Origin of the sequence: Streptomyces lunaelactis (assembly GCF_003054555.1) — a bacterium.
GTDB lineage: Bacteria > Actinomycetota > Actinomycetes > Streptomycetales > Streptomycetaceae > Streptomyces > Streptomyces lunaelactis.
Genome location: NZ_CP026305.1, coordinates 1 through 115,343 on the forward strand (window position 1 = coordinate 1; position 115,343 = coordinate 115,343).

Annotated in this window: 77 protein-coding genes, 4 pseudogenes and 1 riboswitch; of the genes and pseudogenes, 40 read left to right on the forward strand and 41 right to left on the reverse strand. The window is 69.8% G+C overall.

Going from position 1 to position 115,343, the window contains the following annotated elements; genetic code table 11:
• Window positions 1-1,212 precede the first annotated feature (1,212 nt).
• The 3 genes from SLUN_RS39805 to SLUN_RS38395 are packed head-to-tail and all read left to right on the forward strand — an operon-like array spanning window position 1,213 to window position 2,098.
• Window positions 1,213-1,455, forward strand: a complete 243-nt coding sequence (locus SLUN_RS39805) for a hypothetical protein (protein WP_159100455.1) — start codon at window positions 1,213-1,215, stop codon at window positions 1,453-1,455.
• Window positions 1,437-1,691 carry a hypothetical protein gene (locus tag SLUN_RS38390; RefSeq protein ID WP_159100456.1) on the forward strand — a complete coding sequence of 85 codons (255 nt, stop codon included), beginning with the start codon at window positions 1,437-1,439 and terminating at the stop codon, window positions 1,689-1,691. Before SLUN_RS39805 ends, SLUN_RS38390 begins: the two co-directional genes overlap by 19 nt.
• Complete coding sequence (locus SLUN_RS38395; protein WP_108155185.1) at window positions 1,685-2,098, forward strand: helix-turn-helix domain-containing protein; 414 nt, start codon at window positions 1,685-1,687, stop codon at window positions 2,096-2,098. Before SLUN_RS38390 ends, SLUN_RS38395 begins: the two co-directional genes overlap by 7 nt.
• A 128-nt stretch (window positions 2,099-2,226) precedes the next feature.
• On the opposite strand, the gene SLUN_RS38400 is transcribed toward SLUN_RS38395, so the two are convergent.
• Together SLUN_RS38400 and SLUN_RS38405 are read right to left on the reverse strand one after the other, a co-directional pair.
• Complete coding sequence (locus tag SLUN_RS38400) at window positions 2,227-2,694, reverse strand: DUF1579 family protein (protein ID WP_108155186.1); 468 nt, start codon at window positions 2,692-2,694, stop codon at window positions 2,227-2,229.
• A gap of 320 nt (window positions 2,695-3,014) precedes the next feature.
• Window positions 3,015-3,650: an RDD family protein gene (locus SLUN_RS38405; RefSeq protein WP_108155187.1), complete on the reverse strand. Its 636-nt coding sequence runs from the start codon at window positions 3,648-3,650 to the stop codon at window positions 3,015-3,017.
• 284 nt (window positions 3,651-3,934) lie between these two features.
• On the opposite strand from SLUN_RS38405, the gene SLUN_RS38410 reads away from it, so the two are divergent.
• From SLUN_RS38410 to SLUN_RS38425, 4 genes are all read left to right on the forward strand, one after another.
• On the forward strand, window positions 3,935-4,468 hold the full coding sequence (locus SLUN_RS38410) for a hypothetical protein (RefSeq protein WP_108155188.1): 534 nt from the start codon (window positions 3,935-3,937) through the stop codon (window positions 4,466-4,468).
• 92 nt (window positions 4,469-4,560) lie between these two features.
• On the forward strand, window positions 4,561-5,397 hold the full coding sequence (locus SLUN_RS38415; protein WP_108155189.1) for a DUF4097 family beta strand repeat-containing protein: 837 nt from the start codon (window positions 4,561-4,563) through the stop codon (window positions 5,395-5,397).
• A 170-nt stretch (window positions 5,398-5,567) separates the two neighbouring features.
• Window positions 5,568-6,818 (forward strand): cytochrome P450, encoded by a 1,251-nt coding sequence (locus SLUN_RS38420; protein ID WP_108155190.1) that lies wholly within the window; start codon window positions 5,568-5,570, stop codon window positions 6,816-6,818.
• Window positions 6,819-6,822: 4 nt separating this feature from the next.
• Complete coding sequence (locus SLUN_RS38425; protein ID WP_108155191.1) at window positions 6,823-7,053, forward strand: ferredoxin; 231 nt, start codon at window positions 6,823-6,825, stop codon at window positions 7,051-7,053.
• Here SLUN_RS38425 and SLUN_RS38430 read toward each other — a convergent pair.
• The gene (locus tag SLUN_RS38430; protein ID WP_254708284.1) at window positions 6,969-7,508 is read right to left on the reverse strand and encodes a GtrA family protein; all 540 of its coding nucleotides are present in this window, start codon (window positions 7,506-7,508) and stop codon (window positions 6,969-6,971) included. The two genes, SLUN_RS38425 and SLUN_RS38430, sit on opposite strands and share 85 nt — an antisense overlap.
• A gap of 347 nt (window positions 7,509-7,855) precedes the next feature.
• Window positions 7,856-10,096: an MMPL family transporter gene (locus SLUN_RS38435; protein ID WP_159100457.1), complete on the reverse strand. Its 2,241-nt coding sequence runs from the start codon at window positions 10,094-10,096 to the stop codon at window positions 7,856-7,858.
• 447 nt (window positions 10,097-10,543) lie between these two features.
• On the opposite strand from SLUN_RS38435, the gene SLUN_RS38440 reads away from it, so the two are divergent.
• On the forward strand, window positions 10,544-11,773 hold the full coding sequence (locus tag SLUN_RS38440; RefSeq protein WP_108155192.1) for a cytochrome P450: 1,230 nt from the start codon (window positions 10,544-10,546) through the stop codon (window positions 11,771-11,773).
• A 62-nt stretch (window positions 11,774-11,835) separates the two neighbouring features.
• Here the strand turns inward: SLUN_RS38440 and SLUN_RS38445 are convergent, their stop codons facing one another.
• Together SLUN_RS38445 and SLUN_RS38450 are read right to left on the reverse strand one after the other, a co-directional pair.
• Window positions 11,836-12,309 carry a hypothetical protein gene (locus tag SLUN_RS38445; RefSeq protein WP_108155193.1) on the reverse strand — a complete coding sequence of 158 codons (474 nt, stop codon included), beginning with the start codon at window positions 12,307-12,309 and terminating at the stop codon, window positions 11,836-11,838.
• A 120-nt stretch (window positions 12,310-12,429) separates the two neighbouring features.
• Window positions 12,430-14,025 carry an MFS transporter gene (locus SLUN_RS38450; protein WP_108155194.1) on the reverse strand — a complete coding sequence of 532 codons (1,596 nt, stop codon included), beginning with the start codon at window positions 14,023-14,025 and terminating at the stop codon, window positions 12,430-12,432.
• Window positions 14,026-14,254: 229 nt separating this feature from the next.
• Here SLUN_RS38450 and SLUN_RS38455 point away from each other — a divergent pair, with 229 nt between their 5' ends.
• Entirely contained in the window at window positions 14,255-14,980 is a 726-nt protein-coding gene (locus tag SLUN_RS38455; protein ID WP_108155195.1) for a TetR/AcrR family transcriptional regulator C-terminal domain-containing protein, read from the forward strand.
• A gap of 369 nt (window positions 14,981-15,349) precedes the next feature.
• Here the strand turns inward: SLUN_RS38455 and argC are convergent, their stop codons facing one another.
• The 4 genes from argC to argJ form a co-directional block, all read right to left on the reverse strand.
• Window positions 15,350-16,378 (reverse strand): N-acetyl-gamma-glutamyl-phosphate reductase, encoded by a 1,029-nt coding sequence (argC, locus tag SLUN_RS38460; RefSeq protein ID WP_108155196.1) that lies wholly within the window; start codon window positions 16,376-16,378, stop codon window positions 15,350-15,352.
• Between the two features lie 77 nt (window positions 16,379-16,455).
• Window positions 16,456-17,709 carry an acetylornithine transaminase gene (locus SLUN_RS38465; protein ID WP_108155197.1) on the reverse strand — a complete coding sequence of 418 codons (1,254 nt, stop codon included), beginning with the start codon at window positions 17,707-17,709 and terminating at the stop codon, window positions 16,456-16,458.
• Entirely contained in the window at window positions 17,706-18,608 is a 903-nt protein-coding gene (argB, locus tag SLUN_RS38470; RefSeq protein WP_108155198.1) for an acetylglutamate kinase, read from the reverse strand. Before argB ends, SLUN_RS38465 begins: the two co-directional genes overlap by 4 nt.
• Entirely contained in the window at window positions 18,605-19,759 is a 1,155-nt protein-coding gene (argJ, locus tag SLUN_RS38475; protein ID WP_108155199.1) for a bifunctional glutamate N-acetyltransferase/amino-acid acetyltransferase ArgJ, read from the reverse strand. Before argJ ends, argB begins: the two co-directional genes overlap by 4 nt.
• A gap of 544 nt (window positions 19,760-20,303) precedes the next feature.
• On the opposite strand from argJ, the gene SLUN_RS38480 reads away from it, so the two are divergent.
• The gene (locus tag SLUN_RS38480; RefSeq protein ID WP_108155200.1) at window positions 20,304-20,516 is read left to right on the forward strand and encodes an MbtH family protein; all 213 of its coding nucleotides are present in this window, start codon (window positions 20,304-20,306) and stop codon (window positions 20,514-20,516) included.
• Between the two features lie 90 nt (window positions 20,517-20,606).
• Here the strand turns inward: SLUN_RS38480 and SLUN_RS38485 are convergent, their stop codons facing one another.
• Complete coding sequence (locus SLUN_RS38485; protein ID WP_108155201.1) at window positions 20,607-21,941, reverse strand: lysine N(6)-hydroxylase/L-ornithine N(5)-oxygenase family protein; 1,335 nt, start codon at window positions 21,939-21,941, stop codon at window positions 20,607-20,609.
• A gap of 380 nt (window positions 21,942-22,321) precedes the next feature.
• On the opposite strand from SLUN_RS38485, the gene SLUN_RS38490 reads away from it, so the two are divergent.
• A complete protein-coding gene (locus tag SLUN_RS38490) occupies window positions 22,322-23,014 on the forward strand; it encodes an FMN-binding negative transcriptional regulator (RefSeq protein ID WP_108155202.1) in 693 nt (230 codons plus the stop codon).
• Window positions 23,015-23,123: 109 nt separating this feature from the next.
• Here the strand turns inward: SLUN_RS38490 and SLUN_RS38495 are convergent, their stop codons facing one another.
• A complete protein-coding gene (locus tag SLUN_RS38495) occupies window positions 23,124-23,831 on the reverse strand; it encodes an LmbU family transcriptional regulator (protein WP_108155203.1) in 708 nt (235 codons plus the stop codon).
• 255 nt (window positions 23,832-24,086) lie between these two features.
• Here SLUN_RS38495 and SLUN_RS38500 point away from each other — a divergent pair, with 255 nt between their 5' ends.
• The gene (locus tag SLUN_RS38500; protein ID WP_108155204.1) at window positions 24,087-24,389 is read left to right on the forward strand and encodes a chorismate mutase; all 303 of its coding nucleotides are present in this window, start codon (window positions 24,087-24,089) and stop codon (window positions 24,387-24,389) included.
• A 199-nt stretch (window positions 24,390-24,588) separates the two neighbouring features.
• On the opposite strand, the gene SLUN_RS38505 is transcribed toward SLUN_RS38500, so the two are convergent.
• The 9 genes from SLUN_RS38505 to fabG form a co-directional block, all read right to left on the reverse strand.
• Window positions 24,589-27,807, reverse strand: a complete 3,219-nt coding sequence (locus tag SLUN_RS38505) for a non-ribosomal peptide synthetase (RefSeq protein ID WP_108155205.1) — start codon at window positions 27,805-27,807, stop codon at window positions 24,589-24,591.
• 117 nt (window positions 27,808-27,924) lie between these two features.
• Window positions 27,925-29,127, reverse strand: a complete 1,203-nt coding sequence (locus tag SLUN_RS38510) for an NAD(P)/FAD-dependent oxidoreductase (protein ID WP_108155206.1) — start codon at window positions 29,125-29,127, stop codon at window positions 27,925-27,927.
• A 21-nt stretch (window positions 29,128-29,148) separates the two neighbouring features.
• Window positions 29,149-45,537 (reverse strand): non-ribosomal peptide synthetase, encoded by a 16,389-nt coding sequence (locus SLUN_RS38515; protein ID WP_108155207.1) that lies wholly within the window; start codon window positions 45,535-45,537, stop codon window positions 29,149-29,151.
• A complete protein-coding gene (locus SLUN_RS38520) occupies window positions 45,537-52,040 on the reverse strand; it encodes a non-ribosomal peptide synthetase (RefSeq protein WP_159100458.1) in 6,504 nt (2,167 codons plus the stop codon). The genes SLUN_RS38515 and SLUN_RS38520 overlap by 1 nt, the downstream gene beginning before the upstream one ends.
• 334 nt (window positions 52,041-52,374) lie before the next feature.
• The gene (locus SLUN_RS38525) at window positions 52,375-53,154 is read right to left on the reverse strand and encodes a thioesterase II family protein (protein ID WP_108155209.1); all 780 of its coding nucleotides are present in this window, start codon (window positions 53,152-53,154) and stop codon (window positions 52,375-52,377) included.
• A gap of 409 nt (window positions 53,155-53,563) precedes the next feature.
• Entirely contained in the window at window positions 53,564-54,340 is a 777-nt protein-coding gene (locus tag SLUN_RS38530; protein ID WP_108155210.1) for an ABC transporter permease, read from the reverse strand.
• Entirely contained in the window at window positions 54,337-55,308 is a 972-nt protein-coding gene (locus tag SLUN_RS38535; RefSeq protein WP_108155211.1) for an ATP-binding cassette domain-containing protein, read from the reverse strand. Before SLUN_RS38535 ends, SLUN_RS38530 begins: the two co-directional genes overlap by 4 nt.
• An 80-nt stretch (window positions 55,309-55,388) precedes the next feature.
• Window positions 55,389-56,249 (reverse strand): DUF4097 family beta strand repeat-containing protein, encoded by an 861-nt coding sequence (locus tag SLUN_RS38540; RefSeq protein ID WP_108155212.1) that lies wholly within the window; start codon window positions 56,247-56,249, stop codon window positions 55,389-55,391.
• Between the two features lie 306 nt (window positions 56,250-56,555).
• Window positions 56,556-57,341: a 3-oxoacyl-ACP reductase FabG gene (fabG, locus tag SLUN_RS38545; RefSeq protein ID WP_108155213.1), complete on the reverse strand. Its 786-nt coding sequence runs from the start codon at window positions 57,339-57,341 to the stop codon at window positions 56,556-56,558.
• 311 nt (window positions 57,342-57,652) lie between these two features.
• Here fabG and SLUN_RS38550 point away from each other — a divergent pair, with 311 nt between their 5' ends.
• The gene (locus SLUN_RS38550) at window positions 57,653-58,510 is read left to right on the forward strand and encodes an AfsR/SARP family transcriptional regulator (RefSeq protein WP_108155214.1); all 858 of its coding nucleotides are present in this window, start codon (window positions 57,653-57,655) and stop codon (window positions 58,508-58,510) included.
• Between the two features lie 114 nt (window positions 58,511-58,624).
• On the forward strand, window positions 58,625-59,506 hold the full coding sequence (locus SLUN_RS38555; RefSeq protein ID WP_108155215.1) for an SAM-dependent methyltransferase: 882 nt from the start codon (window positions 58,625-58,627) through the stop codon (window positions 59,504-59,506).
• 64 nt (window positions 59,507-59,570) lie between these two features.
• On the opposite strand, the gene SLUN_RS38560 is transcribed toward SLUN_RS38555, so the two are convergent.
• The 4 genes from SLUN_RS38560 to SLUN_RS38575 form a co-directional block, all read right to left on the reverse strand.
• A complete protein-coding gene (locus SLUN_RS38560) occupies window positions 59,571-59,897 on the reverse strand; it encodes an ArsR family transcriptional regulator (RefSeq protein WP_108155216.1) in 327 nt (108 codons plus the stop codon).
• Between the two features lie 379 nt (window positions 59,898-60,276).
• Window positions 60,277-61,650 (reverse strand): M14 family zinc carboxypeptidase, encoded by a 1,374-nt coding sequence (locus SLUN_RS38565; protein WP_108155217.1) that lies wholly within the window; start codon window positions 61,648-61,650, stop codon window positions 60,277-60,279.
• 325 nt (window positions 61,651-61,975) lie between these two features.
• Window positions 61,976-63,478, reverse strand: coding sequence for an amino acid permease (locus tag SLUN_RS38570; RefSeq protein ID WP_108155218.1), 1,503 nt, complete (start codon window positions 63,476-63,478; stop codon window positions 61,976-61,978).
• A gap of 154 nt (window positions 63,479-63,632) precedes the next feature.
• Window positions 63,633-64,985, reverse strand: coding sequence for a glutamine synthetase family protein (locus tag SLUN_RS38575; RefSeq protein ID WP_257153969.1), 1,353 nt, complete (start codon window positions 64,983-64,985; stop codon window positions 63,633-63,635).
• A gap of 230 nt (window positions 64,986-65,215) precedes the next feature.
• On the opposite strand from SLUN_RS38575, the gene SLUN_RS38580 reads away from it, so the two are divergent.
• Window positions 65,216-65,788 carry a MarR family winged helix-turn-helix transcriptional regulator gene (locus SLUN_RS38580; protein ID WP_108155220.1) on the forward strand — a complete coding sequence of 191 codons (573 nt, stop codon included), beginning with the start codon at window positions 65,216-65,218 and terminating at the stop codon, window positions 65,786-65,788.
• A 198-nt stretch (window positions 65,789-65,986) separates the two neighbouring features.
• The gene (locus SLUN_RS38585) at window positions 65,987-66,793 is read left to right on the forward strand and encodes an acetoacetate decarboxylase family protein (RefSeq protein ID WP_108155221.1); all 807 of its coding nucleotides are present in this window, start codon (window positions 65,987-65,989) and stop codon (window positions 66,791-66,793) included.
• A 65-nt stretch (window positions 66,794-66,858) separates the two neighbouring features.
• On the opposite strand, the gene SLUN_RS38590 is transcribed toward SLUN_RS38585, so the two are convergent.
• The 3 genes from SLUN_RS38590 to SLUN_RS41955 all read right to left on the reverse strand — a co-directional run bounded on the left by SLUN_RS38590 (window position 66,859) and on the right by SLUN_RS41955 (window position 71,725).
• A complete protein-coding gene (locus SLUN_RS38590; RefSeq protein ID WP_108155222.1) occupies window positions 66,859-69,399 on the reverse strand; it encodes a SpoIIE family protein phosphatase in 2,541 nt (846 codons plus the stop codon).
• A gap of 71 nt (window positions 69,400-69,470) precedes the next feature.
• Entirely contained in the window at window positions 69,471-70,241 is a 771-nt protein-coding gene (locus SLUN_RS38595) for a gamma-glutamyl-gamma-aminobutyrate hydrolase family protein (RefSeq protein WP_108155223.1), read from the reverse strand.
• Entirely contained in the window at window positions 70,238-71,725 is a 1,488-nt protein-coding gene (locus tag SLUN_RS41955; protein WP_108155224.1) for an aldehyde dehydrogenase, read from the reverse strand. The genes SLUN_RS38595 and SLUN_RS41955 overlap by 4 nt, the downstream gene beginning before the upstream one ends.
• Before the next feature lie 180 nt (window positions 71,726-71,905).
• Between SLUN_RS41955 and SLUN_RS38605 the strand changes: the two genes are divergently transcribed.
• The 4 genes from SLUN_RS38605 to SLUN_RS38620 are packed head-to-tail and all read left to right on the forward strand — an operon-like array spanning window position 71,906 to window position 76,640.
• A complete protein-coding gene (locus SLUN_RS38605; protein ID WP_254709817.1) occupies window positions 71,906-73,393 on the forward strand; it encodes an aldehyde dehydrogenase in 1,488 nt (495 codons plus the stop codon).
• A complete protein-coding gene (locus SLUN_RS38610; RefSeq protein WP_108155225.1) occupies window positions 73,386-74,360 on the forward strand; it encodes a DODA-type extradiol aromatic ring-opening family dioxygenase in 975 nt (324 codons plus the stop codon). The genes SLUN_RS38605 and SLUN_RS38610 overlap by 8 nt, the downstream gene beginning before the upstream one ends.
• Window positions 74,353-75,201 (forward strand): fumarylacetoacetate hydrolase family protein, encoded by an 849-nt coding sequence (locus tag SLUN_RS38615; RefSeq protein WP_108155226.1) that lies wholly within the window; start codon window positions 74,353-74,355, stop codon window positions 75,199-75,201. Before SLUN_RS38610 ends, SLUN_RS38615 begins: the two co-directional genes overlap by 8 nt.
• Before the next feature lie 38 nt (window positions 75,202-75,239).
• Window positions 75,240-76,640 carry a pyridoxal phosphate-dependent decarboxylase family protein gene (locus tag SLUN_RS38620; protein WP_108155227.1) on the forward strand — a complete coding sequence of 467 codons (1,401 nt, stop codon included), beginning with the start codon at window positions 75,240-75,242 and terminating at the stop codon, window positions 76,638-76,640.
• Between the two features lie 17 nt (window positions 76,641-76,657).
• Here the strand turns inward: SLUN_RS38620 and SLUN_RS42195 are convergent.
• A pseudogene (locus SLUN_RS42195) lies at window positions 76,658-77,164 on the reverse strand (DUF4232 domain-containing protein); the annotation flags it as partial.
• 275 nt (window positions 77,165-77,439) lie between these two features.
• On the opposite strand from SLUN_RS42195, the gene SLUN_RS38630 reads away from it, so the two are divergent.
• Together SLUN_RS38630 and SLUN_RS38635 are read left to right on the forward strand one after the other, a co-directional pair.
• Window positions 77,440-77,670, forward strand: coding sequence for a hypothetical protein (locus tag SLUN_RS38630; protein ID WP_159100459.1), 231 nt, complete (start codon window positions 77,440-77,442; stop codon window positions 77,668-77,670).
• A 37-nt stretch (window positions 77,671-77,707) separates the two neighbouring features.
• Window positions 77,708-78,601 (forward strand): IS5 family transposase, encoded by an 894-nt coding sequence (locus SLUN_RS38635; RefSeq protein WP_254710053.1) that lies wholly within the window; start codon window positions 77,708-77,710, stop codon window positions 78,599-78,601.
• Window positions 78,602-78,881: 280 nt separating this feature from the next.
• On the opposite strand, the gene SLUN_RS38640 is transcribed toward SLUN_RS38635, so the two are convergent.
• Both SLUN_RS38640 and SLUN_RS38645 read right to left on the reverse strand, forming a co-directional pair.
• The gene (locus SLUN_RS38640; RefSeq protein WP_108155229.1) at window positions 78,882-79,211 is read right to left on the reverse strand and encodes a hypothetical protein; all 330 of its coding nucleotides are present in this window, start codon (window positions 79,209-79,211) and stop codon (window positions 78,882-78,884) included.
• 62 nt (window positions 79,212-79,273) lie between these two features.
• Window positions 79,274-81,361: a condensation domain-containing protein gene (locus SLUN_RS38645; RefSeq protein ID WP_108155230.1), complete on the reverse strand. Its 2,088-nt coding sequence runs from the start codon at window positions 81,359-81,361 to the stop codon at window positions 79,274-79,276.
• 223 nt (window positions 81,362-81,584) lie between these two features.
• Here SLUN_RS38645 and cimA point away from each other — a divergent pair, with 223 nt between their 5' ends.
• The gene (cimA, locus tag SLUN_RS38650) at window positions 81,585-83,213 is read left to right on the forward strand and encodes a citramalate synthase (protein WP_108155231.1); all 1,629 of its coding nucleotides are present in this window, start codon (window positions 81,585-81,587) and stop codon (window positions 83,211-83,213) included.
• 34 nt (window positions 83,214-83,247) lie between these two features.
• Here the strand turns inward: cimA and SLUN_RS38655 are convergent, their stop codons facing one another.
• The gene (locus SLUN_RS38655) at window positions 83,248-84,204 is read right to left on the reverse strand and encodes an aromatase/cyclase (RefSeq protein ID WP_108155232.1); all 957 of its coding nucleotides are present in this window, start codon (window positions 84,202-84,204) and stop codon (window positions 83,248-83,250) included.
• Window positions 84,205-84,626: 422 nt separating this feature from the next.
• Here SLUN_RS38655 and SLUN_RS38660 point away from each other — a divergent pair, with 422 nt between their 5' ends.
• The gene (locus SLUN_RS38660; protein ID WP_108155233.1) at window positions 84,627-85,082 is read left to right on the forward strand and encodes a nuclear transport factor 2 family protein; all 456 of its coding nucleotides are present in this window, start codon (window positions 84,627-84,629) and stop codon (window positions 85,080-85,082) included.
• Between the two features lie 121 nt (window positions 85,083-85,203).
• On the opposite strand, the gene SLUN_RS38665 is transcribed toward SLUN_RS38660, so the two are convergent.
• Complete coding sequence (locus SLUN_RS38665; protein WP_108155234.1) at window positions 85,204-86,025, reverse strand: AfsR/SARP family transcriptional regulator; 822 nt, start codon at window positions 86,023-86,025, stop codon at window positions 85,204-85,206.
• A 256-nt stretch (window positions 86,026-86,281) separates the two neighbouring features.
• Here SLUN_RS38665 and SLUN_RS38670 point away from each other — a divergent pair, with 256 nt between their 5' ends.
• Both SLUN_RS38670 and SLUN_RS38675 read left to right on the forward strand, forming a co-directional pair.
• On the forward strand, window positions 86,282-87,019 hold the full coding sequence (locus SLUN_RS38670) for a thioesterase II family protein (RefSeq protein WP_108155235.1): 738 nt from the start codon (window positions 86,282-86,284) through the stop codon (window positions 87,017-87,019).
• Window positions 87,016-88,017, forward strand: coding sequence for an AfsR/SARP family transcriptional regulator (locus SLUN_RS38675; protein WP_108155236.1), 1,002 nt, complete (start codon window positions 87,016-87,018; stop codon window positions 88,015-88,017). The genes SLUN_RS38670 and SLUN_RS38675 overlap by 4 nt, the downstream gene beginning before the upstream one ends.
• A 167-nt stretch (window positions 88,018-88,184) precedes the next feature.
• On the opposite strand, the gene SLUN_RS38680 is transcribed toward SLUN_RS38675, so the two are convergent.
• Window positions 88,185-89,015 carry an AfsR/SARP family transcriptional regulator gene (locus SLUN_RS38680; RefSeq protein WP_108155237.1) on the reverse strand — a complete coding sequence of 277 codons (831 nt, stop codon included), beginning with the start codon at window positions 89,013-89,015 and terminating at the stop codon, window positions 88,185-88,187.
• Window positions 89,016-89,392: 377 nt separating this feature from the next.
• Between SLUN_RS38680 and SLUN_RS38685 the strand changes: the two genes are divergently transcribed.
• Window positions 89,393-90,115 carry a ScbR family autoregulator-binding transcription factor gene (locus SLUN_RS38685; RefSeq protein ID WP_108155238.1) on the forward strand — a complete coding sequence of 241 codons (723 nt, stop codon included), beginning with the start codon at window positions 89,393-89,395 and terminating at the stop codon, window positions 90,113-90,115.
• Between the two features lie 74 nt (window positions 90,116-90,189).
• Here SLUN_RS38685 and SLUN_RS38690 read toward each other — a convergent pair whose 3' ends face one another.
• The 3 genes from SLUN_RS38690 to SLUN_RS38700 all read right to left on the reverse strand — a co-directional run bounded on the left by SLUN_RS38690 (window position 90,190) and on the right by SLUN_RS38700 (window position 93,084).
• On the reverse strand, window positions 90,190-90,810 hold the full coding sequence (locus tag SLUN_RS38690; RefSeq protein WP_108155239.1) for a ScbR family autoregulator-binding transcription factor: 621 nt from the start codon (window positions 90,808-90,810) through the stop codon (window positions 90,190-90,192).
• A gap of 214 nt (window positions 90,811-91,024) precedes the next feature.
• The gene (locus SLUN_RS38695) at window positions 91,025-92,260 is read right to left on the reverse strand and encodes a cytochrome P450 family protein (RefSeq protein ID WP_108155240.1); all 1,236 of its coding nucleotides are present in this window, start codon (window positions 92,258-92,260) and stop codon (window positions 91,025-91,027) included.
• A 143-nt stretch (window positions 92,261-92,403) separates the two neighbouring features.
• Entirely contained in the window at window positions 92,404-93,084 is a 681-nt protein-coding gene (locus SLUN_RS38700) for a ScbR family autoregulator-binding transcription factor (protein WP_108155241.1), read from the reverse strand.
• Between the two features lie 434 nt (window positions 93,085-93,518).
• Here SLUN_RS38700 and SLUN_RS38705 point away from each other — a divergent pair, with 434 nt between their 5' ends.
• Entirely contained in the window at window positions 93,519-95,435 is a 1,917-nt protein-coding gene (locus tag SLUN_RS38705) for an acyl-CoA dehydrogenase family protein (RefSeq protein WP_108155242.1), read from the forward strand.
• 7 nt (window positions 95,436-95,442) lie between these two features.
• Here SLUN_RS38705 and SLUN_RS42540 read toward each other — a convergent pair whose 3' ends face one another.
• Window positions 95,443-96,102, reverse strand: coding sequence for a GtrA domain-containing protein (locus SLUN_RS42540; protein WP_371413934.1), 660 nt, complete (start codon window positions 96,100-96,102; stop codon window positions 95,443-95,445).
• A 280-nt stretch (window positions 96,103-96,382) separates the two neighbouring features.
• Here SLUN_RS42540 and SLUN_RS42200 point away from each other — a divergent pair, with 280 nt between their 5' ends.
• The 5 genes from SLUN_RS42200 (at window position 96,383) to SLUN_RS38730 (ending at window position 100,827) form a co-directional block, all read left to right on the forward strand.
• Complete coding sequence (locus SLUN_RS42200) at window positions 96,383-97,102, forward strand: TetR family transcriptional regulator (RefSeq protein WP_108155243.1); 720 nt, start codon at window positions 96,383-96,385, stop codon at window positions 97,100-97,102.
• A 248-nt stretch (window positions 97,103-97,350) separates the two neighbouring features.
• A complete protein-coding gene (locus SLUN_RS39810) occupies window positions 97,351-97,518 on the forward strand; it encodes a hypothetical protein (RefSeq protein ID WP_159100460.1) in 168 nt (55 codons plus the stop codon).
• A 323-nt stretch (window positions 97,519-97,841) separates the two neighbouring features.
• Window positions 97,842-98,918 (forward strand): bifunctional DNA primase/polymerase, encoded by a 1,077-nt coding sequence (locus SLUN_RS38720; protein WP_254710054.1) that lies wholly within the window; start codon window positions 97,842-97,844, stop codon window positions 98,916-98,918.
• Between the two features lie 59 nt (window positions 98,919-98,977).
• A complete protein-coding gene (locus SLUN_RS38725) occupies window positions 98,978-100,426 on the forward strand; it encodes a DNA primase family protein (RefSeq protein ID WP_108155263.1) in 1,449 nt (482 codons plus the stop codon).
• Entirely contained in the window at window positions 100,423-100,827 is a 405-nt protein-coding gene (locus tag SLUN_RS38730) for a DUF6009 family protein (RefSeq protein WP_108155245.1), read from the forward strand. Before SLUN_RS38725 ends, SLUN_RS38730 begins: the two co-directional genes overlap by 4 nt.
• A gap of 273 nt (window positions 100,828-101,100) precedes the next feature.
• Here the strand turns inward: SLUN_RS38730 and SLUN_RS38735 are convergent, their stop codons facing one another.
• The 3 genes and pseudogenes from SLUN_RS38735 to SLUN_RS38745 form a co-directional block, all read right to left on the reverse strand.
• Entirely contained in the window at window positions 101,101-104,325 is a 3,225-nt protein-coding gene (locus tag SLUN_RS38735) for an FG-GAP-like repeat-containing protein (protein WP_257153970.1), read from the reverse strand.
• A gap of 237 nt (window positions 104,326-104,562) precedes the next feature.
• Window positions 104,563-105,236 (reverse strand): annotated as a pseudogene (locus tag SLUN_RS38740) (IS5 family transposase).
• Between the two features lie 183 nt (window positions 105,237-105,419).
• Window positions 105,420-106,175, reverse strand: a complete 756-nt coding sequence (locus SLUN_RS38745) for a GbsR/MarR family transcriptional regulator (protein WP_108155246.1) — start codon at window positions 106,173-106,175, stop codon at window positions 105,420-105,422.
• A gap of 225 nt (window positions 106,176-106,400) precedes the next feature.
• Between SLUN_RS38745 and SLUN_RS38750 the strand changes: the two genes are divergently transcribed.
• From SLUN_RS38750 to SLUN_RS38785, 7 genes and pseudogenes are all read left to right on the forward strand, one after another.
• Window positions 106,401-107,072 carry a DUF4097 family beta strand repeat-containing protein gene (locus SLUN_RS38750; protein WP_108155247.1) on the forward strand — a complete coding sequence of 224 codons (672 nt, stop codon included), beginning with the start codon at window positions 106,401-106,403 and terminating at the stop codon, window positions 107,070-107,072.
• A 95-nt stretch (window positions 107,073-107,167) separates the two neighbouring features.
• Window positions 107,168-107,987 (forward strand): annotated as a pseudogene (locus SLUN_RS38755) (alpha/beta fold hydrolase).
• A 362-nt stretch (window positions 107,988-108,349) separates the two neighbouring features.
• Window positions 108,350-108,502 (forward strand): hypothetical protein, encoded by a 153-nt coding sequence (locus tag SLUN_RS38765; protein WP_254710057.1) that lies wholly within the window; start codon window positions 108,350-108,352, stop codon window positions 108,500-108,502.
• Between the two features lie 703 nt (window positions 108,503-109,205).
• The gene (locus SLUN_RS38770) at window positions 109,206-109,562 is read left to right on the forward strand and encodes a CU044_2847 family protein (protein WP_108155248.1); all 357 of its coding nucleotides are present in this window, start codon (window positions 109,206-109,208) and stop codon (window positions 109,560-109,562) included.
• An 86-nt stretch (window positions 109,563-109,648) separates the two neighbouring features.
• A complete protein-coding gene (locus SLUN_RS38775; protein WP_159100461.1) occupies window positions 109,649-113,899 on the forward strand; it encodes an nSTAND1 domain-containing NTPase in 4,251 nt (1,416 codons plus the stop codon).
• Window positions 113,900-113,985: 86 nt separating this feature from the next.
• Window positions 113,986-114,507: pseudogene (locus SLUN_RS38780) on the forward strand (recombinase family protein); the annotation flags it as partial.
• A riboswitch (cobalamin riboswitch) is annotated at window positions 114,494-114,630 on the forward strand. Its footprint overlaps the pseudogene before it by 14 nt.
• A 175-nt stretch (window positions 114,631-114,805) precedes the next feature.
• Window positions 114,806-115,090: a hypothetical protein gene (locus SLUN_RS38785; RefSeq protein ID WP_159100462.1), complete on the forward strand. Its 285-nt coding sequence runs from the start codon at window positions 114,806-114,808 to the stop codon at window positions 115,088-115,090.
• The last annotated feature ends 253 nt before the right edge of the window (window positions 115,091-115,343 follow it).

Here is a 115,343-nt window from a genome sequence, read left to right on the forward strand (position 1 = left end):
GCCTGCCAACGGCCTGCTTGGCCGGCTTCGCTTCGCTCGGCCTAGTTCAGCGGAGCTGAACTTACTTCCCTCCGCTTCGCTATGGGAAGGGAATTGAGAACCTGTCAGTCCTCGCTTCGCTCGGACGGGAGGCCTCGCTTCGCTCGAGCCTTAGGACTTGACGCCACCTCACTGCATAGGAGGAGGCGGACTGTGGAGCACGTCGCATAAATCCTCCACTCCAGAATCACACCAACAAGCAGACCTTAAGAACTGACCAGTAAAGAGTGCTTCAAAATGAGTATGAGATAGGTACTGGGATGAGAAGAACTCACCAGACAGCACTCGAGAAGTAGGAAGAATCTGAACGACGTGTCCCCGAGCATCGTGTTACCGAAATACCCGTACCAAAATGACACCAGCCCGACCTCACGCCAAGCCAACCGCTCCGCCGCCCAGGAAACCCGCTGCAGGCCACACCAAACCACCGACTGCCAGCACGCGCGAACCGTCGGGTTGGGAGACGGCCTCTGTAGTTAAGAGGGAGGGTGCAGAGAAGTGCCTGTGACCTGGGACTTTCAAAATGCAAATGTCGGCGGCCACCGACATTCGGCACCGCTGAATGTCGGTGGCCGCCCACATTCGCTGCCGAAACTTGTGTCTGCTCGCAACTCTTGCCTGAAATCATGTCAGGAGACGCAACTCTCGTCTGGCTTTGACTCGGGCAAACAGGCGGAGGGCGTCCAGTGCGGACCGATGAGGCGGGCGGAACATGCGGATAGCCGCAACTTTTGCCCAGTGGAGGTAGTGGTGTGTGTTGAGCGCCAAGCCACCCAGGGTTGGTCCTGTGTGGCCCAGGTGCCTCGCGCGCGGGTCTTAAGGAAAAGAGAGCAGTAGCCGGATACCCCTGCTGACCAGTGGGTTTTGCTGAGGGCCATGTGTTGGCGCTGACACATCGACCTGCGGAAATGTGTCAGCCAGCATCACATCGACACCAAATTGACCAAGTGGAGTTGAACAATTCAACGTTGCCGCAGGTCAAACGGATGCGAGTCGCGGGTGGCAAGTGGTGTGGTGTCGAGAGCGACACCACTGGCCGCCCGCCGTTCCCCCAGTGCCAAGGGCCCGATCTCCGCTGTGCCTGAGGGCGGAGGCAACGGCTTACAAGAGACACTGACTGAGAAGTTCGGGTCGGCGATCAAGCCGCCGAGCCGCAACCGGCCAGTGCAGCAAATGGACGTGAGCGTCCGGTACACGTACCGCGCGCCCCACGAGATGTACGGCCGCGCCGGGTTCAGCCAAGTGTCCAACGAGTTCCTCAGCGACGTCCTGGCCGTGTTGATCGCGCAGCACGGCATGTCCCCGATCCAGTCGGCCGTCCTCGTCTGGTGCATCGGCAAGCAGCGAGAGGGCTGGCTCTCAGGGCCACCCACAAGAAGATCGCTGAGAAGCTGGGTATGGAACGATCGAACGTGACTCGGGCGATCGGTCGGCTGGGGGAGTGGCACATGCTGCAGCGAATCGAGAACGGCGTGCTCTTCGTCAATCCCTTGATCGCATTCCAGGGGAACGGTGACCGGCAGCAAGAGGTTCTGGCGCTGCTGCGCGCGAAAACGCCCGAGGACGCCTTCCCGAAGCTGAACCCGCCGCCAGCCCCGCGAAGCGTGCAGCTGGAGCTCGGACAGGACGGCAAAGAGGAGGCGGCATGCTGATCCAGGCGAGCGTCGGATACGGAATGCTGCACCAACTGGAGCTCACGAAGGCCGCTCAGGACCTTCTGAGCGCCATGGTGGAGCGTCAGCATCCCGGCGGTGAGGTCATCGCCTCTCAGCGCGAACTCGCGGCCCGTGTAGGGCTCAGCAGGAACTCGGCGAACGTCGCCATGGCGGCCCTCGTCGACCGGCACCTGGTGCTCCGGCCCGAGAATCGCCGCTACCGCACCTACTACCTGCACCCCTACATCGCCGGATACGAGACCGTCGAAGACCTCGAAGCAGCGATCCAAGTCGCCGCCCGGCGCATCGCCGACGGCGAGCTACCTGAGCCGACCGCGCCCCGTTACGACACCCCACCGCCGAAACGCCAAGGCCACGGCCTCAAGGCCGTCAGCGGCGAGTAGCCGGCGACCTCCACCACAAGCGCGGCCCCACTACGTTGTGTCCTCCCTGGAGGGACACAACGCCCTCGCATGTCAGGCCACTTGACGTCTGTGTCAGTGAGGCTGACATCTGCAGCTCTGACCGCCTGTCAGGCACGGCGCAGATCCATCACCATCACGGGATATGGCCCGGCCGTAATCTCGGCCGTGGCCTGGTTCTCGGGAATCACGTTGTCCATCCGCATCCGCAGGCTGTCTTCGCCGGCGGCTTCGAGCACGACTCGCCAGCCCCAACCGCCGTCGTAGCTACCGTCGAGCTTGACCGTCGCGTCCGCTCCCCGGCTCCCTGACAACGACATCGGCGCCGGCTGCTGATGCCACGAGTCACCCCACATCGCGACAAGGGAACCGTCGTCCCCGGCCGAGCCGAGGACGAGCAGACCGTCCTGCGGCCCGTCGTCCGGGTGCTCCCAGGAGTACGCGACCGAGGTGAGATGACCGCCCGCGGCGAGCGTCACGGTCGCTGTCGCCGAGAACTCGGCGAACGGGCTGTCGGGCATCAGCCGGAAGCCGTTCGTGCCCGCCCACGTACCTACGGAGTCGGAGAGGATTGCCATGCGCCCAACCATGACAGTGCAACCGCAGACGTGCCCCGCGACTCCTCGCCCGGGCGGGTCCCGCAGGCGGGCCGCGGTAGTTCAGGTCGGCCAGGAGCGGACGTGGGTCCGCGGCGGCGTACGGGTCGGACCGGCCGGAGTCGATGGCACGGGCTGGGTCCAGCGGGTCCCGTACGGAGCATTGGCATTTCCCGATCCATATCAGCCGTTCCGTGGAGAGGAAATGGCTTCGAATTTATGAGGGATAAGCGGCTGCGCGGTTCTTAGGCCTCTCCAATTTCTTGCAAGTGGAGTCCTAGCCTCCAGAAGGCTCATCGTCGTTACCGCGGCCACACGGTCGCCGGCGAGGGAGCCCGCGGTGAGGCGCGGACAACGGATGTGCCCGCCAGGCGGTCCGCGAGGGTGCGGCGGGACCCGGACAGGGCCGGGAGGACGTTGGTCCAGAAGATGGCGACCGCGATGCACCAGACGACTACGGAGATGACGAAGGCGCCGGAGATAAGAAGGCAGCAGGCGAGGGAGAAGCAGGCCACGTCGGCGGTGGTGGTCATCGCAGCGCGCCGGGCAGCGCGGGAGGAGGTCTGCGGGGTGATGCGCAGGCCGAGAAGCATCTTGCCGAGGGTGCGTCCGGCGAGGGTGAGGGTGGCCCAGTGGTAGAGGAAGGTGCAGGCCACCAGCAGGATGAACGCCTGGATGACGGTGGTGGCCACGTTGTCCCAGAGCGACAGCGCGAGCTGCCCGGCATCGTCGAGGTTGTCGCGGTCCGATCTGAGCATGTGCCAGACGTCCGACAGTTCGGGTCCGTCGGTGAACATCGCGGTGATGCGGTGGACGGTGAAAACGCCGAGCAGGTAGGCCGCAAGGAGCACCAGTGCGAAGTCGACGCACCAGGCGAGGACACGGCGGCCGGCGGCGGGGCGGCTCGTTAACGGTGGGGCTTCGTACGGGTTGGACATGGTCTCCCCCCGGAATGCGGGTTGCTGATGCGGTGTGAGGTCGTGGTCGGCAACGGTCCGGAGGGCTTACCGCGTGGCCGAGAGCGGTGAGCGCGGTCAGCGAAGTAGTAATCGCCCCGGCCCCGTACATTGTACGACACTCCGAACACCGTACTCAACTGCGAACGACGTGCGCAAGGCCGCACATCGTTCGACCGTGCGCGACTGGATCGACCCGGACGACACAGGCACCCAGAGCGCCATCATGGCTTGCAATGGCGCCATTATGGTGTCATGGTGGTGTTATGGACCTCACTCCGTACGTCGACAATCTCCGGCACGAGCTCGCGGTCGCCGCGGATGCAGGCGGAGAGGAAGCCCGCGCCCTGGCCGAGCGGCTCACCGCACCCTTGGAGTCGGCGGCCCGGCTCACCCTTCTGAACGCACTGTCCGCCGCCATGGGCGAGGTCACGCGCGACCTGGCGCCGGGCTCGGTGGACGTACGACTGCGGGGGCTGGACCCCGAGTTCGTGGTGACACCACCGCCGGGTCAGGAGGCGTACGAGGAGGCCGGGGAGCGCGAGAGCCCGACGGGCGGTACGCGGGCGCCCTTGCCGCCCGCCCCGGTGGACAGTGACGAGGGCGGTACGGCACGGATCAACTTCCGTCTCCCTGCGCACCTCAAGAACCGGGTCGAGGACGCCGCGGGACAGGAGGGCCTCTCGGTCAACGCCTGGCTGGTACGGGCCGTCGCCACTGCCCTGGAGCCCGGCGAGCCCAGCCGTGCAGGGCGCAGTCGCCATCGGGTCCAGCAGGGCTACACGGGCTGGGTTCGCTAGCTGCACCGGCGTGCCGCACCGCTCCCAGCCACTTCCCATTCACCCGCTCCACCAGCGGGAACGCACATCAGAGCCATGAGGACGGGACAGCCATGCCTACCTTCGACACTCCCGAACCGATCTCCGTCACCCTCGAATTCGACGTCGGGTCCGCCCGGATCACCGCGGGCAAGCGCGCGGACACGGTCGTCGAGGTACTGCCGGGCGACGGCGCCGACGAGGACGACGTGCAGGCCGCTCAGCAGACCAGAGTCACCTGCTCGGGCGGCAAGTTGCTGGTCAGGGGACCCAAGAAGCGTTCTCTGTTCGGCAAGAGCGGCTCGCTCGACGTGAGTATCGAGCTGCCAGCCGGATCGGACGTCCAGGGCACCTCGTCCATGGCGGACTTCACGTGTGAGGGCCATTTCGGGGACCTCAGGCTCAGGACCTCGTTCGGTGACATCCAGGTCGAGGAGGCGGGAACGGTGTCCCTGAAGACCGACCACGGCGACATTCGCGTGGACCGCACGGCGGGGGACGCCGAGGTCATCGCGGCGGGCCGGATCGACGTCGGGGAGATCGCGGGCGCGGCGACGGTCAAGAACGTCAACGGCGAGACCAGCATCGGCTCGGTCACCGGCGCTCTGCGGGTGAACTCGTCCAACGGCCGTATCTCCGTAGGCATCGCGCACGCCGGAGTCGACGCCAAGTCCGCCAGCGGCGGTATCCGGATCGGCGAGGTGGCACGCGGCCAGGTCTCGCTCCAGACCGCTGCCGGTGATCTCGAGGTCGGCATTGCCGCGTCCACCGCCGCCTGGCTCGACGTGAACACCCGTAGCGGCATGGTCCGTAACTCCATCGGCCCGTCCGAGGGCCCCGCGACCTCCGACGAGACCGTCGAGGTGCACGCCCGTACCGGAGCGGGCGACGTCGTGATCCGCCGCTCCTGACCATCCGGGCCGCAGAAGAGGACCACCGCGCGGATTCTCTCCGCGCTCACCGCGCCCACCCGGCGAACGCGGGCGGTGCACACGTCGCGGGCCGCGATCCGACCCATGACGCCGATGCCGTGCGCCGCGACGCCGTTCACCGCACGTCACTCTGCGCTGGAGGACACACCATGCAGCACGAACCGTCGGCACACACGCACGGGAAGACCGCTCAGGACGCAGCGCCGCTCCCCGAGCCGGTGCAGCTGCCGACGGCCCGTCCAGCGGGCTGCCCGTTCGATCCGCCCGGTGAGCTGGCGGGGCTGCGTGCGCAGCAGCCGCTCAGCCGGATGCTCTACCCCGACGGGCACGTGGGCTGGCTGGCCACCAGCCACTCCGCGGTCCGTGCGTTAGCCGCCGACCCCCGCTTCAGCTCTCGGTACGAGCTCCTGCACTCCCCCTTCCCGGGCCTGGAGATGGCCGAAATGCCGCCGGCGCCGATCGGCGACCTCACCGGGATCGACCCGCCCGACCACACCCGCTACCGGCGGCTGCTCACCGGCAGGTTCACGGTCCGCCGGATGCGTGAACTCACCGCCCGCGTCGAGCAGATCACCGCCGAGCACCTCGACGCCATGGAGCGCCAAGGCCCGCCGGTCGACCTGGTGAAGGCGTACGCACACCCCGTCCCGGCGCTGATGATCTGCGAACTGCTCGGCGTGCCCTCCTGCGACCGCGAGGTCTTCCAGCGTCACGCGGCGACACTGAGCGGCCTGGACGCCACGCAGGACGAGCAGTTCGCCGCGTACAGCACGCTCCAGGACGTGGTGCACGAGCTGGTACTGGCCAAGCGGGCCGACCCCACCGACGACCTGCTCAGCGATCTGACCACCAGCGATCTCACCGATACCGAGCTCGCCGGAATCGGCACCTTCCTGCTCGCCGCCGGCCTCGACACCACCGCGAACATGATCGGGCTCGGCACGTTCGCGTTGCTGAGCAACCCCGGGCAAGCCGCCGCTCTGCGCTCCGAACCCGGCCTCGCCGACCAGGCGGTCGAGGAGCTGCTGCGCTATCTGAGCATCGCCCACACCGGGGCGCGGGCGGCGCTGGAGGACGTTGAGCTGGACGGTCAGCTGATCAGGGCGGGTGAGACGGTCACCATCTCGGTGCAGGCCGCCAATCGCGACCCGGACCGGTTCGCCGACCCCGACACCCTCGACCTGCACCGGAAAGCCACCGGGCATCTGTCCTTCGGCCACGGCATCCACCAGTGTCTGGGCCAGCAACTGGCCCGCGTCGAGATGCGGGTCGCCCTTCCGGCGCTGTTCGCCCGGTTCCCGACGCTGCGGCTTGCCGTCCCGCCGGAGGAGGTGCCGCTGCGCGCCGACATGAACATCCACGGGGTGCACCGACTCCCCGTCACGTGGGACGAGGCGTAACCCGGTGGAACTCGGCATCGACCGCGAACGCTGCCAGAGCGCCGGGATGTGCGCACTGACCGCCCCCGAGGTGTTCGACCAGGACGCCGAGGACGGCCGGGTGCTGCTGCTGCGGACCCGACCGTCGCCCGGGCAGGACACCGCGGCCCGTCAGGCTGCCGACATCTGCCCCTCCGGGGCCATCACCGTCATCGAGGAGCGGGAGGGCGGCAGTTCGGCCGCACCGGAGTCGTAGCCGGGCGCCGCGGGCGGAGTGCGGGTGCGGGTGCCGGAGAAGACGAACAGGCGCAGCACAGCGAACCGGCCGATCCCGGCCAGCGCCGATGCCGAGAGGTACACCAGCTGCTCCCGCCACACCCCGGGCGCGGCCTGAACCAGGTGCAGCAGCGCCATCGCCGCGCTGGTCACCACGTAGGCGGCCGCTGCCGTCCCTGCCGACTGCGCATGCCGACGCAGCCCGCAGCGCCGCCCGTCCCTGAACGTGAGCCGCGCGTGCAACTCGGTTGCCAGCACCGTGGAGGCGACCGTGACGAGCGCGTTCGCCGCCATCCATGGCATCAGGGCGGCCAGCAGGGCCACTGCTGCGCTGGAGCAGAGTCCGACGGCGCCTCCGCAGACCGCGAACCGTACGAATGCGGTGAGGGGGCTTGCGGGTCGCGATCGGCGCGATGCGTGCGGATCACGGTCCATCAGGACACCTCCGGCACAGGACGGCCTGGTGTCGGCGTGGTCGCCCCGGGGAGCAGTCGTACGGGCTCCCGTTGGGGCTCCGCCCCAAGCCCCGCGCCTCAAACGCCGACGAGGCTTGATTGCGGGGCTCCGCCCTGACCCCGGCGGCCGGCGAGGCTTGTTTGCGGTCGGCGCGCCTGCGGGGGATGGAGGCGCGCCGACCTGACGAACAGTGTACGGCGAACGTACAGCGTGCGCAAGAGCGTACGTTGTACGGAACGGTCGGCCGGGCGGATGCCGCGGCGGCAACGCACCCCTCCGGCCCAGCAGCTGGGAGCCGCTGGGCCGGAGGGTGCGTGCCGGGTGGTTCAGTCCACGAGCTCGCGCTCCCGGCGAGGGCGTGCCAGGCGCTGGACCGGGGAGATACGGCCCAGCTTCTCGCCCTCGACGTCCACGTTCGGCAGGAGCCAGTCGAGCCACTTGGGCAGCCACCAGGCGGACTTGCCGAGCAGTGCGAACAGGGCGGGCACGATCGCCATCCGGACGATGAAGGCGTCGAAGAGGACGGCGACGGCGAGGCCGAAGCCGATCATCTTGATCAGGTCGTTCTCCTCCATGATGAAGCCGGAGAAGACGCTGGCCATGATGATCGCGGCGGCGCTGACGACCCGGCCGCCGTAACGGAAGCCGGTGACGACCGCCTCGTCGGGCCGCGCCCCGTGGACGTACGCCTCCCGCATGCGGGTCACGAGGAAGACCTCGTAGTCCATCGCGAGGCCGAACACCACACCGATCATGAAGATCGGCATCGTGCTCATCACCGGGCCGGGCTGGTCGACGCCGAAGACGCCTGCCAGCCAGCCCCACTGGAAGACGGCCACGACCGCGCCGAGCGCCGCGCCCACCGACAGCAGGAAGCCGAGCGCCGCCTTGAGCGGTACGAGCACCGACCGGAAGACCACCATCAGGAGCAGGAACGCCAGGCCCACCACCAGGGCGAGATACGGCAGCAGCGCGTCGTCGAGCGTCTTGGAGAAGTCGATGAACAGCGCGGTCTGGCCGGTCACGAGGATCTCGGCGCCGGTGTCCGCCTCGAGGCCGCTCACGGTGTCGCGGATGGAGCGGACCAGTTCCTCTGTCTTGCCGTCGCTCGGCCCGGTGGCCGGGATGACGTTCAGGATCGCAGTGTCGCCCGCCTCGTTGACCGTGGCCGGGGACACCGAGGCCACGCCGTTCTCCTTGGCCAGGGCCTTGCCCACGCCGTCGGCCGCGGAGGCCGCGTCCTTGGCGTCGACGGTGACCATCAGCGGGCCGTTGAAGCCGGCGCCGAAGGACTCCGAGAGGATGTCGTACGCCTTGCGCTGCGTGGTGTCCGGCGCCATCGTGCCCTCGCCGGGCAGCCCGAGCTCCAGGCTGGCGGCCGGCACGGCGACGGCGCCCAGGCCCAGAACGCCGACGAGCAGGACGGCCACGGGGTGGCGCAGGGTGTAACCCGCCCAGCGGGCGCCCAGGTTGGGCTTGGCCTTGGCTGCCCGCTTGGCGGCCTTGCGCTGCTGGCGGGCCGAGAGCGGCTTGCCGTAGTGCTGCTTGCGGTCCCTGCGGCGCAGCACCTTGACGGGTGCGAAGCCGAGCAGCGCGGGGACGAGCGTAATCGCGATGAGTACGGCGACGGCGACGGTACCCGCCGCGGCCAGACCCATCTTGGTGAGCATCGGGATGTTGACGACGGCCAGGCCCGCCAGGGCGACGATGACCGTCAGACCGGCGAACACGACTGCCGAACCCGCGGTACCGGTGGCGCGTCCCGCGGCCTCCTCGCGGTCGCGGCCCTCGGCGATCTCGGCGCGGTAGCGGGAGACGATGAACAGCGCGTAGTCGATGCCGACCGCGAGGCCGAGCATCAGCGCCAGTGTGGATGTCGTGCTGGACAGGCCGAGGGTGGTGCCGAGCGCGGTGATACCGGAGATGCCGATTCCGACGCCGATGAGCGCGGTGAGCAGCGGCATGCCGGCGGCGATCACGGAGCCGAAGGTGATGAGCAGGACGAGGGCGGAGACGGCGACGCCGAGCTTCTCGCCCGTGCCGCCCATGGAGGCCTCAATCTTGACGGCGTCGCCGCCGGCCTCGACGGTCAGGCCCGTGCCACGGGCCTTGTCGGTCGCCTTGGTCAGCGCGTCGTGCGCCTCGTCGGTCAGCTTGGTGGCGGCGACCTTGTAGGTGACCACCGCGTAGGCGGTCGTGCCGTCCTTGCTGATGGCCTTCGCCTTGTACGGATCAGTGACCGCGGCGACCTGCGGGGCCCTGGACAAGTCGGCGACGAGCCCGGCCACTTCGGCCTTCTGCTCGGGGTCGGAGATCTTCTCGCCCTTGGGTGCGCGGACGACCACACGGGCGCTGGCGCCGTCCGCGCTCGCGGCCGGGAACTTCTCCTGAAGCAGGTCGAACGCCTTCTGGGACTCGGTCCCCGGCATCGAGAAAGTGTCGGCGGGCGGAGGAGGGGCGGAGGAGGCCGCGAAGCCGACTCCGCCGAAGATCAGCACCCATAGCAGTGCCATCAAGCCCCGCCGTCGGAAGGCGAGGCGGCCCAGTTTGTAGAGGAACGTAGCCACGGCGAAAGGCTCCCGTCGGATCGGCAGGGAAGACAGCGGACACGGGGACTATATCAAACCGCACAGACGGTTTACTTGGGTGCTGACCGTACGTTGTGCGTTGCGCCGAACAATGTACCCACTAGCGAACGGTGTGCACAAGTCCGTACACTGTTCGGCGAGCGCCTGGCACCCCTGGCGCTCCAGCGCCGGGCATGCCCGCACAACCTGTGAGTGCCGGGCATTAAGAACCCGTCAGGAGTCGGATCTCAAGGGAAAAACAAACCAGCATGCTGGTATATTTCTCTCGCGCTGGGCGGGTATCCCGGCACCGGCCGAACCTCGAACGCAGCCACCCCCCAGCCCGCTGCCGCACCCGGTGACCGGTTCCTCGCCGAACGATCCGGCCACGGGGTGCAGCAACTGCCCCGCCGGGGCAGGGGCTTTCACCCCAAGGAGAGAAGGAACGTGTCGGAGCAAGCTGTCAGCCTGACGTCCGAATTCGTGAGTGATCCCGCCCGATACCCGGAACTGCGCGAGCAGGGCCCGCTCGCCCGCGTCGTCCTCCCCCAACTCGAGACTCCGGTCTGGCTCGTCACCGGCTACGAGGACGCCAAGGCGGCTCTGAACGACCCGCGCTTCATCCGCGACAGCACCAAACTGCCGGGCCAGGAAGGCCCCAGCATCGTGGACCAGATGATCGCGGCGTACGGCCTGCCGGCGGAGTACAGCCAGTACCTGGGCATCCTCATGCTGCAGGACGGCACGGAGCACGCCCGGGTGCGCAAGCTGCTCACCCGCTCCTTCACCGCCCGGCGCGTCAACGCGAGCCGTCCCCTGCTGGAGAAGCTCACCGCCGGCATCGTCGCCACCCGGTCCGCGATGGGCGAGGTGGTCGACCTGATCGAGGCGATCGGCTACCCCGTCGCCGGCGAGGCCCTGTGCCGGCTCATCGGCGTCGACGAGGCCGACCGGGCGGACGTGCAGTCCACGATCCGCCAGTACGCATCGGGCAACCCCGAGACGTTCGTTCCGGCCCTGCAGAGCATCGTGGAGTACGCCAAGGATCTGATCGCGCGCCGCCGCGCCGAGCGGGGCGACGACCTGATCTCCGACCTGCTCGGCGCCGCCGACGAGGCCGGGGCGAAGGACGCGCTCTCCGAGACCGAGCTGATCGCGATATTCCTGCTGCTGGTCAACACCGGTATCACGCCTCCCGCCGAGTTCCTGTGCAGGGCGGTCCTCGCGCTGCTCGACCATCCGGACCAGCTGGCGAAGCTGCGCGCGCAGCCGGAGATCCTGGGCTCGCACGCCGTCCCGGAGTTGCTGCGCTTCCTCACCTCCGCGCCGATGAGCGCCCCGATGTACGCGACCGAGGACCTCGAGTTCCAGGGGTGCCCGGTCAAGCAGGGCGAGGCGGTGAGCGCCTCGCTGCTCGCCCTGAACCACGACCCGCGTGAGTTCGCCGCCCCCGAGAAGCTCGACCTCACCCGCGAGCTCGGCTCCGGCACCGGGCACATGGCGTTCGGCCACGGCCCGCACCTGTGCATCGGTGCGGCACTGTCCCGCATGCAGACCGAGGTCGTCATCGACCAGCTTCTCCTCAAGCACGAGGGCCTGCAGGTCGCGGGCGAACGCGAGTACCGGGGGCAGCCGGGTGAGGGCATGCACCTCATCAACCTGCCGGTGCGCTTCTGAGGCACCACTGACCGTCCTGCCCGGGGAGGGTTTGCCACGAACCCTCCCCCGGCTTGCCTGCGTCATGGCCACCGGCTCGCGCGAAAGGGCGCGGTCAGCACGGGCGCCGTGTACGCCACGGGGACGGGGGCGTCAACGCCGGGGCACGGGGTGACCGCCTCCTGGACCCGGACGGCCGGCATGCCGTGCAGCCGGCCGCCGGACACCTGCCAGCCGCACGCGAGCGGCCTGGGTCCGCCCAGGGTCTGCACGATCAGGACGGCGAACTCGACGCGGGCGCCGACGAGTCCGAGGGCGAGCGCGATCTCGACCCGCCACAGTTCATCGGACACCGCGTCGAGCCGGTCCGTGAGGGTCACCGTGGCCTCGGCCACGACGTACAGTCCGTCGGCCTCCTGGGCGCTGTAGCAGAGCTGGTGGACGCCGGGCCCAAGGGCGCTGAGCACCTGGGCGAGCGCGAGGCCCGCGCGGCGCCGTCCGCGCCGGGTCGATGCGTCACCGGGGACACGCGGGACGGGAGTCCTGGTCCTGGCCACAGCGGTCGCTCCTCCTTGGGGAAGTCGAGTCGGGACTGCGCGCGACGTGGCGGTGACCGCGACCGGCGTGGGGTTGCCACGGGCCGCGGTCACCGCGCGCAGTAGGCCGCTTGCCGGGGATCAGCGACCGGCCTCGACGGCCCCGCTCCCCGCGACCTCCTTCACCGCACCGGCCTGCTCGGAGCCGGTCTGCTCCGGGTCGGGCTGCGCGGAGTTGCTCTGCTCCGAGTCGGTCCCGGCGGTCTCCTCCGCGGCGGCGACCCTGCCGCCCTTGATGAGGAAGAGCGCCAGTACGGCGGCGCCCACGACACCGGCCGCGCCCGCCAGGAAACTGGCGGACATGGCGTCGGAGAAGGCCTGGCGTGCGAACTCGAGCAGCGAGTCGTCCTTGGTCTGCTCGGCGATGGCGAGCGCGTCGACGATCGAGTCCTTGGCCTGCTCGGGCGCCGAGTCCGGCATGGCGCCGGTGTAGGTGCCCGACAGGACGGCGCCCAGAACGGCCACACCCAGAGCCGCACCGGCCTGCTGGATGGTGTCGTTGAGCGCGGATCCGACACCGGCGTGCTCCTCCGGCACGGCCCCCATCAGGGCCGCGATGACCGCCGGCATCGCCAGACCGCTGCCCGCACCCATGAGGAGCATGGACGCGATCAGCGGCCCCCAGCCGTCGCCGACCGAGAGGGTCGACAGCACTGCGAACCCGGCCGCGATGACGAGCAGGCCGGCCACGGCGATGATGCGGTTGCCGGTCTTGGGGATCAGGGCGGCGCCGATGCCGTTGAACACCAGGGTCGCCACGGCCAGCGGCGTGAAGGCCAGACCGGTCTCGGTGGGCGTGTAGTCCAGTACGTACTGCAGGTACTGGGTGAGCACCAGCATCAGACCGCCGTTGGCGAACGTCAGCAGTACGAGCGAGAAGCTGGCGCCGGTGAAGACACGGTTGCGGAACAGGCTCGGCGGCACCATCGGCGATTCGACGCGGCTCTCCCAGACGGCGAACGCCACCAGACCGACGACGGCCAGGGCGAGCGAGATCTGGGTACTGGCGTGGCCGAGGCCGTCCTTGGGCAGTTCGTTGATCGTCCAGACCAGCGAGGCCATGCCGACCATGGACAGCACCATGCCGACGGGGTCGGCCTTGCGCCAGGGCCCCTTGGACTCGTCCATCAGGATCAGGGCCGCGATGATCGCGAGGGCCGCGATCGGGATGTTGATCAGGAAGACCGAGCCCCACCAGAACTTGGCGATCAGCGCACCGCCCAGCACCGGACCGCCGACCAGGCCGAGCATGGCCACCGCACTCCAGGCGGCGATCGCCTTGGGCCGCTCCTCGTCGTCGAAGACGGTGATGAGGATGGACAGCGTGCTCGGCATCACCAGAGCACCGCCGACGCCCATCAGGACGCGGGCGAGGATCAGCTGTTCAGGACTGTCGGCCCAGGTGGCCAGGACCGACGCGGCACCGAAGGCCGCAAGTCCGATGATCATGATGCGCCGTCGCCCGAACCGGTCGGACATGCTGCCCGCGGGCAGCAGGAGGCCGGCGAAGACCAGCATGTACGACTCGATGATCCACTGAATGTCCTGGGGGCTCGCCTTCAGGTCCTCCGCAAGGGGCGGAACCGCCACGGTGAGCACCATGTTGTCGATGACCAGCACCAGCGTGCTGAGGCAGAGCACGATCAGGATGAGCCAACGTCGCGGATGACGTTCCATCTTGAAACCTCTCGAACGGTGTGGGCGGGGCGCCCAGTGGGGGAACCTACAGGATTATCAAACCAACGTAGCGGTTTTTTATCTGGAGCCCATCCGGCTTCGAGCCAATCTCGTGCCTTCGTACGCTGTTCGGCTTGCCGCACACTGTATGATGGACGCACGACGTTCGCAATCCCGCACGACGTGCGGATCAAGCGCTATCCTGAGGTGACGAAAGAAGGAGGCCCACATGCCCGCCAAGGAGCAGGTGATCCAATCGGTGTGGACCCGCCCGCGCCGCGTTCGGCGTGAGCAGCCGTCGCTGAGCCAGGAACAGATCGTGGCCGAGGCGATCCGGCTGCTGGACGCCGATGGAATCGAAGCCCTGAGCATGCGGCGCCTGGGCGCCCGTCTGAACGCCGGTGCCACCTCGCTGTACTCGTATGTGGCCAACAAGGACGAGCTGATCGAGCTGGTCGTGGACGAGGTCTACGGCGAGATGGAAGTCCCGGACGCCGACGATCCGGAGGGCTGGCGCTCGGCAGCAGCCCGCAGTGCCCAGAGCCTGCGGGCCACCATCCTCAGGCACCCGTGGCTTGTTTCCGTGCTCGGCCGTGCCGGGTTCTCCTCTCTCGGCCCGAACATGATGCGGAACACCGACCGCATGCTCGCGGTGTTCGAGGCGGGCGGTTACGACCTGGACGAGGCCGACCACGCCATGAAGGCCCTTCTCGCCTATGTCGTCGGGATGGGCACCAGCGAGGCCGCGTGGCTGACGGCGCTCGCCCGCAGCGGGAAGAGCCAGGAGGAGTGGGTCGAAGGTCTGTGGCCGGCCGTGGAAGCGGCCGCGCAGCCGTACCCGCGACTGCGTGCCTGGTGCGCGTCACGCCGCACCGGTGACCCGATGGGCAGCAGCTCGACGGACATTTTCTCCTACGGCCTCGACCGGCTGCTCGACGGCCTGGGGAAGGCCTAGGACAGGCCCGAGGTCCTGGAGTCGTCGGGTACGTCGCTGCGACGTACCCGACGCCCCGCCGGGACTGCACGGCGAAGGCGGGAGCCCGGAAGTGCGGACAGCCGTCGCCGGACCCTGCCCGGGGCGGGCAGGGTCCGGCGACGGCTGTTCCGGCGGTGGCGGGCGTTCAGGTCCGTGGTGCGACCCGGCCGCCCTGCCCCGCCCTTGAGGCACGATGGGTGAGGTGCCTTCGTACGGCGCCTTGGCTCGTGGGTGGGGCGCCTTCGTGCGGCGCCGTTGATAACGGCGCGTCCTGGGGATGCCGCCCACGACGGCATCTCGGTGCGGCGCCCCGGACGTTGGCGCCCCGGACGTCGGCGGCGATGGCACTCACGGCGCCACTCCGGTCATGGACAGGCCGGTCTCCTCCGGCAGCCCGAGGGCGACGTTCATGGACTGAACCGCACCGCCCGCGGTGCCCTTGGTGAGGTTGTCGATGGCGCTGACGGCGATGATCCGGTGCGCGCTCTCGTCGTAGGCGACCTGCACCTGCACCGCGTTGGACCCGTACACGGCCGCGGTCGTCGGCCACTGCCCCTCGGGCAGCAGACGCACGAACGGCTCGTCCGCGTACGCCTTTTCGTACGCCGCGCGCACGGCCTCGTCCGTCACCCCCGGCTTCGCCCTCGCCGAGCAGGTGGCCAGGATGCCGCGCGGCATCGGCGCCAGCGTCGGCGTGAAGGAGACGGTGACCCGCTCGCCCGCGACGGAACTGAGGTTCTGTGCCATCTCCGGGGTGTGCCGGTGCCCGCCGCCCACGCCGTACGGCGACATGCTGCCCATGACCTCGGAGCCCAGCAGATGCGGCTTGACCGCCTTGCCGGCCCCTGAGGTCCCGGACGCTGCGACGATCACCGCGTCGGCCTCGGCGAGCCGCCCGGCGTACGCGGGAAAGAGCCCCAGCGAGACGGCGGTGGGATAGCAGCCGGGCACCGCGATGCGCTTGGACCCCTCCAACGCGGCGCGGGCGCCCGGGAGTTCGGGCAGACCGTAGGGCCACGTCCCGGCGTGGGCGGAGCCGTAGAACTTCTCCCAGTCCGCGGCGTTCTCGAGCCGGAAGTCGGCGGCCATGTCGACGATGAGGACGCCGGGGCCGAGCTGGTCGGCGACGGCGGCGGACTGGCCGTGCGGCAGCCCGAGGAAGACCACATCGTGGCCGGACAGCGCCTGAGCGGTGGTCTCCTCCAGAACCCGGTCGGCGAGCTGTGGCAGGTGGGGCTGCAGCGCCCCCAGATACTGGCCCGCGTTGGAGTTGCCGGTCAGGGCGCCGATCTCGACATCGGGGTGCGCAAGGAGCAGGCGCAGAACCTCGCCCCCCGCATACCCGCTTGCTCCGGCAACAGCTGCTCGTACTCTCATGAGTTCTCCCCGTCGCGGGCCTGTCGTTGTACCCGTCCCCGACGGCCGCCTTCACCAGTGTTGATCATGGACACTTCTCAGACGTGAGCGAAACGCTCGGCGCGTACTTCGGTGAGGGCGTCGACTGCCGTCGTCGCCCGGCGCCACCCCTCGTGGACCTGGTCCAGTACGCGGGGCAGCGTGCGGAGGAACGTCTCCACCTCCTCGTCGCTGATGATCAGCGGCGGGGCGAGCCGTATCACCTCCGGCGAGACGGCGTTCACCAGCAGACCCGCCTCCTCGGCCGCCTGCTGCGCCTGGAGGGCGAGCGGCTCGGCGAGGGCGATGCCCATCAGGAGCCCCGCTCCGCGTACCTGGGCGACCAGTGGGTGACGTAGCGCCTCGATGCCACGGCGCAACTTCTCGCCCTGCCGCCCGACATGGTGCAGGAGGTCTTCGCCGGCGATGGTGTCGAGTACGGCGAGAGCCGCGGCGCAGGCGACCGGATTGCCGCCGAAGGTGGTGCCGTGCGAACCCGGACCCATCAGCTCGGCCGCCTTGCCGAAGGCGAGAGTCGCGCCGATCGGCAGCCCTCCGCCGAGGCCCTTGGCGAGCGTGACCAGGTCCGGCTCGATGCCCTGCGCCTGGTGCTCGAACCAGTGGCCCGTCCGGCCGATGCCGGTCTGCACCTCGTCCAGAGCCAGCAGCGCCCCGGCGGCCCGGGTGATCTCACGGGCGGCGGCCAGATAGCCGGGCGGCGGGACGATCACACCGTTCTCGCCCTGCACCGGCTCAAGGACCACCAGGGCGGTGTCCTGGGTGACGGCCCGGCGCAGGGCCTCGGCATCTCCGTACTCGACGAAGGTGACATCGGCCGCGAAGGGCTCGAAGGGAATGCGCTTGGCGGGCTGGCCCGTCACCGACAGGGCGCCCATGGTGCGGCCGTGGAAGCCGCCCCGGGCGGCCACCATGTGCCGGCGCCCCGTGAGGCGGCCGATCTTGAAGGCCGCCTCGTTGGCCTCGGCACCGGAGTTGCAGAAGAAAACCCGGCCGGCGCGGCCCGCCAGCTGAAGGAGCCGCTCGGCGAGCAGGACCGGCTCCTGTGCGATGAACAGGTTCGAGACATGGCCGAGCCGGCCGACCTGCTCGCTGACGGCCTGGACGACGGCCGGATGCGCGGTGCCCAGGGAGTTGACGGCGATCCCGCCGAGGAAGTCCAGGTACTTCTTGCCGTCGGCGTCCCAGAAGGCGGCGCCCTCGCCGCGCACCAGCGGCACGCGCGGGGTGCCGTAGTTGCCCATCAGCGACCCCTGCCAGCGCTGAATGAGCTCCGTATTCCCGGCCTCGCTCATGCGTTCCCCTCTTCGTCGTCCGGCACGACCACCGTGCCGACTCCCTCGTCCGTGAACATCTCGAGCAGGACCGAGTGCTGGATGCGGCCGTCGATGACGCGGGCGTTGCTTACGCCGTTACGCACCGCGTGCAGACAGCCGGCCATCTTCGGCACCATGCCGCTGGCCAGCTCGGGCAGCAGCTTCTCCAGCTCCGTCGCCGTGAGCCTGCTGATCACCTCGTTGCTGTTCGGCCAGTCCTCGTAGAGGCCTTCGACATCGGTGAGCACCATCAGCGTCTCGGCGCCAAGCGACGCAGCGAGTGCCGCAGCCGCCGTATCAGCATTGACGTTGTAGACATGTCCGTCGTCCTGTGAGTGGGCGATCGAGGAGATCACCGGGATCCGGCCGTTCTCGATGAGCGCCTCTACGGCGCCGGTGTCGACCTCGGTGATCTCGCCGACCCTGCCGATGTCGACCAGCTCACCGTCGACCTCGGGCCAGTGCCTGGAGGCGGTGATGGTGCGCGCGTCCTCGCCGGTGAGGCCGACGGCAAGTGGCCCGTGCTGGTTCAGCAGGCCGACGAGCTCGCGCTGGACCTGTCCTGCGAGAACCATGCGTACGACGTCCATCGCCTCGGGTGTGGTGACGCGCAGGCCCGCCTTGAACTCGCTGGCCAGACCGCGCCGGTCGAGCTCCGCGCTGATCTGAGGTCCGCCTCCGTGCACGACCACCGGCTTCAGTCCGGCGTGGTGCAGAAAGACGATGTCGTGGGCGAAGGCGGCCTTCAGCTCGTCGTCGACCATGGCATTGCCGCCGAACTTGATGACGGCGATCTCGCCGCGGTGGCGGATCAGCCACGGCAGCATCTCGATGACGGACTCGGCCTTGGCCAGGGCTGGGTGCTGATAGGTCTTCATGAGGCGTACGCGCTGTTCTCGTGGACGTACTCGGCGGTCAGGTCATTGGCCCAGACGGTCGCCGGCTCCGTGCCCGCCGCGAGGTCGGCCGTGATGACGACCTCCCGGCCGCGCAGGTCCACCCCGTCGCGGTCCTCGCCGATCGCCCCGTCCTTGCAGACCCACACACCGTTGAAGGCGACGTTCAGCCGGTCCGGGTCGAACTCGGCCTGTGTGGTGCCGATCGCGGCGAGCACCCGGCCCCAGTTGGGGTCCTCGCCATGGATGGCGCACTTGAGGAGGTTGTTACGGGCGATGGCCCGCGCGACCTCGACGGCGTCGTCCTCCGACGCCGCGCCCACCACGTCGATCCGGATCTCCTTGGAGGATCCCTCGGCGTCGCCGATGAGCTGCCGCGCGAGATCGTCGCACACGCTCCGTACGGCCTCGGCGAACTCCCCGTACTCCGGGGCGGTCTCGGAGGCACCGGAGGCTAGCAGCAGCACGGTGTCGTTGGTGGACATGCAGCCGTCGGAGTCGACCCGGTCGAAGGTGGTACGGGTCGCCGCGCGCAGCGCCCTGTCCAGGCTCTCGCTGCCGAGGTCCGCGTCGGTGGTCAGGACCACCAGCATCGTGGCCAGACCGGGAGCGAGCATGCCCGCGCCCTTGGCCATCCCTCCGACGGTCCAGCCGGCGCCCTCGTACACGGCGGTCTTGTGCACCGAGTCGGTGGTCTTGATGGCGACCGCGGCCCTCTCGCCGCCGTCCGCGGACAGTTCGGCCGCCGCCTTCCCGACCCCGGTGAGCAGCCGGTCCATGGGCAGTCTTATACCGATGAGCCCGGTGGAGGCGACCGCGACCTGGTCGGCGCTGTGCCCGTCGAGTACCTCGGCCACCTTCTCGGCCGTCGCTCGCGTGTCCTTGAGGCCCTCCGGTCCCGTACAGGCGTTGGCGCCACCCGAGTTGAGGACGACGGCGCTCACCACCCCGTCCGCGAGAACGCGATTGCTCCACACCACGGGCGCGGCCTGCACCCGGTTGGAGGTGAAGACGCCCGCCGCGGCCCTGCTCGGACCGTTGTTGACCACCAGGGCCAGGTCCGGGTTGCCGTTGCTCTTGATTCCGGCTGCGACGCCTGCGGCCGAGAAGCCCTGCGCTGCCGTGACACTCATGGCGAAACTCCTATGGTGGAAAATCCCAGTTTCTTCAAGGGGGCGAGGGCGAACGCCGACAAGGCCGCGGCCGGTGGGGCTGGGCCGCGTTGGCGGTGTTCCGCGAAGACGGAGGGACGCCCTCTCAGCGAGGGGTTCGCCACGAGCCGCTGAGCCGTCAGGCCCGGCCGGCGGGCACCCCATATCTCTGTCGCTGATGCCAGAGAGGTACGTCGGCCACTATCAGCCGGGACTTGACCGTCCGTCTAGCCTTTCGCGACAAACTGCTGGCAATTCAAGTTCTTCTGCACCGGGCTGTCCTGTCCACAGGACACCGGGCGGGCCGAGCCGGGGAGACCGTCCCTTTGACCGCCGGCGGATCACTGATAAGCATGGACAGAATAACCGGCCTGGAAGAGCCCGGAGTCGTCGTAACCGATGCTCTGACAGGCGGGAACACCCTAAGAATGCGGGCTGGGGAGCAGATCCATCTCGCACAGTACACGGATCATGAATCGCTTCTCAATAGGAAGCCGATCGTGAACGGCTTGAATTGGAGTGGACGATGAGCAGCAACCTGTTCGATGACGCGGATGGCCGGTTCTATGTCCTGGTGAACGAGGAGGAGCAGCACTCCCTGTGGCCGTCGTTCGTCGACGTTCCCGCCGGCTGGCGGGTGGTGTTCGGCGAGGAGGGCCACCAGCAGTGCCTGGACTTTATCGAGCAGAACTGGACCGACCTGCGACCGAAGAGCCTGCGTGAGGCGATGGCCGCGTAAGCAGCTGCCGCCGGCAGTCTCCCAGCCGCACCGCGAGGCCTGCGAACGGCTCGTCAGCCCTGCTGACGGGCCGTTCTCGCAGGGCCCCGGTCAGACGGCGGCGGCGTGGAGCGGCTGCCCCCTATCCCGCGCGGGGCGGCTGCCCACGATGGAGTCGGCGATCTCGCCGCTGCGTACGGCGATGTTCGACAGCAGCGCCGACGACAGGCCGTGCGTGTGCTCGGTGCCGCCCTGGATGTAGATGCCGCAGGACAGTTCGGGGGTGGTGACGAGCCGGTTGTCGCGCTGCACCCGGTGGCGTCCCGCCGCATCGCGCAGGCAGTAGCGGTCGAGGTCCCCGAGCAGGCGGCTCGGCTCCATGGAGTCGTAGCCAGTGGCGAAGACGATTGCGTCCACGTCGAGTTCCTGCGTGTGGCCGTCCAGCAGCGTGTCCAGGAGGACACGCGTTTCGTCGCCGGCCCGTTTGACCTCCCTGACCCTTGTCATGTTGAGGAAATGCAGGCGTTCGGTGCCTTGTACGTCCTCGTCGTACGAGCGCCGGTACAGGTCTTTGATGACGTCGGAGTCGACGACGGAATAGTTCGTGTTCTTGTGGTAGCGCCAGAATGATTCGCGCGCCTTGTCCGTGCCGTAGTAGTAGTCGTCGACCGCGTCGGGGTCGAATATCTGGTTCGCGAAAGGCGTGTCGTCCGCGACGGAGTATCCGTACGACGGGAAGATCGCGGACACCTCGGCGTGCGGAAGGCTGTCGTACAGGAACCTGGTGATCTCGGCGGCGCTCTGGCCGGCGCCGACCACCGCCACGCTCTTCAGGTCGCCGGGGTTCATGCGCCGGTACTTCTCCAGGAACTCCGAGCTGTGCCAGACGCGTTCATCGCGCTCCATACCGTCCGGCATGCGCGGCACCAGGCCCGTCGAGATGGCCACGTTGCGCGCGTTGACCACCCTGGTGGAGCCCGTGGCATTGTCCCGGGCTTCGACCTGCAGGTACTCGGAGCTCCCCGCCCCGGCTCCCTGCGGCAGCCGGATCGCGGTGACGTCCGACCCGTAGGAGACCCGGTCGGTGAACCTCGATGCCGCCCACTCCAGGTACTGGTGGAACTCCAGACGCGTCGGGAAGAAGTCCATGTTGTTGACGAACCGCGCCAGCCGGCCCGACTCGTGCAGAAACGACACGTAGCCGAACCGCGACACCGGATTCCGGAAGGTGGCCAGGTCCTTCAGGAACGAGATCTGCATGGTCGCCGACGGCAACAGCATGTTGCGGTGCCAGCCGAACGCGGACTGCCGCTCGAAGAACGCGGCCCTGGTCGGATGCGCTGGAACATTCTCCTGGTGTTCTTCCAGGGAGATGGCGAGCGACAGATTTGACGGGCCGAAACCTATGCCGACCACGTCGTATATCTCGTGTGCACGAGTACCCATAGAGAATTCTCCCGCTAGCGTAGCTGTGACAGGGCATACCGAATTTTCGGCAGGCCAACTTTTGTACCCCAAGAGGCCTCTGATTGGGAAAGTCGATAACTATCGTCAAGCTCACGGCTGGTGGTCTCGGAATCTCAACCGGTGATCCGGGAGACATGCATTCAAGTATTGCACTTGAGAACACCGCGAAACTAACTTAGAGCGGCGGGACGAGCCTTGCAAGAGTTCCGGCGAGCCGCACACCGGGCGCCGCTGTCCTGTCGACAGTACAGCGATGCGGCCGACTCGAGAATTATTTGCAGCACCGCTCGAAGCACCAGTAGCTTCGACGACAACGAGAACCCCTACTGCGATTGAAATCACCGAAGGGTGGATGCCGGATGTTCGTTCCCAACCAGTATCGCGAACCGAACGGTTCGTGGATGGTCGACGTGATCCGTAAGAATCCGTTGGCGCTCATGGCGACCAACAGCAGCCCGGCCGAAGGAAGTCCGCCCGCCGGCCCGTTCGCCACGCATTTGCCCGTGATACCGGATCCGCAGATGACCGGTGAATGGGCCGACGACCTGTCGGGTACGACCCTGTTGGGCCATATGAACAGAGCGAATCCCCACTGGGCCGCGCTCGAGACGGGCAGCGTCGTCCTGCTGGTCTTCACCGGACCGCACGGCTATGTCTCGCCGACGGTGTACGAGATGACGCCGGCCGCCCCGACGTGGAACTTCACCTCGGTGCATGTGCACGGCGTGCTGGAGAAGCTCGATCCGGGCGAGGAGACGCTGGAGGTGGTGCAGTCCACCGTGCGCGCCTTCGAAGGCGAATTCGGGACCGGCTGGGACATGTCCGAGTCGATCGGCTACTTCCATAAGCTCGCGCCCGCGGTGGGTGCGTTCCGGGTCAGAGTGTCCGGGGCGGACGGCATGTTCAAGCTCAGTCAAGAGCAGGCGCCCGAGGTCCGTGACCGGGTGCAGCAGTCCTTCGCCGGGCGCGAGAGCAGTCGTCATCGCGAGACGGCCGAGCTGATGAGCGCGTTGCCGTGCCCGCACGCGGCCTTGAGCGGGCCGCCGGCCTGAACCTCGTCCAGCACTGCCTTCAGGGCCCTCGCTCCTCACGGAGTGCGGGCCCTGTGGCTTGTGGTCCGGGCGGAGGCGGAACTCCGCTGCGTCCGCCGGCTCGGCGGGATCAGGCACTGATGCTGGCCCGCTCCTGGACCTCTTCCATCTCCGCCATCTCATCCAGAGCCTGTCCGGCCGCGCTGTCGAGCGTCTCCAGGACCCACTGCTCGAGACCGAGTCCCGACTGCTCCGCGGCCTTGTGCCACCACTGGAGACGGCTGCCGGGCAGCGCCAGGCGCCGCGTCGTCTCGAGCTGCTTGGCGCTTCGCGGCTCGTCCGCCCGCGCCATGCGCAGAGCGCCGCGTAGCTGCTTGGTGGTCCACTTCTTCTGCTCGGCACGGTCGAGCCACAGCTCCTGCTCCTCGACCGGCAGGGACGCTATCTCGGCGTGGTGCTGGAACGTCAGCGCGTGGCGCCGCCGGCCGAACTCGAACCGCCGGGCGACCCACGCGTAGTTCCGCAGGGTCTGGTACTGCAGCCCGGCCGTACGGATGCCCCGCTGGTAGCGGTCGGTGTAGTGGTCCTTCCCGTGGACGAGCCAGTCACCGAGCCACCACGACGACGAGTCCACGATGCCCGAGAGCTGACGGCCGGCCTGCTCCCAGTCCTCGTAACTCATCCCGGCCGGTATCTGCAGACCCACCTTCGTCGTGAGCACCTGGCCGTGGCGCAGCTCGTCACCGCTACTTCTGCGCTGCCGGGGCAGGGCCTGCGGCCTTCTGCGGAACGTGGCGACTTTGGCGCCTTCGAGGTCACTGGTCCGATTGGTCATCATGCCTCCGTGTGAGTGGACGCGAATGCGGCCTCGACCACAAAACCTCCCGAGTCATGGCGGCCACCGGCCTCTTCCCCTGCGCCCCTGTGGCGCGACCGTCTCTCGCAGGGCGAGGTTTCTCATGAGGAATCGAACACCTCACCGCGCAACGCCCGCGCAACAGGGCGGTGCCGTGGCCGTGTTGCGCACCTGTTGCGGGTGATTCGGTCTGCTGGTCCCCGACGGTTCGCCCGAACTCGAGAAGAGGCCCCGAAGATGACCGCCACCACCACTGCGCAGGCGTCCACCGAGAAGACCGGCGCCCGCACCGAGCACGCCGCATCGCTCATCGGCAACGCCCGCGAACGGATCGACGCGCTCGACAACCGCATCATCGGCCTGATCCGGGAACGGGTGGCCTTCTCGGCCATGATCCAGGAGGCCCGCATCGCATCGGGCGGCCGCCGCGTGAATCTCTCCCGTGAGATGGAGATCCTGTCCCACTACAGCGACGCGTTCGGCAAGCCCGGCACCACCCTCGCGATGACGCTCCTGGAGCTCGGCCGGGGCCGTATCTGAGCCCAGGCACACGCGAGGCGCCGCGGGCGCCGATCCGCACCCAGGCAAGGCCCGGCCGTCACCACGGCCGGGCCTTCCGCTGTCCAGGGTGATGTCCCCGACAGGGTGGCAGGTAAGTCGTCACGAGCGCACGCAACGGCCCGCCGAGCAGAGCTCGGCGGGCCGAAGTGCTTTCACCGTGTCGTGCAGCCGCAGCCGCCTACGCCTGGTCGGCCACCACGGCAGCCAGTTCGGCGATCGTCTGCCGCCTGAACACATCCTTCGCGGAGATCGGCAGTCCGGCCTTCTTCGCCTTGGCGACCACCATGATGCCCAGGATCGAGTCGCCGCCGAGTTCGTAGAAGTTGTCGGTGATACCGACCTGCGGGAGGCCGAGTACGTCGGCCCAGATCCCGGCGAGCGCACGCTCGGTGTCGGTGCGCGGCTCGAGGCCGCTGTCGGTGTCCGCCGTGTGCTGCGGTGCCGGCAGCGCCCTGCGGTCGATCTTGCCGTTCGGGGTCAGCGGGAACTCGGCGAGCGGCACGAAGGCGGACGGCACCATGAACTCCGGTAGCCGGGCGGCGACGAAGTCGCGCAGTTCGGCCGCCTCCGGCTGCTGCCCGGCGGCGGGCCGGACGTAGCCGACCAGGCGCTTGTTCTGCCCGTCGTCCTCCACGGCCATGACGAACGCGGCCTCGATGCCGGGGTGCTGTGCGAGGACCAGCTCGATCTCGCTGGGCTCGATCCGGTAGCCGCGGACCTTGACCTGGTGGTCCACCCGGCCCACGTACTCGATGGCTCCGTCCGGCGTCCAGCGCACCAGGTCCCCGGTCCGGTACAGCCGGTCGTCCGGTGCCTCGCCGAGCGGGTTGTCCAGGAAGCGTTCCGCGGTCAGCTCCGGGCGGTTGAGATAGCCGCGGGCCACCCCGGGGCCGGCGATGTACAGCTCGCCGACCACGCCGATGGGCACCGGGGCCAGCTGCTCGTCCAGTACGTAGACCGTGGTGTTCGCGAGCGGGCCGCCGATGGGCACGGCCGCGTTCTCGTCGGCCTCGCGCACCAGATGCCACGTGGCGTACGTGGTGGTCTCGGTGGGCCCGTAGACGTGCAGCAGCCGCTGCGGGGGCTCGGCCGCGAGGACCTGGGCCACCCGGGAGGAGTTGACCGCCTCGCCGCCGAAGAGCAGATGCCTCAGCGTGCGGAAGGCGGAGGGGTCCGCGGCGACGACCTGGTTGAAGACGGCGGTGGTCAGGAACAGCGTGGTGATCCGGTGCCGGGTCAGCGCACCGATCAGCGCGGCCGGATCGAGGAGCGTGTGCTTGTCGATCACGACAAGGCCGGCTCCTGCGACCAGCGGCGCCCAGATCTCGAAGGTCGCCGCGTCGAAGGTGGCATCCGCGCCCTGGCCGACGATGTCGTCCTCGCGCAGCGCTACGTAGTCGGCGTTGCACACCAGCCGGGTGATCGACCGGTGCTCGATCACGGTCCCCTTGGGCTTGCCCGTCGAGCCCGAGGTGTAGATGACGTACGCGGCGTCGCGCGCCGAGACCGGGATGCGCGGCGGCTCGGCCGAGTGCGCGGCCAGCGCCTCCTGCTGTTCGTCCAGGCAGATCATCCGCACGTCGGTGGCCGGCAGCCTGCCGGTCAGCCGCCGCTCGGTCAGGCACACCGCGGCCTCGGCGTCGGCGAGCATGAAGCTCAGCCGGTCGGAGGGGTATTCGGGGTCCAGCGGCAGGTAGGCGCAGCCCGCCCGCAGGACGCCGAGCAGCGCGGCGAACAGCTCAGGTCCGCGCGGCAGGCACACCGCGACGAAGGATCCCGGCCGGACACCGGCCGACGCCAGAAGGTTGGCAAGGCGGTTCGCCCGGGTGTCCAGCTCCGCGTAGGTCACCGTGGTCGAACCGTCCACCACCGCGACCGCGTGGGGCCGGGCGCGCGCCTGCTCGCCGACCAGCTCGTGCACACCCCGGTCGGCGGGGAACTCGGCCCGGTTGACCGCCCAGTCGGCGGTGACGATGCGGCGCTCCTCCTCGTCGAGGAGGGGGAGATCGCCGACCGGCCGCGAGGGGTCGGCCACCGCGGCGGTCAGCAGCACCACCAGGTGGCGGGCCAGGCGCTGCATGGTGGTCGCGTCGAACAGTGCGGTGTCGTACTCCAGGACACCGGCGATGTCACCGGCGCTGGTCTCGGTGAACTCGACGGTGACGTCGTAGGCCGAGGGCACACCGGACGGGTGGAACTCCCGCAGGCTGAGCCCGGGCAGCTCGGCCGTCTCACCGAAGGCGTCGCGCAGCAGTACCATCGCCTGCACCAGGGGCTGACGGCCGCCGTCCCCCCGGTCCCCCAGCTCGTCCACGAGGCGCTCGTAGGGCACGTCCTGGTGCGAGAAGGCGTCCAGAACGGTGAGGGTGTTCTTGGCGAGAAGCTGCGTGAACGGGGTTTGCGGCAGCACGGTCCCGCGCAGGACGAGGGGGTTGGCGAAGTGGCCGACCAGGCCGTCGAGCTCCTGGCGGGGGCGGCCGGTCGCCATCGTGCCGAGCGCCAGGTCCTGCTGCTGGCTGTAGCGGGAGAAGAGCACCTGGCAGGCCGTGAACAGTCCGGAGAACAGCGTGCTGCCGCCCTCCTGGGCCAGGTCGGCGAGGCCGCGGACGACGTCTGCCGGCACGCGGAACTCGTGCAGCGCGCCGGTCGCAGTGCGCACGCCTGGCCGTGGCCTGTCAGTGGGCAGGCGCAGGACGGGCAGGTCGGCGAGCCGCTCGCGCCAGCACTTCAGGCGCGAATTGAGCTTGGCGTCGGTGAATCGCTTCCGCTGCCAGGCCGCATGGTCCGCGTACCTCGCCCGGAGCTCGGGCAGCCGCGAGGGCCTGCCCGCCACGGCGGCCGCGTACAGCTCGCCCAGCTCCGCGGTGATGACGTCCTTCGACCAGCGGTCCGCGGCGATCTGGTGCAGGCACAGCACCAGCACGTGCTCGGTGGCGGTCAGCCGGGCAAGGAGCACACGCAGCACCGGTCCACGGGCGAGGTCGAAGGGTGCGGTGACCACCTCCCGTATCCGGGCGTCCAGCTGGGGCTCGCGTGCCGCCTCGGGCAGTGGCTCAAGGTCGGCGAGCTCCGGCTCGACGGGGGCGGCGGACCACACCTTCTGGGAAGGCCGGCCGTCCACCACGGCGTACGTGGTCCGCAGCGGCTCGTGCCTGGCCACCAGTTGCCTGATGGCCTCGGTCAGCGCCGTCACCCGCAGCTCGCCGTGCAGGCGGAACGCGATGACCGAGTGGTGCTCCACTCCGTCCGATGGAAGGCGGTACAGCTGTTCCTGGCCCAGCGAGAGCGGAAGCCAGTCGTCTCCGGCCGTGGCCGCGATGCCGGCCGGCCCGCGTTCCCGCAGCACCGCCGGCTCCTCACCCAGCAGGGCACCAGGGCCGATCGTCACGTCGGTCATCTCGTCATTCCCTTCGCGTCCACAGAAATACGGCCGCCGTCAGAAGCTTCTCTTGCACTGGTCGATGTGTCGGGGTCCCGGAAGACAACGGAACTCAAGGGGTGGCGCATTACCCGCCTACGCGGCCACCCGCTCTGCCATGAGTTCGAGCAGCTCGGGGGTAAGGAATTCGTCGACCGGGCAGACGCCCGACATCGTCGAGAAATACCGGTCACTGATTTCGGGGCTCGTCGAGATCGCCCGCAGCATGTCCACCTGGTGCGCGGGCGCGGCCAGCCGGGCCGTCTTCAGCGTGCTGCGGTAATAGGGCATGAGAGCCTCGGTGCGCTGGACGGCGAAACGCTCGAGTGCGCTCTGCAGCCGCTCCGGGTCCTGGAGACCGTCGCCGATGCAGTCCACGAGAAGCTGGGACTGGAAGAAGCCGTCGGTGATTCCGCGCGCGGTGATCGAGTCCTTGTGGTGCCCGGCGTCCCCGATGAGCGCCCAGCCGGGACCGGCCGCCTGCCGGAAGAAGTTGCGCTGGTCGCCGGTGCCGTGCACGCGCTCCAGCTGGCGGCCGCCCGCCATCTGTTCACGTACCTCCGGCGCCGTCCTTGCCACGCAGTCGAGCAGGGCGTTCAGGGCGTCGCCGCGGATGTTCCCGAACTCCGACTGGGGGAAGTAGCCGGCCACCAGCGTCGCGCCGTCGTTGGTCGGTACGGTGCCGACCCAGTTCCCCGGCGCCTCGAAGAGCCTGAACTCCGCCGGGAGGTCGGACCAGTAGGAGTAGTAGGCGCAGGTGAACGCCGGGTCCTCGACCACGAGCGGTGCCTGGAGCTTGGCCGCCACCGTCGAGCGCATTCCGTCGGCGCCGATGACCAGCCTGGCGCGTTCGACGTCTCCGCCGCCGCCCCTGACGGAACCGGTCCGCACACCCACGACGCGGTCGTCCTCGAAGACGAGGTCGTTCACGGAGCAGTTGTCGCGGAACTCGACTCCCGCGTCCACCGCGGCGTTCACCAGGATCGAGTCGAGCAGGTGACGCCTGGGCGCATAGGCGGCCGAGATGCCGTCGGCCGGCCACGAGCAGCCTTCGAGCCGGAAGTCGTCGATGGTGTAGCGGACCTTGTCGAGGGCCGGGGCGCCGGTGCTCACGACGTCGGGCAGCACGCCCCAGCGGTTCAGCTGGGCCACACCGGGCTGGTGGATGTACAGGGTGGACAGGGTGTCCTTGGGGAACCTGGCACGCTCGAGCATGAGCACCCGGTACCCGGCGCGCGCGAGCAACATCGCGGCCGGTGCTCCGGCAACCCGCGCGCCAACCACAATCACGTCATACAAGAGATGCTCCCGAAAGTGACCTTAATTGCCAATGCCGTTAAGGTGCCGGTTAATTACCTTGCATATCTCGGCCGCAGGTCCCGGCATATTCATGCCCAGGTGTGTGGAGTGAATGTCCCACTCCTCAATGTCCCCGAGAATGTGGGGCATCCAGTGGCTGCGGTACGACTCGTCCGGATTCAGTGTCGCGTTGAAGAAGAGAGCGGCACCGCGATACACGGGCGACTCGAAGTCCTTCATCATCGTCACGTGCCGGACCATGATCGTTGACGCGGTGTCCACGAGGGACTCCCGGTCACCTTCGGCCGATCCGGCAAGGGCCGGGAGACGCTCCCCGAAGAACTCGCGTACCTCGGAGGCATCAACCGTCTCGTTGTGCGTGAACCAGGAAGCGGGGACGCAGTCCAGCAGGGCGAGCGTCGCCACCTCATGTCCTTGACTCTGCAGTTCCGCGGCCATGGCCTGGGCAAGGGTGCCGCCGAGGGAGAGTCCGACCAGGTGGAACGGACCTTCCGGCTGGACCTTGAGTATCTGCTCCAGATAGTCGGCGATCATCGCGTCGATCGACCGGGGCAGTTCCGCCCCGTCGAAGCCACGCGCCTGTATCGCGTAGACCGGCCTGTCCTCGCCCAGGTGTCCGGCGAAGCCCATGTAGGCCCAGGAGAGCCCCACTCCGGGGTGGACGAACCACAGTGGCGCTTGTTCGCCCCCGGTTTTCAGTGGCAGCACCACCCCGAACGGGTCGGTGTACTCGGACGACTCGGTGCCCGATGCCAGGTACGCGTCCAGCTCCACGACGGTGGGCGACTGGAACATGACCCGGATGGGGATTCCGACCCCGAGCAGCGTACGGATCCGGTTGATGAGCCGGCTGGCGAGCAGCGAATGCCCGCCCAGGGCGAAGAAGTCGTCGTCGATGCCGACCCGTTCGACGCCCAGCACCTCGGCGAACAGCCCGCACAGCACTTCCTCGCGCGGTGTCCGGGGCGCCCGGTAGACGCCGCCGAAGAACTCCGGCTCGGGCAGTGCGGCCCGGTCGAGCTTGCCGTTGGGGGCCAGCGGCAGCCTCTCCAGCGTCACGAAGGCCGCGGGGACCATGTACTCCGGCAGGCGGTCCGAGGCCAGGCCCCGGATCTCGTCGACGGTCAGTCCCTCGCTCCGCGCGGGGACGACATAGGCGACGAGCTGCTTGCCGGCGTTGCCGGCCCGGCCCTCGCGGGCGATGACCGCCACCTGGGCGATGCCGGGGTGGCCGGTGAGGGCGGCCTCGACCTCGCCGGGTTCGACGCGGAAGCCGCGCACCTTGACCTGGGAGTCGTCGCGGCCCGCGTACTCGAGCCGGCCCTGCTCGTTCCAGCGGGCCAGGTCGCCGGTGCGGTACATCCGCGAGCCGGGAGCGCCGTACGGGTCGGCGACGAAGCGTTCCGCGGTCAGGCCGGGACGGCCCCGGTAGCCGCGGCCGATGTTCCCGGCGACGTACAGCTCTCCGACGACGCCCGAGGGAACGGGAGTCAGGGCCGGGCCGAGCACGTAGGTGCGCATGTTGCCCAGTGGCGTACCGATGGGAGTGCTGCCCGCACCCACCCACTCCTCGTCGTCGAAGACGGCGAAGGCGGTGGCGTAGAAGGACTCGCTCTGCCCATAGGCGTTGACCACCTGCACGCCCGGGAACGCCTCCCGCGCCCGCTGCACCAGCGTCGCGGGCAACGCTTCGCCGGCGAAGACGAGCGTGTCGACGCTTGTCCTGTCGGCGATCTGGTCGACCAGTTCGGCGAAGGCGGAGGGGACGGTGCTGATCACGCTGCCGTCCCAGCCGTCCCGCTCGCCGAGGACCAGGACGTCCCGGACCACTTCGACGCTGCCGCCCGAGGTGAGGGTGGTGAAGATCTCGAACACCGAGACGTCGAAGTTGATGGACGTGCCCGCCAGCATCCGCCGGTCCGGCCCCATCCCCACCTGCGACGCCAGCCGCAGTACGCCGTTGACGACGTTGTGGTGGGTGATGGCGACGCCCTTCGGCGCGCCGGTGGAGCCCGAGGTGTACATGACGTACGCCAGGTGCTCCGGTCGCAGTGGGGCGCTCCGTTCCCGGTCGGTGAGATCGGTGTCGGGGCCGGCCTGCTCGGCGTCGAGGGTGTCCAGGTGGAGCAGGGCGCTGTCGCTCGGCGGCAGCACGGACTCGGTGGCGGTGTCGGTGAGGATCAGCTGGGGGGCGGCTTCGGTGAGGATGGCCTCCAGGCGGTGGCTGGGGTACTTGGGGTCGATCGGCAGGTAGGCGCCGCCGGCCTTGAGCACTGCCAGCAGAGCGACCACCAGGTCCGCCGACCGCGGCAGCGACACCGCCACCACCGACTCGGGACCCACCTCGTGCCGTACCAGCTCCCGCGCCAGCCGGTTGGCGGCCGCGTTCACCTGCCGGTACGTCAGCGACTTCTCGTCGCAGACCACGGCGACCGCGTCCGGCGTCGCCGCGACCTGGCGCTCGAACAGGCCGGGGACGGTCACCTGGGGCGTGAAGGTGGCCGTGTCGTTGAGCTCGAGCAGCCGGTCGTGCTCGGCCGGCTCCAGTACGTCCACCAGGCCGACCGGTGTCGTCGGATCGTTCGCCACCTGCCTCAGGATCCGCGCCAGACGGGCCGCGATCGCCTCCACCGCGTCCCGGTCGAAGGCGCCCTGCTGGTACTGCAGGACCATCTGCAGGTGCGGTTCGGCGCCGGCCATCAGGGCCAGCGGGTAGTGGGTGCCGGAGAAGGGGCGGATGCCGGTGAACGCGATCCCCGCCGCCGTGTTGGCGTCGCTCAGGCCTTCCTTGTCCACCGGGAAGGACTCGAAGACGACCAGCGTGTCGAACAGGCTCTTGTGCCCGGCGGCCTGCTGAATGTCGCTCAGCCCGTAGTAGTGGTGGTCCAGAAGTGCTGCCTGCCTCTTCTGCAGACCGGTCACCAGATCGGCCAGCGAGTCCCCGGGGGCGTACGCGACGCGGACCGGGAGGGTGTTGATGAACAGGCCGATGATCGAGTCGACATCGGTCAGCGTGGGCGGGCGGCCGGAGACGGTGGCACCGAACACCACGTCCTGACGGCCGGTGAGCCGGCCGAGCAGGATGCCCCAGGCACCCTGGAGCAGGGTGTTGAGGGTGACGCCCAGCTCGGAGGCGCGCCGGTTCAGCGCACGGGCCTCCTCCAGCGGCAGCTGGATGTCGATCTGTCCGACACCCTCGTTGTCCGGGGCTCCCGGGGCGAGCACGGTGGGGTCGGCGCCGGCGAGCTCCTCGGCCCAGGCGCGGCCGGTCGCCTCGTGGTCCTGCTGGGAGAGCCAGACCAGGAAGTCCCGGAACCCGCGCACCCGCGGCAGCACCGTGGCGTCGCCACTGGACCCGTACAGCCGCAGCAGGTCCTGCATCAGCAGCGGGAACGACCAGCCGTCGAAGAGCATGTGATGCGCGGTCAGGATCAGCTCGGAGCGGTCCGGATCCATCGTGACCAGGGTCAGCCGCAGCAGCGGAGGGGTGGCCTGGTCGAAGTGCTCGTGGTGGTCGTCGGCGACGAGCTTCTCGAACGCCTCCTCGCGGGCACCTTCCTTCAGTCCGCTGAGGTCGACGTGGCGCCAGGGCACCTCGACGTGGTCGAGGACGATCTGGACCTGGTTGCCGTCGGCGTCGGTGACGACCGCGGTGCGCAGTCCGGCGTACCGGTCGAGCACCGCCTGTCCGGACTTGCGCATCCGGGCGGGGTCGACCTGTCCCGACACGTGGAAGACGATCTGCATCTGGTACGCGTCGAACGTGTCGTCGTCGCTCTGCATCGTGGACTGGAAGAGCAGCCCGGACTGGAGCGGGGTCAGCGGCCAGACGTCGGCCAGAGCCGGGTAGCGCTGCTCCCAGGCCTCGATGTCCCGCTGGCGTACCGACACCAGCGGCAGGTCGGAGGGGGTCAGACCGCCGGCGCCGGGAGTGGCGACATGCCGTACGAGCGCCTCGAGGGCCTCGATCCACAGGTCGGCCAGCTCCTGCACCTCTTCGCGGCTGAGCACCCCGGCCGGGAAGCCGATCATGGCGCCGAGCTGGGCGCCCAGTTCGGTGTCGACGACCGCCGAGTTGATCTCCACGGTCGACATCGCCGGCATGTCGGCGTCGAGGGCGGCGTCCAGGGCGGGCAGCTGGGTGAAGCCGAGCCCGCGCAGCTCCTCCGGCATGTCGGCCGAGGAGAACTGGCCCAGGTAGTTGAACCCGATCTGCCCCGCCGGGTGACGGCGCAGCTCGGCTTCGGTGTCCGGGTTGAGGTAGCGCAGGAGGCCGAAGCCGAGGCCCTTGTCCGGGACCGCCCGCAGCTGCTCCTTGACGGCCTTGATGACGCCGCCCGCGGCAGGACCGCCCGCGAACGCCTCGTCGAGGCTGAAGCCGGCCGTGTCCAGGCGGACCGGGAACATGCTGGTGAACCAGCCCGCAGTACGCGACAGATCCGCGCCCGGCACAACGTCCTGCTCACGGCCGTGGCCTTCGAGCCGGATCAGCGCCGAGGGTTCCGTCACGCCCCGCCCGCGACGCCACTTGGCGAGTGCGAGGGCCAGGGCCGCCAGCAGGCCGTCGTTGACACCGCCGTGGAAGGCGGCGGGCACCGATGTCAGCAGCGCCTCGGTCGCCGCCACCGGCAGCTGGATCTCGAGGTGCTCGACGGTGGAGCGCACATCCACCGCGGGGTCCAGGGGCCTGGAGCCCAGGACGGGGTCCGGACCGTCCAGCATGGCGCGCCACAGGTCCAGTTCGGCCACCCGCTCGGGGCTGTTGGCCTCCTCCACCAGGGCGTGTGTCCAGCGCCGCACCGACGTGCCCACCTCGGGGAGGTCGGGGGCATTGCCGTCGCGGATCTGCTTCCACGCCTCGGCGAAGTCCGGGACCAGGATCCGCCAGGACACTCCGTCGACTACCAGGTGGTGGAGTGCCACCAGCAGACGGCCGGCTCCCTGCTCCGCGTCGAACCAGACGAACTGGGCCATCACTCCGGCGGCCGGATCGAGGCGGCCGGTCGCGGCGTCCAGTTCGGCCGCGGCGCTCTGCTGCCAGTCGTCCCAGGTGCCGTCGCAGGCGACCTTGTGCACCAGGGAGGCCACCTCGATGGTGCCGGGCGCAGCGATGTGCAGGCTGCCGCCGTCCTCGGTCAGGAGGCGGGAGCGCAGGATGTCGTGGCGGTCCAGGACGGCGCCCAGCGTCGCGGCGAGTTGGTCCTGGTCGATCCCCTCGGGCAGTTCCAGGGCCAGCGACATGGAGAACCGGTCGAAGCCGCCGCCGAGTTCGAGCATGTACTTGGCGATCGGCAGGAGCGGCAGTTCGCCGGTGCCGCCGCCCTCGAACTCCTCCAGTACCGGGCGGGCACCGACGTCGCTGGTGGCGACCTCGGCCAGCTCGGCGACGGTCCGCTGCTCGAAGATCTGGCGCGGCGACACCTCGACGCCCTGGGCCCGTGCACGGGTGACGACCTGGATGGAACGGATACTGTCGCCGCCCACCGCGAAGAAGTCGTCGTCGAGACCGACCCGGTCCAGGCCGAGTACGTCGGCGTAGACACCGGCGAGTATCTCCTCGACCGCCGTCCGGGGTGCGCGGTAGGTCCCGGCGGTGAACTCCGGATCGGGCAGCGCGGCCCGGTCCAGCTTGCCGTTGGGGGCCAGCGGCAGCCGTTCCAGGACGACGAACGCCGAGGGCACCATGAACTCCGGCAGGCGGCCCGAGACGAAGCGCCGCAGATCCCGCGCGGACAGACCTGCGGTCATGTCCACCTCGAGAGCACCGAGGCCGTCGACGCTGTGGTCGTCCCCGGCACCGACGGGAACGACATACCCCACCAGCTGCTTGTTGCCGCCGGGCCCGGCACGGACGATCGCCACCGCCTGCGCCACCTCGGGGTGGGCCACCAGCGCGGCTTCGACCTCGCCGGGCTCGATACGGAAGCCCCGCACCTTCACCTGCGCGTCACCGCGGCCCGCGTACTCCAGCCGCCCGTCGGTGTTCCACCGGGCCAGGTCACCGGTGCGGTACATCCGCGAGCCGGCGCCGCCGAACGGGTCGGCGACGAAGCGCTCCGCGGTCAGGGCGGCACGACCGTGGTAGCCACGCCCCACGTTGCCCGCGACGTACAGCTCGCCCACCACGCCGACCGGGACCGGCACGAGTCCGGGGCCCAGGATGTAGGTGCGCATGTTCCCGATCGGGGCGCCGATCGGAGCACTGCTCGCGCCGTCCCACTGAGCGTCGGCCGGCAGCGGGAAGGTGGTGGCGTAGAAGGACTCGGTCTGCCCGTAGGCGTTGACCACCCGCACGCCGGGGATCGTCTCCCGTACACGCTGGACCAGCGTCGCGGGCAGCGCCTCACCGGCGAAGACCACCGTCTCGGCGCTGATCTCGCCGGACGTCTGGTCCAGCAGCTCGGCGAACACCGACGGAACGGTGCTGATCACACCACCGCTCCAGCCGCCGCGCTCACCGATCACCAGCACGTCACGGGCCACCTCGACGGTGCCGCCGACGGACAGCGTCGTGAAGATCTCGAACACCGACACGTCGAAGTTGACGGACGTGCCCGCCAGCGTCCGTGTTCCCGCCTTCATGCCCGTCGCGGACGCCAGGCTCGACACACCGTTCACCACGTTGTGGTGGGTGATCGCGACGCCCTTCGGCCGGCCGGTCGAGCCCGAGGTGTACATCACGTACGCCACGTGCTCCGGCCGCAGCGCGGAGATCCGCTCCGCGTCCCCGAGCTCCGCGTTCCCGAGCTCCGTGTCCGTCTCCGTGCCGTCGAGGTCGACGTCACCGAGGAACAGGGTGGCGATGCCGGTCTCCGGCAGCACCCCGACGGTCTCCGCGTCGGTCAGCAGCAGCGTCGGACGCGCGTCGGAGAGGATGAAGTCCAGGCGCGTGCTCGGGTACTTCGGGTCGATCGGCAGATACGCTCCGCCCGCCTTCAGTACCGCGAGGAGCCCGGCCACCAGGTCCGCGGAGCGCGGCAGCGACAGCGCCACCACCGTCTCCGGACCCACACCGCGCCCGATCAGCTCGCGCGCCAGGCGGTTCGCCCGCGCGTCGAGTTCCCGGTACGTCAGCGACTGTTCGCCGAACACCACCGCAACCGCGTCCGGTGTCGCCGCGACCTGCCGCTCGAACAGCCCGGGAATGGTCACGTCGTCAACCGGCGCCGCCGTGTCGTTGAAGCCGCGCAGCACCAGCTCCCGCTCGGCCGGCTGCACCAGCTCGACCGCGGCGACCCGCTGACGGGGATCGGCGGCCAGCTGCCCCACGACTCGCGTGAACCGTGCGGCGATGGCCTCGACCGTCTCCCGGTCGAACAGGTCGGTGGCGTACTCGAGATGGCCCAGTACGCCCATGCCGGGAAGGTCGGCCATGTTGAAGAACAGGTCGAACTTCGCGGACTCGTTGCGCACCCGCTCGAACTCCACCCGCAGACCAGGCAGTTCGAAGTCCTTCCGGGCGAAGTTCTGCCAGGCGAACATCACCTGGAACAGCGGCGTGTACGCGGTGGAGCGCTCGGGGTTCAGCTCCTCCACCAGGCGCTCGAAGGGAACGTCCTGGTTGTCGTACGCGGCCAGGGACTTGTTCCGCACCTGGTCGAGCAGCCGGTCGAAGGTGATGCCGCCCGACAGGTCGGCACGCAGCACCCAGGTGTTGACGAAGAATCCCACCAGGTCGGCGAGGCCTTCGTCGGTGCGGTTGGCGATCGGGGATCCAATCGTCACGTCGTCGCCGCCGCCGAGGCCGTGCAGCAGCACCGCGAGGGCCGACTGCAGCACCATCGACACGGTCACGCCGTGTTCGCGGGCCAGCTCGTCGACCGCGGCCACCACCTCCGGGGCGAGGCCGAACTCGACCGTGTCACCGCGGTGGCTGGCGGCCGGCGGGCGGGGACGGTCGGCGGGCAGCTGCAGCGGCTGCGGCACACCCGTCAGTTCGTCGCGCCAGTAGCGGACCTGGGCGGACAGCGCACTGTCCGGGTCGTTCTCCTCGCCCAGCACCTCGCGCTGCCACAGCGTGTAGTCGACGTACTGCACCGCCAGCTCGTCCCACTGCGGGGCATCGCCCTCAAGCCGGGCGGTGTAGGCGGCGCCCAGGTCCCGGGCCAGGGGCGCCATGGACTCGCCGTCGCTGGCGATGTGATGGATCAGCAGGACCAGTACGTGGTCCTCCTCGCCGGTACGCAGCAAAGTCGCCCGCACCGGGATGTCGTTGGCCAGGCTGAACGGGTAGGCCACGGCCTCGGCCATGGCGTCCTCCAGGCCCGCCGCGTCCGTCTGAACGACCGGCATGTCCAGCGTCGTCTCGTCGGCCGGGACGACCAGCTGGTGCGGTACGCCCTCGGAGTCTTCGACGATCAGCGTGCGCAGGCTCTCGTGCCGGGCCACCACGTCCCGTACCGCCGACTCCAGCGCGCCGACGTCCAGGGCGCCGGTCAGCCGCAGCGGGAAGGGTGCGTTGTACGTCGCCGAGGGGCCCTCGAACCGGTCGATGAACCACAGCCGGCGCTGCGCGAACGACAGCGGCACCAGGTCGGGCCGCTGCTCCGCCTTCCGCAGCTGCGGGCGCACCCTCGACCCCGGCGACAGGTGCCCGGTCAGCTCCACGACGGTGGGAGAGTCGAACACCACCCGGATGGGAACCTCGACGTCCAGCGCGGTGCGGATCCGGCTGACGAGCCGGGTCGCCAGCAGCGAGTGCCCGCCCAGGGTGAAGAAGTTGTCGTCGATGCCGACCTGGTCGAGCCCGAGCACCTCCGCGAACAGCCCGCACAGGAACTCCTCCTGCGGGGTGCGCGGCGCCCGGTAGGCCTGGCCGGCGAACTCCGGCTCGGGCAGGGCGGCCCGGTCCAGCTTCCCGTTCGGGGCCAGCGGCAGCCGCTGAAGGACCATGAACGCCGCCGGCACCATGAACTCGGGCAGTTGGGCGGCCACGAACTTGCGCAGCTCATCGATGTCGATGCCGCTGCCGGCCTCGCCCGCATCGACGGGCACCGCGTACGCCACGAGCCGCTTGCCGGCCGTGCCGCTCGCCTCGCGGGCGATGACCGCTGCCTGGGCGACGCCCGGGTGGGCGGTCACGGCGGCCTCGATCTCGCCGGGTTCGACGCGGAAGCCGCGCACCTTCACCTGCGCGTCACTCCGGCCCACGTACTCCAGCTGGCCGTCCGCGTTCCACCGCGCCAGGTCACCGGTGCGGTACATCCGCGAGCCCGCGGATCCGAACGGGTCGGCGACGAACCGCTCGGCCGTCAGCGCGGCACGACCGTGGTAGCCGCGTGCCACCGAACCCGCGACGTACAGCTCGCCCACCACGCCCGGGGGTACCGGTGAGAGACCGGGGCCCAGGATGTAGGTGCGCATGTTCCCGATCGGGGTGCCGATCGGGGCACTGCCCGTACCGTCGCCGGGGCCGGCGGAGGTGGTGGCGTAGAAGGACTCGGTCTGCCCGTAGGCGTTGACCACCCGCACGCCGGGCATCGCCTCGCGGATCTTGTGCACCAGCGACGCGGGGAGCGCCTCACCGGCGAACACCAGCGTCTCGGCGCCGATCCTGTCCCCGAGCCGGTCGATCAGTTCGGCGAAGACCGACGGGACCGTGCTGATCACACTGCCCGACCAGCCGTCACGCTCGCCGAGGACCAGTGCGTCGCGGACCACCTCGACGCTGCCGCCGACGGACAGCGCGGTGAAGATCTCGAACACCGACACATCGAAGTTGATCGACGTGCTCGCCAGCATCCTGGAGCCTGCGCCCGCGCCGACACGCGACGCCAGCTGCGTCACACCGTTGACGACGGTGCCGTGGGTGATCACGACGCCCTTCGGGGTCCCGGTGGAGCCCGAGGTGTACATGAGGTAGGCCAGGTGCTGCGGACGCAGCGGCGCCCGCCGGTCGCCGTCACCAAGGGCGGCACCGCCCTCGGCGCCCTCGAGATCGACGTCGTCGAGGAACAGACGCGGTACGTCGTTGTGGGGCAGCACGTCCACGGTCGCCGCATCGGTGAGGATCAGCGCCGGACGGGCCTCGGAGAGGATGAACTCCAGTCGGTGGCTCGGGTACTTCGGGTCGATCGGCAGATACCCGGCACCGGACTTCAGGATGCCCAGCATCGCCACGACCAGATCGGCGGAGCGCGGCAGCGCGAGGCCGACCACGGACTCGGGGCCCGCCCCTCGCGAGATCAGCTCGCGGGCAAGGCGGTTCGCCCGCGCGTCGAGCTCCCGGTACGTCCATGACGTACCCTCGCACTCCACCGCGAGCGCGTCCGGCGCCTTTGCCACCTGGTGCTCGAACAGGGCGGGAATCGTCAGTTCGGGCGTCGGTGCGGCCGTGTCGTTGAGGCCGACGAGCAGCCGGTCCCGCTCGGCGGGCTCCAGTACGTCGACCTGGGCGACCTTGACCTGCGGGTCCTCGACGAGCTGCTGCAGGATCCGCAGGAACCGTGCGGCGATGGCCTCGACACTCTCGCTGTCGAAGAGGTGGTGCTGGTACTCCAGGGCCACGCGCAGCCGCGGCTCGGCGGTGGCCGTCACGATCATCGGGTAGTGGGTGCCGCTCATCGGGCTGATGCCGGTGACCGCGATGCCCGCCGCCGAGTAGGCCTCGGAGATGCCGGCGCGGTCGATCGGGTAGGAGTCGAAGACGACGATGGTGTCGAAGAGGGACTTCAGTCCGGTGGCGTGGTGGATCTCGGCCAGCCCGTAGTGCTGGTGGTCCAGGAGCGCGCCCTGCCGGTTCTGCAGCCCGGACAGCACCTCGTGGAGGGTGTCCGCGGGGGTGCAGTTGACCCGCACGGGCAGGGTGTTGATGAACAGTCCGACCATCGAGTCCACACCCGGTACCTGGGGCGGGCGGCCGGACACCGTGGTGCCGAACACCACGTCGCGGCGCCCGGTCAGGCTCCCCAGCAGGAGACCCCAGGCCGCCTGCACGACGGTGTTCAGGGTGACGCCCAGCTCGGAGGCGCGCCGGGACAGCTCACCCGCGACATCGGCGGTCAGCGGAACGTCGACCTGGCCGATGCCGGTCGGGGCCGCCCCGGTCTCGGGGTGGGCGACGATCAGGGTGGGTTCGTCGATCCCGGCGAGTTCGCCCGCCCAGATCCGGGCGGCCTCCTCGCGGTCCTGCTGGTTCAGCCACACCAGGAAGTCGCGGTAGCCGCGCACGCGCGGCAGCCCGGAGGCGTCCCCGCCGGCGGCGTAGAGCCGCAGCAGGTCCTCGAGCAGCAGCGGCACCGACCAGCCGTCGAACAGCACGTGGTTGGCGGTGAACACCAGCTCCGCGCGGTCCGGACCGATGGTCACCAGGGTCATCCGCAGCATCGGAGGCGTGAGGGGGTCGAAGTGCGTGGCGTGGTCCTCGGCCAGCAGCCCCTTGAGCGCCTCGATACGTTCGTCCTCGCCCAGGCGGCTGAAGTCGACCTGCTTCCAGGGCAGTTCCACGTGGTCCAGGACTACCTGCACCTGGTCTCCGGCGGCGTCGGACACGAACGCGGTCCGCAGGCTGGCGTACCGGTCCAGGAGCGCCTGCCCCGCGGCCTGCATCCGGGCCGGGTCGACCTGGCCGGACAGGTGGAACACCATCTGCATCTGGTAGGCGTCGAAGGCGGCGTCGACCAGCATGGTGTGGAACAGCAGCCCGGACTGCGTCGCGGTCAGCGGCCATACGTCGCTCAGGCCCGGGTGGCTCTTCTCCCATCCGTCGATCTCGCGCTGGGTCACCTTCACCAGCGGCACGTCCGAGGGGGTGAGTCCGCCCGCGCCGGGCGTCACGGCGTGCTGGGCCAAGGCCTCGAGCGCGGCACGCCAGTAGTCGGCGATCTCCTGTACGTCGTCCTGGGTGAGCACACCGGTGGCGAAGCCGAGCCGGGCGTTGAGCTGCGGCCCCTTCTCGCCGTCGGTGACCAGGGCGTTCAGGTCGAGCGTGGACAGGGCGGGCATGTCCGCGTCCGGGTCGGCGACCAGTTCGGTGGTGCCCTCGGCCTGGGTCCAGCCGAGGCCGCGCAGGTTCTCGGGCATGTCGGTGGTCGAGTACCGGCCCAGGTAGTTGAACCCGATCTGGCCCGTCGAGTACTGCTTCAGCTCGTTCGCGGTCTCCGGGTTGAGATAGCGCAGCAGCCCGTAGCCGATGCCCTTGTCGGGGATCGCGAGGAGCTGCTCCTTGACCGCCTTGACCGCGGCGCCTGCGGACGGCCCGCCCGCGAAGGCCTCGTCGAGGTCGACCCCGGCGAGGTCGAGACGTACCGGGAACATGGTGGTGAACCAGCCGACCGTGCTCGACAGGTCCGCGCCCGGGACGGCGTCCTCTTCGCGGCCGTGTCCTTCGAGGCGGATCAGCGTCGAGGACTCGTCGATGCCGCGCGCCCGGCGCCAGCGGGTGACGGCCAGGGCCAGCGCGGTGAGCAGGCCGTCGTTGACGCCGCCGCGGAAGGTCGCGGGGAGCGTGTTGAGCAGGGTCTCGGTGACCGTCTCCGGCAGCCGTACCCAGATGTGCCCGGACTTGGAGACGACGTCCACCTCGGGGTCCAGCGGCCGGGTGCCGAGGACGGGGTCCGGTCCGGCGACCACCTCGCGCCACAGGCCGAGTTCGGCGACCCGCTCGGGGGACGCCGCGGCGTCGACGAGGGCGTGTGCCCAGCGCCGCGCCGAGGTCGTGGCCTCCGGGAGTTCCGGGGTCTTGCCGGCCCGTACCTGCTCCCAGGCGGCGGCGAAGTCCGGCAGCAGGACGCGCCAGGACACTCCGTCGATGACGAAGTGGTGCAGCACCACCAGGAGACGGCCGGGTGCGCCGTCGCCCGCGTCGAACCAGACGAACTGCGCCATCACTCCGGCGGCGGCGTCCAGCCGGCCGGTGGCCGCGTCCAGTTCCGCGGTGGCGAGCTCCAGCCACTGCTCGTTCCACTGTCCGTCGCACGCGACGCGGTGGATGAGGGAGGGCACGTCGACCGAGCCGGGGACGTCGGCCTGAAGGCCCCAGTCGTCGCCGTGCACCAGCCGGGAGCGCAGGATGTCGTGGCGGTCGAGGACCGCGCCGAGGGTCCCGGCGAGACCGTCCTGGTCGATGCCGCGGGGCAGGTCGACCACGAGCGACATGGAGAACCGGTCGGTGCCGCCGCCCAGTTCCATCAGCCACTTGCCGACCGGCAGCAGCGGCATCCAGCCGACGCCACCGCCCTCGAGCTCCTCGAGGACCGGCGCGGCACCGGCCAGGCCGGCGGCCTGCGTGACCTCGGCGAGCTCGGCGACCGTGCGGCTCTCGAAGATCTGCCGCGCGCTGACGTCGACGCCCTGCGCCTTGGCGCGGGAGACGACCTGGATGGAGCGGATGCTGTCGCCGCCGATGGCGAAGAAGTCGTCGTCGATGCCGACCTGGTCGAGACCGAGGACCTCGGCGTAGATGCCGGCGAGGATCTTCTCGTGCGCCGTACGGGGCGCCCGGTACTCGCCGCCGGTGAACTCCGGCTCCGGCAGCGCCTTCTTGTCGAGCTTGCCGTTGGGGGTCAGCGGCAGCCGGTCCAGCATCACGAACACCGACGGGACCATGAACTCCGGCAGCCGGCCGGCGACGAACTTGCGCAGGTCGCGGGCCGAGACGCCCGCGGTGATGTCGATGTCGAGGTCGCCGAGGCTCTCGACGCTTCCCAGGCCGCTCTCGTCGACCTCCACCGGGACCACGTAGCCGACGAGCTGCTTGCCGCCGCCGCGGCCCTGGTGGGTGGTCACGACCGCCTGGGCCACGTTCGGGTGGGCGGTCAGGGCCGCTTCGACCTCGCCGGGTTCGATGCGGAAGCCGCGTATCTTCACCTGCGCGTCGTCACGGCCCACGTACTCCAGCCGGCCATCGGCGTTCCACCGCGCCAGGTCACCGGTGCGGTACATCCGCGAGCCCGCGGGACCGAACGGGTCGGCGACGAAGCGCTCGGCCGTCAGCGAGGGACGGCCCTGATAGCCGCGCGCGACCTTGCCCGCGACGTACAGCTCGCCCACCACGCCGACCGGGACCGGCTCGAGTCCGGGGCCCAGTACGTAGGTGCGCATGTTCCCGAGCGGCACACCGATCGGAGCGCTGCCCGCACCGTCCCACGCGGCCTCGGCCGGCAGCGCGAAGGTGGTGGCGTAGAAGGATTCGGTCTGTCCGTAGGCGTTGACCACCCGGATGCCGGGGATCGTCTCGCGCACCCGCTGCACCAGCGCGGCGGGGAGCGCCTCACCGGCGAACACCACGGTCTCGGCGCTGATCTCACCGCCCACCTGGTCGAGCAGCTCGACGAACACCGACGGAACGGTGCTGATCACACCGCCCGACCAGCCGCCGCGCTCACCGATCACCAGCACGTCGCGGGCCACCTCGAGGGTGCCACCGGTCGACAGCGCGGTGAACAGCTCGAACACCGACACATCGAAGTTGATGGACGTGCCCGCGAGCAGCCAGGTGCCCGAGTTCACGCCCACCGAGGACGTCAGCCGCAGCACACCGTTGACCACGGTGTGGTGGGTGATGGCCACGCCCTTGGGGTTGCCGGTCGAGCCGGAGGTGTACATCACGTACGCGATGTGGTCAGGCCGCAGGGGGGAGATGCGCTCCGCGTCCTCGAGCGCCGTGTCGTTCTCGGTGCCGTCGAGGTCGACGTCGCCGAGGAACAGGCGCGGAGTGTCGGTCTCGGGCAGCACTCCGACGGTCTCGGCGTCGGTCAGCAGCAGCGTCGGACGGGCGTCGGAGAAGATGAAGTCCAGGCGTGTGCTCGGGTACTTCGGGTCGATCGGCAGATACGCTCCGCCCGCCTTCAGCACCGCGAGGAGGGCGATGACCAGGTCGGCGGAGCGCGGCAGCGACAGCGCCACGACCGTCTCCGGGCCCACGCCGCGCCGCACCAGCTCGCGCGCCAGGCGGTTCGCCCGCGCGTCGAGCTGCCGGTACGTCAGCGCCGCACCGTCGAAGACCACCGCGACCGCGTCCGGTGTCGCCGCCACCTGCCGCTCGAACAGCTCGGGGACGGTCACCTCGGGTGTGGGGGCGGCGGTGTCGTTGAATCCGCGCAGCACCAGCTCCCGCTCGGCCGGCTCCAGTACGTCCGCCTGCCGGACCGGCATGTCGGGGTCGGCCACCATCTGCTGGATGACGCGGACATAGCGGGCCCCGATGGCCTCGACCGTGGCGTGGTCGAAGAGGTCGGTGGCGTACTCGATGTAGACGAGCATGCCCGGCTTGGTGGGGTCGGTGAAGTAGTTGAACTCCAGGTCGAACTTGGCGGAGGAGGTCGCCTGGACCTCGAGGCGCGCCTGCAGGGCGCCGGGCAGCTCGAGGTCGATCCAGCGCTCGTTCTCCCAGGTGAACATCACCTGGAACAGCGAGTGGTACGCGGTGGAGCGCTCGGGGTTGAGCTCCTCCACCAGGCGCTCGAACGGAGCGTCCTGCTTGTCGTAGGCGGCCAGCGCCTTCTGCTGCACCTGCCCGATGAGCTCGTCGAACGTCGGGCTGCCGGACAGGTCGGTGCGCAGCACCCAGGTGTTGACGAAGAACCCGATCAGATCCGCGAGTTCGTCGTCGGTACGGCCCGCGATCGTGTTCCCGATCGGGATGTCCTCACCGGCGCCCAGGTGCTGGAGCAGCACCGCGAGGGCCGTCTGCATCACCATCGGCACCGACACGTCCCGGGCGAGTGCGAGTTCCTCGACCGCGGCGAGCAGGTCCGGTTCGATCGGGAACTCCACGATGTCGCCGCGGTGGCTGGCGGCCGGCGGGCGGGGCCGGTCGGTCGGCAGCTGCAGCGGCTGCGGCGTGCCTGTCAGCTCGTCGCGCCAGTAGCGCACTTGAGCCGACAGTGTGCTGTCGGGGTCGTCCTCGTCGCCCAGCACCTCGCGCTGCCACAGCGTGTAGTCGATGTACTGAACCGGCAGCTCCGGATAGTCCGGGGCCTCGCCCCGCACCCGGGCCGTGTACGCGACGTCCAGATCCCGCGCCAGCGGCACCACGGACTCGCCGTCACTGGCGATGTGGTGGATGAGCAGCACCAGGGTGTGCTCCTGCGGGCCGGAGCGGAGCAGGGTGGCCCGCACCGGGATCTGGGTGGCGAGGTCGATCGTGGACTGACCGGCCCGGGCCACGGCGTCGTCCAGCGCGTCGGGCGCCACCTCGATGAGCGGCACATCGAGCACCAGCTCGTCGACCGGCACGACCTGCTGGGAGGGAACGCCGTCGGCGTTCGCGACGATCAGCGTGCGCAGGCTCTCGTGCCGGACCACCACGTCCCGTACCGCCGACTCCAGCGCCCCCACGTTCAGGGGGCCGCTCAGCCGCACCAGGAACGGAACGTTGTACGTCGCCGAAGGACCCTCAAACTGTTCGATGAACCACAGCCGGCGCTGCGCGAACGACAACGGGATCATTACTGTCCACTCCTGTTCATCTTGCGCAGACGGGGGCGACTCGACGTGTTCGCGTCCTGCACCGTGCGCGATAGTTCGGCGATGCTGCGATGTTCGAAAATGGCCCGGATGGTCACGGACACTCCGAGCGTCTTGCGGATACGGCTGGTCAGCCGGGTCGCCGTCAGGGAGTTGCCGCCCAGTTCGAAGAAGTCGTCGTCGATGCCGACGCGCTCCACGCCGAGTACCTCGCCGAACAGCTCGCAGAGACTGGCTTCCTGCTCGGTGCGGGGGGCGCGGTAGACGGGGCCCGTGGATCCGGGTTCGGGCAGGGCCGACCGGTCCAGCCTTCCGACGGGTGTCAGCGGCAGCTCGTCAAGGACCACGAACGCCGTGGGGACCATGTGCTCCGGCAGGCGCTCGGAGGCGAAAGCGGTGAGCTCGTCGGCGTCGGCGCCGTCCTCCGCCCGGGCGGGGACGACATAGCCCACCAGTTGCCTGATGTCGTCGTCGCCGTCACGGGCGATGACCACCACCTGGCCCACCGAGGGGTGTTCGGACAGGGCGGCCACGACCTCGGCCGGTTCGATCCGCTCCCCGCGGATCGTCACCTGGGTGTCACCGCGCCTGACGTACTCGAGGAGGCCGCCGGTGTTCCAGCGGGCCAGGTCTCCGGTGCGGAGCATCCGCGACCCGGCCGGGCCGAAGGGGTCGGCGACGAAGCGCCCGGCCGTCAGCCCGGCACGGCCGTGATAGCCGCGCCCCAGCGTGGTGCCGGCGACGTACAGCTCGCCGACCGCGCCCGGCGGCACCGGTGTGAGCCCGGCGCCGAGCACGTACACCCGGACGTTCGGGAGGGGGGTCCCGATGGCCGCCTCGCCCGTCCGGGCCGGCTCGTCGGCGCCCGGCAGCGTGAAGGCGGTGGCGTAGAAGGACTCGCTCGGCCCGTAGGCGCTGACCACCCGGACGCCGGGGATCGCCTTGCGGACCCGCTCCACCAGCGACGCCGGCAGTGTCTCGCCGGCGAAGAGCACCGTGTCGGCGCTGATCTCGCCGGCCTGGTCGAGGAGTTCGGCGAACGCCGACGGGACTGTGCTGATCACCCCGCCGGTGGCTCCGGCGCGCTCCATGAGGTCCTGTGTCTGCTGGACCAGTTCGACGCTGCCGCCGGTGCACAGCGTGGTGAACAGCGCCGCCGCCGACACATCGAAGGTGCCCGGCTTCGCCGCCGGCAGCCGGGTCGTGGGCGAGCCGGTCAGGTGCGCCGCCAGTCCCGGTACGCGGTCGGTCACATTGCGGTGGGTGATCGTCACGCCCCTGGGCCCGCCGGGGTATCCGGAGGTGTACGTCAGCCAGGCCACGTGGTCCGGGCGCAGCGGCCGTATCCGGTCCCCGTCACCGAGGTCGCCGTCGGGGCCGTCCAAGATCTCGTCCAGGCGCAGGTGCTGGGTCCCGGTGTCCGCCAGTGTGGCCCCGGTGGCGGCGTCGTAAAGGACGAGGACCGGGGAGGCGTCGGCGATGAGGGACTTCAGGCAGCTGCTCGGGGCGCCCGGGTCCAGCGGCAGATACCCACCGCCGGCCTTGAGCACCGCGAGGAGCGCGGCCACGTGGTCGGGGGTGTGCGGCAGGGCCGCGGCCACCACCGTCTCCGGACCGACCTCGCGGCGGACCAGGACGCGCGCCAGCCGGTTGGCCCGTGCGTTCAGCTCCCGGTACGTCCACGACACGTCGCCGCCCGCGACCGCCACCGCGTCCGGTGTCCGAGCCGCCTGACGCTCGAACAGCCCGGGGATCGTCAGCCCGGGCGTCGGTGCGGCCGTGTCGTTGAGGCCGACGAGGAGACGGTCCCGCTCGGCGGGCTCCAGCACATCGACGGCCCCGACCCGCTGTGCGGGGTCTGCCGCCAGCTGCCGCATGATCCGCCCGTAGCGGGTGGCGACACTCTGCGCCGTGCCCGGGTCGAGCACGTTCTTCTGGTACTGCACGGTCAGCCGCAGGCCGTCGGACTCGATGAAGACCAGCAGGGTCACCGGGTAGTGGCTGGCGGTGAACGAGCGGATCCCGGTGACCGAGATCCCGGCCGCCTTGCTGGCCTCGGCGATGCCGACGCGGTCCAGCGGGAAGGACTCGAACCCGATGATGGTGTCGAACAGGGCGTCGAGGCCGGTCGCTTCGTAGATCTCGGTCAGGCCGTAGTGGTGGTGGTCCATCAGCGCGGCCTGCCGGCTCTGCACTCCGGTCAGGAGTTCGGCGAGCGTGGCCCCGGGTGAGGTCTGCACGCGCACGGGCAGGGTGTTGAGGAACATGCCGACGATCGAGTCGACACCGGGCACCGCGGGCGGGCGGCCGGACACCGTGGATGCGAAGATCACGTCCTGGCGGCCGGTCAGCTGGTTCAGCAGGATCGCCCAGGCACCCTGGACGACGGTGTTCAGCGTGACGCCGAGGCCGGCCGCGCGGGCGCTCAGCTCCCGGGCCTCCTGGCCCGTCAGCGTGACATCGATCTGGCCGATACCGGCACTGTTGTCGCCGTGCTCGGAGGCGGGGGCCAGGGCCAGTGCCGTCGGCTCGTCGACGCCGTCGAGTTCGTGGGTCCACACCCGGGCCGACTCGTCGGGGTCCTGCCTGGACAGCCAGTCCACGAAGTCCCGGTAGCTGCGCACGCGCGGCAGCACCGAGCCGTCTCCGGCGGAGCCGTAGAGCTTCAGCAGGTCCTGCATCAGCAGCGGCACCGACCAGCCGTCGAAGAGCACGTGATGGGCGGTCAGTACGAGTTCGAACCTCTCCGCCTCCATCCTGACCAGGGCCAGGCGCAGCATGGGCGGCGTGGCCGCGTCGAAGTGGGTGCGCAGGTCCTGCGCCAGGAACTGCTCGAACGCCTCGGCGCGTTCGGCCTCGCCGAGGCCGCTGTAGTCGAGGTCCTGCCAGGGCAGCGGGACGCCTTCCTGGATCAGCTGGACCAGGTCTCCGCCGGAGTCGGGTACGAACGCGGCCCGCAGGCTGGGGTGCCGGTCCAGGAGTGCCTGCCCGGCCGCGAGCATCCGGGCCGGGTCCACCCGCCCGGACAGGTGGAGCGCGTACTGCACCTGGTAGGCGTCGAAGGTGGAGTCGTTGAGCTGGGAGTGGAACAGCAGGCCCGACTGCAGCGGGGTGGACGGCCATACGTCCGCAAGGCCCGGGTAGCGCTCCTCCCACGCCTCGATGTCGCTCTGGCTCGCCGTCACCAGGGGCACGTCAGAGGGGGTCAGGCCGCCGGCGCCCTGCTCGGCGATGTGCCGGGCGAGGCCGCCCAGGGCCGCGCACCACAGGTCCGCCAGTTCCTGCACTTCGGCGGGGGACAGTACGCCCGTGGGGGCGGCGAAGACGGCGCCGAGCCGGGGGCCCGCGGTTGTGTCGGTGACGGTGGCGTTGATGTCCAGTTCGGCCGGCGCCGGCATCCGGGCGTCCTGCCCGGCGTCGAGTTCGGCGAGCTCGGCCACGTCGGTGGCCTGCGTCCAGCCGAGGCCGCGCAGGTGCTCGGGCATGTCGGCGGCGGCGGAGAACCGGCCCAGGTAGTTGAATCCGACCTGTCCGATGGGGTGTTCCCGCAGGATCGCCGCGGTGTCCGGGTTCAGGTGCCGCAAAAGGCCGTAGCCGATGCCCTTGTCGGGGATGGCCCGCAGCCGCTCCTTGACCGCCTTGAGTACGCGGCCGGCGGCCGGGCCGCCTGCGAACGCCTCGTCCAGGTCCACCCCGGCGAGGTCGAGGCGCACCGGGAACGCGCTGGTGAACCAGCCCACTGTGCGGGACAGGTCCGCGCCCGGCACCACGTCCTCCTCGCGGCCGTGGCCTTCGAGGCGGATGAGGGCGGAGGACTCGTCGACTCCCCGCGTACGGCGCCACTGGGCGAGTGCCAGTGCGAGGCCGGCGAGCAGGCCGTCGTTGACGCCGCCGCGGAATGCCGCGGGTACCGCGGTCAGCAGGGCCTCGGTGACCGCCACCGGGAGCTCCACGCGCGTCTTCTCTACGGTGGACACCACATCGAGCACGGGGTCCAGGCGCCTGGTACCGAGCACCGGGTCGGGGCCCTCGACGATGGACCGCCACGCCTTGAGCTCCGCAACTCGCTGCGGGCTCGACGCCTCGTCGGCCAGGGCGTGCGCCCAGCGCCGCATCGAGGTGGCCACGTCCGGCAGTTGCGGGCTCCCGCCCGCCCGTACCTGCTCCCAGGCCGCCGCGAAGTCGGGCATCAGGATCCGCCACGACACCCCGTCGATCACGAGGTGGTGCAGCGCCACCAGGAGGCGGCCCGGTGCGCCGTCGGCCGGGTCGAACCAGACGAACTGCGCGACCACGCCCGCCGCCGGGTCGAGACGCTCGGCAGCGGCGTCCAGTTCGCTCAGCAGCGTCGGGCTCCACGACTTCTCGTCCCAGCGCCCGTCGCTCGCGGCGCGGCGGATCAGCCGCGCCACATCCACCGAGCCCGGCGCGGTGACCTCCAGGCCGCCGCCGTCCGTGTCCACCAGGCGGGAGCGCAGCAGATCGTGACGGTCCAGGACCGCGCCCAGCGTCGCGACGAGGCCGGACCGGTCGATGCCCTCGGGCAGTTCGAGCACCATCGCCTGCAGGAACCGGTCGAAGCCCGGTCCCCAATCCCGGATCCACTGCGCCACCGGCAGCAGCGGCATCCATCCCGTGCCGCCGCCCTCGAGCTCCTCGAGGACCGGGCCGGCACCGGCGTCCTTGTTCGCTGCCGCGACCTCGGCCAGCTCGGCCACCGTCCGGCGCTCGAAGATCTCCCGTGAGCTGAGCACCAGGCCGTGTGCCCGCGCTCGCGTCACCACCTGGATGGACTGGATGCTGTCCCCGCCGATGGCGAAGAAGTCGTCGTCGATGCCGACCTGGTCGAGGCCGAGGAGCTCGGCGAACAGGCCCGCCAGGATCTGCTCGTGCTCGGTACGCGGCGCCCGGTACACCCCGCCCCTGAACTCCGGCTCCGGCAGCTTGGCCGTGTCGAGCTTTCCGTTCGGGGTCAGCGGGAGCCGGTCGAGGACGGTGAACGTCGCGGGAACCATGTAGTCCGGCAGGAGCTGCGCGAGAAACGGGCGCAACTCCCCCACCGCGAAGCCTGATTCGAAAGCGATGGCGCCATAAGCGCTGTCCTGGGGGCCGCTGTCCGCGTCATCGGCGCGGGCCGGGACCACATAGCCCACCAGCTGCTTGCCCCTGCCGGTGCCCGGTGCCTCGTGGGCGATCACAGCGGCGTGCGCCACTCCCGGGTGCGACTCGAGAGCCGCCTCGATCTCGTGGGGTTCGATCCGGAATCCGCGGATCTTGACCTGGGTGTCGGCCCGCCCGTGGAAGATCAGTTCGCCGTCGGCCGTCCACTCCGCGAGGTCACCGGTGCGGTACATCCGCTCGCCGGGCTCGCCGAACGGGTGGGCCACGAAGCGCCCGGCCGTCTGTCCCGGCCGGCCCAGGTACCCGCGTGCCAGCGCCGCGCCCGACACGTACAGCTCGCCGGTCACCCCGGCCTGCACCGGCCGCAGTTCCGCATCCAGCACATGGACCTGGGCGTTGGTGATCGCCCCTCCGATGGGCGGCACCTGGCCGTCCCCGGGCAGCGGCTCGCTCATGGTGGCGCAGACGGTGGTCTCGGTCGGCCCGTAGGCGTTGATCATCCGCCGTCCGGCCGACCAGGTGGCCGCCAGTTCCGGCGACGTGGCATCTCCGGCGACCACCAGGGTCTCGACGGTGGCCAGGGAGCCGGCCGTGATGGCTGTAAGGACCGGCGGCGGCAGGGTCACATGGGTGACGCCGTGAGCGGCGATCGTGTCGGCCACCGGGCTGCCCGGGGCCAGTTGGTCCTTGTCGGCCAGCACGAGCGTGGCCCCCGACAGCAGGGACATGCACAGTTCCCACACGGAAGCGTCGAAGCTCGGCGAGGCGAACTGCAGCACCCGGCTCTCGGCCGTCACCTTCAGCCGCTCCACCTGCGTCGCGAGCAGAGAGGCGAAGCCGGTGTGGGTGACCTGAACGCCCTTGGGCCGGCCCGTGGAACCCGATGTGTAGATGACGTACGCGGTGTTGGTCGCCGACAGCGGGCGTATTCGGTCGCCGGCGGCCGGCGGGGCGGAGTCCGCGCCGGCCACCGCCGCGGCGAACTCCGGGTCGTCGAAGCGCAGCACGGTCGCGGACAGTTCGGGAAGCTCCGCGGCCGTCGCCGCGTCCGCCAGGATCAGGCGGGCAGCGGAGTCCTCGACCATGAACGCGAGCCGCTCGGCCGGGTAGGCCGCATCCATCGGCAGGTACGCCCCGCCGGCCTTCAGTACGGCCAGGACGGTCACGCACCACTGGGGCGAGCGCCGCAGCGCGACGCCGACCACCGACTCGGGCCCGACCCCGCGCCCGATCAGAACGCGCGCCAGCCGGTTCGAGCGTGCGTCGAGTTCCCGGTACGTCACCTGTACGTCGCCGAAAACCACGGCGACCGAATCCGGCGCCGCGGCCACCTGCCGCCCGAACAATTCAGAAAACGTCTCCACCAGCACCGGAACCTCCGTGTCATTGAGCTCGCCCAGCAACGAACTCTGCCCAAAAGAACACAAGGGACTGTCCCCCAGAGTGGTTAGACGTCAGTGAAAAGGCATGGATCGCTCAAGGAGCCATGCTCGAAAGGCAAGCAGCAAGATCGAGCGCTTGCCCAATGGGATGAGAATTACTCTTCACCCGTAATTCGAAGACCTGGCCGATAGCGTAGACCAGGTCGAGTACGGGCCGACATAATCTCCCTGGAGCCTCTCTCAAGCCCCGGCGCAGAAATGGTTACGGCGCCCGCCGCGGTCACTCGGCGGGCGCAGCGCGACCTAGGGCCCTGTCCTAAGGGGCCAGCAGAGTCTGCGAGAGGAACTCGAAGACCTGCGCATCCGTGCCGGCGTCGAAGAGGTAGAAGTGACCGCCCGGGTAGACGCGCATCTCGAACCCGGCGTCCGTGTGGTCGCCCCAGCCCTCGATGGTCTCCAGGGGCGCCCGGACGTCCGACTCGCCGACCATCGCGGTGATGGGGCTGTCGATGAGGGGGCCCTGCGTCATCGCGTGCTGCTCCCAGAGCGCGAAGTCGGCGAGCACGGTCGGGATCAGGGCGTCCATGGCGTCCTCGTCCAGGGCGACCTCCTCGTCGAAGCCGCCCAGCCTCATGACCTCGGCGCGGAACTCCTCCTCCGAGAGGTTGTGGATCTTCGGCCGCAGCGCGGCGGCCGCGGGCGAGGGCTGCGCGGACAGGAACAGGCGGTCCGGCCGGGGCCCGCCCTGCGCGTGCAGGAGCTGGGCCACCTCGTAGCCCAGCAGTGCCCCGCAGGAGTGACCGAAGAAGGAGAACGAACCGTTCAGGAGCGGGAGCAGCGCCTGCGTCACGTCCCGGACCAGAGGGCCGACCTCGGTGGCCGGATCCTCCAGGATGCGGTTCTGCCGGCCGGGCAGTTGCACGGCCACGACCTCTATCTCGGCGGGCAGTGCGTGCACCCAGTCGGCGAACGCACTCGCGCCGCCGCCCGCGTGCGGGAAGCAGATCAGTCGATGACGGCTGTTGGGGCGGCGGGCCCGCCAGATAAACGGGCTCTCGAGAACCAGGCCGGAGCTCCGGCGTGTTTGTGTAGTCATGACCCCTCGACGGGAATGAGGAAACGTTCGGCGGAATGCGAGAACGTTGCGCGGAACTCACCCGTCGGGCGAGTCCGGCGATGATGCGGGTGCGACATGGCGGCACCGTACGCATTAATTGCTCACAGATGCTATGAGCGCTCATCCCGGGGAAGCAAGGCATATTCGAACGAAAGAGCTGGAATTCATCCCCTGACCGGCGCAATCGGCTACCGTGTCCGGTCGCCGGGACAGTATTCAGCCGGTCATCGAGTCATATTCGATCCGAATTAAGCCGGTCGTCCATCGATATTCAGTCGGTCGTCGAGCCGTATTCAAGCCGGCCACCGAACGACCGAGAGGGCCGCCAGGCTCACGCCCGGACAGCCCGTCATCGGATCTTCATGTGGTCATCTGCTGCATGTGGGTTCTAGCGCTTGGCGAAGGCCGACCGTGCCCAGAGGTAGCCGAGGAGGCTGAGGCCGATGCCCCATGCGAGGGCGATCCAGGCGTTGTTGCCGATCTCGGTGCCGAGGAGCAGTCCGCGGAGCGTCTCGTTGATCGGGGTGAAGGGCTGGTACTCGGCGAACCAGCGCAGGCCGGCCGGCATGGACTCGGGGGTGACGACGGCGCTGCCGAGGAAGGGCAGGAACGTCAGCGGCATGGGGGCGTTGCTCGCGGCCTCGACGGTCTTGGCACCCAGGCCCATCGCGGCGGAGACCCAGCTGAGGGAGAAGGCGAGCAGGGTGAGGATGCCGAGGGCGGCGATCCACTCGACGAGGTTGGCGTTGGGGCGGAAGCCCACGGCCAGGGCGACGCCGATGACGAGGACGAGGCTGATCAGGGTCTGGATGACGTTGCCGACGACATGGCCGGTGAGCACGGAGGCACGGGAGATCGCCATGGTGCGGAACCGGTTGATGATGCCTTCGGTCATGTCGGTGCACACGGACACGGCGGTCGAGATGGCGCCGGACGTCACGGCCATCAGGATGATGCCGGGAACGACGTAGTTGGTGTAGTCGCCCCGGTCGCCCGCCCCGATGCCGTTGCCGAGCGCGCCACCGAAGACGTACACGAACAGCAGCAGCATCAGGATCGGCATGGCGACGATCGAGATCGTCATCGACGGGTAGCGCTGCGCGTGCTTGAGGTTGCGGCGCAGCATCGTCTTCGAGTCGCGCAGCGCGTACGAGGTGGTGCTCATCGAAGGCTCTCCTTCTGCGTGTTGGGCTGGCCGGTGAGGGCGAGGAAGACGTCGTCGAGATCGGGCGTGTGCACGGTCAGCGCCTCGGCCTCCACCGCGGCGCCGTCCAGTCGGTCGAGCAGGGCGCGCAGCGCCGGGATGCTGGCGTCGCTGGGGATCTGCAGCGTGAGCGTCTCGTCGTCGCGCGCGGCCTGGTCCAGGACGCGGGCAGCCGCGTCGAAGCGGTGCGCGTCCGCGAACCTGAGGCGGATGTGCCCGCCGGGGATGCGCCGCTTGAGCTCCTCCGCGGTGCCCTCGGCGACGATCCTTCCGCCGTCGAGCACGGCGATCCGGTCGGCGAGCTGGTCGGCCTCCTCCAGGTACTGGGTGGTGAGGAGGATGGTGACGCCGTCGGAGACGAGATTGCGGATGATCTCCCACAGGTTGCGGCGGCTGCGCGGGTCGAGGCCGGTCGTTGGCTCGTCGAGGAAGATGACGCTCGGCTTGCCGACCAGGGTCATGGCGAGGTCGAGCTTGCGCCGCATGCCGCCGGAGTAGGTGGAGGCCATCTTGCCGGCCGCCTCGGTCAGCTCGAATCGCTGCAGCAGATCGGCGGCGCGCTGCTTGCCCTCCCGGCGGGAGAGATGGTGCAGGTCCGCCATGAGGAGGAGGTTCTCCTCGCCGGTCAGCAGACCGTCCACCGCCGCGAACTGGCCGGTTACGCCGATCGAAGCGCGGACGGCGTCCGGGTTCCGGTCCAGCGCGTACCCCGCGACCTGCGCCTGGCCGGCGTCGGCGGAGATGAGTGTGGAGAGAATCTGGACCGTGGTGGTCTTGCCGGCCCCGTTCGGACCGAGCAGCGCGAAGATCGTTCCTTCGGGGACCTGAAGGTCGACTCCGTCGAGTACGACCTTGTCGCCGTATGCCTTGCGCAGCCCGAGGGCGGTGATCCCCTTGGGCGGGGCGGTCAGTTCAGTGGTGGTGGTCATCGTGCCCCCTCCTTTCCTTGGTTTCTGTACGCGGTTTCTTTGCTGCGGTTCTTTGCTGCGGTGTCGCTACGGCCTGGTTCTCACTTGCTGTTCTTGACGAGTCGTGAGCTGTGCGCGCGGTGGACGACGATGTCGCCGCTGTAGGTGCGGACGTAGACGTCGACGGTCGCGCCGACCTCGCCGGTCCCCTCGGCGGAGTCGAGGAGGCGGTGCACCGTGCCTGCCTGGGCGTTGGCGTCGAGCCAGGCGGCGGTGCCCTCGGGGATGCCGACCTGGATGTTGCCGGTCTGGGTCCTGAGGTCGACCCGGCCGTGGGCCTCCTCGATGGAGACGTCTCCGATGGCGCTGGTCGAGGTGACCTCGGCGAGTGCGCGGCCGATGGCGATGTTGCCCTCGGCGACCTTCAGCTGCACCGGGCCGGTGACCGACTCGACCTGGGTGTTTCCGCCGGCGTTCTTGATCGCGGCCGTACCGTCGATCGCGCCGATCCGCAGCTCGCCGTTCCCGGTGGTGATCTCGGCGTCACCCGCGCGGTCCACGGTGATGTCGCCGTTCTGGGTGCGCAGTTGCACCGCGCCCGCCTGGTCGATGCGGATGTCGCCCTCACTGGTCGTCAGGCTGCACGCCCCCACCGGCCCCTCGGAGACGAAGTCGCACCGCGCCGCGGTGCCGTTGAGCTGCGAGCCCCGCGGAAGCGCGATCTCCACGCGGACGGAGCCGGGGGCGCCCTTCACCTTGCCCTTCGGCGTCTTGACCAGCAGCTTGCCGTCCGTGTACCCGACGCGGGTCTGCTCCGCCGCCTGCACGTCGGCCTCGCTGCCCGCGGAGGTCGGGTACACCTCGACGACGGTGTCGGCGCGGTCGCCGGAGGTGATCTTGGCGCTGCCGGCCTCGATCTGGATCGTGGCGGTGATCGGCTTCGGGGTCTCGAAGGTAGGCATGGCTTCCCCATCCAAAGTCTGTTTGGCGTCCCCGCTGGTGGGACGGGTGACGAGTGGTTCCGGCAGGCGTGTGCTGTTCGCTCTTCCGCACACTGCACGGTGCAACGCACAGTGTTCGCAAGCGGTCCGGCCTCTGCGGTGCTGAGGTCGTGCCGCCATCATGGCACAGATGTGGCGCCATGGCGAGCCATTGTGATGCCACTAGTGGCACACCTGGTGTGGGAAGGGTGCGAGCGCGGCTCGGTGAACGGGGCCGGGTCAGGCCGAGGGGGACATCGGCGGCACCATCTCCTTCACTGCCGAGGCTCAGAAGTTGCCCAGTCCGCCGCAGACGTTGAGCGCCTGCGCGGTGATGGACGCGGCGCTGTCCGTGGTCAGATAGCCGACCAGGCCCGCCACCTCCTCCGGGGTCGAATAGCGGCCGAGCGGGATCTGCGCCTCGAACTGCTCCTGTACGAACTCCTCCGTGGTGTCCCACGCCGCGGCGTAGCCCTTGCGGACCCGCTCGGCCATGGGGGTCTCGACATAGCCGGGGCAGACCGCGTTGACGGTGATGCCACGGGGCGCGAGCTCCTTGCCCAGCGCCTTGGTGAACCCGACGACGCCGTGCTTGGAGGCGGAGTAGGGGGCGCCGAGCAGGACGCCCTGCTTACCGGCCGTCGAGGCGATGTTGACGATCCGCCCGTACGCGGCGTCAGCCATGCCGCCGTTCCTGAGCACCTCGCTGGTCACCAGGAAGACACCGTTGAGATTCGTGTCGATGACGTCGTACCAGAGCTCGTCGGCCAGGTCCGCGGTGGCACCGCCGCCGCTGCGGCCTGCGTTGTTGACCAGAATGCCGAGCGGGCCGAAGGTCTCGACGGCGGCGGCGACCAGGTCGGCCACCGACTCCCGGGAGCGGACATCGGCCCCGATGCCCTCCGCCTCGAAGCCCTCTTCGCGCAGATCCTCGACCGTCTGCTTGACCTGCTGCTCCGTCCGCGCGCAGATGAAGACCCGATGGCCGCGCCGCCCCAGATCACGGGCGACGGTCAGGCCTATGCCGGCCGTCGCGCCGGTGACCAGGGCCGTGGTCCTCGTCGTTGCCGTCATCGGATGAGCCTCCACGAGCCCGTTGGGGGGATTTGACGGTGCTCCGGCAACGTAGCCCGCGAGGTGAGGCGGCCCGCTGATCCTGTGGCGGCTCTGCGGCAGACCTCGAGCGGATCTCGAGCGTGGCCCCCCGCGGCCGCCCTCCCGACGCTGTTTCCTTCCTGCGGCGCGTTCGCCTGCCCCTCCTCATCCGGTTCTTGAGCGGCGTACAAGCCGTCGTCATTTCAATAGCGAGTGACGCAAGAGGCGCGCAATTCGGATAGCGGCGTACGCAGTTCACTGCGCGGCCCGATGATCAGGGGGAGTCGGAGTTGCTGATCAGACTCATAGGTCTCGTCACGATCGAGCACGAGGGTCTTCCCCCTCTGCATGTGTCGAGCGCCCAGGCACAGGCGGCTCTCGCCCGGCTGGTGCTGGAGCGCGACTCGGGCACCAGCCGGGAACACCTCGCCGACACCCTCTGGCCGGAAGGACTGCCCGACACCTGGGCCTCGGCCCTGCGCGGTGTGGTCAGCAGGGTCCGCTCCTACGTCACGAGCCCGCTCCAGAATCCTGGCGGGACACCCCTGATCTCGCAGAGCGGCCGGTATCTGCTGCGGCTGCCGGACGATGCCGCCGTCGACCTGGAGGCCGCCGAGGCAGCGGTCGCCGAGGCAGGGGCCGCCTTCGCCGACGGCGCGCACGCCGTGGCGCGCCGGCTCGCGGCGGGCGCCGTGGCCAATCTGCGCGGCTCGTTCCTGCCCGCCCACGAGGGTGAGTGGGCGGACGGCGTACGGGATCGAGTGGACGAACTGCGACTGACAGCACTGGAGCTGGCGAGCCTGTCGGCCTCGGAGCTCGGCGACGAGCACCACGCGCTGCGCTACGCCGAGGAGGCGGTGCGCCACGCGCCGTTCAGGGAGAGTGCCCACCGCTGCCGGATGACGGCGCACGCCGCCGCGGGCAACCGGGCGGACGCGCTGCGCGCCTACCACCAGCTGGGGCAAGTACTCGCCGAGGAGCTGGGCATCGACCCGGCGGCCGAAACCCAGGCCGCGTACCTGCAGTTGCTGCGCTCTGACGGGCCGACCCGGCCGCACCGCCCGTCGCCGTCGGGGCGGATGCCGGCCGACGCACTGGACCCGGTGCTCATCGGGGCCTTCGAGGCGCTCAGCCCGCCGCCGAGGTGACCGGCCCGGAGCGCTGACCGTCACCGGGGTCCGGGCCGTGTTGCGCATCTGTTGCGAGCGGCCCGGTTTCCTCGTTCCCGACAGCTCCATGCCACACGCGAGTTAGGGGCGAACATGACGACGGTGCCGGGCAGGTCGGTCCCCAAGGGCGACACCATCAGGCACCACGAGGTGAGTGACGCCTTCTACCGACTCCTCCTCGGCCCGACCATGGTGTGTTCCGGCGGGTACTGGGAGGACGGCGAAGGGCTGACCGAGACCCTGGACGAGGCCCAGGAGCGCAAGCTCGACCGGTTCGTCGAACTCGCCGGGGCCGCGGGCACCCGGCGGGTCCTCGATGTCGGCTGCGGCTGGGGCACCATGCTCAACCGGCTCACCGTCGTCCACGGCGTGGAGCAGGCCGTCGGCCTCACCCCCAGCCGCACCCAGGAGCAGTTCATCACCGGCTTCGGCAACCCGCGGATCTCGGCACGGGTGGAGAGCTGGGAGGACCACACGACGCAGGACCTGTACGACGCGGCGTTCTGCATCAACGCACTGGAGCAGGTCGTCCCCTCCGTGCTCGCGCCGCGCGAGCGCGCCGAGAGGTACCGGGCCTTCTTCTCCACGGTGGGTGCCGTGCTCAAGCCGGGCGCGCGGTTCGTCCTGCACACCATGACCGCCGAGACTCTGCCCGTGAACGGACGGCTGCTGGAGGACCTGAGGTTCCTGCGGCGCGCCGATTCTCCGTTCCACGCCGGCCACATCCCGCACCTGCACGAGCTGGCGCAGGCCGCCGACGGCCTCTTCGACGTCATCGAGATCGTCAACGAGCGCGAGTCGTTCGCGGTCGCCTGCCGCGCGTGGCTCCACCGCCTGGCTCAGTGCCGTGACGTGGCCGTTGTGCTGGCGGGTGAGGAGGTCGTGGCCCGCTTCGAGCGCTGCCTGGGCATCTTCGCGTACACGCTCGAGGACAAGTTCTTCAACAACTTCCGCGTCACCATCGCCCGGCGCTGACTGCCCTGACGGCGACGACGGGCTGAGAAGCGGAGAGGCGCCCGCCCTCCGCTCAGAGGTCGTTTCATCCTGTTGTTTCATCCCTGGATGAAACAACAGGATGAAACGACCTCTCAAGACACTGCCAGAGCGCGTCATCGTCACTGCGCCGGTACCAGCGGCGCCTCTCCCCCGCCGTCCGCGGCAGCTTCCGCGCCAGGCCCGCCTCCACCAAAGCCCGCATCGGGGCGTGGTAGACACTCGCCGGCACCTCCTGGGCGATTGCGAGATCGCCCAGGCACACCCCGCGTCCGTCCGCCGAGACGAGGGCCAGCATCAGCTCCGCCCGGTAGCGGTTGCCGAAGACCGGCACGGACGCCTCACGCAGTCGCTCCAAGACTTCTTGAGACATGATTCATGATTCGCTAATCACAAATCTGATGTCAAGAGGGCGGGAGTCGTGCCTTCGACGGGCAGCGGAGTCCAGAGGCTGCCATGCGGTGTTGTCGCCGCGGCCGGCGCCGCTACGGTGGCCCGGTGACTGTCGCGAACGACTCGGCGGGCGGCGCTGCCGCCAGCACCGGTTTCACCGTCTCCGTCGAACTGTCCATGGCACTGGCCGCTCAAGGGCCGCACGGTGAGCGGGCGTTGAACCTCCTGCGGGATGCGGCGGCAGTTCTGTCCGACCCGACCCGGTGGAACGCCCCGTACGAAGCCTCCGAGATCGATGCCACGAACGATCAGTTAGGGGCGGACCGGAAACGCCGGTCCGCCCCTTGCCCGTGGCGATGTCAGCTCACGGTGTATGGCGCCTTCGCGGCTTTCGCCGTGTTCAGCAGGGCCTTACTCAGGGTCGGCCAGTAGGACTCGCTGATGCACGAGTAGGCGGGCAGGAATCCATTGCAGGCGCTGTTCGTGGTGGAGCCAACCTCGACGGTGAGGCTGGGTACCCCTAGTTCGCCGTAGGCCCAGTCGTCGGTCCCGCCGGACGCGGCGTAGAGGAGTTCGCCGGGCTGCCCGTAGGTGTAGCCGGTGTCCTTGGCGAACCCTGCCGCGATGGCCCGAAGTGACGCGTCGTTGGGACCGTCGTCCGTCGTCCAGGCCCAGGGGAACAGCACCATTCGGATGTCGCTGTGCAGGCTGATGAAGATGCCCCGGGTGCTGGGCGAGGCCGCGTCGGTGACCTCCGGTCCACGGGTGTCCGGGTACAGCTTGCGGAACAGCCCTTCGAGGGCGGTGTTCTCCGGCTCGGAGTCCGCCGCGGGGCCTCGGTAGGCAGGGCTGCACGGGTCGCCGGAGGATCCGCCGGAGTTCCACTTGAAGCCGGCATTGCGGTTGAGGTCGACGCCGGACTGACTGTTGCCTGTGGGTGGGTTGGCGCAGGTCGTGCCGTTGTCGGTGTTGGCGTTCTTGCGTTGCAGGTACGGTGCGTCGCCGCCCTCCTGGACGATGTCGACGCCGTCCGGGTTGGCGACAGGGATCACCCAGAACTCTGTGGAGTTCATCAGCGAGGTGACGGCCGCGTCGTCGCCGTAGCTGTCGACGAGCTGGTCGATCCAGCGGCGGGCGATCTCGCCGGTCGCGATCTCGCGTGCGTGCACCTGGCCCACGACGACGTACCGCGGCTTGGGCGCTTTCGGGTCGAGGGAACAGTCCTTCTCGCTGGTGATGTGCGTGATGCAGATGGCCTTGAGCTCGTGTCCGCCCTTGCCCTTCAGCTTGCGCCACGACTTCCCGTAGTCGACCACCTTCGCGAGTCCGGGCTTTTGCCGCGCGACCTGCTCCATGTGCGCGTACTGGCCGTTGACGGTGAGGTAACCGCCGTAGTAGGTGCTGTCGGCGGCGTCGGGAACGTCCCACTGCACTGCGGGCAGCTCACGCTTGACGGTCGACCGGAACCCGAGCGCGGTCAGGCGCTCCCGCTCCGTCTCGCCGCCGAGCACACGCAGTCCGTCGGCGCTGCTGCCTTCCATGACGTCGAATCCCTTGCCCTCCAGCAGAGCCGCGTCCGCGGCCGCGTTGGAGCGGACGGGAACGCTCAGCTCGTACGTCGGCGCGGGGGCGCCTGAAGGAGCCGGTTCCGCGGCGCCGGTGGGGCCGGCCGCCAGGAATGCGGTGATGGCGACACCGGCCGCGAGCAGGGCTGTGAATGGTCTTCTGCGCATGAACCCCTCCTGGGTGTGCACGCCTCTTGTGCTGTGTCGACGACGCGTGAAGCTGGCGGCGTCACATCAAGGGCATTACGTTTGAGGCCAAACGATATGATTGAGCGATAGCCCGGTCAACAGTTCGGGGATACGTCTTGCGACTGCTCCGACCACCCTCGGGGAGGGCTCGTTCGGGCGCCATGACAGCCCATGCCGAACCGGCCGCCAGCCCCCTGAATCGTGTGGACAGGCGTCGTATCGACATGGTTGTGCGGCTCGTGTCCGCGCGGCCCGGGAAGTTCCGTCCGCAGGCTCGGCACTCGGTTCTGTTCGCCCCGGCGGGTCACTGCCGGGGCGGACGAGGACGTCGCGCCCGCGCGGAACCCGCCCCCCGGTCGGCGCGTCGGCCTCGCAGTTGGCGGACCCCAGCGACCAGCAGGATGGCAGCGGTCAGCGCGCCGGACGAGAACAACTGGGTCCGGGCGCCGGCGTCGGTGCACATCAGCACCAGAACGCCCACCATGCCGACGAGCGCGACCCAGGTCAGCCAGGGGTACCCCCACATGCGTACCGTCAGCTCCGTGCCGGGATCCCGCTCTGCCGCGCGACGGATGCGGAGTTGGGAGACGGCGATGGCGATCCACACCAGCAGAATGATGGCGCCGATGGAGTTCAGCAGGAACGGCAGTACGCGATCCGGTGCAAAGAAGTTGAGCAGCACGGCGGCGAATCCGAAGGAGACCGAGGCCAGCACGGCACGTCTGGGGGCTCCGGACCGGGCGAGCCGGAGCAGGGCGTGCGGGGCGTCACCGCGCTCTGCGAGCGAGAAGGCCATGCGCGAGGCGCCGTAGAGATTCGCGTTGAGCGCGGACAGCAGCGAGGTAAGCACGACAGCGTTCATCAGCGAGGCAGAGCCAGGTACGCCGATGTGCTGCAGGACGCTGACGAACGGGCTGGTGGCCTCGGAGGCGGAATCCCAGGGCAACAGCAGCACCATGAGCGCGATCGAACCGATGTAGAAGACGAGCAGCCGGACGATGACGGTACGGGTGGCCTTGCGGACTGCCTCCGACGGGTTGTCGGACTCGGCGGCGGCGATCGTGACGAGCTCCATGCCGCCGAAGGAGAACACGACGGCCAGCAGGCCGGTCAGTACGCCTGCGACACCGTGCGGCAGGAAGCCCCCGTGGCCGGTCAGATGGGTAAGCCCGACCGGGTCTGTATCGGGCAGCAGGCCGAACACCGCCAGGGATCCGAGGACCAGGAAGCCGACGACAGCGGCGATCTTGATCGCACCGAACCAGAACTCGAACTCGCCGAAGGAGCCGACGGAACACAGGTTCACCCCGGTCAGGACGGCCATGAACAGCAGCACCCAGCCCCACTGGGGCACTGCTGGGAGCCAGCCGTGGGCGATGGTGGCCGCCGCAGTCGCCTCCGCCGCCACGACCACGACGAGGAGCCACCAGTAGAGCCAGCCGACGGTGAAGCCGGCCCAGCAGCCGAGCGCCTTCTCCGCGTACACGGAGAACGACCCGCTGCTGGGCTGCGCGACGGCCATCTCACCGAGCATGCGCATGATCAGCACCATGAGCAGGCCGGCGAGTGCGTAGGAGACCAGGATGCCGGGTCCGGCGGTCTGGATGCCAGCGCCGGAGCCCACGAAGAGGCCAGCGCCGATGGCACCGCTGATCGCCAGCATCGTGACGTGGCGCCCCCTGAGGCCTGTCCCGAGCCGGGGCGCCGTGTGCGAGGGGCCCGAAGCCCTCCGGGACGGGTCGGCCGGTGGTCCGAGGGGGTTCGGGAGGGTCGGTTTCGCGTTTTCGGCTGATCTGGGGAGTGTCATGGTGCGTTCCGTTCGGTTCGGCGGGGAATGCGCAGCAGAGGAGTGCGGAGCAATACGCGGCCAGCCTGCACATGAATATTGTTTGATGCCAAACAAATACGAGATCACGCGGGCTCGGGAGCCTCGCGCCGGGGGCCCGGGGAGTGCGAGGCCGTCAGATCAGCTGGGCGTACTGGCGGAACTCCCAGTCGGTGACGTGCCGTTCGAAGCGGGCCAGCTCGTCCCGCTTGAATATCAGGAAGGCGTCGACGAAGGGCCTGCCGAGCACTTCTGTGAGTTCGACGTCGGCTTCCAGAGCGTCGAGTGCCTCACCGAGGCTCGTCGGCAGCTTCGGAGCGTTGGCGGGGTCGTAGCCGTAGCCGCCGGTTGAGGTGGGCGGCTCGGCCGCCGACCGGATCCCCAGTCCGACGGCGGCAACCAGTCCGGCGATGGCGAGGTACGGGTTCGCGGTGGCGTCGCCGAGGCGCATCTCCAGACGGGAGCCGCCGCCGCGCTCGGGCGGAATGCGCACCATGGCGCCGCGGTGGTCCAGGCCCCAGTCGATAAGCCACGGAGCCGTCGTGTCCGGGCCGAAGCGCTTGTAGGAGTTGACGGTCGGGTTGAACAGCGCGGCGAGCGCGGGGGCGTGGGCAAGCAGACCGGCGACGGCGTGGCGGGCCGCGACAGACAGGCCGGAGGGCTGCTCGGGCGCGTCGAAGACATTGCGGCCGTCGGTGTCGACCAGTGAGATGTGCAGGTGGAAGCCGGAACCACCGCCGTCGTTGAGGGGTTTGGCCATGAAGGTCGCCAAACGGCCCTCCGCGCGGGCGAGCTCCTTGACGGCGACCTTGAAGCGGAAGGCCCGGTCGGCGGCGTCCAGGGCCTCCGAATGGTCGAGGTTGATCTCGAACTGCCCACTGTCGTACTCCCGGTTGCCACCGGTCGCACCGATGCCGAGACCGTGCAGGTGGCGCAGCGTCCGGAGCAGGTGTCCGTCCGGGTCACCCTTGCGGCCGACGGTGTAGACGTTGCCGGGCGCGTCGGCGTAACGGCGCCAGCCGGTGGGCGAGCCCGGATCGGGGTCGAGCAGGACGTACTCCAGCTCGGGTCCCACCACCGGGACGAGGCCCTCGGCGGTCAGCGCCGCGGTGACCCGACGGAGCAGGTCGCGGGGCGACTCCGGGGCGGGCAGTCCGGTCGCAGGGTCGCGCGCGTCGCCGATGCACCAGGCCACGCCCGGTTCCCAGGGGAGCGGGACCAGGGTACTCAGGTCCGGCCGTACGGTGATGTCGGGCATGCCGGCGTCGAGGCCACCCGGGATGTCGGAGTGCTCACCCAGGGCGTCGGTGTGGTAGATCGCCCGGCAGAAGGCCAGACCGTGACCGGTCGCGTTGGGCAGGTGATGGAGGAGGATGTCCCGCCCGCGGTCGGCACCCATGAGGTCGGGGTAGATGATGCGCACGACGTCGATGCCCCGGGCGGCGAGGTCCTCGATCTGCTGGATCTGTTCGGAATGGTCAGTGCTCACCGCGGGTCTCCTCGGGTACGGGCAAGGCATGGTGGCACGTGAGGGGTTCTCGCCCGTATCACCATGGTGCACATGCGCTGTGCGCCTGGGCGGCCCGTGGGACGCTCCAGGGATTCATTTGAGGCCAAACGATATGAGGGGTTCGGGGCGGCCACAAGGGTTGGGCCTAAAATTTGAGTGCAAACGAAATATCGGGACGGCACGCCGCCCCGACGACCGAGAGGGAGTCCATGGCCGGCCATCGATCCATCGCCGAGACCGAGAAGGCGGTCCAGGCGAAACTGGGGACCTTCCAGCTGAAGCGCGAGCAGATGGCGGCCATCGCCAACATCCACCGCGCGGCTGCCGCCGTGCGCCAGCATCTGGAGAACTCGGTACTGCGGCCCGCCGAGGTGACCTGGACCGGATTCGTCGTGCTGTGGGTCCTGTGGATCTGGGGCGAGACGGAGACCCGGCACGTGGCGGAGGAGGCCGGCATCACCAAAGGCACCCTCACCGGCGTCGCCCGCACCCTGGAGTCCAGGGGCCTGGTGTCCCGCAACACCCACCCCGAAGACGGCAGGCGGGCGCTGCTCGCACTGACCCCGGAAGGGGAGGCGGTCATGGAGCAGCTGTTCCCGGCGTTCAACGAGGAGGAGGCCTTCGTCGCCTCGAAGCTCGACCCCGACGAGTGCCTGCGGCTCGCGGACGGCCTGCGCGCCATCGTCGCACAGCTCGAGGAGCACGGGGAGGAGCGCCGCCAGGAACTGCTCTCGGGGTCGGATCTCGCACCGCGGCGTTCAGGGCGGCGCCCGAAGGCCTGATCCGCCCCAGCACCCCCCGATCCCGACTCGACCGCTTGGCGGCCCGGCGTTCCCGCCGGGCCGCCAGGCGTTTTCTCGCGGATACGCGGCACTCCGAGCAACTCATACACCACGGAGGGACTTGCGGGAAGGGCACCCCACAGGCTTATCGTATGGACCCAAACGATTCACGATCGCAGCCTCACCGAAGGAGGCGCCATGGCCGGCGTCCGCGGATACTTCCACCCCAAGACCGCCACCGGCGGGTCTTCGCTCATCCCCTCTCCCCCGTGGCACTACTCCGGCGACCTGGTCACCGTGGAGTACCGGACGGACCCGGCACGGGTCGCCGAGCTGTTGCCGGAGCCGCTCGCACTCGCCGACGAGGACCCTGGCGCCGTGGCCCTGATCTGGGCGGACTGGCAGTCCTGCGGCAGCTCGAAGGAGGAACTGCTGGACCCGGTGCGCGCTCAGTACAAGGAGGCCTTCGCGGTGGTGCGCTGCTCGTACCGTGGCAAGACCTACTCCCGCTGTGTGTACATCTGGGTCGACAAGGACTTCGCCATCGCTCGGGGCTTCCACCAGGGCTACCCGAAGAAGCTCGGCTCGATTCACATGACCCGACCGCACCCCTATGGTCCCGCGCCGCGGATCGAGGCTGGCGCGTCCTTCGGCGCCACGCTCGCCGCCGCCGACCGCCGGCTGGCCGAGGCAGTGATCACCCTGCGCGAGCCCGCCGAGACCAACGGCTTCGTGAACGGCCATCCGATGGCCCATCACCGCTGGCTGCCCTCGATCGAGAAGGGCAAGAGACTGGCGCTGGACGAGCTGATCGAAACCGGTTCGGCGTCCTTCGAGGCCGGTCAGCCGTGGTCCGCCGACGCGGAGCTAGCCCTGTTTGAAGCCCCGACCGAGGAACTGGCGCGGCTGGAGGTGCACGAGCTGATCGGCGCCTACTACCGGCAGGTGGGGGTGTCCTGGGACGGCGGCACGCTGCTGGAGACCGGCACCTCGGGCGCCGAGTAGCAGCGCCGTGTCACTCGCCGCGTACGGCCCCGTGGGCGGCCGTACGCGGCGAGCGGCAGCGGCACTCACAGCAGTTCGCTCCAGTCGTCGTCCCCGAAGGCCGCCTCCACGCCGTCTTCACCGAAGGCCCCCTCGCCGCCCGAGAACGGCTGCTCGGCCCAGATGGTCTTGCCGCGGGCGTGGTAGCGGGTACCCCACAGCCGCGTGATCTTGGCGACCATGAGCAGTCCGCGGCCTCCTTCGTCGGTCTCGTGGGCGCGTCGGACATGCGGCGACGTACTGCTGCCGTCGGAGACCTCGCAGATCAGGTTGCGGTCGCGGATCATGCGCAGCCGGATGGGTTCCGTGCCGTAGCGGATGGCGTTGGTGACGAGTTCACTGACCACGATTTCGGTGGTGAACTGCAGGTTCTCCAGGCCCCATTCGGCCAGTTTCCGGCTCGCGAGGCCGCGTGTCCGACCCACCGCCTCGGGGTCGGCGGGCACGTCCCAGGTGACGTGCTGGTCCGAGTCCAGTCCATGCACGCGCACCGCCAGGAGGGCGACGTCGTCGTCCGGCCGGGTCGCCGGCAGCCGGCCGATCATCCGGTCGCAGAGGGCGTCGAGTCCGCCTCCGGGTGGTGAGGGGGCGGCCGATGTCCCGAGCGTGGCGTCGGAGAGGGCCTGGCACAGTGGCCCCGGTTCCGCGTCGGTGCTGCCCTCCCGGGGCCGCACCAGGCCCTCGGTGTAGAGGAGGAGCAGGTCCCCGTCGTCCAGGATCACCTCGCCGCTCTCGAACAGGGCCCCGCCGAGGCCGAGGGGAGGTCCGCCGGGCAGATCGAGCATCTCGACCTGGCCGTCGGCCGTGGCCCGAGCGGGTGGTGGATGCCCCGCGCGTGCCACGTGGCACATCCGGGACACCGGGTCGAAGACGACGTACACGCAGGTCGTGCCGGCCGCTCCACCCGCGAGCGCGTCGCCGCGCTCCCCGTACTCGTCACGGAAGCGTTTGACCTGGTCGTCGAGGTGCGTGAGCACTTCCTCGGGTGAGAGGTCGAGGTCCGCGAGTGTCCGCACGGCGGTACGCAGCCGGCCCATGGTCACCGCCGCGTGCAGACCCGGTCCCGGCACCTCTCCCACCACCAGCGCCACCCGGGCGCCCGACAGCGGTATCACGTCGAACCAGGCGCCCCCCAGCTCCGGCCGGCCGTCGGCCGGAAGGCGACGGGGAACCACCTCCACGGCTCCAAGGGCCGGCAGGTCCAACCGTGGGAGCAGGCTCCGTTGCAGCGCCAGCGCGGTCGTCCGCTCCCGGGCGTAGCGACGGGCGTTGTCGATGCAGACGGCGGCACGGGCCACGATCTCCTGGGCCAGCAGCACGTCGTCCGCGTCGAACGCGTGGGTGTGCCAGGTGCGGACGAACTCCACTGTGCCCAGTACGACGCCTCTCGCCGACAGCGGCACCAGCAGCCAGGAGCGGGCGTCGCCCTCGCGCGGCGCGGAGGCCGCGCGGGGATCGCTGCGCTCCAGGTCGGCCGCCAGTTGCTCACGCGTCAGCAGGAGGGGTTCGCCCTCCGCCATGACCCGGGTGAACAGGGCGTCGGCGCCCGGGGTGGAGGGTTCGACGGCCCCTGCCACCGCACCCTGCGGGCCGGTGGCGACAGCCGCCCGGCGCAGCGGCAATGCCTCGCCGGCCGGACCGGGCACCTGTTCCTGGCCGCCCGGCACGGGGTCCAACAGACTGACGCCCGCGTGGTCGGCGAAGACGGGGACCGCCACCTCGCATAGTTCCTGAGCGGTCCGCAGCGCATCGAGGGTTGTCCCGACCTGTGTGCTCGCCTCGTTCACGAGCGCCAGCCGCTCCCGGGCCCGGACCCGCTCGGTCACATCGACCACCGCATGGGCCAGCGCGATCACCTCCCCCGCGTTGCCGCGCAGCGGGAGGATGGACTCCGACCACACGTGTTCCCGGCCGGGGTCGGCGGGGGTGTGGCCGTGTACCTCAGTCCGGAACAGGGGTTCGCCGCTCTGCAGAACCTGTCGCTGCCGCGCCTCGAAGGCGTCCATGTCCATCAGTCCGGCAGGCGCGACCTCGGCCATCGTGCGCCCGGTGAAGTCCGCCCCGGCGAATCCGGTGGTCCGCCGCTGCGTGTCGTTCTGTGCCACGAAGCGGAGCTGCCGGTCGAAGACGTCGATGAGGAAAGGCGATTCGGCGAACAGGCCCCGCAGCAGCGCCGCCCCGAGTTCCTCCCGCCGTGCGGTCTCGGCGTCCGTCGCGCGGATCAGCCACTGCCGCTCACCGGCCGGGGACACCAGGAGATGCGCCCGCAGAGCGACCACGACGCCGTGTCCGCTCCGGTGACGCAGAACCGCCTGCCCGATCTCGATCACATCGCCTCTCCCCCACCGGTCGGCGAGTGCGTCGGCTTCCGGGCCGGAGTGCAGCAGATCGCCGCCGTGACACCCTCGTACCTCAGGCGCCGTGTATCCCAGCAGGCGCTCCGCCCCCGGGCTCCAGGCCGTCAGCACACCCCGCTCATCGAGAACGGCGTACGTCTCGTCGCCGGGCTCCGGCAGTACGCCGGCGGCATCGTGATATTCCGGGTCGTGAAATCGCGGGTCGTACATCGCAGCGCCCTAACTTCTGCGTGTGCGGGACACGTGTCCGTGGACGCGTGGCCCCTGTCACCGGTGTCCTTTCATTCGCGGTCGGGAGCCGCGTGCGGGTCCCGTACCGGCGACACCGGTCTGTGTCCTTCCTCGACGAGTGCCTCGAACAGCGCCCGGCTCGTCGCGTCCTCCGCGGTGGTGTCCTCGGGATGCCACTGGACGGCGAGCAGCCAGCCCGGCGCACCCGGTCGCTCCACGGCCTCCACGGTGCCGTCCGCCGCCCGCGCGGTGACGGTGAGGCCGCGGCCGAGCCGGTCCACGCACTGATGGTGGTAGCAGGACACGTCGATCTTGTCGTCGGCGTCGGCGGTGAGCCCGGCCAGCAGCGAGCCCGGTGCCACGGTGACGGGGTGGGTCAGGTGGCGGTGCTCGGTGGCCGGTCCGCCCATGTCCTGGTGCAGGGTGCCGCCCAGGACGGTGTTGACGATCTGGAGTCCCCGGCACAGGGCGAGCGTCGGCAGTGCGGTGTCCAGCGCGTGGCGGGCGAGCGCGAGGTCGAAGCCGTCCTGCTCGTGGTCCACGTCGTAGACATCCGGGTGCGCGTCCTCTGCGCTGTACCGATGCGGGGAGATGTCGCCGCCGCCGGGGAGCAGCAGCGCGTCGCAGCGCCGGAGGCGCCGGGCGACCTCGGCGGGGTCGGCCCGGCCGCCGGGGGCGCGGGGGTGCATCGTGAACGGCTCGCCGCCCGCCTCATAGACGGCTTCGAGCAGGGCGCGCGCGTTGACCTCGGCGGCGTAGCGGAGAGCGGACGCGGAGGCGGCGAGGCGGGCCGGTACGGCGATGAGCGGGCGGTAGGTCACAGCTGGATCCAGGTGGTCTTGAGCTCGGTGAACTTCTCCAGGGCGTGGGCGGACTTGTCCCGTCCGTTGCCGGACTGTTTGTAGCCGCCGAAGGGGACGTTGAGGCCGCCCTCCTCGTAGCAGTTGACCCATACGGTGCCCGCCTGGAGCCGGCGGGCCACCTGGTGAGCGGTGGACAGGTCGGCGGTCCACAGCCCTGCCGCCAGGCCGTACTCGCTGTCGTTGGCGAGGGCGACGGCCTCGTCGACCGTGTCGAAGGTCAGGACGGCCAGGACCGGGCCGAACACCTCGTCGCGGGCGAGGCGCATGCCGGGAACCACCCGGTCGAAGACGGTGGGCTGGAGGTGGAAACCGTCCTGGTCGGGCAGCGTGTGGCCGCCGGCGCGGAGGCGTGCGCCGTCCTCCCGGGCGGCGGCGATGTGCTTCTGGATGCTGTCGAACTGGAGGGCGGAAGCGATCGGCCCCATCTCGGTGGCCGGATCAAGGGGGTCGCCCACGCTCAGGGTCCGGGCGCGTTCTACGACGGCGTCCACGACGCGCTCGGCGATCGAGGAGTGGACCAGCAGCCGGGAGGGCGCGGTGCACATCGCACCGGAGTTGAAGAAGATGCCCCAGGCGGCGGTCGCGGCGGCGGTGTCCAGATCGGGTGCGTCGGGCAGCACGATGTTCGGGGACTTGCCGCCGAGTTCGAGCCAGACCCGTTTGAGGTTGGAGTCGGCGGCGTAGCGCAGGTAGTGGCGGCCGACCGCCGTGGAGCCGGTGAAGGCGAGTACGTCCACCTCGGGGTGCAGACCCAGGGCCCGCCCCGCAACGGGGCCTTGTCCGGCGATCACGTTGAGCGCCCCGTCCGGCAGGCCGGCCTCCGCGCCGAGGCGCCCGAGGCGCAGGGCGGAGAGCGGGGTCTGCTCGGAGGGTTTGAGGACGACGGTGCAGCCGGCCGCGAGAGCGGGTGCGATCTTCCAGGAGGCAAGGGTGAGGGGGAAGTTCCACGGCGTGACGGCGGCGACCACGCCGATCGGCTCGCGGGTGACGAGGGCGAGGGCGTCGGAGCCGGTCCGCGGGGACTCGTCGTGGACCTTGTCGGCCAGTTCGCCGTAGTAGCGCAGGGTGTTGATCGTGGTGCGCAGCTCGATCTCGTAGGCCTCGGTGACCGGTTTGCCCATCTCCAGGCTGATCAGCAGGGCCAGCTCGGTGCGGTGCTCCTCGACCAGATCGGCGAAGCGCCGCAGCACCGCGCCGCGCTCGGCGGGTGACAGGCGGGGCCACGGGCCGTGGTCGAAGGCGCGGCGGGCGGCGGCCACCGCGCGGTCCACCTCGGCGGGCCCGGCGTCAGCGACCTCGGCCAGGACGCTGCCGTCGCGGGGGGAGACCAGGGGGAAGACGGCACCGCCGCCGGGGTCGTCGGCTCCCCCGACGAGGTGCTGGACGGGCGGGACGAGGGAGGCGGCCAGGGACAGCCACTCCGCGTGGGTGGTCGGGGGCATGCGCCCTCCTCGCAGTTTCATTTGAAGCCAAACGATAATTTCGTTTGAACTCAAATAATATGCCTCCCCCCTCCGCCATGGAAGGCCTTGACCGACCCGCCGACGCGGCCTAGTTTGTTTGGAGTCAAACGATTACCCATCGATCGACCGCCCGACCAACCGAACGACAGGAGCTCCGAGATGTCCGACCGGCACGACGGACCGGAGGCGGCCATGGCCGCCGGGGTCGCCGTGGACACCCGCCACTGGATCGGCGGACGCCGAGTCGCGTCCGCACGCACCTTCCCCGACCACTCCCCCATCGACAGCTCCCTGCTCGCCGAGGTGGCCCGCGGGGGCGCCGAGGAGGCCGCCGCGGCCGTGACCGCCGCCCTGGCGGCCTTCCCGGCCTGGGCCGCCACCAGCCGCGAGGACCGGGCCCGCGTGCTGCACGCGATCGCCGACGGGGTCGAGAAGCGCATCGAGGAGCTGGCGGCCGTCGAGACCGCCGACAACGGCGCGCTGCTCCGCTCGCACCTGCGGGGCGTCATGCCACGCGTCGCGCAGAACTTCCGCTTCTTCGCCGACTGGCTGCTCACCATCGATCGCGACGACTTCGAGACGCGCGGTCACAGCAACCACATCTCCTGGGACCCGGCCGGCGTCTGCGCGCTGATCACCCCGTGGAACGCACCCCTCATGCTGGCCACCTGGAAGATCGCCCCGGCGCTCGCCGCCGGGAACACGGTCGTCCTCAAGCCCGCCGAGTGGTCGCCACTCACCGCGTCCCTGCTCGCCGACATCGCCGCCGCGGCCGGGCTCCCCGCCGGGGTGCTCAATGTCGTCCAGGGGTACGGCGAAGAGGTCGGCGCCGCCCTGGTCTCCGACCCGCGGGTGGCCCGCATCGGCTTCACCGGCTCGGTACCGACCGCCCGGCACATCGCGGGCGCGGCTGCCGCCAACCTCGTCCCCGTCAGTCTCGAACTCGGCGGCAAGTCGCCGCTGCTGGTGTTCGCCGACTGCGACCTCGACCTCGCCGTCGAGCTGGCCGTCGAGCAGTACGACAATGCCGGCCAGGTCTGCCTCGCCGGCACCCGGCTGCTGGTGGAATCGTCCGTCGCCGAGGAGTTCACCCGGCGGTTCGTCGCCAGGGCGAGCGCGCTCCGCCAGGGGGACCCGCGCGAGGAGGCCACGGACATCGGCCCCAACATCCACCCCGAACACCTCGCCCGCGTCGACGGTTTCGTCCGGCGTGCGCTGGCGGCCGGGGCCCGCGCGGTCATCGGCGGCGGACCCCACAGCGAACTCGGCGGCCTCTACTACCGCCCCACCCTCCTCACCGACGTCGCCCCCGACGCCGAGATCGTCACCGAGGAGGTCTTCGGCCCCGTGCTGACCCTCCAAACCTTCGACACGGAGGAAGAAGCTGTCGCGCTCGCCAACAGCACCCGCTTCGGGCTCGCCGCGACCGTCGTCACCAGCGACGTCGCACGCGCCGACCGGGTCACGGGGCAGCTGGTCGCCGGCACGGTCTGGGTCAACTGCTTCTTCGTACGGGACCTGCGGGCCCCCTTCGGCGGCGCGCGCCAGTCCGGCGTCGGCCGCGAAGGCGGCGACTGGAGCTTCGACTTCTACTGCGACATCAAGAACACCGTCACCGCTCCGAAGGGATGGCAGCACCGTGGGTGACATCGTCGGGGCCGGAATCCTCGCCCACGTGCCCACGATCATGCTCCCCGAGGCCGTCCGCAGAGAGCTGAACCACGGCGAGGACACCACGCTCGTCGCCGGACTCGAGCGGCTGCGCCGCGAAGTGTTCGAGAAGGCCGACTACGACACCGTGGTGGTGCTGGACTCGCACTGGGCGACCACCGTGGAGTTCGTCGTCACCTCGCACGACCGCCGCGCCGGACTGTTCACCTCCGAGGAACTGCCCCGCGGGATGTCCCGCATCCCGTACGACTTCCCCGGCGACCCCGAACTCGCCCACGCGATCGCCGCGCACGACAACAGGCACGGCACCTGGATCACCCCGATCGACGACCAGTACCTCCCCATCTACTACGCCACCGTCAACCTGTGGAAGTACCTCGGCGTCGAGGGCAAGCGCTGGATCTCCCTGGGCGTGTGCCAGACCGCGGACAGCGAGGACTACCTGCGGCTGGGCAGGGCGATCGCCGACGGCATCGCCGCCACCGACCGCAAGGTTCTCTTCCTCGCCTCGGGCGCGCTCTCCCACACCTTCTGGCCGCTGCGCCAGATCCGCGACCACGAGGCCAGCGACCCCGCCCACATCTTCACGCCCGAGGCGCGCGCGGCCGACGAGCAGCGCATCGCCTGGTTCGAGCAGGGACGCCACGACCGGGTCCTTGAGACCATGCCGGAATTCCTCACGTACAAGCCCGAAGCCCGCTTCGGGCACTACCTCACCCTCGCCGGAGCCCTCGGGGAGGAAAGCCTCACCGCTCCCGGCCGCCTGTTCAGCGCGTACGAGAACTCGGTCGGCACCGGCCAGGTCCACATCTGGTTCGACCGGCCGGAGGCCGGCTGGACCGCGCCCCGCACCACCGACGTGCCGGTCGACGACCCTCACCACGACATCGACCCCGACCACCACGTCGGCCCCCACCAGGACCGGGAGTCCTTCCATGCCTGAGTACCGCCGCATCCTCCTCGACGGCGCCGTCCTCGACGTCCTGCGTGACGGAGCGGAACTCGTGGCCGCCGACGGCCGCCGTGTGAAGGCCGCCGACGCCCACCACCTGCCGCCGGTCGTCCCCTCCAAGGTCGTCGCGGTACACCTCAACCACCGCAGCCGGGTCGAGGAGTTCCAGACCTCGCTGCCCCCCGCGCCCACCTACTTCCACAAGCCCACATCGGCGCTCAACTCGCACGGAGGAGCGATCGTCCGCCCCGAGGGATGCCAGTACCTCAACTACGAGGGCGAGGTGGCCATCGTCATCGGCCGCACCTGCCGCAACATCTCCCCCGCCGAAGCCGGTCACCACATCGCCGGATACACGATCGCCAACGACTACGGACTGCACGACTTCCGCGACACCGACGCCGGTTCCATGCTCCGCGTCAAAGGCTCTGACACCCTGTGCCCGCTCGGCCCCGGCCTGGTCACCGACTGGGACTTCCGCGGGAAGCGGCTGCGCACGTACGTCAACGGCGAGGTCGTCCAGGACGGCTCCACCGACGAGATGGAATGGGACATGCACTACCTCGTCGCGGACATCGCCCGCACCATCACCCTGTATCCGGGGGACGTGCTGCTCTCCGGCACGCCCGCCAACTCCCGCCCCGTGCGGCCCGGCGACGTCGTCGAGGTCGAGGTCGAGGGCCTGGGGAAGCTCACCAACCACATCGTCACCGGCCCGGTCCCGGTCCGCACCGACTGCGGGGCGCAGCCCACCGCGTCCGACGAGGTGCTGTCCACCGCCTTCGGCGGCGACTGGGAGTTCCGCGGCGTCCGTCGGCCCCAGCTGCCCTGACCTCGCCCGTTGCGCACCCTCTGAAAGGAGCTGTCCCCATGGATCTGAGCTACTGGCTGGCAGAGGCCGTGGCCTCGAACGCCGACTGGGCAAACACCTTCGGCCCGTACCCGGAGCATCCGGCACTCGCGGTGGACGACGCCCGGTTCGGCCAGGCCTTCGCGGACTTCACCGAGCGTCTCAAGGACAACTACCCCTTCTTCCACCCCCGCTACGCCGGCCAGATGCTCAAGCCGCCGCACCCGGCCGCGGTCGTGGGATACCTCAGCGCGATGCTCATCAACCCCAACAACCACGCGCTGGACGGCGGCCCGGCCACCGCGCAGATGGAACGGGAGGCCGTCCAGCAACTGGCCACCATGTTCGGCTACGACACTCACCTGGGGCACCTCACCACCAGCGGCACCATCGCCAACCTCGAAGCCCTCTTCGTGGCCCGGGAGCTCCACCCCGGCAAGGGTGTCGCGTACAGCACCGAGGCCCACTACACCCACGGGCGCATGTGCAAGGTCCTCGGGGTGGAGGGTCACCCGGTTCCGGTGGACGACCGGGGCCGCATGGACCTGGACTCGCTGGAGGCGCTGCTGCGCACCGGCCGTATCGGCACGGTGGTACTCACCGCGGGCACCACCGCGCTCGGCGCCGTCGAGCCGATCGACGAGGCCTTGGCCCTGCGCGAGCGGTACGGCGTGCGCATCCATGTCGACGCCGCCTACGGCGGGTTCTTCGTCCTGCTCGCCGACGCGCCCGGCCCCGAAGGCCTGCCCCTGGCACCGTGGAAAGCCATCGCGGAGTGCGACTCCATCGTGGTCGATCCGCACAAGCACGGTCTCCAGCCCTACGGCTGCGGCGCCGTCCTGTTCCGCGACCCGGCCGTCGGCCGCTTCTACCTGCACGACTCGCCGTACACCTACTTCACCTCCGACGAGCTGCACCTCGGCGAGATCAGCCTCGAGTGTTCCCGCTCCGGCGCCGCCGCGGCCGCCCTGTGGCTCACCTTCAAGCTTCTGCCGCCCACCTGGGAAGGGCTCGGCCAGGCCTTGGCGGCCGGTCGGCGGGCTGCCATGCGCTGGGCGGAGCTGATCGAGGAGTCGGAACGGCTGGACCTGTACCAGGTGCCGGAACTGGACATCGTCACCTACTTCCCGGTGACCGAGCCCCTCACCCTGTCCACGATCGACGAGGCCAGTACGCAGATCCTGCGCGCCGGCATGACCGACACCGCGGACCCCGTCTTCCTGAGCACCCTCCGCGTCGGCGCCGACCGGCTGACCGCCAACCACCCCAAGATCGGCGCCGATGCCGACGGCGCCCGGATCCTGCGCAGCGTCCTGATGAAACCCCAGTCGGAGGAGTACGTTCCGCACCTGCACGCGCGCCTGGAACAGCTCGCAGGCGGCGCGCCGGGCGCGGGTGCCTCACCCCACCGGGGTGCGTGAGCGGGCGGCTGTTCCGCCGCGCGCTTCCACGGCCGGACGGCGAGGTTGCCGGTCGTGCCGAGGTCCAGTCCTGGCGTCACGACGTCCGGGTCGGCGCCTTCCTTAGCCCATACCCGGACGTAGGGGGCATTCACCGGCGTACCGAACTTGGTGGTGTTGCGCCACACCAGACCCGCGAGCGCCGTCTCGCCCGGCTTCAGGGTCACGGGCTCGGGCGCCTCGTCGAGCCCCGCCCCGATGGTGATCTCGCCGCTGCCCTTCAGGCACGGTGATGGCTTCGTGGGCGGTGGGGCGGTTGCGGCGGGACGGCGGGCAGCGGCACCGGGCGGGTGCCGTCGCACGCCGCCAGCCCCGCAGCCGATCAGGGTCAGCACAGGATGTGGCGCCGGGCTTTCGCCAACTCCGGCGCCAGTGGACGGTTGCACACCTCGCAGCGCAGGCCGCCCGCCGGTATGGGCGGCAGTGGCACGGGAGCACGGGAGCCGGTACCCGTGCTGCTCGTTCCTGGGACTCTCGCACGGCACGGGCGTTCCTGGCCTCGCTGTCCTTGCGTCGGGTCGCTTCCTCCAGCGCCTCCCGCTGGGATTCGAGCAACCGCTGGTGCAGGTCCTGCGGCAGCACCGCCCCGCCTGACCCAAGGCCCAGTGCGTGAAGTGGCATCGTTACCCGCCCCAGCTCGTCCAGCGCACACGGCGGGTGGTGCAGCCCGAACACCGACAGGTCCGGGACCTGCCACCACTGGTGCCCGCGCGCGTGCGCCCGGCCCAGCGACGTGGCCGCGGCGAAGGGGCTTCCGCCGGTGACCTGGGACAAGACGTGGGGCTACCGGATGCTGGATGATGCGCCGGAGGTCTGGATCGGCTACAAGCGGGCGTTTTTCGAGTCCGTCCATCACCGGGTCGCCAACTTTATCGCCGGGATCCTCCTGCCGCACCAGAAGAAGAAGCCCGACGATCCCTACATCCGCACGGTCATGGCGCAGATGGGCGCGATTGAGTCCACCCTGCACCTTCTCGCCAGCCTGGAGTGAACCCCCGGAAAGGCAACGGGCCGCGACCGCCCTGCAGTTGGCTCCCCTTCAGGTCGCGGCCCGGCACCCCGTCATGCCGCTGTCCCGCTACCGCTACCCCTCCGACACCAGCGACCTCGAATGGGCCCTCCTGGAACGACTCCTGCCCACCCCCGCCTGTCAGACCCCCAAGGGCGGGGCCCCGGAGAAGTGGCCCCGCCGACGCGTGGTCGATGCCATCCGCTATATCACCGATAACGGGGCGAAGTGGCGCGCGCTGCCCGCCGACTTCGGCATCCCGTGGCGCACTGTTTTCGGGTATTTCGCCCGCTGGGCGAAGGCTGGCGTCCTCAAGCGGATCCTTGACCAGTTGCGTCGGCGGTTGCGACTGCGCCGTCGTCGTTGCGCCTGGCCGGTCCGGGTGATCGTGGACTCTCAGTCCGTCAAAGGTGCGGAGACAGTGTCGAACGCGACGCGTGGATACGATGCGAACAAGCATATAAATGGGCGGAAGCGACATCTCCTTGTTGACCAGGACGGCCTGCTCGTCGACCTGCTCGTCACCCCCGCCGACGTCCAGGACCGCGACGCGGCCCGCATCCTGCTCACCCGCCTCCACACCGAACACCCCGAAATCGTCCTGGTCTGGGCGGACAACGGCTACGGAGGCGAGGAGTTCAGCACCTGGGCACAGACCACCCTCGGCATCACGATCAAGGTCGTCCCCCGCCCCAAGGACGCAAAGGGCTTCGTTCTGCTGCCGAAGAGGTGGGTGATTGAACGGTCAAATTCGTGGACGATGCGGGCCCGGCGCAACGCGAGGGACTACGAGCGACTGATGGCCCACGCAGAAGCCCACATCCAGTGGGCCTTCATCACGCTCATGTCGCGTCGCCTGGCCCGCCCTCGCCGCCAGGCCGAGGCGTTGCCGGCCACCCTCGCCGCCGTCTGAAGGCCAGCCCGCTGCCGCTGCCGTTGCCGTTCGGAACGGCGACCATCGACGCCCAACCGAACGGCAAACCGGATCACTACCGGCTTCAGATCGTCGTGACCTGCGAAGAGAGGATGTGACACAGCTTCTCAGGGGGAGGAGCGGAGAGCGGGCGCAGCTTGCGGGGACCGGTGCCGGGGAGGCTGCGGCCGGCGTAGACAGTCGTGCGTTCCAAGGCCCTTGCGCGAGGCGGGTTCTCGAGCCCACCGCAAGCGCGCGTCCAGCCCGGGCGAGCCCCGGCTCAGCGGCGCCTGCGTGTGCCCGGCCCGGCATCCGGCGGCTCACCCGGGCCCCGGCCCGCTCCGGTCTCGGCCTTAACTGCGGCCTCGGCGGCGGCGTACACGGCCAGGAAGGTGGCCAGGCCCCGCACCATGGGCTGGGCGGAGAGCGCGGTGACCGGCACGCCGCGGCCCAGCCCCGCGCACAGGGCGCCGTGCGTGCGCAGCGCGGCCGCCGATATCGCGCCCGGGGCCTGCTGGCCATGCTCCCGGTCGGAGCAGGCCATGCCGAGGGCCTCCGCCCAGGCCTGGGAGACGAGTTCTGCCATGCGCTCCTGTGATGACTCGGGCATGTCCACCCTCCGCTGTACGACGGGTCGGTTCAAGCGAGGTTCGTAAAGAGCTTCGGAAACGGTCAGGGAAGGCGTCTCGTGGCGGAGTCGAGCATCCGGGCGAGCTCGTCGGCGCCGGCCGTGGCACCGGTGAGCACCACGACCCGGGGCCGGCCGCCGTGCGCCGCGACCAGCCGGGCGATCTCGTACACGGCCACGCCGTCCCCGGAGAATCCGCCGAACGCGACCTGCCGGCCCGCGTCGATCCGGGGCCCCAGCGCGCAGTACCAGGCGGGCGCTCCGCCGGGCACGGGGCACAGCAGGACAAGCTCCTCGGGCCCGGGATACGCCCGCGCGAGCCGCTCGTAGAAGGAGCTGGGCGTCCCCGTGGCCTGCACGAGGGCGACGGTGCCCGCACCAGAGTGCGCCGCGGGACGCAGTACGACGGACGCCGGCGCCGCGGCGGCCTCGCCTGCCCCGCCGCCTCTGCCCGCGCCGCTGCCGGGTCCGGCGCTCATGCCGGACAGCAGCTCGAGAACCTGGGCGACCGTCGTGGACTCCCCTGCCCGGTCGGGGAGTTCGCGCAGCAGCAGCACGCTGTACGCGAGGACCTCGGCGGCATCGGCGAGCCGGGCCTGGTCGTACGACGCGGTCAGGACGAGCCGTCCGGCACCGTCGTGGTGGGCGACCAGCGTGAGAGGGAAGGCCGTGTGCGCGCTCAAGGTCTCCGGGGGCTCCACGTGGACTCCCAGAGCGGCGAGTTCGCACTCCACGTCGTCCGGGATCCGGGGCCGGGTCTCGAAGGCGAGGAGGCTGTCGGCCGGGGCGAGCGCGTCCTTGGCCCAGGAGCGGATCTGGCCCGCCGACACCCATTCGTAGGCCGCCATGTCCAAGGCCCGGTCCCGCAGTTCGGCCAGCAGGCTGGGCACGGTGGCACGCGGATCGACCACGACGGACAGGGGCTGCGGGTTGCACAGCGCGCCGGGCAGTCGTTCCACACCGTCGAACAGGATGCCCCGCCCGGAGACGGTGGTGCAAAAACGCACGGGCGCCGCGCCCGCGGCCCTGCCGGTCCGGTACAGCAGCAGCGCCCACACGGCCTGCAGCACCGTGCTCTCGGCAGCGCCCCAGCCGGCGGCCCAGGTGGCGAGGCGCGCGGTCTCCTCCGGGGTGAGCCGGAGCCGGGCGCGGCCGCTGCCCGTGGCACTGGTGTCCGTACCGGTGAAGGCGGGAAAGGCGGGCAGGCCGGGAGCGCCCGGGGCCGGGGCGGGGCCCGGCGGCACGCTCCGGGACCAGAAGTCCTGTGCCGGGGCGGTGTACTGGCCCGTGAGCCACTGCGCGTAGTCCCCCATGTCGGGGCGCCGTTCCCCACCGGGCAGCAGGCCGCCCGCGAGGTAGGCACGGTAGAACTCGCGCAGCAGCAGGCGCACGCTCCATCCGTCGAGCAGGGCGTGGTGGTAGGTGAGCAGTACCCGGGTGGGCGTGGCGGTGGCGAACATGACGGGTCCACCGCCCAGTACGGTGACGCGCAGCGGCCCGGGACGGCGCGGGTCGAGACCTCGGCTCCGGTCGCGTTCGACCAGCGTGCGCCAGTCGGCGGTGCCGTGCGCGAGGCGTACCACCTCGGGTTCGACCTTGTCGTGCACCACGATCCCCGGCTCGGGTCCGTCGTCGAAGGCAGTGCGCAGCACGCTTTCGCAGTCGAAGACGGACCGCCAGGCGGCCGTGAACCGCTCGGTGTCCAGGGGCCCGTGCCAGTCCCACGCGAGCTGTTCCACCTGGCGGCCGGTGCCGGGGTGGGCGTCGGCGTCGGCGAGCAGTTCGCGCTGGAGCGGCGTCGCCGCGGCGCGGCGTGCGGGCAGGACGCAGCTCGCGGGTTCGTTCGTGAGCAGGTCGGCCAGCAGGCCGAGCGGGAAGTCGCTGTGTGCGGCCCCCGCATCGGCGGTGAACCGCAGCGTGTGATGCCCGGGGCCGTGGGTCTCCAGCGCGGGGCGCCATGCCGGGGCGTCCGGATGGCGGATCGCGATGCTGTCCAGGGCGGCCTCGACACGGGCGGTGTCCAGGGAGCCGTGCAGTTCCAGGACGGGCAGCGCGCCGTGCGAGGCCGCGCCGAGGTCCGCGACGACGGTCATCGTCTCGTCCTGCGGTATGCGTGCGGGGTGACTGGTCATCGTGTGTCCGGGGTGCGCCCGAGAAGAACCCCTTCCTCCTCCCTCTGCGGAAGCGCGGAACGAGTATGCGAGGCCCGCCCATACGGGCCTGACACGGCGCTGACACGGCGCTGGTGTTCAAGACTCCGTCCACGCCCGCTGGAGAAACGGCGACCGGCCCCCGGGCGTGAGTAGCGTGCCAGGCGGCAGAAGTGGATACGAGCACGAGGACGAGGAGCTCGCCATGGGAGAACCGGACTTGAGGAAGCAGGCCGAGGCCTCTTCCGTCGACGACGACTTCCATGTCTTCGACACCACGCTGCGCGACGGCGCCCAGCGCGAGGGCATCAACCTCACCGTCGCGGACAAACTGACCATCGCCCGGTACCTGGACGACTTCGGGGTGGGCTTCATCGAGGGCGGCTGGCCCGGCGCCAATCCGCGCGACACCGAGTTCTTCGCTCGTGCCCAGCAGGAGATCACCTTCGAGCACGCGCAGTTGGTTGCGTTCGGTGCCACACGGCGCCCGCACTCCAAGGCCTCCGAGGACCTGCAGGTCAAGGCGTTGCTCGACTCCGGCGCCCCGGTGATCACGCTGGTCGCCAAGTCGCACGACCGTCATGTCGAACTCGCCCTGCGCACCACGCTGGACGAGAACCTCGCGATGATCGCGGACACCGTCTCGTATCTGCGCGGGCAGGGCCGCCGGGTGTTCGTGGACTGTGAGCACTTCTTCGACGGCTATCGCGCCAACCCGGCGTACGCCAAGGCAGTGGTGCGTACCACCGTCGAGGCCGGCGCGGACGTCGTGATCCTGTGCGACACCAACGGCGGGATGCTGCCCCCGCAGGTCCAGGCAATCGTCGCTACCGTTCTCGCCGACACCGGCGCGCGCTTGGGCATTCACGCCCAGGACGACACGGGCTGCGCGGTGGCCAACACGCTGGCCGCCGTCGACGCGGGCGCCACGCATGTGCAGTGCACCGCCAACGGTTACGGCGAGCGCGTCGGCAACGCCAATCTCTTCCCGGTCGTCGCGGCCCTGGAGCTCAAGTACGCGAAGAAGGTGCTGCCCGAGGGCGCGCTCGCCGAGATGACCCGGATCTCGCACGCCATCGCCGAGGTCGTGAACGTGACCGCCTCAACCCACCAGCCGTACGTCGGTGTCTCGGCCTTCGCCCACAAGGCGGGCCTGCACGCCTCCGCCATCAAGATCGACCCGGACCTGTACCAGCACATAGACCCCCAGCAGGTCGGCAACACCATGCGGATGCTCGTCTCCGACATGGCCGGCCGCGCCTCGATAGAGCTCAAGGGCAAGGAGCTCGGCATCGACCTCGGCGACGACCGCGAGCTGGTCGGCCGGGTCGTGAGGCGCGTCAAGGAACGCGAGTTGGCCGGTTACACCTACGAGGCCGCCGACGCCTCCTTCGAACTGCTACTGCGCGAGGAGACCGAGGGCAGGGCCCGGCGCTACTTCCGGATCGAGTCCTGGCGCGCCATCGTCGAGGACCGCCCCGACGGCACCCACGCCAACGAGACGACCGTGAAGCTGTGGGCCAAGGGCGAGCGCATCGTCGCCACCGCCGACGGCAACGGCCCCATCAACGCCCTCGACCGCGCCCTGCGCGTCGGCCTCGAAAGCTTCTACCCGGAGCTCGCCAAGCTCGAGCTCGTGGACTACAAGGTCCGCATCCTGGAGGGCGAGCACAGCACGGAGTCCACCACCCGCGTCCTCATCTCCACCTCCGACAGCACCGGCGAATGGTCCACGGTGGGCGTGGCCGACAACATCATCGCCGCCTCCTGGCAGGCCCTCGATGACGCCTACACCTACGGCCTGCTGCGCGCGGGAGTCGAACCTGCCGAGTAGCGGGAGTGTGGTGGCCGGCCGGGGTGGCTGTGTGTCACAGCATCCGGATCGCGGACTCCGCGTGCCGTTTGGCGAGGTTCAGTACGGCCGTGGACGTGCGGCCGACCGCTTCGCGGACATGGCGGCGAGCATGGGCGATGTCCGCACCCTCGCCCAGGACCTCCCCCACGGCCTCCTCGCACAGCACCACGGTCTGCTGCGCCACGACCGTCACCCCGGTCTCGTCGGACACCACCGACCACTCCCCAGTGTGAGCCGCCAGCAGCGCCGCAGGGGACGTCTGCTTATGGACGATCCGGCCCGCGTGCGGAAAACACATCCGCACCGACTCGGTCGTCTGCACCGACCCGTCGGGGATCCGCGTGTCCATCGACATGACCTGTACGCCCGGCGCCTCCTCGACCAGCTCAAGGCGGTCCACATGCGACACCAGCTCCGGCCAGTCGCCCACCCGGTACAGGAAGTCGTAGACCACTTCCGCCGGGCCCTTGACCCGCACCGAGTCCTCGAAGGACAGCACCAGTTCGTCCAGGACGCTCCAGCGCTCCGCGAGGCGCTTCACACCGGCCAGCTTCGCGCGCGTATCGGCGTGGGTGACCAGGTCGACCCACGCCACGTCGTCGGGCCGGTCGCCGACGACCGTGAACTCGTGCAGCAGCGTCAGCAGGCTGCCCCCGTCCGCCCGTTCCTCGACGGTCCAGATCCCGTTCATCGTCCGAACCGGGGCCTGCGGGTTGAGCCGGCGGAACTCGATGCGCCACTGCTGCGGGTCCTGCGTGCGCAGCGACAGCCACGAGCCGATCCGGCCCTCGTCGGTCGCCCACATCCGCAGCCGTTCGTGCGTCCCGTCGAAGTCCAGCCGCTCGACGTGCACGGTCGACGGGAAGAGCAGCGGCCACCGCTCCGCGTCCGCGATCAGTCCGTAGACGACACCGGCCGGTGCGGCCACCTCGACCGAGTGCCACGCACGGTGCACGCGCTCACCAGACATCACAAACTCCTCTCCCTCGAATCCCTCGAAGCCGGAAGACCGGATTTCGTGCCGCGTCGCTCACCACGGTTGTGTGCGGCTTCGGCAGCGCGCCGCACGGCCCGAGGGGCAACTCGGCCGTGGGGGGACACGGGCCGGCTCCACCGCGGCGGCGGCAAAGACCGGATCGAGGACGCTCGCGACGCCGATCCGCGCACGCATGCGCCCACAGCCCTGCCGCCGGGCCGGGCCGGGCGGGAGGTCCGGACAAGTGAGGTTCGGCACCGCTGGTTCTCCTCCGGCTCTCGGCGGGCGACCGAGTCACCGCCCTGCGCCTTTCACCGTCGACGGGTTCGCTTGAGGAGTCCTCAAAGGGCGCTCAATCTCCGCACCGGAGACTCGCCTTGTCCATCGCAGACCGATGCAAGAGGAAGGCAGGTCACATGACCATCGACATCCGCGCCGAACCAACAGCGCGGGAGACGGAGTTCGCCTCCCTGTATGCGCAGGTCCAGCAGTTCTACGCGGACCAGCTGCAGCTCCTCGACGCCCACGACGCCGAACGCTGGGCGGAGACCTTCACCGAGGACGCCGTCTTCGAGATCCCGGCTCTGAGCGAACCGGTGCGCGGACGCGACGGCCTGATCTCGACCCTGCGCCGCAACCAGGAACACCAGCAGCGCGACGGAGCCCGGCTGAGACGGTGGATCGGCATGCTCGACGTGCGGCCGCAGTTGGACGGGACGCTGCACACCCGCTGCAGCGCGCTGGTGTACATGACACCGCACGGCGGCGAGTCGAAGGTCCTGCACGTGTGTGCCATGGAGGACGTACTCGTCCGCTCGCGGAGCACCTGGCGCACCCGCCACCGGCGGGTGACGCGTGACGACCTCGCCTGAGGCGCTCCCCCCGCCGGACCGGGACACATCCGGCGTGAGTCGTACGCGACCGGGCCGCCGCTGGGCCACTGCGCTGCGGTGGCAGGTCGTGTCGGCGCGGCCCTAAGGCCTGTGGGCCGGCTCAGGCCGCGTAGAGACCGAAGGTCGAGGTGCGACGCGGTCCGGACGCGACGTCCAGCGCCGGGTCGACGGTGAGCATCGCCTGGTGAAGTCGCTGGAGCTGCGGCGAGGGTTCGACGCCCAGCTCCTCGATCAGCCGGTGGCGCAGCGCGCGGAACACGTCCAGCGCCGTGGCCTGCCGGCCGGAGCGGTACAGCGCCACCATGGCCTGGGAGTGCAGGCCCTCGTGCCGCGGGTGGCGGGCGATCAGATCCGTGAGCTCGGCGATGAGTTCGCCGTGGCGGCCCAGTCGAAGATCGGCGTCGATGCGCCGCTCGACGGTGACCAGCCGGCTCTCCTCCAGCCGCATCACTTCTATCCCGAGGACCGACCCGGCGCGTACGTCCACCAGGGCCGGGCCGCTCCACATCGCCAGCGCGTCGCGGAAGTGTTTCGCGGCCCGCTCGTCCTCGCCCACCTCGAAGGCGCTCTGGCCTCCCGTCACCAGCTGCTCGTAGCGGTGTACGTCCACGGATTCCGGCGGCACCTGCAGCAGGTAGCCGCCGTGCCGGGTGGCCAGAACCTCCTTGGCCGTGCCGGGGGCGTCCGGCCCCATCGCGGTGCCCAGACGCCGGCGCAGCTGGACGACGTACGTCTGCAGTGTGGTCAGCGCGCTCTGCGGCATGTCGGTGGCCCAGAGCTCTTCCATCAGCGTGGGCACGGGCACGATGCGGCCCGGATAGAACGCGAACAGGGCCAGAAGTTGCCGCGGCTTGCTCGCGGTCGGAACGATCGACACCCCGTTGACATCGGCGCTCAACGGACCCAGAACCTGAATCTCCACGGTTTCCTCCCGTACTCCGGTCGAGTTCCTAGATGGCTCAAATCCTTCGGCGTTCAGCACGCTAGCCCCGTTCAGCCCGCACCCCCCGGTACCTGGACGCGCGCTCGAGCGGCCCTCCAGAGAAGGGACTGGGGCCGGAAGGCACCCGGCTCGAGAACGCTTGCACGGCCGGTCGAAGCGGACTCGCGCGAACGCTCTGTGCCGGTGCGCCGCGGCTATCGTCCGAAGCTCTGACCGGAACGTCGATGGAGTCACCATGGAACTGCGCCTGTTCGTGTTCCACCACGCTGGTGGTTCGCATCTGATGTACCGCGACTGGCCGGCCCTGTTCCCGGCCGACTGGGACGTACGAACGCCGGACGCCCCGGGCCGCGGGCCGCTGGACAACCGTGCCCCCCTCGGGGACATGGACGCGCTCGTGGACCACTTCCTGCACGAGCTGGACGCCGGACTCACGGGCCGTTTCGCCCTGTTCGGCCACAGCCTGGGCGGCACCGTCGCGTACGAGCTGACCCGGCGGCTGCTCGCCGAAGGCCGTACGCCGCCCGTCTGGCTGGGGCTCTCGGCGCGCGACACGCCCCGCCCCGCCGGCACCGGGCACCTGCGCCACCTGCTCCCCGACGACGCGCTGCGCCGCGAGCTCATCGACATGGGCGGCACACCCGCCGCGGTCCTGGAGAACCGGGAGCTGTGGGAGCTCTTCGCCCCCGTCATCCGCGGCGACCTGCGGCTGTCGGAGACGTGGAGCCCCGAGCCCGCCCGCGTACCGCTGCCCGTGCCGCTGTCCGTGTTCGGCGGCACGCGTGACACAGCGGTGCCGCCCGAGGGCCTCGCCGGCTGGTCCGCTCTGACCGAGCACTTCCTCGGGCAGCACGTGTTCGACGGCGGCCACTTCTACTTCCAGGACGATCCCACCGTGCTGGCCGAGCGGATCACCGCGGAAGTGGGCCGGGCCCTGGCGCTCGCCGGGACCGCATCCGGGGTGCCGCGGTGACCCTCGTCGGGCTCGGCCCCCCGGCCACGGCCCGCGCCGAGAACGAGACGAAGACCGGTACCGAGTTCCGGCTGCTCGGGCCGGTGGGGATACACGACGGGCGGACAGGCGCGGACATCGTGCCCTCCGGCTCCAAACAGCGCGCCCTGCTCTGCGCGTTCGTCATCCACGCCGGTGCGCTGCTCTCCGTCGACCGGCTCATCGAGGAGCTCTGGGGCGACGAGCCCCCGTCGAACGCGCCGAACGCGCTGCAGGCCCATGTGGCCCGGCTGCGGCGACTGCTGCCCTCGCCCGGTACTGAGGGCGCGCCCGGCCACGAGTGGATCAGCACCCTGCCCACCGGCTATCTGCTGACCCTGGGCCGGGCCACCACCGACGTGCACCGCTTCGACCGGCTTTCGGCGCAGAGCCGGGCGGCGGCCCCCTCCGACCCGGGGTACGCCCTGGAACTCCTGCGCCACGCCCTGTCCTTGTGGCGGGGGCCCGCCCTTCAGGACAGCCGGTACGGACCGATCTGCACCGCGGAGGCGGACCGCCTGGAGGAGAAGCGGCTCACCACGCTGGAGACGCTGTACGAGGCGAGCCTGCGCTGCGCCCAGCACGGCGAGATCACCGGTGAGCTGGAGAAGCTGACGGCAGACCATCCCCTGCGCGAACGGTTCTACGACCTGCTGATGGTCGCCCTCTACCGCAGCGGCCGCCAGGCCGAGGCACTGGGCGTGTACGAGCGGGCGCGCCGCCGCCTGGTGGGCGTCCTCGGCATCGAGCCGGGCCCGGCCCTGCGCGGCCGGATGGAGGCGATCCTCCACCAGTCCCCCGGCCTGTCGGCCCCGAAGGGCGCACCGGCGCTCGCGCGGCCCGCCACCCTGACGGAAGCGGTCGACCTGGGCGGTGAGATCGCCCGGCTGCAGCAGCGCATCGACGAACTCAACCGGGAACAGGCGGCGCTGGTACGGCGCTTCGACGCCGTGGCGGCCCTGCTCCCGCAGGCGTCGTAGCCGCGCGAGCCGCCCGCCGCCGGACCAGGACCGACCACGGGCACGGACGAGTGGCGGGCATGCCGAAGCGACCCCCGCGGTCCATCTCCCGCGAGGGTCGCTTCCTGGTCCGTACGCCGCACGAGCGGGCTTCTGCCCCCGTATTGGAGCGCCTTGGCGGCGGTCGGTCAGCCGACGCGGCTCAGTCGTTCGCCGCCGGCCACGGGCACCTCGAGGGCGGGCTCGGGAGCGGCCATGAGGATGGAGCGCTGCAGCCGCCGCAGTCCGACGGACGGCTCGAGGCCGAGATCCCGCACCAGGGAGTGGCGCAGCCGCTGGTAGACATCGAGGGCCTCTCCGCGGCGCCCCGAACGGTGCAGCGCCAGCATGAGCTGGCCGTGCAGGTTCTCGTGCGTGCGGTGGCGGCTGACCAGGACGGTCAGTTCCCCCAGCAGCTCACGGTGCCGGCCCAGCCGCAGATCCACTTCGATGCGCTGGTAGAGAGCACACAGCCGGGTCTCCTCCAGGCGCCGGATCTCCAGCTCCAGCTGCGGCCCGGCCTGTATGTCGACCAGGGCGGAGCCGCTCCACAGCGCGAGTGCGTCGCGCAACTGGCGGGCCGCGCCCGGGAAGTCCTCGGCGTCCATCGCCCGGTAGCCCGTACCGGCCAGCTTCTCGAACTCGCGGACGTCACTGGCGCCGCCCGAGGTCTTGAGGAGGTAGCCGCCCGGCATGGTGACGAGCACGTCCTTGGCGGTACGGGGCTCGGCGTCCTCGGGGTCGTGCTCCAGGGCGACCGAGATCAGCTCGCGCAGCTGCAGAATGTACGTCTGCAGCGTGGTGCGCGCGCTGCGCGGCGGCCGCTCGCCCCAGAGCTCCTCGATCAGCAGCGCCACGGGCACCACCTGATCGGCGTGCAATGCCAGCAGTGCCAGGACCTGCCGCGGCTTCGGCGCCGACGGTGTCACCGGGATCCCGTTCTCTCTGACGGCCAACGCGCCCAGTACATCGATGTCCACGCCGTATCCCCTGTTCGTGTATTCGCGCAATGAGTCACCGGTCGTCCGAGGGCTGCGCGGCAGAGCCGGTTTCTCGGCACACCTGAGTAAAAAACGGGACGGGCGGTTTGTCAATACCAAACCGATCGCGCTGTTTTTGCAATCTTCCATGCCGCCCTCAAGCGGCCCTGCAGCCAGGAGGTGCGGACACGAACGCCAGGACGCTCGGCACTTGAGGCGCGAAGGAGTCGGCGCGGGCCGGCATGCGATGTGAACAACAGAGACGTGCCGCAATGTGCCAATTGAGGGAAATAGGAGCGTACGGCAAACCCTGAAAGAAACCGCCAGGTTGGTTTACTATGTCATAGCCCTCCGCCCACCTACCCGAGGAGCCACCGGTGTTGAAACAGGAGCGTGCCGTACGCACCCGCCACTCACTCGTCCACTCCGCGGCACAGGCGTTCCAGCAGCACGGATACGTTCAGGCGAGGCTGGCGGACATCAGCTCCCGGGCGGGAGTCAGCCCCGGCGCCCTGCACTTCCACTTCGAGAACAAGTCCGCGGTGGCCTCCACGGTGCAGGCCGAGGCCGCCGAGAGCCTGCGCCGGGCAGTCCGCGCGGCGACCCGGCAGCCCGGCATGAACGCGCTGCAGAAGCTGACCGACGCCTCACACGCCCTGGCGGACACCCTGCGCCGCGATGTCGTGGCCCGCGCCGGCTTTCAGCTGAGCTGCGACGAGGCGTGCAAGGCCGAGTGGGACCTGTGCCAGGAGTGGCACAGGTACGTCCAGCGGCTGCTCGAGGAGGCCGCGGACGAGAACCTGCTCTCCGAGGACGTCGCCCGGCACAACGTGGCCGCCTCCATCGTGGCGGCGACCACCGGCTTGGAGGTCCTCGCCAGGAACGACGCCGAGTGGCTCGCGCACGAGACACTCACCGGCCTGTGGGAACTCATCCTTCCGTGCCTGGCCACTGGGGCGGCGCTCACCGTGCTCGAACCGGGCGGCACGCACCCCGGCAGGCGGGACAAGGCAACGCCCGGCGGGCGCAGGCCTGTTCACCGTGCACAGCTCGCGGCGAACCGGACAGCTCTGTCCACCCGCCCGGTGCCCGCACGCTGAGCGGCGGACCGTACCCGGGCCCGCTCCCCCGGCACCACAACCGGCCGGCCCGGCACCACGGCAGTGCCGAACCGTCAGCGCAGCCCGGCCCCGGTGCCGGACGCCACCAGGGTGTCGAGGCTGGAGGACTCCGCGAGCCTGGGCAGCAGCAGCCTCCAGAACCGGGTGAGGGGAGTGTGCGAGAGCCACCGCGCGTCCTGGCGGCCCAGGCTCTCCAGCCCCGCCGTCACCGCCACGACGGCGGTCGCCGCGTCCCGCACCGATGGCCCCCGCGCCAGGGAGCCCTCCCCGTCGGCCCGCACCAGGACGTCCTCCACCCACTCCTGCCACGTACGGCGCAGGCCGGCCTCTGCTCGTACGTGCTCGAGGCTGTCGCTCAGGTCGAACCCGGCGCGCAGCACAACGTCGTCCTCGAGGGTGCGGATGAGGGCATGCGTGGCATCGATCAGCATCTGCAGGGCGCCGTCGGCCTGTTGCTGGGTGATCCGATCCAGCCGCTGCGCGGCCTCCTGGCCGACCGCGTCGGCCAGGGCCGCCTTGCTGGAGAAGTGGAAGTGCAGCGCTCCGCTGCTCACCCCGGCCCGGGCACTGATCGTGGACAGTGAGGCCAGTTCGAAACCGTCGCGGTCGAACAGCTCGGCGGCGGACTCGATCAAGGCGTTGCGCGTACGTACCGCGCGTTCCTGTTTGGCCATCAGAGGGCTCCGGTGGTGCAGAGGGACAGCGGCGGGTGCAGACTGCGGCCCCCTCCGCACAAACCCACACTAACAAACCGCTGAGGCGGTTTCTAGGGTACGTGGTCCATGCCTGCCTGACCACGCGCGTACCCAGCATCCGGAACGGCGAACTCCGCAAGCCTAGTAGAGGCTGCGGAGTCCGTCTGACTGCTCTCCGGGCGGGGCGCGGGGATCAGGCCACTGCTGGCAACAGCACCACGGGCAGGGAGCCGTAGCCGTTCATCAGGAACGTCGGCATGGGCTGCAGCTGCCCGGCGGGGTGGGCGAGTGCCATGTCGGGGAAGCGCTCGAAGAGCGCCGCAAAGGCGGCGGTGGCTTCCAGCCTGGCCAGGGAGAACCCCAGGCAGCGGTGCACCCCGTGGCCGAAGCCCAGGGTGTCGCGGTCGGTGCGCAGAAGGTCGAACGCGGCGGCGTTCTCGCCGTATCGCTCCGGATCCAGGCCGGCGGCTGCGAAGTTGACCAGAATGGGGTCCCCCTTCCTGATCACGACACCGTCGAGTTCGATGTCCTCCACGGCGAAACGCATCGGCGAATAGGCGCCGGGAGTGTGCATCCTCATGGTCTCGCCGAACACCTCGTCCCAGCCGGCGCGGCCGGCGCGCACATGCTCGAGCTGCCCGGGGTGGGCGAGCAGTGCGCCCACGGCGTTGGTGATGAGCGTGGACGTCGTGTCCTGTCCCGCCGCGATCAGGAGAAACAGGGTCCCCAGCAGTTCGTTCTCGGTGAGCCCGTCGCCGTTGTCCCGGACCGCGATCAACGTGGACGTCAGATCGTCACCGGGCTCGGCCCGTTTGGCTCTCACATGCTCGAGCAGCAGCCCGAAGGCCTTCGTGCGCGCGGCCTCCATCTCCTGCGCCGTCGCCATGCTGTCGAAGACCGTGTGCAACGCGGCGGACAGTTCGTCCCGGCCGACGCCCCCTGCGACTCCGAACAGCTCGCAGATCACCCGCATGGGCAGCAGCTCGGCGAACGACGTGCGCAGATCGACCGGCTGTCCCGGTGGCACGGACGCCAGGTCGTCGAGCAGTTCGGCGGTGATCTCCTCGACACGGGGCCGCAGGGCAGCGGTGCGCCGTGCGGTGAACGCCTCCGCGACGAGCCGGCGCAGCCGCGAGTGCTTCTCGCCATAGGCGAACAGCATGTTCTCGTTCGCCACCCACGGGTAGAGCGGCCACTCCTCGGTTATCCGCCCCTCGATGAACTCCGGCCAGTGCAGCCGGGCGTCCTTGGACACGCGCGGATCGGTCAGGAGCTGCTCGACGTACTGCTGACGCACGACGGCCCATGCGATCACTCCACCCGGTAACTCGACCTCGACCGCCGGCCCCTGTGCCCGCAGCATGGCGACTTCACCCGGCAGGTCCCGCCCGGCAACGTCCAGCGCATACGGGCAAGCAGTCGCGTTCATCCGTCCACTCCATTCGGTCGGTCATTGCGTCCTGTGCCTCATCACAGACGCACACCGAGGAGTACAAGTTCCCCGCCGGGCCAGGGCCTGTCGCGGGCCGGACAAGATCGCCCGGGCAGCGCCCCAGGAGCCGCGGGCAGCGGTCACACCGCCGTTTTGGCGGCCTCGAACTCGCGCAGCCTGGTGGCCCCTTCGTACACGCGCGCCGCCCTGTCCGGGGCGAAGTCCAGCCGTACGAGCACGCCCGGAACCGCGATGGCCGACAGCAGAGTCCTCATGAGGTCCGCCACCCGCTCCACGATGTCCTCGTGCCGGGTCATGATCTTCGACAGCACCTGGACCCCAGTGAAACTGCCGGCGAGGAGCTTCGCGGTGTCCGCGATGTCGAGATGGGGGTGGATCTCCCCTCTCTCCTTGGCCTCGGTGAGGAGGGACACGTTGTGGTCGATCCACCCCTGCATCGGAACACGCCGGTCCAGACCGTCCTGCGGGGATCCCTGATCCACGGTGAGCCGCACGCTTCCCCGCACCATGGGGTCACCCATGTGCAGCAGATACGCGAGCACCAGCGCCTCGTCCAGGACCTGTTGCAGAACCAGATCCTGGGCCGGGACCGGTGGGAGAGCGCTGACCTGCGTGGCCAGAACCTCCTGGGCGAGCTCTTCCTTGGAAGTGAAGTGGAAGTAGAGGGCTCCCTTGGTCACCCCGGACCGCTTCAGGATCTCCGAGATGGTTGCCGCGTCGTATCCGACCTCGTCGAAGACCTCAGCCGCCGCCACAAGGATCTTCTCGCGCGTCCTGATAGCTCGTTCCTGTTGCGCCACAGCCACTCCTCCGTACCCCCCAACCGCCCCGTAAAGAAACCGTAGGGTTCGTATGCTAGCACTCGGTGACGCTCCGTAGGGGTGAGGGCGTGAATTCGCCGCTCTCCGTGCCCGTGAGTGGTCCCGCAGGCACCAATCGCCCTCAAAACCGACGAGCAGGACCCAGTATAAAACCGGGAGTACGGTTTTTCAACGCTCCTGCGAGGCGGCCGCCGAGCCTTCCGCCAGCGCCCGCCGCATACACAGTATGCGCAGGTCAGAGCCGCTACTACCGCTTCCGGTAACCGATCTCGGGGCCTGCGGCGGACGACCGGCCGTGCGTTAACAACTCGTCACGACACCCGGAATCACCCTTGAATAGAAACCGGTTGGTACGTATCTTGTAGGCCTGAGTTCCCACTCATGGGTACCTTCACGGGGGAGAGGTTCTGAGCATGACTGTGCTCACGTTCCAGAAGGAAACGCCTACCAGAACAGACGCAGAAACGGCCTCCGCGGCTTCGCCCACGGACGATCCGCAGTTCGAGAGCCGTGCGCTGGCCGCCGGCGAACTGGCACACCTGCTCTTCGACCAACAGGACCGGGACCGGATCCATGAGTCGTGGCGCAAGCTCATCGGCGGCGAGGAGTTCTCCTACCGTCCCGGTCTCGCCCCGGCGGAGCGGGCCGCTCTTTCCTACGCCCGTCTGCGCCTGGTCAACGACGCCGTCGAGGACGCCGAGGCGCTCGCGTGCGACCCCCACCGTCTGGCGAGTCTGCACGAGTGGACCGGGTTCATGGACGGCGGACTGTGCACCTTGGCGAGCATCCACTACAACCTTTTCCTGGGCAGCCTGGTCGACCACGACGACTACCAGCAGCGGGACCTGTCCCCCTTTACCTCGATGCGGCGCACAGGAACGTTTCTCTGCACTGAGCTGGAGCACGGCAACGACGTGGCCGCAATGGAGACCGTCGCCGTCTTAGACCGTGCGACCGGCGGGTTCATCCTGAACACGCCGACTCCTGGCGCGCAGAAGTTCATGCCCAACACGAGTCTGATCGGCGGGCCGAAGAGCGCCGTGGTGGCCGCCCGGCTCGTGATCGATGGCCAGGACCAGGGTGTCTTCCTCTTCCTCACCCCGCTGAGCGACGAGAACGGGCACCTGCCCGGGGTGCGTGTCCGCCTGCTGCCGGAGCGCACCGGAACCCCCGTCGACCACTGCCTCACCGCCTTCGACCACGTATGGCTGCCGCAGGAGGCCCTGCTGGAGGCCGGGCACGGCCGCTTGGACAAGGACGGCAACCTGAGCAGCAACCTGGGCAACCGGCGCAAGCGCCTGCTGCGCTCCATCGGGCGCGTCACCATGGGCAAGCTCTGCATGAGCGCGGGCACTCTGGGCATGTCGCGGGCCGCACTGAGCATCGCGGTGCGCTACGCCCACAGCCGCCACATCAGCGGACCGAAGAGCGGCGAGCGCATACCGCTTGCCGCGCACAGCAGCCACCACGGCCGGCTTCTCGATTCGGCGGCGACGGCCTACGCCATGACGTTTCTGCACCGTTCTGTGGTGGACCGCTGGGCCGGACACACCGCGCAGGACCGGGCGGAGGTGGAGCGTCTGGTCGCTGTCGCCAAGGGCTGGATCACCTGGCAGGCCCGCGAGATCACGACCGAGTGCCGGGAACGGTGCGGCGCACAGGGCCTCTTCCCCTCCAACGGCCTGGCCGACCTGCCACTGAACATCGAGGGCGGGATCACCGCCGAGGGCGACAACCTCGTGATCTGGGTGAAGGCCGCCGCTGAAATGGTCTTCGGCCACCAGGTGGACCTGCGAGACTCCCACGACCTTCCGCCCGCCGAACGGCAGCTGACCGACCTGGACTTCCTGCGCGACCTGCTCGCCCACGTCGAGGCCCTGTGGCAGGCGCGAGCCCGCAAGGCGGTGCGCCGGGGGCCCTCGGGCGACCCGGTCGCCCGCTGGAACGGAACCTCCGGCCCCGCCCTGGAGATGGTCTCGGCCCATTCACGCCTGAAGGCGGCCGACGCCTTTATCGCCGCGGCCGCGCAGGCGACGGACCCCACGGCACGTTTCCTGCTCGAGTCCCTGTGCCGGTTGTTCCTGCTCCAGCAGTTGCGCGAGCACTCCGGAGACCTGCTCGCCGAGGAGCGTCTGACCGTCTCGCACGTACGCGAACTTCCCAGGGCCATCGAGACGGTCGTCGCCGGCCTCGCCCCGCATCTGCTGACGCTCGTGGACGCGTTCGACCTTCCGGACGAGGTCCTGTCCGCCATCCCCATCGCGAGCGGCGCCCGCCTCGACCAGTACCTCGACAGCGCGGCCAACGACACCGAGCCTGTCCTGACCTGACCGCACTTCAGCCGCACAGGGCCATCACCGGCCTGACCCGGCCGGATCCCAGCAGTACCGGCCGGGTGGCATCCCCGATCCCGCCGAGCAGGGGCAGCGGGACGCGCCGAGAGGTCTGCGCGGAGGCGACGTACGCAGGGCGCACACCGTACTTGGCGTACGAGGCGTAGGCGTACGAGGCAGAACGTGCCCTCGCACGGTCGGCCTTGGCGTTCTCGGCGGGCCGCGCCTGGGACGCGCCCCGGCCGCCGGCGAAGACGACGACACGCAGCACGACGAAGCGCCCGATTCCGGCGAGACCGGAGGCCGAGAGGTAGACGATCTGCTCACACAACATGCTGGGCGACGCCCGGACCAGGTGCAGCACGAACATCGCGGCGCAGGTCACCACGTAGGCGCCCGCGGCCGACCCGGCGGACTGCAGGTGCTGCCGCCAGCCGGGTCGGCACCCGGCCCCGAAAGTGAAGCGGCCATGGAGCTCGGTGGCGAGGACGGTCGACGCCGCGGTGATGAGTGCGTTCGCCAGCGCCCAGGGCATCAGCGAAGCCAGCAGCGCCACAGAGGCGCTGGAGGCGAGACCGACGCCGCCACCGCACAGCACGAACCGGGCGAACGCGGCGAACGGCCGGGGGGCTGCGGGGAGTTGGCGGGCTGCTGGCTCCATCATCAAACCTTCCATCCGATCCGTACGCCGTTCACTGTACGCACAATGTACGTCACTACGCACACTGTACGCAAGCCCGCACAGCGTTCGTTCAGAACCTTCGTCTACGGTCTGGAACGGATCCTCAAGGGGCCTGGAGGTCCGGCTCGGGCGTGTGGGTTCCCCGCCGGGTAGGAACGGTTGGGCCGACGCAGCGAGTCGGCCGGCCTCACACCCACACCCACGCTTTACGGCATGTGCCACCGGCCTGAACGACGTCCGCACAACTCAACTCGGAGTGAGCATGGCGAAGCAGCACCGGGCGGTGCGGACGCGAGCGGCCCTCGTACAGGCGGCATCCGCACAGTTCGACCGCGACGGATACGACGGCACGTCCCTGGCCAAGGTCTGCAAGGCCGCGGGCATCTCCCTGGGCGCACTGACCTTCCACTTCTCCAGCAAGGGCGAACTGGCCGATGCGGTGATGGCCGAGGGCCGTGCGCTGACGCAGGCCACGCTGCTGCGGGTGACGGCCCGGCCCGGCCCCGCGCTGGGCAAGGTCGTCGAACTGACGCTGGAGCTCACCCGTCTGCTGGAGAAGGAGACCTCCGTCCGCTCCGCGGTGCGGCTCGCCAGGGAGCGTCCGGGCACCGGCGGCTGGTCGGACATCTGGCTCCCGGTCGTGCAGCAGCTGCTCGACCAGGCGCATGCCAACGGGCAGCTGCGGGGCGGGACCCGGCCCGCGGACGTCACAACGCTGGTCGAGTACCTGACGGCGGGGGCGGAGGCGTATCTCCGCCGCGGGCTGCAGGCGGGGGCGGCATCGGGGAGCGGGGTCGCTCAGCTCGAGAGCATCTGGCGACTGGCCCTGTCGGGAGTGTGCGTGGAGGAGGCGGGCGTGAGCGGCGAAACCGGACGGGCACCGGGCGCGGGCCAGGCGGAACCCCCCCTTCCCGCCGGGCCGTTCGGTGACGACACCTCAGGGTCAGGCGGCTCAGGGTCCGGCGGAGTCATCCACTCCTGAGCCGGCCCCGGCCCGGCCAGTCGCCCGTTCACACTTTGGTTCTGCCACAGGAGCACTCACGTCTCACTCGACAAACAGACCGAACACCCTTTATTTTTGTTTACGATGATCCGCCTGAGGCGGGCGGACCGTGTGCACGCCAAAGGGGAACTGGCGGCCAAGAGGCAGCTGGCGCCTGATACAGCACAGCAAGGCTCTGCGCGCCTCCAAGCCGCGGAGCGTCACTTCGCACGCCCGGGGGAAACGGCATGCTGCTCACCAAGGAACGTCCTCTCACATCACCACCCGGTCCGCTGACCACGACGGCGCCCGAGGAGTCCGTTCAACGGCCCGCGCTGTCGGAAGCGTTCCTGACCGGCAGGCCCGGGACCGGACCCGGCACCTGTACGGCGAACGCCGACATCGCTGCCCTCTGAGCAGCTCTCCCCCGCCCCGCCGCCGCCGGCGGCGGTCCCCCCACGGACCGGCCGCCAAAGGTGCCGGCAGGGGCGGAGGTCACCGTCCCGCGCTCGCGGGACGGAGTCATGGGCCTGGCTGGGTCGCTTCGGTCGCTGGTGAGAGCGATCAGGAGGTGCGGACGCACCGCGTCCCCCTCAATTCGCTGCCTGCCGGATTGTCGGAGTGCTCTGGGCTAGCCTGTGCTGAACGCATTTCGACCTTGAGTCGCTTCGGTCGCTGAAAGGAACCATCAATGCCCCCTGAGCTGGGGATTTCTGGCAGCGACTCATCCTGGCTCGCAATGACCGAGGACGACGGGCACAGACCGGGAACGCCGTTGGACACCGCCCTGTGGTGCGCTGAACAGGGCTGGCCCGTACACCCCTTGGCCCCGGGACGGAAAACCCCGGCCGCCAACTGCACCGACTGCCGGGACCAGCCGCACAGCCCGCAGACCTGTCCCTGCATCTCCGCCGGTCGCTGGTGCCACGGCTTTCACGCCGCCACCACCGACCAGTCCCGGATCCTGGACTGGTGGACGGAGCAGCCCCGCTTCGGCGTGGGCGTTGCCTGCGGGCCTGCAGGCCTCGTCGTCATCGACGTGGACGCACACCCGGTACCGCTGCCGGATCCCGACCGGCTCCTGCCCGGAATCCACATCCCCGCCTCCGTCACCCTGGAGGGCCTCCGCCACGGCTTTCACAGCCTGGCCCTGCTGGCGGCACTGCGCGGCGCACAGGACCCGAGCCAGGACGACACCACCCTGCGCGTGCGCACCCCCTCGGGAGGACTGCACCTGTGGTACACCGCGCAGGCCGGTCACACCTGGCGGTGCTCGACCGGCTCCAGTGCCGGACGGGCACTGGCCTGGCAGGTCGATGTGCGCGCCCACGGGGGCTACATCATCGCTCCCGGCACCACCACAGCCACCGGCACCTACACCGCCTGCCGACCCGTCAGGCGCCCCGCGCCGCTGCCAGGCTGGCTCGCGGCGGAATTGGAGCGCACCGGCCACCGTCCCGCGCCGCCCGCCCCGAGGTCGGCAACGCCCGTACCCTCCCGGGCTCGTGCCGCCGTCATCGCCGCGCGCGGTGGCCGCGACGCCGCCGCCCGGACCCTGGCCACCGTGCTGACGGCGGTGACGGAGTGCGCCGCGATCGCACAGGGCGCCGGCTTCAGTGAAAAGCTCAACCGCGCCGCCTTCACCGCAGGCGGTCTGGTGGGCGCCGGCCGCATGAACCTCGCCGACGCGGAGTCCGCACTGGTGGCTGCCGCCGCACATGCCCGCCCCGGCCAAGAACGCCGCTCCCTGCAGATCATCCGCAGCGGGATGAGCGCGGGCAGCCGGCGGCCGCTCAATCCGGGAGACCGTACGTGAACGACGCACCGTCCCCTCAGGAAGGCCTGTTCGACCCTGTCGAAGTCGCCCGCCAGATCATGCTCGGCTCCCCCGGCGGCGTACCGGCCCAGAGCGCGTCCGAACCCGTCGCGACCCGCGTGAGCGAGCACGGTCTGCTGCCGGACAGTCTCAGCGACCGAGGAAACGCCAAGCTGTTCGTGTCCCTGTACGGGCGGGACTTCCGGCACGTGCCGGGCCTCGGCTGGTACCGGTGGTCCGGCTACCGCTGGGAGATCGACGAGGACGACAACGTTCTCTGGGCGGCCGGTGAGATGGCCGAGTCGCTCGCCGAGACCGACCCCCGTGCGCGGCACACCGACTCCGCACTGCGCCGCCACCGCCGCCGGGCCCTGTCCACATCCGGGATGAAGGCCATGCTCATGCAGGCGAAGGCGGCACCGGGCATGGTCCTCAACGCCTCCCTGCTGGACGCCGATCCGTACGCACTGTGCACGCCCGCGGGCGTCATCGACCTCACCACCGGCATGCTCGTGGCACCCGACCCGGAGAAGCACTACCACTCGCGCGCCACGAGCGTGGCCGCCCGGGCGATGGCCACACCGCGGTGGCAGCAGTTCCTGACCGACACCTTCGGCGACGACGCCGACGGCCACCAGATGATCGACTTCCTCCACGAACTGCTGGGCTACTCCGTCACCGGCGATGTCGGCGCGCAGGTCATGCCGTTCCTCTACGGACAGGGGAAGAACGGCAAGTCCGTACTGCTGGACGTGATGGTCAAACTGCTGGGTGACTACGCCGACGCGGCCCCGCCCGGGTTCCTCATGGCGCGCCCCTTCGAGGGGCATCCCACCGACCTGGCCGAGCTGCACGGCCGACGCATCATCGTGTGCTCGGAGCTCAAGCCCGGCGACCGGTTCGACGAGGCCCGGGTCAAGCTGCTGACCGGCGGCGACCGCATCAAGGCCCGCCGGATGCGCCAGGACTTCTTCGGCTTCAACCCGACCCACAAGCTGTGGCTGCTGGGCAACCACCGGCCCGAAGTCGGTACCGGAGGGTACGCGTTCTGGCGCCGGATGAAACTCATCCCGTTCGAGCGGGTCGTGGCGGACGACCGCAAGGTGGACAACCTCGCCGACGTCCTGGTCACCGAGGAGGGGCCGGGAATCCTCAACTGGCTGATCACGGGCGCCCGCCGCTACCTCACAGGCTCCCGCGATCTCACGGGCCCTCAGCAGGTCCGTACCGCCACGACGGCCTACGCCGAGACCGAGGACCACACCGGGCGCTTCCTGGGCGAGTGCTGCACACGGGCACCCGCCATGCGCGCCGAGCAGGCCCAGCTCTACAGCAGCTACAAGAAGTGGTGCCAGCTGGAAGGCGCCAACCCCGCCTCCTCCAGGGCCTTTGCCGCCCGGGTGCGGGAGACTGTCGGCATCGCCACCCCCAAAGACATGATCCTTTCGAACCAGCGGAAGTTCTACCCCGGTATCGGGCTCAACGCTGAAGTGGGAGAAACCTCGTGAGCGCCCTGATCGAACCCGGTCAACTCGCCCACGAGAGCGAGCTCGTGTGGCTGGAGGACACCACCACCCTGGACTACGTGCGCCAGAGCCTGGACCGGCTGCCCACGCGCCGGGGCAAGCCCGCCTACCACCGCGACGGCCGCATGGTCGGCTACGCGGTCCTCGGCCCCGAGGCCCGTTCCTCGAGGGCATCGGGCACCTTCCTGCGCCGGGTCTTCTGGCTGCTCCCCCACGACCGGGACGGCCGGCCCAGCGGCCTGTACGCCTCCGGTGCGCCGTCGGAGGCCGTCGACCCGCGGACCGTTGCCCCCAGGGTCAAGGGCTACAAGACCCAGCGGTCCGAGGGCGGCCCGGAGTCCGAGGCGATGCGCGAGCTCGGGATAACGCTGCCGGAGAGCTGAGGACCGGACAGCGACCGAAGCGACGGCGCTGTGGACCTGTCACCAGGTGCACAGCGCCACGTTCATGGGCTCAGCCGTGTGCTCGTCGGTCGCGTGGGAGACGGCCTCGGAGTCCTAGGCCGATTCGTTTGGATCACTCCCGCCGGCCGAGGTTGTCGTCGCCCACACCCCGCCAATCGTCAGGGGGCGCACAGGCCGGGCAACGGCCCCCACGAAAGGAGTTCGCCGTCGGCGCAGCGACTGCGCCGACGGCGAACTCCCCTCACTTCAGCGTCAGAACAGGCCCTTGAATCCGTTCCAGCCACCGGTGCCGATCAGCACCCGGCCGGCGTACGTACCGGCACCGGTGGAGGCGTACCGCCACAGCTTCCCAGTGGTGTCCCGCGCCAGCAGATCGGCGCGCCCGTCACCGGACAGGTCACCGGTCCCGACGAGAGCGGAGTAAACGCCCCACCCGCCGCCGACCCGCACCCGCGTGGTCACGCCACCGGTGGAGGTCCCGGAGTACCGCCACAGCACACCGGCGGAGTCGACCCCGAGCAGGTCGCCACGCCCGTCCCCGTTCAGGTCCCCGGCCCCGACGATCCGCTTGTACAGCTTCCAGTTGGTCCCGATCCGCACCCGCGACTTCAGCCGGTGATCGGCCGTACCGGCGTAGAAGTACATGTCACCGGTGGATGCCTGACGGGCAGCCAAGTCGACAAACCCGTCCCCGTTGACATCGCCGGATGACGTCAGCTGGTCGTACTGCCCCCAGCCGGAACCGATCAACGTGTATGGCGACGAAGCGGTGACGACCTTCCCGCACCCGGGCCGATACGCCCGCAGCTGGTCCCCGACCCGCACGAGCACGTCACCGCATCGGTCGCCGTTCACGTCCCCGAAGGGCACGAGCACGGAGTTGGCGGCGAACTTGCCGCCGGACCCGGCGATACGGGAGGACAGCCCGCCCGTACCCGTCCCCCGGTACAGCGATACGGCCCCGGCGGGATCCGTCACCAGCAGGTCACCGAACCCGTCGTCGCCGGTGTCCCGCCACACGGCGGCACCTCCGCTCACCGCTACGGTCCCGGAGGCCGCAAGATCGGCCCCCTGCCCGTCGGCCGGCTTGACGGCCAGGGTCCATGTGTAAGCCCCATTGACCACGAGCTTCCCGCTCGCGTCCTTCCCGTCCCACGACGGCGCGACCAGACCACGGGCCTCGCCCCCGGTGAGCGTCCGCACGACCTTCCCAGTCACCTTGTGCTTCAGCACCAGCGACCACGAGGCCCCAGGCTTCGACAGCCACCACCGCGACTTCCAGGCTCCGGCCTTGATGTCGGCGGCGGCCGGGGTGTCGGCGTCGATGACGGCGGCCTGGGAGGCGGGGACGCCCGACGGGACGATCCGTACCCGCCGGTCCTCGCCCGTGTAGGCGACGTGGCCGCCGAAGCGGTCGACGGTCCACCCGGCCCGGCGCGCGGTCCGGTCCCCGAGCTCGGTGGAGGTGGCGACCACGCGCTGGGGCAGGTCCGCCTCCTTACCGCTGACCGGGAGACCGTTGTGCAGGTCGACGAGGGTGAGGCCGGCCGCGTCCGAGCGGCGGACCAGGTAGCCGTCGCCGAGGAGCGTCTCGTCGGCGCCGAGCCTCAGGAAGCGCTTCGCCTGCCGGTCATAGACGCCGGCTCCCCGGAAGTCGTGCCAGTAGTCGCTGCACCGCCAGTACACCCAGCGGCCCACGGCCTGGAGGTCGCTGGGGACGCAGCCCGCGTCGAAGGACTCGCCGGCGGCGCCCGTCGACAGGTTCTTCGCCGCCACTTTGGTCGGCACGCCCGAGCTGGTGTCGTCCCACCGGCCGAGGGCGCTCCACAGCGTGTTGCCCCAGACGGAGGACGCAACCGGCTGCCGCTTCAGGAGCACGCTCCCGGTGTCGGCGTCCTTGAAGTGGAGGACCGCCTGCTCACCGCCCGACGCCTGGTTCACGACACCGAACCGGCCGGAGAGGTCGACGAGTTGGGGGCTGCTGAGTCCGGAAGTCACCCTCGGACCCCATGGAGCGGTGCCGTTCCGGTAGAGCATGGTGACGTCCTGCTCGGTCGCGGCCTTGCGGCCGTGATGCCCGTCGCCGCTCGCGAACATCGTCACGCAGTAGGTGCCGGAGGTGGGGCTGCAGGAGTCGTCGTCCCGGCCGGACACGAGGCCGTCGACGGTCGAGTTCAGCTCCTCCGGACGGCCGGAGGTCTTCAGCCAGGTGCTCCGGTAGCCGCCGATGGTGGTGCCCGGGCTGTAGTGCTGCGAGTCGTCGGCCGTGGTGAGGATGCCGCTGCCGAGCGAGATGCCGGCCGGCTTCGCCTCCCGGTCCTCGATGTCCGCGAGGCGCTTGCGGGTGATGGTGCCGTCCGCGGCGCGCGTGAAGCGGTAGTACCCCCAGTTGAGGGCGCCGTAGGTGGTGTTCTCCTCCGCGCCTGCCACCAGGAGCGAGCCGTCGGGCGTGCGGTGCACCGAGGTTGAGGCGACGGCCAGCAGGGACTTCGAGTTCCCCTCGGCGTCGCGCAGGACGAGATGGTTGCCCCGGTACTCGTTGTTGCCGGGGTTGGGCGGGGAGACGGTGACGAGGTCGTCGCCGAGGCGCCGGACGGCGTCGTTGTAGGCCACGTCCCGCAGGTCGAGGGTGGTCGGCTCCGCGTCCAGGTCGTCACGGCGGTATACCTGGGCGGCGTAGCTGGACAGTGCGCCGACGTGGAAGACGGTGTCCCGGTCGAAGGAGACGCTCTCGCCCTGCGTGGAGAGTGCCTTCACGCTCCCGGAGGCGAGGTCGACGACCCACCACCCCTGGGACATCGTGCTGTCCTCCCACTTGATGCCGCGGACGGCGACGGACCGGGCGTCGCCCTCGCTGATGGTGAGGTTCCACCCCTCCGGCAGGCCATCCAGTGTCCGGTCCCGCACCTCGCCGTTCTCCAGGCGCAGGAGGTGCAGGCTCGTAACGGCGTTCTCGGCACCGGTCCGGGTGATGACGGTGTCGCCGTAGGTCGCGACGTACGTCTGGCCCTCCGGGATCGGGACCGTGCTCGACGGTCCGCTGCCGGCCCGCTGCTGGAGCGTCACGTGCGGGGCCGGGGACTCCGTGTAGAGGGCGACGGTGTCGGAGCCGTGGCCGAAGTCCGCCGGGTACTGGGCGAAACGGAACTCGTCCACGTTGTAGGCGAGCGGCTCGGGCAGCCGGTGGTCGAGGACGGTCGTCGCACCGGTGGCGTAGTCGATCCAACGGAGGCGGTCGTCACCCTCCTGGGCGGTGAGGAAGCCGGTCTCGCCGGCGTTCAGGACGATGGTGGCGCGGGGCACGAAGCGTGCGCCCGGGCTGATGACGACGGGATCGGCAGACGCGCCGGGGACCTCGGCGACGGCCGTCCCCGCGGCGGTGCCGATTCCGGCGGTCACGGCAAGCGTGACGGTGAGAGCGATACGGGCGAGCGCGCGCTTGTGGCGCGTGGCCCGCTTGTTCAGCGGACGAATCACGAAAAAGTCCCTCCCCAGGGCAATCGAGGAGGGGGGCTTGTGGAACCGCCGATCATCCCTGCTCGAGCAGGGCGACAGTAGCAGGCGGGATCATGGCCCGACATCGAGTTTCGAACCTGTTCAAGGGCTGGCCGCGGTCCGCGTCGGACCGCTGACCGGACCAAGCCGGAGGTACCCAACCGGGCGGGCCGTCGTGACAGTGATCCAAGCGAAACGGCCTGGGCGGTTTCGCTTGGATCATCGGGCGGACCAGAGGAAGATGCCCGCGATGTGGAGTCCGGCCAGGTAAATGGTTGTGGTCTTCTCGTAGCGGGTGGCGATGCCTCGCCACTGCTTCAGGCGGTTGATGCACCGCTCGACGGTGTTGCGTTGCTTGTATGTCACGCGGTCGAAGGCGGGTGGCCTTCCGCCGCGGCTGCCGCGCCGTAGCCGGTGGCCCTGCTGGTCGGCCGGGACGGGGGATGACCGCTCGGATACCGCGCTTGCGCAGGTGCTCGCGGATGAGTAGGCCTTGTCGGCCAGGACCACCTCCGGCCGGGTCCGGGGCCGTCCGCGTCGGCGTGGCACGCGCAGGCGGGCCATCACGTCCGCGAAAGCGGGCGCGTAACCGGCCTGCCCCGCAGTGAGCACGAAGGCGAGCGGCCGCCAGTGAGCGTCGGCCACAAGATGGATCCTTGTGGTCAGCCCGCCCCGGGACCGGCCGATGGCGTGGTCTGCCGGCTCGCCGGCCGGGGCCCCTTTTTGCGGGCCCCGGCCGCGTGCTGGTGAGCCCGCACGATCCCGTACTTCTCCGGCAGGTAGACCCACTGCGATCCGGTCTGGAACTTGAAGGCGATCGCATCGATTACCTCCCGGTGATCCCGCCACCGGCCACCCCGCTTCGGCGTCCGGTCCGGAAGCAACGGCTCAATCCGCGCCCACTGCGGCGGGCCCCGTTTCTCTGCCCTGTTGCTGAAGTTCTTCGAGCTGGAGGGCCGGTTCCCTAACCCGCTGGAAGACATGAACGAGGCCGCCTGGCGGGCGCGCGAGGGGGTCGGCTCAGGTTGAGGGGGCCGGCTGTGGGCACCACTGGCTGGGACCGTCAAGACGGCTGTCTATCCGGGATCTGAACGTGGCTTGGCAGTGCCGCCTGGGCTCGCTTCGGGTTTCGTGTAGAGGACTTCGCGGACCTGCTCCGCGGCGCGCAGGATGCTCTCGCTGATGAAGTCGCTGAAGCGGGCGATGTTCTCGAGGCGGGCGGCGGCCGGGGTGCCTGGGCCGAGGACGCTGACGCCCTGCCGTGCGGTCTCGGCGACTTGGGCGATGCCGCGGGCGCTGGCGATCGTCGACTGGTACCAGACGTCGTCGTCGACGAAGTAGCGCTCGCGGCGCCGTTCGTCGCGTTCCCGGCGGATGAGGCCCTGCTCTTCGAGGAACGAGATCGCCTTGGAGACGGACGCCGGGCTGACCTGGAGGTGCTGGACGAGTTCGGACGCGGTGACGCTGCCCGCGTCGGCAATAAAGAGGCAGGTCAGCACCCGAGCCGTCATCTTGGGCAGGCCCTGATGCATCAGGAGGGTCGTGAACGCCTCCTCGTACTCGCGCACGGCCTCGTCGTCCCGCCCGTGGCCCTGCGCAGGCGCCCCCTGCTCTCGGGGCGGGGCGTGCTTGCGCCGGTGGGCTCGGCGTTCGGTGGCGCGGTGGGCCAGGTCGGCGCGGTAGGCGGTGGGGCCGGCGTTGCGCATCACCTCACGCGTGATCGTCGAGGTGGGGCGGTCGAGACGTCGGGCGATCTCCGCGTAGGCGAGGCCGTCGGCCAGCCCCAGCGCGATCTGCTGACGTTCCTGCTGGGTGAGTCTGCCTCCCGGCACCGCGATCTCCCTTCGTGCTTCCCTGATGCGGCCAACGTAGCGTTCACTCACAGTCCAATGCAACGATCAGGCGCCTGTCATTGCGTTAGATTTACGCCCGTTGCAACGAAATCTGTACTCTCATCTGCACTAATAGTAATTAGACGCAACGAACTAGTTGCTCACTCCTTGAACGCAACGTAGCGTTTGCGATGTCAGAAACAACGAGCGCACGAGGAGAGCATGATGAAGAAGTTCGACACCACCGCCGCGATCTCCACCGTCCTGGACATCCCCGCCGGGCGCATCCAGGTCATCGCCGCCGACCGGGCCGATACCACCGTCGAGGTCCTGCCCGCCAACGCCTCCAAGGGCCGCGACGTGAAGGCGGCCGAGCAGACCACGGTCGAATTCGGCGACGGCGTCCTGCGGATCAGCGCCCCGACGGAGAAGAACCAGATCCTCGGCGCCTCCGGATCCATCGAGGTGACCATCCAGCTGCCCGCCGGCTCGAGCATCGAGGCAAAGGCGGCCGCCGCCGAGTTCCGGGGCGTCGGACGGCTCGGCGACGTCGCCTTCGAGGGCGCGCACGGCGCGGTCAAGATCGACGAGGCCGCGAGCGTGCGCCTGGCCGCCTACGCCGGTGACATCACGGTCGGCCGCCTTACCGGCCCCGCGGAGATCAGCAACCAAAAGGGCGACATCCACATCACCGAGACCACCTCCGGCACGGTCGTGCTGCGCACCCAGATGGGCGACGTGACGGTCGGCGCCGCCCACGGAGTTTCCGCCTCCCTGGACGCCGGCACCGGCTACGGCCGGATCCACAACGCGCTGAAGAACACCGAAGGCGCCGCGGCCCGCCTGAACATCCACGCGACCACCGACCACGGCGACATCACCGCCCGCAGCCTCTAAAGAAGCCAACGGCCAATCAGGTCCAGGGGCCTGCGATCCACATGCAGGGGCCTGGAGAAGTCGTACAGGACGCCTCACGCGACCAGGTGGACCACATGACGAAGAACAGCACTTCCTCGACCAACTCGAAGTGGACCGGCATGGTGCCGGTTGACGATACGGCCCTGGCCGTCACCGACACTGACGGTCCGGTATCCCTGTGGTCTACCTCAAATGGCCAGTTCGCCACTCAGGGTTACTGGCGGCGGGTCATCGCTGAACTGGGGACGGAGTGGCGGCACATCACCTACGACGAGCGGGCTCGCGGCAAATCGAAGCGCTCGGCGGACTATTCCTTCGAGGTAGCCGTCCGGGATGTCGATGCCGTTCTCGCGGCCGGGGGGACCAGGGGCTGCTGGTGGGCTGGTCCTACGGAGCGTTCGTCGCGGCGCACTGGGCCAGCCGGAATCCGGACCGTACCTTGGGCGCGGTCTTGGTTGACGGCGCGCAACTGTACGACTGGCTCGACGAGGCAATGGAGCAGCGGATCCAGAAGCTGTTCCGGCGGATGGGCTGGTTCCTGCCGCTGCTGCGCCCGACGGCCTGACCCCGCGGATGACCGCCGAACAGCAGGCCGACAGCAACATCGAACTCGGCAAGCTCGCCCGCGAGCGCGAGTTGGGCCCTGTGCTGGACAACATCAGCGTCCCGGCGCGGTACGTGGTTGCTTCGGGGGCGTCCTTCGGAAGCCGCGGTGATGAGCAGGAACGGATACGCGCCGGCCTCGATGCGGTGACCGCCCGCAACCCGAACATCAAGGTGAGCGCGAAGGTCGCGAGCAACCACGGTGCGATCCTGCGGAAGGACTTCCGCGCCATCGCCGAGTCCGCACGCGAGGTCGCCGCCCTCAACCACGGCCCGGCGCTGAAGACCTGACCAGCCGACCGACGATCAGCCAGGCAGCATCCTTCGCCGGTCACGGGCCCGCGGCCGGTTGGGACGCCGGCCGAAGCTCACCGCGGACCAGGCTGCGCTCGCCCAACGGCTCTACGACGAGCGGGAGAACGGCCCCGGGACTGGTAGGCCCACATGTCGAGGTGTCGCGTATTCCAGCTTGGACGGCCCTCGTTGGTCGCTCTGAGTGGCGAGGCCGGTGTTCGTGGTCCGTCCTTGGGCGGATAGGTTCACCGTGGTGTGCCCGAGGCACTTCTGGAGGGGTCACCGGTGGACATTGTCGCGATCATGGAAGCGCTGGCTGAACAGGGCATAACCGTGCTGTCAAGGCTGATGCTGAGCGGATGGCAGAGAGGCGGAAGCCCTGGACGTTCGTGGCCAGTGGCGCCCCACTGCGTGACGACATCCTCGTGCGTACCGATGCTGCGTCCGTGGAGCAGTGCCTCGAAGCCTGCCTGCCCCGCCTGCGTGAACTGGGCTTCTCTTTTCCCGAGTGACGGGGCATGCCAGCTGGAGTAAAGCGACAACTCACTGTGTGTGGTCGCCGGGGGCGTATCGGCCCCAGGTGCCTCCGGCTTCGGTGACCAGCCGTGTAGCGGTCTTGTCGTGGTAGCCGAGGGCCTTCGCGATGACGGGGGCCGGGGCCTGTAGGACTGGCTGGCGGATCGCGGAGGTCCTGCCGCTCTGTGGAGGAACGCCGATCTTGGGTAGCGCGAGGACGCGGCCTCGCGCTACAGCCGGGCGAGGAGCGGCCGCATCGGCCGCCCCGCCGCCCACCCCGCCGACAAAATCGAGTACGCCAAGCTCCTCAAGCAGCAGGGCAGCAGGTCGACATCATCGGACGGCACTGGCTCATCGGCGAAGTCGTACGCGCGGGCCTGGAGGTCTCAGACCCAGTCCGGGACAACGGCGTCGATCTCCTGGTCTCCGCACCGGATTTGGACCCAGCCGATCCAGATCAAGACCCCCCCGCGACCGAAACATCAATGTGTACCCGAAGTACGCCCAGGGCGGGTCACCCAGCTCCCGCTCATGATCGCTTGTTGGTGCTCCCCTCCTCATCTCCCCATGCCCGTGGTCTGCGGAGCTGTCCCGTCCGTATGTGGTGGTTCTTGGTGGGCAAGGTACGGGAGCGAGCAGTGGGGCACTGTTGCCCAGTTGGGTATTGAGTGCGGGCAGACTTTTTCGTGAGGGGAGCCGATGCCGGAGTTTGCGAGGATGCCGTTGGAAGGCGGGGGGACGATCCTGCTGGAGGAGGTGGGAGGCGCCTCGGAGTTCAGCGGGCCGGTGAAGGCGGGCCGGGTCGGTGACGCAGTGCGTGATCTACCTCGCACATTGCAGGAGGCGCTGGTGCCGGTGGGGGAGATGGCGCGGGCGGTGCGGGACCAGCTGAGAGGGACGGGTTCTCGGACGGTTGAGGTGGAGTTCGGAGTGAATCTGTCGGCGAAGGCCGGGGCGGTCATCACTGCTGGCGAAGCAGCCGTCCATCTGAAGGTTCGCATGGTGTGGGAGAGCGGAGAGTCGGGGGAGCGGAACCCACAAAATGAAGGGGAATGACCGTGGGGGACGAGCCTGCATCAGGCTCCGGCGACGGCCCAGACGATGATGGCCGGCTCGCCGGGGCGGGTGAGCCGACGGTGTCCGTGGCGGTATTCCAGGTACTCGCTGCCGACGGTGGTGTCACCGGGGCAGGCTTCCTGACAGATGAGGGCACCGGCTTCACCTGCGCGCATGTCGTACGCCGCGCCGGGGGGTCCCCGGGGGACCGGGTGGAGGTGGTCTTCCCGCATCTGCCGGACGCACCGCGAGTGATGGCCGACGTGGTGGCTGAGGGGTGGCGGGCGCCCGAGGCGGACGACGTCGCTGTTCTCCGCTTGGAGGCTGTTCCGGCAGGGGCCCGGGGCATGGCCGTGGGGGTGAGCGCGGGGTGCCGGGGACATCGAGTCTTCTCCTTCGGGTTCCCCGCCCAGGCACCGCAGGGCGGCCATTTCGGGTACGCCGAAGCTGGCGACCTCCTGCCTGCGGGCAACGGTGCCGTGCATCTGCTTCAGCTGACACGGGCCAACGATCTGACCACCGGGTTCAGTGGCGCCCCGGTAGTGGACGAGGTGACCGGCCTGGTCATCGGCATGGTCAGCTCCATCGCCTCCTCCGATGTCCATGGGAAAGGGCTGGGTATCGCCTACGCGACTCCGGCCGAGGTGCTGCGGGACGTGCGGCCCCGGCTGGCCGAGCACCAGGTGTGCCCGTATCTGGGGCTGGAGCCGTTCACCGCCCGGCACGCCGACTGGTTCCACGGTCGGGGGGCGGCCCTGGAGCGGGTGCTGGCGGCCCTGGGTGAAAACCGGCGGCTGTTGATGCTGCTGGGCCCTTCCGGAGCGGGGAAGTCGTCACTGGTCAACGCGGCTGTTCTGCCTGCCCTGGCTAAGGGAGCAGTCCCGGGCAGCGATCGCTGGCTGCCTGTGTATGCCCGCCCCGGGCGTGACCTTCTCACGCAGTTGGAAGATGCGGGCCTGCCCGGTGCTGCGGCCGACGGCCTGGCGGCCGCGGCCGGGGCCCGCCTGGCCGTCGAGCCTGATCACGACCGTCTGCTGTTGGTCATCGACCAGTTCGAGGAAATCCTCGCCCAACTGGCCCCCGTTTCAGACCGAGGTGCCGACGGCGGACGTCCGCGAGCCGTGGACCAGCTCGTGGAGCTGGCCGACTCCCACGCCGACGTGACCGTGCTGCTGGTCATGCGCAACGACTTCTATGCCCCGCTCGACGCACTCGCCCCCGGCTTGATGAACGCCGCCGTGCCCGGGCTGTGCAACATCCCCGCGACGCTGAGCCGCCCCGAACTGAAAGAGATCATCAACCGGCCCGCCGCAGCCGTGGGCCTGCCTCTCGAAGCCGACCTGGCGGACCGCATCGTCAACGACATCCTGGACACCGGCCCGACGGCCAGGCATGCACCAGTAACCCTGCTCCCGGCGCTGGAACTTGCTCTGCGTCAGCTATGGGTGCGCCGCCGCCGCGAGGACGGCAGCCTCACCCACGCGGCCTACGAGAAAATCGGCAAAGTCACCGGCAGCCTGACGGCCTGGTGCAACCGTGCCCTCGGACAGTTGCCTGGCGACCAGCACCCCACCGCGCAACGGATCCTCACCGCGCTGGTCCGTCCCGCCGACGAAACCAACGGCATCCCCGCCACCCGTAGGCTCGTCTCCCTCACCCGCCTCCGCGCCCTGGCCGCCGACCCGAAACTCACCCGCCCGGCCGCCGATGCCGCCTTCGATGTCGTACTGGAGGCCCTGACCCGCTACCGCATCGTCACCACTGGCACCACCACACCTCCCGGCGCGGCTTCTGGCGAACCGGCAGCGGAACTCATCCACGACGCGCTCATTCGCGACTGGGCCGACCTGCGTGACTGGGTCGCCCAGGACCATCAGTTCCAGGTCTGGCACCTGCGCGCCGCCGAACAGCAGACCCGCCACGCCCGCAGCCGCCTTCCCGGCGACCTGCTGGACGGTTCCCTCCTCGCAGAAGGAGAGGAATGGGCTGGCCAACGCCCGCTCCCTGCCGAGATCACCTCGCTCCTGGAAGCCAGCCGACAGCGCCAGCAGGCAGACATCCAGCGCCAGCAGGCAGACATCCGCCGTACCCGGCGCATCAACACCATCCTCGCCGGGCTGCTGGCACTCACCCTGATCGCCACCGGCATCGCCTTCTACCAGCGGCAGACCGCCATCGGCCAACGTGACCGTGCCGCCTCCGCCCAGGTGGCCGGCACCGCCCAGTCAGTCCGCCGCACGGATCCTGAGCTCGCCCGGCGGCTGGCAGTGGCTTCGGGGCGCCTGGCCGGCACTCCCGAGTCCTGGTCGGCCCTGCTGGCCCTGCGCAACCAGTGGGAAGACGATGCGCTCAAACTGCCCGGCTTCGTGGCGACGGAATCCGATCTCGACGGCACCGGGCAGACCTTCGTGGGGGCGGCGGGCACCCGTGTGGAGTTCTGGAACGTCAAGGCCCGGGTGAAGACCGGTTCCTACACCGCCCCGGCCAGGGTCCACCAAGTGGACCTTTCCGACGACGGCAAGACAGCCACCGTGAGCACCGATGACGGATACACCCGCCTGCTCGACGTCTCCAGCGCCCGCCCACGCACCACTCACACCTATCCCACCGCCAAAGAGAGCACCGGACTCTGGCCGAGGACAACGGTCAGCCCGCTGGGCACCTACCTGATGACCGAATCGATCGAAGCGACCGACACGGCCGTAGAGACCACGCTGGCCATCTGGGACACCCGCACCGTCCGCAAGATCATCACCATGAGTTCCCGCGGACCTGTCTCCTTCTTGGCGGACTCCTCGTTCTCTCCGGACGAACGCGTACTTTCCCTGCCCAGCGGCGGCCAGGGAAAGCCGTTCACCTGGTTCGACACACACACCAAGAAGAAGCTGCCCGTCCCCCTCCCCTACGGGGTCAAGGCCACCGACATCCAGGGGCCCGTGGTGTTCAGCCCGGACGGGAAGTCCGTGGCTCTGACGCTCAAGGGCGGCAAGATCAACGTGTTCGACCGACGCGGCGGAGGGCATCTCGGCACCGAACTCAAGGGCGCCGAGGACCCTGACTATCCCCTCTACTTCAGTCACGACGGCCGGTTTCTCGTGCGGAACGCCATCGTCTGGGACACAGAAGCGTTGCGGGCCTCCGAGCCTGTCATGCGCTACGCGACCACCCAGAGCGAGTGTCACCCCCTGACGCCCCTGCGTTTCACGGCCGACGACTCGAAGCTCCGGTGCGCCGGAACCGACGGCGTCGTCCGGTCGCTCGACGTCCGTGCCTTCACCAAAACCCCCGAGTCGACCGGTGGGTACTACGACGAGGGCGCGGTGAGCCTCGACCGGTCCACCTTTGCGCTCCGTACTCGCAACGACATCGAAATCTGGTCACCGCTCTCGCGGACCAAGCGTTCCACCATGACGTCAGTCGTGGGCAGCACGGGTCAGCTCGTGGACAAGATGCAGCCAAGCCGCGATGGCCGGCTGCTTGCCGTCGTCGCCGATACCCAGATCGAGATCTGGGATACGGCCAAGAAGAAACCATCACTGCTAGGCAGCCTGTCCATCCTCGAAAAGGACCAGTCCGGCGGAGCGACGCAGCCGTACCCATTCGCACCGGACAAGGCGGTCGCGTTCTCGCCGGACAGCAAGTCACTCGCCGTCCAGGTCGTGAAAGCCCAGACCAACACGCTCACGTTCTGGGACCTGACCACCATGCGCCGGATCCGCGAGGTGCACGCCGACCTCGGCTACCCCAGCAACGGAGGGGCCGTCTTCTTCCAGCCCGACGGCAAATCCGTGATCGCCGCCCCGAACCTCGGCAGAGTCGCGTTCCCCTCCGGCCGGGTCATCACCAAGGGCGCCCCGAGCCTGGAGGTGGACTCCACCAGCGACGATGGCGCGACGATCTACACCTACCCTCGCAAATTCCGGCCCTACATCCGGCTCTGGGACGCTCAGACGCTCCTGCCCGAAGGAAACGACCTGCGCACTGGCGCCGTAACCCCTCCCCTGCTCACGCCGGAAAGGGCCAGCGCCGCCTCATCCGACGGCCGACTGTTCGCCACGGTCCACCAGTCCGGACCCACCTACCAGATCAAGGTATGGGACAGTCGCACCCGGACCCAGCTCGGCGCCCCGCTCACGGGGTACATCGACGAGATCGTCGCGCTCGCGTTCGCCCCCGACGGCTCAGCGCTGACCAGCATGGATAGGTACGGCAGATTCTTCACCTACACCATCGCCCCTGCGCAGCTGATCCGAGACCTCTGCGCCAAGTCAGGCCCTCTCACCGAACAGGAGTGGAAGACCTACATCCCCGACATCCCCTACCGCAAGACATGCTGACCTGACGGAAACGAACCAGCCGGGCTCGCCGAACAGGTCATCAGGGCCAGCGGGCACGGGAGTTCGGACATCCGTGCAAAGGACTTCGGAATTCGACAAACGCGGAGCGCGAGGAACTGTGGAAGTGCCTCGACTACCTCCGGCCCGGTGACACGCTCGTGGTGCCCTCGCTCGATCGCTTGGGTCGCTCGATCCAAGACCTGATCTCCATCGTGGCCGGACTCCGCAAGCGCGGGATCGGCTTCCAGTCGCTGCACGAGTCCCTCGACACAACCACGCCCGGCGGGCGCCTGGTCTTCCACGTGTTCGCCGCGCTCGCGGAGTTCATCCGAGAACTGATCGTGCAGGGCACCCACGAGGGCCTTGCGGCCGCGCGAGCACGCGGCGAACGGATTGGTCGACCGCCCGCCATGACGGAGGAGCAGGTCCGCCACGCTCGCGGGCTGCTGACGGACCCGGAGAACACCATCACCTCGATCGCCAAGCTGCTGGGCGTGTCCCGTACGACGCTCTACAAGTACGTACCGGAGCTGGCGGCAGGGCGGGACTCGCTCGTACCGAACGCTCGACCCGGGCAACTGCCGTCGGCAGAGCGACGCGTCAAGTAGAATCGGTGCCAAGCAGCAGCAGGGGAATCCGGTGCAATTCCGGAACTGTCCCGCAACGGTGTACGTGAAGCGCCTCCCGCGCCCCACCTGAGTCCGAGGACCTGCCTGCCCGAAGATCCCGGCGACTCGTCGGGTCCTTCGGCAGGGCACCGGGACACCTCCAGTAGGACCGATGCCCAACTCATCGAGTTGGGCATTCTTGCTGTCAGACCCCACGCACCCCGCCGAAGTTGTGGAGACCGCGCCCGCGGTCTCCACATTCAGGGCCGTCACGCGGCCCGCGAGCGGGAGACTGACCTTGACTGTGCACATCGACCCCGTCGGCGGCGCCCTCATGGTGGTGGCGTGCGTCGTGGGGTACTTCGTCTACAAGCACACTCGCCAGGGGCCGCTCGGCAAGGGCGACATTGTCGGGGCCATCGTCTGCGGCACCTCGGTACTGGCGGCGCTGGTGCTCATCCTCGGCGGCGACCACTCCCAAGTTCAGGTCCCCGAACCGGGGCGGAGCGGAGTCCCCTCGACTTCGCCGGGCCCCGCTTCCATCTCCATTCACCAGGGCGCCAGCCCATCCGCGTCGCCGTAGTCGGCATAACTGTGACGCCGGACAGCTAGAAGCCCCGGGACCAGACGACCCGGGGCTTCTGTGTGCACTTCGCTTGTGTCCGGTTCAACGATTGGAGTCCGCTTCGGTCACCGTCGGTGCTCTTGAGCTCCACATCCATGCCAGCGTCTGCGTCCATGCCGGTGGACTCCGGCCTTCGACGCTTCCACGTTCTGCGATCAGCTGCATGACCGGCTCAAGACAGTCGCTGACGCCACCCTCGATGGGCTCGGCG

Excerpts from the sequence above, each read along its gene's own strand:
- SLUN_RS38720 (WP_254710054.1), top strand. The coding sequence starts at position 97,842 with ATGACCGAGGACGACGGGCACAGACCGGGAACGCCGTTGGACACCGCC.
- SLUN_RS38660 (WP_108155233.1), top strand. The coding sequence starts at position 84,627 with ATGACCATCGACATCCGCGCCGAACCAACAGCGCGGGAGACGGAGTTC.
- fabG (WP_108155213.1), bottom strand. The coding sequence starts at position 57,341 with ATGACGGCAACGACGAGGACCACGGCCCTGGTCACCGGCGCGACGGCC.
- SLUN_RS38560 (WP_108155216.1), bottom strand. The coding sequence starts at position 59,897 with ATGTCTCAAGAAGTCTTGGAGCGACTGCGTGAGGCGTCCGTGCCGGTC.
- SLUN_RS38535 (WP_108155211.1), bottom strand. The coding sequence starts at position 55,308 with ATGACCACCACCACTGAACTGACCGCCCCGCCCAAGGGGATCACCGCC.
- cimA (WP_108155231.1), top strand. The coding sequence starts at position 81,585 with ATGGGAGAACCGGACTTGAGGAAGCAGGCCGAGGCCTCTTCCGTCGAC.
- SLUN_RS38570 (WP_108155218.1), bottom strand. The coding sequence starts at position 63,478 with ATGACACTCCCCAGATCAGCCGAAAACGCGAAACCGACCCTCCCGAAC.
- SLUN_RS38500 (WP_108155204.1), top strand. The coding sequence starts at position 24,087 with ATGACCGCCACCACCACTGCGCAGGCGTCCACCGAGAAGACCGGCGCC.
- SLUN_RS38495 (WP_108155203.1), bottom strand. The coding sequence starts at position 23,831 with ATGATGACCAATCGGACCAGTGACCTCGAAGGCGCCAAAGTCGCCACG.
- SLUN_RS38770 (WP_108155248.1), top strand. The coding sequence starts at position 109,206 with ATGCCGGAGTTTGCGAGGATGCCGTTGGAAGGCGGGGGGACGATCCTG.
- SLUN_RS38705 (WP_108155242.1), top strand. The coding sequence starts at position 93,519 with ATGACTGTGCTCACGTTCCAGAAGGAAACGCCTACCAGAACAGACGCA.
- SLUN_RS38400 (WP_108155186.1), bottom strand. The coding sequence starts at position 2,694 with ATGGCAATCCTCTCCGACTCCGTAGGTACGTGGGCGGGCACGAACGGC.
- SLUN_RS38725 (WP_108155263.1), top strand. The coding sequence starts at position 98,978 with ATGCTCGGCTCCCCCGGCGGCGTACCGGCCCAGAGCGCGTCCGAACCC.
- SLUN_RS38480 (WP_108155200.1), top strand. The coding sequence starts at position 20,304 with ATGAGCAGCAACCTGTTCGATGACGCGGATGGCCGGTTCTATGTCCTG.
- SLUN_RS38490 (WP_108155202.1), top strand. The coding sequence starts at position 22,322 with ATGTTCGTTCCCAACCAGTATCGCGAACCGAACGGTTCGTGGATGGTC.
- SLUN_RS39805 (WP_159100455.1), top strand. The coding sequence starts at position 1,213 with ATGGACGTGAGCGTCCGGTACACGTACCGCGCGCCCCACGAGATGTAC.
- SLUN_RS38450 (WP_108155194.1), bottom strand. The coding sequence starts at position 14,025 with ATGGAACGTCATCCGCGACGTTGGCTCATCCTGATCGTGCTCTGCCTC.
- SLUN_RS38485 (WP_108155201.1), bottom strand. The coding sequence starts at position 21,941 with ATGGGTACTCGTGCACACGAGATATACGACGTGGTCGGCATAGGTTTC.
- SLUN_RS38395 (WP_108155185.1), top strand. The coding sequence starts at position 1,685 with ATGCTGATCCAGGCGAGCGTCGGATACGGAATGCTGCACCAACTGGAG.
- SLUN_RS38455 (WP_108155195.1), top strand. The coding sequence starts at position 14,255 with ATGCCCGCCAAGGAGCAGGTGATCCAATCGGTGTGGACCCGCCCGCGC.
- SLUN_RS38525 (WP_108155209.1), bottom strand. The coding sequence starts at position 53,154 with ATGACTACACAAACACGCCGGAGCTCCGGCCTGGTTCTCGAGAGCCCG.
- SLUN_RS38580 (WP_108155220.1), top strand. The coding sequence starts at position 65,216 with ATGGCCGGCCATCGATCCATCGCCGAGACCGAGAAGGCGGTCCAGGCG.
- argJ (WP_108155199.1), bottom strand. The coding sequence starts at position 19,759 with ATGAGTGTCACGGCAGCGCAGGGCTTCTCGGCCGCAGGCGTCGCAGCC.
- SLUN_RS38640 (WP_108155229.1), bottom strand. The coding sequence starts at position 79,211 with ATGCCCGAGTCATCACAGGAGCGCATGGCAGAACTCGTCTCCCAGGCC.
- SLUN_RS38695 (WP_108155240.1), bottom strand. The coding sequence starts at position 92,260 with ATGAACGCGACTGCTTGCCCGTATGCGCTGGACGTTGCCGGGCGGGAC.
- SLUN_RS38605 (WP_254709817.1), top strand. The coding sequence starts at position 71,906 with ATGTCCGACCGGCACGACGGACCGGAGGCGGCCATGGCCGCCGGGGTC.
- SLUN_RS38585 (WP_108155221.1), top strand. The coding sequence starts at position 65,987 with ATGGCCGGCGTCCGCGGATACTTCCACCCCAAGACCGCCACCGGCGGG.
- argB (WP_108155198.1), bottom strand. The coding sequence starts at position 18,608 with ATGAAGACCTATCAGCACCCAGCCCTGGCCAAGGCCGAGTCCGTCATC.
- SLUN_RS38670 (WP_108155235.1), top strand. The coding sequence starts at position 86,282 with ATGGAACTGCGCCTGTTCGTGTTCCACCACGCTGGTGGTTCGCATCTG.
- SLUN_RS38405 (WP_108155187.1), bottom strand. The coding sequence starts at position 3,650 with ATGTCCAACCCGTACGAAGCCCCACCGTTAACGAGCCGCCCCGCCGCC.
- SLUN_RS38645 (WP_108155230.1), bottom strand. The coding sequence starts at position 81,361 with ATGACCAGTCACCCCGCACGCATACCGCAGGACGAGACGATGACCGTC.
- SLUN_RS38620 (WP_108155227.1), top strand. The coding sequence starts at position 75,240 with ATGGATCTGAGCTACTGGCTGGCAGAGGCCGTGGCCTCGAACGCCGAC.
- SLUN_RS38410 (WP_108155188.1), top strand. The coding sequence starts at position 3,935 with ATGGACCTCACTCCGTACGTCGACAATCTCCGGCACGAGCTCGCGGTC.
- SLUN_RS38765 (WP_254710057.1), top strand. The coding sequence starts at position 108,350 with ATGGCAGAGAGGCGGAAGCCCTGGACGTTCGTGGCCAGTGGCGCCCCA.
- SLUN_RS38565 (WP_108155217.1), bottom strand. The coding sequence starts at position 61,650 with ATGCGCAGAAGACCATTCACAGCCCTGCTCGCGGCCGGTGTCGCCATC.
- SLUN_RS42540 (WP_371413934.1), bottom strand. The coding sequence starts at position 96,102 with ATGATGGAGCCAGCAGCCCGCCAACTCCCCGCAGCCCCCCGGCCGTTC.
- SLUN_RS38615 (WP_108155226.1), top strand. The coding sequence starts at position 74,353 with ATGCCTGAGTACCGCCGCATCCTCCTCGACGGCGCCGTCCTCGACGTC.
- SLUN_RS39810 (WP_159100460.1), top strand. The coding sequence starts at position 97,351 with ATGCTGCTCACCAAGGAACGTCCTCTCACATCACCACCCGGTCCGCTG.
- SLUN_RS38420 (WP_108155190.1), top strand. The coding sequence starts at position 5,568 with ATGCAGCACGAACCGTCGGCACACACGCACGGGAAGACCGCTCAGGAC.
- SLUN_RS38505 (WP_108155205.1), bottom strand. The coding sequence starts at position 27,807 with ATGACCGACGTGACGATCGGCCCTGGTGCCCTGCTGGGTGAGGAGCCG.
- SLUN_RS38590 (WP_108155222.1), bottom strand. The coding sequence starts at position 69,399 with ATGTACGACCCGCGATTTCACGACCCGGAATATCACGATGCCGCCGGC.
- SLUN_RS38530 (WP_108155210.1), bottom strand. The coding sequence starts at position 54,340 with ATGAGCACCACCTCGTACGCGCTGCGCGACTCGAAGACGATGCTGCGC.
- SLUN_RS38415 (WP_108155189.1), top strand. The coding sequence starts at position 4,561 with ATGCCTACCTTCGACACTCCCGAACCGATCTCCGTCACCCTCGAATTC.
- SLUN_RS38515 (WP_108155207.1), bottom strand. The coding sequence starts at position 45,537 with ATGATCCCGTTGTCGTTCGCGCAGCGCCGGCTGTGGTTCATCGAACAG.
- SLUN_RS38465 (WP_108155197.1), bottom strand. The coding sequence starts at position 17,709 with ATGAGCGAGGCCGGGAATACGGAGCTCATTCAGCGCTGGCAGGGGTCG.
- SLUN_RS38430 (WP_254708284.1), bottom strand. The coding sequence starts at position 7,508 with ATGGACCGTGATCCGCACGCATCGCGCCGATCGCGACCCGCAAGCCCC.
- SLUN_RS38555 (WP_108155215.1), top strand. The coding sequence starts at position 58,625 with ATGACGACGGTGCCGGGCAGGTCGGTCCCCAAGGGCGACACCATCAGG.
- SLUN_RS38750 (WP_108155247.1), top strand. The coding sequence starts at position 106,401 with ATGAAGAAGTTCGACACCACCGCCGCGATCTCCACCGTCCTGGACATC.
- SLUN_RS38655 (WP_108155232.1), bottom strand. The coding sequence starts at position 84,204 with ATGTCTGGTGAGCGCGTGCACCGTGCGTGGCACTCGGTCGAGGTGGCC.
- SLUN_RS41955 (WP_108155224.1), bottom strand. The coding sequence starts at position 71,725 with ATGCCCCCGACCACCCACGCGGAGTGGCTGTCCCTGGCCGCCTCCCTC.
- SLUN_RS42200 (WP_108155243.1), top strand. The coding sequence starts at position 96,383 with ATGGCGAAGCAGCACCGGGCGGTGCGGACGCGAGCGGCCCTCGTACAG.
- SLUN_RS38390 (WP_159100456.1), top strand. The coding sequence starts at position 1,437 with ATGGAACGATCGAACGTGACTCGGGCGATCGGTCGGCTGGGGGAGTGG.
- SLUN_RS38540 (WP_108155212.1), bottom strand. The coding sequence starts at position 56,249 with ATGCCTACCTTCGAGACCCCGAAGCCGATCACCGCCACGATCCAGATC.
- argC (WP_108155196.1), bottom strand. The coding sequence starts at position 16,378 with ATGAGAGTACGAGCAGCTGTTGCCGGAGCAAGCGGGTATGCGGGGGGC.
- SLUN_RS38690 (WP_108155239.1), bottom strand. The coding sequence starts at position 90,810 with ATGGCCAAACAGGAACGCGCGGTACGTACGCGCAACGCCTTGATCGAG.